This window comes from Paenibacillus terrae (genome assembly GCF_000943545.1).
GTDB lineage: Bacteria > Bacillota > Bacilli > Paenibacillales > Paenibacillaceae > Paenibacillus > Paenibacillus terrae_A.
The window spans coordinates 1-103,565 of sequence record NZ_JTHP01000012.1; the positions used below are offsets into that span (position 1 = coordinate 1).

At 47.6% G+C, this 103,565-nt stretch carries 100 protein-coding genes, 1 tRNA gene and 3 pseudogenes; 25 read left to right on the top strand and 79 right to left on the bottom strand.

The window, feature by feature from the left end; genetic code table 11:
* The 22 genes and pseudogenes from QD47_RS08305 to QD47_RS08410 all read right to left on the bottom strand — a co-directional run.
* Window positions 1-358, bottom strand: a pseudogene (locus QD47_RS08305) (phage late control D family protein); the annotation flags it as partial.
* Window positions 359-360: 2 nt separating this feature from the next.
* Window positions 361-567, bottom strand: coding sequence for a tail protein X (locus tag QD47_RS08310; protein ID WP_044645691.1), 207 nt, complete (start codon window positions 565-567; stop codon window positions 361-363).
* Window positions 564-2,507 carry a phage tail protein gene (locus QD47_RS08315; RefSeq protein ID WP_044645692.1) on the bottom strand — a complete coding sequence of 648 codons (1,944 nt, stop codon included), beginning with the start codon at window positions 2,505-2,507 and terminating at the stop codon, window positions 564-566. Before QD47_RS08315 ends, QD47_RS08310 begins: the two co-directional genes overlap by 4 nt.
* 23 nt (window positions 2,508-2,530) lie before the next feature.
* Window positions 2,531-4,078, bottom strand: coding sequence for a phage tail tape measure protein (locus tag QD47_RS30000; RefSeq protein ID WP_052646730.1), 1,548 nt, complete (start codon window positions 4,076-4,078; stop codon window positions 2,531-2,533).
* A gap of 180 nt (window positions 4,079-4,258) precedes the next feature.
* Complete coding sequence (locus QD47_RS08330; protein ID WP_052646731.1) at window positions 4,259-4,612, bottom strand: hypothetical protein; 354 nt, start codon at window positions 4,610-4,612, stop codon at window positions 4,259-4,261.
* A 45-nt stretch (window positions 4,613-4,657) separates the two neighbouring features.
* Window positions 4,658-5,182, bottom strand: coding sequence for a phage major tail tube protein (locus QD47_RS08335; RefSeq protein ID WP_044645695.1), 525 nt, complete (start codon window positions 5,180-5,182; stop codon window positions 4,658-4,660).
* Window positions 5,183-5,196: 14 nt separating this feature from the next.
* Window positions 5,197-6,645, bottom strand: a complete 1,449-nt coding sequence (locus tag QD47_RS08340; protein WP_044645696.1) for a phage tail sheath family protein — start codon at window positions 6,643-6,645, stop codon at window positions 5,197-5,199.
* Window positions 6,646-7,008, bottom strand: coding sequence for a hypothetical protein (locus QD47_RS08345; protein ID WP_044645697.1), 363 nt, complete (start codon window positions 7,006-7,008; stop codon window positions 6,646-6,648).
* A complete protein-coding gene (locus tag QD47_RS08350; protein WP_044645698.1) occupies window positions 6,998-7,468 on the bottom strand; it encodes a hypothetical protein in 471 nt (156 codons plus the stop codon). The genes QD47_RS08345 and QD47_RS08350 overlap by 11 nt, the downstream gene beginning before the upstream one ends.
* On the bottom strand, window positions 7,465-8,019 hold the full coding sequence (locus QD47_RS08355; protein WP_044645699.1) for a phage tail protein: 555 nt from the start codon (window positions 8,017-8,019) through the stop codon (window positions 7,465-7,467). Before QD47_RS08355 ends, QD47_RS08350 begins: the two co-directional genes overlap by 4 nt.
* Complete coding sequence (locus tag QD47_RS08360; protein WP_044645700.1) at window positions 8,016-8,429, bottom strand: hypothetical protein; 414 nt, start codon at window positions 8,427-8,429, stop codon at window positions 8,016-8,018. Before QD47_RS08360 ends, QD47_RS08355 begins: the two co-directional genes overlap by 4 nt.
* Window positions 8,430-8,447: 18 nt before the next feature.
* Complete coding sequence (locus QD47_RS32095) at window positions 8,448-8,621, bottom strand: hypothetical protein (protein ID WP_161797158.1); 174 nt, start codon at window positions 8,619-8,621, stop codon at window positions 8,448-8,450.
* A 17-nt stretch (window positions 8,622-8,638) separates the two neighbouring features.
* Entirely contained in the window at window positions 8,639-9,673 is a 1,035-nt protein-coding gene (locus QD47_RS08365; RefSeq protein ID WP_044645701.1) for a major capsid protein, read from the bottom strand.
* A gap of 16 nt (window positions 9,674-9,689) precedes the next feature.
* On the bottom strand, window positions 9,690-10,082 hold the full coding sequence (locus tag QD47_RS08370) for a head decoration protein (protein ID WP_044645702.1): 393 nt from the start codon (window positions 10,080-10,082) through the stop codon (window positions 9,690-9,692).
* Window positions 10,082-11,311 carry a head maturation protease, ClpP-related gene (locus tag QD47_RS30005; protein ID WP_052646732.1) on the bottom strand — a complete coding sequence of 410 codons (1,230 nt, stop codon included), beginning with the start codon at window positions 11,309-11,311 and terminating at the stop codon, window positions 10,082-10,084. Before QD47_RS30005 ends, QD47_RS08370 begins: the two co-directional genes overlap by 1 nt.
* A complete protein-coding gene (locus QD47_RS08380; RefSeq protein WP_044645703.1) occupies window positions 11,289-12,986 on the bottom strand; it encodes a phage portal protein in 1,698 nt (565 codons plus the stop codon). The genes QD47_RS30005 and QD47_RS08380 overlap by 23 nt, the downstream gene beginning before the upstream one ends.
* Window positions 12,983-13,216, bottom strand: coding sequence for a DUF6148 family protein (locus tag QD47_RS08385; RefSeq protein WP_044645704.1), 234 nt, complete (start codon window positions 13,214-13,216; stop codon window positions 12,983-12,985). Before QD47_RS08385 ends, QD47_RS08380 begins: the two co-directional genes overlap by 4 nt.
* Before the next feature lie 27 nt (window positions 13,217-13,243).
* Window positions 13,244-15,106, bottom strand: a complete 1,863-nt coding sequence (locus QD47_RS08390; RefSeq protein WP_044645705.1) for a phage terminase large subunit family protein — start codon at window positions 15,104-15,106, stop codon at window positions 13,244-13,246.
* The gene (locus QD47_RS30010; protein ID WP_052646733.1) at window positions 15,103-15,591 is read right to left on the bottom strand and encodes a hypothetical protein; all 489 of its coding nucleotides are present in this window, start codon (window positions 15,589-15,591) and stop codon (window positions 15,103-15,105) included. Before QD47_RS30010 ends, QD47_RS08390 begins: the two co-directional genes overlap by 4 nt.
* Window positions 15,592-15,857: 266 nt before the next feature.
* Window positions 15,858-16,007, bottom strand: coding sequence for a hypothetical protein (locus QD47_RS32100; protein WP_161797159.1), 150 nt, complete (start codon window positions 16,005-16,007; stop codon window positions 15,858-15,860).
* Window positions 16,008-17,155: 1,148 nt separating this feature from the next.
* Window positions 17,156-17,437, bottom strand: a complete 282-nt coding sequence (locus QD47_RS08405) for a YjcQ family protein (protein WP_044645707.1) — start codon at window positions 17,435-17,437, stop codon at window positions 17,156-17,158.
* A gap of 51 nt (window positions 17,438-17,488) precedes the next feature.
* Window positions 17,489-17,992, bottom strand: a complete 504-nt coding sequence (locus tag QD47_RS08410) for a hypothetical protein (protein WP_044645708.1) — start codon at window positions 17,990-17,992, stop codon at window positions 17,489-17,491.
* Between the two features lie 92 nt (window positions 17,993-18,084).
* Here QD47_RS08410 and QD47_RS32105 point away from each other — a divergent pair, with 92 nt between their 5' ends.
* The gene (locus tag QD47_RS32105; protein ID WP_161797160.1) at window positions 18,085-18,237 is read left to right on the top strand and encodes a hypothetical protein; all 153 of its coding nucleotides are present in this window, start codon (window positions 18,085-18,087) and stop codon (window positions 18,235-18,237) included.
* 93 nt (window positions 18,238-18,330) lie between these two features.
* Here QD47_RS32105 and QD47_RS08415 read toward each other — a convergent pair whose 3' ends face one another.
* The 4 genes from QD47_RS08415 to QD47_RS08430 form a co-directional block, all read right to left on the bottom strand.
* On the bottom strand, window positions 18,331-18,555 hold the full coding sequence (locus tag QD47_RS08415; RefSeq protein WP_044645709.1) for a hypothetical protein: 225 nt from the start codon (window positions 18,553-18,555) through the stop codon (window positions 18,331-18,333).
* Between the two features lie 142 nt (window positions 18,556-18,697).
* Window positions 18,698-18,778: transfer RNA gene (locus tag QD47_RS08420), tRNA-OTHER, on the bottom strand.
* Between the two features lie 582 nt (window positions 18,779-19,360).
* Window positions 19,361-19,915, bottom strand: a complete 555-nt coding sequence (locus tag QD47_RS08425; protein WP_044645710.1) for a hypothetical protein — start codon at window positions 19,913-19,915, stop codon at window positions 19,361-19,363.
* A gap of 35 nt (window positions 19,916-19,950) precedes the next feature.
* Window positions 19,951-20,160, bottom strand: a complete 210-nt coding sequence (locus QD47_RS08430; protein ID WP_044645711.1) for a LuxR C-terminal-related transcriptional regulator — start codon at window positions 20,158-20,160, stop codon at window positions 19,951-19,953.
* Window positions 20,161-20,464: 304 nt separating this feature from the next.
* Here QD47_RS08430 and efeO point away from each other — a divergent pair, with 304 nt between their 5' ends.
* The 3 genes from efeO to QD47_RS08445 are packed head-to-tail and all read left to right on the top strand — an operon-like array spanning window position 20,465 to window position 24,551.
* Window positions 20,465-21,343, top strand: coding sequence for an iron uptake system protein EfeO (gene efeO, locus QD47_RS08435; protein ID WP_044645712.1), 879 nt, complete (start codon window positions 20,465-20,467; stop codon window positions 21,341-21,343).
* A 4-nt stretch (window positions 21,344-21,347) separates the two neighbouring features.
* Entirely contained in the window at window positions 21,348-22,712 is a 1,365-nt protein-coding gene (gene efeB / locus QD47_RS08440; protein WP_044645713.1) for an iron uptake transporter deferrochelatase/peroxidase subunit, read from the top strand.
* Window positions 22,713-22,736: 24 nt separating this feature from the next.
* Window positions 22,737-24,551 (top strand): FTR1 family iron permease, encoded by a 1,815-nt coding sequence (locus tag QD47_RS08445; protein ID WP_044645714.1) that lies wholly within the window; start codon window positions 22,737-22,739, stop codon window positions 24,549-24,551.
* A 247-nt stretch (window positions 24,552-24,798) separates the two neighbouring features.
* Here the strand turns inward: QD47_RS08445 and QD47_RS08450 are convergent, their stop codons facing one another.
* The 12 genes from QD47_RS08450 to QD47_RS08505 form a co-directional block, all read right to left on the bottom strand.
* Entirely contained in the window at window positions 24,799-26,190 is a 1,392-nt protein-coding gene (locus QD47_RS08450; RefSeq protein WP_044645715.1) for a type III PLP-dependent enzyme domain-containing protein, read from the bottom strand.
* Between the two features lie 29 nt (window positions 26,191-26,219).
* The gene (locus QD47_RS08455; RefSeq protein WP_044645716.1) at window positions 26,220-27,266 is read right to left on the bottom strand and encodes a Gfo/Idh/MocA family protein; all 1,047 of its coding nucleotides are present in this window, start codon (window positions 27,264-27,266) and stop codon (window positions 26,220-26,222) included.
* Entirely contained in the window at window positions 27,263-28,417 is a 1,155-nt protein-coding gene (locus QD47_RS08460) for a hypothetical protein (protein WP_044645717.1), read from the bottom strand. The genes QD47_RS08455 and QD47_RS08460 overlap by 4 nt, the downstream gene beginning before the upstream one ends.
* A gap of 11 nt (window positions 28,418-28,428) precedes the next feature.
* Window positions 28,429-29,964 carry a hypothetical protein gene (locus QD47_RS08465; protein WP_044645718.1) on the bottom strand — a complete coding sequence of 512 codons (1,536 nt, stop codon included), beginning with the start codon at window positions 29,962-29,964 and terminating at the stop codon, window positions 28,429-28,431.
* A gap of 50 nt (window positions 29,965-30,014) precedes the next feature.
* Window positions 30,015-30,827 (bottom strand): ABC transporter permease, encoded by an 813-nt coding sequence (locus QD47_RS08470; protein ID WP_044645719.1) that lies wholly within the window; start codon window positions 30,825-30,827, stop codon window positions 30,015-30,017.
* Between the two features lies 1 nt (window position 30,828).
* A complete protein-coding gene (locus tag QD47_RS08475; RefSeq protein ID WP_044645720.1) occupies window positions 30,829-31,635 on the bottom strand; it encodes an ABC transporter permease in 807 nt (268 codons plus the stop codon).
* Complete coding sequence (locus QD47_RS08480) at window positions 31,625-32,617, bottom strand: ABC transporter ATP-binding protein (RefSeq protein ID WP_044645721.1); 993 nt, start codon at window positions 32,615-32,617, stop codon at window positions 31,625-31,627. The genes QD47_RS08475 and QD47_RS08480 overlap by 11 nt, the downstream gene beginning before the upstream one ends.
* Before the next feature lie 108 nt (window positions 32,618-32,725).
* Window positions 32,726-33,856, bottom strand: coding sequence for a hypothetical protein (locus tag QD47_RS08485; protein ID WP_044645722.1), 1,131 nt, complete (start codon window positions 33,854-33,856; stop codon window positions 32,726-32,728).
* Window positions 33,849-34,094 (bottom strand): acyl carrier protein, encoded by a 246-nt coding sequence (locus QD47_RS08490; protein WP_025682535.1) that lies wholly within the window; start codon window positions 34,092-34,094, stop codon window positions 33,849-33,851. The genes QD47_RS08485 and QD47_RS08490 overlap by 8 nt, the downstream gene beginning before the upstream one ends.
* A 17-nt stretch (window positions 34,095-34,111) precedes the next feature.
* Window positions 34,112-35,488, bottom strand: coding sequence for a peptide ligase PGM1-related protein (locus QD47_RS08495; RefSeq protein ID WP_044645723.1), 1,377 nt, complete (start codon window positions 35,486-35,488; stop codon window positions 34,112-34,114).
* Between the two features lie 49 nt (window positions 35,489-35,537).
* Window positions 35,538-36,731, bottom strand: coding sequence for a radical SAM/SPASM domain-containing protein (locus tag QD47_RS08500; protein ID WP_044645724.1), 1,194 nt, complete (start codon window positions 36,729-36,731; stop codon window positions 35,538-35,540).
* 49 nt (window positions 36,732-36,780) lie between these two features.
* Window positions 36,781-37,059, bottom strand: coding sequence for a phosphopantetheine-binding protein (locus QD47_RS08505; protein ID WP_014277736.1), 279 nt, complete (start codon window positions 37,057-37,059; stop codon window positions 36,781-36,783).
* A gap of 351 nt (window positions 37,060-37,410) precedes the next feature.
* Between QD47_RS08505 and QD47_RS08510 the strand changes: the two genes are divergently transcribed.
* From QD47_RS08510 to nagA, 3 genes are read left to right on the top strand one after another with little or no spacing between them, the layout of a single operon-like run.
* Complete coding sequence (locus tag QD47_RS08510; protein ID WP_044645725.1) at window positions 37,411-38,277, top strand: MurR/RpiR family transcriptional regulator; 867 nt, start codon at window positions 37,411-37,413, stop codon at window positions 38,275-38,277.
* A 2-nt stretch (window positions 38,278-38,279) separates the two neighbouring features.
* Window positions 38,280-39,008 (top strand): glucosamine-6-phosphate deaminase, encoded by a 729-nt coding sequence (gene nagB / locus QD47_RS08515; protein ID WP_044645726.1) that lies wholly within the window; start codon window positions 38,280-38,282, stop codon window positions 39,006-39,008.
* Window positions 39,005-40,225 (top strand): N-acetylglucosamine-6-phosphate deacetylase, encoded by a 1,221-nt coding sequence (nagA, locus tag QD47_RS08520; protein WP_044645727.1) that lies wholly within the window; start codon window positions 39,005-39,007, stop codon window positions 40,223-40,225. The genes nagB and nagA overlap by 4 nt, the downstream gene beginning before the upstream one ends.
* Window positions 40,226-40,323: 98 nt before the next feature.
* Here the strand turns inward: nagA and QD47_RS08525 are convergent, their stop codons facing one another.
* A complete protein-coding gene (locus QD47_RS08525; protein WP_044645728.1) occupies window positions 40,324-41,334 on the bottom strand; it encodes a YhcN/YlaJ family sporulation lipoprotein in 1,011 nt (336 codons plus the stop codon).
* A gap of 194 nt (window positions 41,335-41,528) precedes the next feature.
* Between QD47_RS08525 and QD47_RS08530 the strand changes: the two genes are divergently transcribed.
* Window positions 41,529-43,106, top strand: a complete 1,578-nt coding sequence (locus tag QD47_RS08530; protein WP_044645729.1) for an esterase/lipase family protein — start codon at window positions 41,529-41,531, stop codon at window positions 43,104-43,106.
* A 137-nt stretch (window positions 43,107-43,243) separates the two neighbouring features.
* On the opposite strand, the gene QD47_RS08535 is transcribed toward QD47_RS08530, so the two are convergent.
* From QD47_RS08535 to QD47_RS08545, 3 genes are read right to left on the bottom strand one after another with little or no spacing between them, the layout of a single operon-like run.
* Window positions 43,244-44,713 carry a glycoside hydrolase family 32 protein gene (locus QD47_RS08535; protein WP_044645730.1) on the bottom strand — a complete coding sequence of 490 codons (1,470 nt, stop codon included), beginning with the start codon at window positions 44,711-44,713 and terminating at the stop codon, window positions 43,244-43,246.
* Between the two features lie 53 nt (window positions 44,714-44,766).
* The gene (locus tag QD47_RS08540; protein WP_044645731.1) at window positions 44,767-46,191 is read right to left on the bottom strand and encodes a sucrose-specific PTS transporter subunit IIBC; all 1,425 of its coding nucleotides are present in this window, start codon (window positions 46,189-46,191) and stop codon (window positions 44,767-44,769) included.
* 1 nt (window position 46,192) lies between these two features.
* Window positions 46,193-47,848: a glycoside hydrolase family 13 protein gene (locus tag QD47_RS08545; RefSeq protein ID WP_044645732.1), complete on the bottom strand. Its 1,656-nt coding sequence runs from the start codon at window positions 47,846-47,848 to the stop codon at window positions 46,193-46,195.
* 114 nt (window positions 47,849-47,962) lie between these two features.
* On the opposite strand from QD47_RS08545, the gene QD47_RS08550 reads away from it, so the two are divergent.
* On the top strand, window positions 47,963-48,832 hold the full coding sequence (locus tag QD47_RS08550; protein WP_044645733.1) for a helix-turn-helix domain-containing protein: 870 nt from the start codon (window positions 47,963-47,965) through the stop codon (window positions 48,830-48,832).
* Between the two features lie 102 nt (window positions 48,833-48,934).
* On the opposite strand, the gene QD47_RS33000 is transcribed toward QD47_RS08550, so the two are convergent.
* On the bottom strand, window positions 48,935-49,057 hold the full coding sequence (locus QD47_RS33000; protein WP_235332213.1) for a hypothetical protein: 123 nt from the start codon (window positions 49,055-49,057) through the stop codon (window positions 48,935-48,937).
* Window positions 49,058-49,080: 23 nt separating this feature from the next.
* Entirely contained in the window at window positions 49,081-49,443 is a 363-nt protein-coding gene (locus QD47_RS08555) for a sigma-70 family RNA polymerase sigma factor (protein WP_044645779.1), read from the bottom strand.
* Window positions 49,444-49,634: 191 nt separating this feature from the next.
* On the opposite strand from QD47_RS08555, the gene QD47_RS08560 reads away from it, so the two are divergent.
* Entirely contained in the window at window positions 49,635-49,832 is a 198-nt protein-coding gene (locus tag QD47_RS08560; RefSeq protein WP_044645780.1) for a hypothetical protein, read from the top strand.
* 116 nt (window positions 49,833-49,948) lie between these two features.
* Here QD47_RS08560 and QD47_RS08565 read toward each other — a convergent pair whose 3' ends face one another.
* Genes QD47_RS08565 through QD47_RS08580 form a run of 4 tightly spaced genes read right to left on the bottom strand, consistent with a single transcriptional unit; the run spans window position 49,949 to window position 54,148 of the window.
* Window positions 49,949-50,890, bottom strand: a complete 942-nt coding sequence (locus tag QD47_RS08565) for a DUF4340 domain-containing protein (protein WP_044645734.1) — start codon at window positions 50,888-50,890, stop codon at window positions 49,949-49,951.
* Window positions 50,887-52,278 (bottom strand): GldG family protein, encoded by a 1,392-nt coding sequence (locus QD47_RS08570; RefSeq protein ID WP_044645735.1) that lies wholly within the window; start codon window positions 52,276-52,278, stop codon window positions 50,887-50,889. Before QD47_RS08570 ends, QD47_RS08565 begins: the two co-directional genes overlap by 4 nt.
* A gap of 5 nt (window positions 52,279-52,283) precedes the next feature.
* Complete coding sequence (locus QD47_RS08575; RefSeq protein WP_044645736.1) at window positions 52,284-53,006, bottom strand: ABC transporter permease; 723 nt, start codon at window positions 53,004-53,006, stop codon at window positions 52,284-52,286.
* Window positions 53,003-54,148: an ABC transporter ATP-binding protein gene (locus tag QD47_RS08580; protein ID WP_044645737.1), complete on the bottom strand. Its 1,146-nt coding sequence runs from the start codon at window positions 54,146-54,148 to the stop codon at window positions 53,003-53,005. Before QD47_RS08580 ends, QD47_RS08575 begins: the two co-directional genes overlap by 4 nt.
* A 498-nt stretch (window positions 54,149-54,646) precedes the next feature.
* Between QD47_RS08580 and QD47_RS08585 the strand changes: the two genes are divergently transcribed.
* Window positions 54,647-55,672 (top strand): glycosyltransferase family 4 protein, encoded by a 1,026-nt coding sequence (locus QD47_RS08585; RefSeq protein ID WP_235332214.1) that lies wholly within the window; start codon window positions 54,647-54,649, stop codon window positions 55,670-55,672.
* A gap of 168 nt (window positions 55,673-55,840) precedes the next feature.
* Here QD47_RS08585 and QD47_RS08590 read toward each other — a convergent pair whose 3' ends face one another.
* Both QD47_RS08590 and QD47_RS08595 read right to left on the bottom strand, forming a co-directional pair.
* On the bottom strand, window positions 55,841-57,691 hold the full coding sequence (locus QD47_RS08590) for a beta-glucoside-specific PTS transporter subunit IIABC (protein ID WP_044645781.1): 1,851 nt from the start codon (window positions 57,689-57,691) through the stop codon (window positions 55,841-55,843).
* A gap of 124 nt (window positions 57,692-57,815) precedes the next feature.
* On the bottom strand, window positions 57,816-59,096 hold the full coding sequence (locus tag QD47_RS08595; RefSeq protein WP_044645739.1) for an apiosidase-like domain-containing protein: 1,281 nt from the start codon (window positions 59,094-59,096) through the stop codon (window positions 57,816-57,818).
* A 243-nt stretch (window positions 59,097-59,339) separates the two neighbouring features.
* Between QD47_RS08595 and QD47_RS08600 the strand changes: the two genes are divergently transcribed.
* Entirely contained in the window at window positions 59,340-60,368 is a 1,029-nt protein-coding gene (locus QD47_RS08600; RefSeq protein ID WP_044645740.1) for a LacI family DNA-binding transcriptional regulator, read from the top strand.
* Between the two features lie 171 nt (window positions 60,369-60,539).
* Here QD47_RS08600 and arsC read toward each other — a convergent pair whose 3' ends face one another.
* The 3 genes from arsC to QD47_RS08615 form a co-directional block, all read right to left on the bottom strand.
* On the bottom strand, window positions 60,540-60,959 hold the full coding sequence (gene arsC / locus QD47_RS08605; RefSeq protein WP_044645741.1) for an arsenate reductase (thioredoxin): 420 nt from the start codon (window positions 60,957-60,959) through the stop codon (window positions 60,540-60,542).
* Between the two features lie 26 nt (window positions 60,960-60,985).
* Complete coding sequence (locus QD47_RS08610) at window positions 60,986-62,281, bottom strand: arsenic transporter (RefSeq protein WP_044645742.1); 1,296 nt, start codon at window positions 62,279-62,281, stop codon at window positions 60,986-60,988.
* A gap of 112 nt (window positions 62,282-62,393) precedes the next feature.
* Window positions 62,394-62,744 (bottom strand): ArsR/SmtB family transcription factor, encoded by a 351-nt coding sequence (locus QD47_RS08615; RefSeq protein ID WP_044645743.1) that lies wholly within the window; start codon window positions 62,742-62,744, stop codon window positions 62,394-62,396.
* Between the two features lie 164 nt (window positions 62,745-62,908).
* Here QD47_RS08615 and QD47_RS08620 point away from each other — a divergent pair, with 164 nt between their 5' ends.
* From QD47_RS08620 to QD47_RS08645, 6 genes are all read left to right on the top strand, one after another.
* On the top strand, window positions 62,909-64,834 hold the full coding sequence (locus QD47_RS08620; RefSeq protein WP_044645744.1) for a BglG family transcription antiterminator: 1,926 nt from the start codon (window positions 62,909-62,911) through the stop codon (window positions 64,832-64,834).
* Between the two features lie 197 nt (window positions 64,835-65,031).
* Complete coding sequence (locus tag QD47_RS08625; RefSeq protein ID WP_082067130.1) at window positions 65,032-65,400, top strand: PTS lactose/cellobiose transporter subunit IIA; 369 nt, start codon at window positions 65,032-65,034, stop codon at window positions 65,398-65,400.
* An 18-nt stretch (window positions 65,401-65,418) separates the two neighbouring features.
* The gene (locus QD47_RS08630; RefSeq protein ID WP_044645745.1) at window positions 65,419-66,714 is read left to right on the top strand and encodes a PTS sugar transporter subunit IIC; all 1,296 of its coding nucleotides are present in this window, start codon (window positions 65,419-65,421) and stop codon (window positions 66,712-66,714) included.
* Window positions 66,715-66,804: 90 nt separating this feature from the next.
* Entirely contained in the window at window positions 66,805-67,863 is a 1,059-nt protein-coding gene (gene uxuA, locus QD47_RS08635) for a mannonate dehydratase (protein ID WP_044645783.1), read from the top strand.
* Window positions 67,856-69,292 carry a glycoside hydrolase family 1 protein gene (locus QD47_RS08640; RefSeq protein WP_044645746.1) on the top strand — a complete coding sequence of 479 codons (1,437 nt, stop codon included), beginning with the start codon at window positions 67,856-67,858 and terminating at the stop codon, window positions 69,290-69,292. The genes uxuA and QD47_RS08640 overlap by 8 nt, the downstream gene beginning before the upstream one ends.
* 30 nt (window positions 69,293-69,322) lie before the next feature.
* A complete protein-coding gene (locus QD47_RS08645) occupies window positions 69,323-69,646 on the top strand; it encodes a PTS sugar transporter subunit IIB (RefSeq protein ID WP_044645747.1) in 324 nt (107 codons plus the stop codon).
* A gap of 97 nt (window positions 69,647-69,743) precedes the next feature.
* Here QD47_RS08645 and QD47_RS08650 read toward each other — a convergent pair whose 3' ends face one another.
* From QD47_RS08650 to QD47_RS08670, 5 genes are all read right to left on the bottom strand, one after another.
* Window positions 69,744-71,471, bottom strand: coding sequence for a methyl-accepting chemotaxis protein (locus QD47_RS08650; RefSeq protein WP_044645748.1), 1,728 nt, complete (start codon window positions 71,469-71,471; stop codon window positions 69,744-69,746).
* 100 nt (window positions 71,472-71,571) lie between these two features.
* Complete coding sequence (locus QD47_RS08655; protein WP_082067131.1) at window positions 71,572-72,351, bottom strand: M15 family metallopeptidase; 780 nt, start codon at window positions 72,349-72,351, stop codon at window positions 71,572-71,574.
* 148 nt (window positions 72,352-72,499) lie between these two features.
* Window positions 72,500-73,429 carry an NAD-dependent epimerase/dehydratase family protein gene (locus QD47_RS08660; RefSeq protein ID WP_044645749.1) on the bottom strand — a complete coding sequence of 310 codons (930 nt, stop codon included), beginning with the start codon at window positions 73,427-73,429 and terminating at the stop codon, window positions 72,500-72,502.
* Window positions 73,430-73,555: 126 nt separating this feature from the next.
* Entirely contained in the window at window positions 73,556-74,182 is a 627-nt protein-coding gene (locus tag QD47_RS08665; protein WP_044645750.1) for a DUF1796 family putative cysteine peptidase, read from the bottom strand.
* Window positions 74,175-74,822: a DUF1796 family putative cysteine peptidase gene (locus tag QD47_RS08670; protein WP_044645751.1), complete on the bottom strand. Its 648-nt coding sequence runs from the start codon at window positions 74,820-74,822 to the stop codon at window positions 74,175-74,177. The genes QD47_RS08665 and QD47_RS08670 overlap by 8 nt, the downstream gene beginning before the upstream one ends.
* A 242-nt stretch (window positions 74,823-75,064) precedes the next feature.
* Here QD47_RS08670 and QD47_RS08675 point away from each other — a divergent pair, with 242 nt between their 5' ends.
* Window positions 75,065-75,412, top strand: a complete 348-nt coding sequence (locus tag QD47_RS08675) for a hypothetical protein (protein WP_044645752.1) — start codon at window positions 75,065-75,067, stop codon at window positions 75,410-75,412.
* A gap of 30 nt (window positions 75,413-75,442) precedes the next feature.
* A complete protein-coding gene (locus QD47_RS08680; protein WP_044645753.1) occupies window positions 75,443-75,865 on the top strand; it encodes a hypothetical protein in 423 nt (140 codons plus the stop codon).
* A gap of 66 nt (window positions 75,866-75,931) precedes the next feature.
* Here the strand turns inward: QD47_RS08680 and QD47_RS08685 are convergent.
* Window positions 75,932-76,150, bottom strand: a pseudogene (locus tag QD47_RS08685) (IS3 family transposase); the annotation flags it as partial.
* Window positions 76,151-76,373: 223 nt separating this feature from the next.
* Between QD47_RS08685 and QD47_RS08690 the strand changes: the two are divergent.
* Window positions 76,374-77,567 (top strand): macrolide family glycosyltransferase, encoded by a 1,194-nt coding sequence (locus QD47_RS08690; protein WP_044645755.1) that lies wholly within the window; start codon window positions 76,374-76,376, stop codon window positions 77,565-77,567.
* A 365-nt stretch (window positions 77,568-77,932) separates the two neighbouring features.
* Here QD47_RS08690 and QD47_RS32455 read toward each other — a convergent pair whose 3' ends face one another.
* Together QD47_RS32455 and QD47_RS08695 are read right to left on the bottom strand one after the other, a co-directional pair.
* Complete coding sequence (locus QD47_RS32455) at window positions 77,933-78,106, bottom strand: hypothetical protein (protein ID WP_200893401.1); 174 nt, start codon at window positions 78,104-78,106, stop codon at window positions 77,933-77,935.
* Window positions 78,107-78,128: 22 nt separating this feature from the next.
* Window positions 78,129-79,349: a glycosyltransferase family 4 protein gene (locus tag QD47_RS08695; protein ID WP_044645756.1), complete on the bottom strand. Its 1,221-nt coding sequence runs from the start codon at window positions 79,347-79,349 to the stop codon at window positions 78,129-78,131.
* A gap of 311 nt (window positions 79,350-79,660) precedes the next feature.
* Here QD47_RS08695 and QD47_RS08700 point away from each other — a divergent pair, with 311 nt between their 5' ends.
* Window positions 79,661-80,047 (top strand): hypothetical protein, encoded by a 387-nt coding sequence (locus QD47_RS08700; RefSeq protein ID WP_235332215.1) that lies wholly within the window; start codon window positions 79,661-79,663, stop codon window positions 80,045-80,047.
* On the opposite strand, the gene QD47_RS08705 is transcribed toward QD47_RS08700, so the two are convergent.
* The 18 genes and pseudogenes from QD47_RS08705 to QD47_RS08790 form a co-directional block, all read right to left on the bottom strand.
* Window positions 80,044-81,243, bottom strand: coding sequence for a glycosyltransferase (locus tag QD47_RS08705; protein ID WP_044645758.1), 1,200 nt, complete (start codon window positions 81,241-81,243; stop codon window positions 80,044-80,046). The genes QD47_RS08700 and QD47_RS08705 overlap by 4 nt on opposite strands.
* Before the next feature lie 28 nt (window positions 81,244-81,271).
* Window positions 81,272-81,988, bottom strand: coding sequence for a glycosyltransferase (locus QD47_RS08710; RefSeq protein ID WP_044645759.1), 717 nt, complete (start codon window positions 81,986-81,988; stop codon window positions 81,272-81,274).
* Window positions 81,985-83,001, bottom strand: coding sequence for an NAD-dependent epimerase/dehydratase family protein (locus QD47_RS08715; RefSeq protein ID WP_044645760.1), 1,017 nt, complete (start codon window positions 82,999-83,001; stop codon window positions 81,985-81,987). The genes QD47_RS08710 and QD47_RS08715 overlap by 4 nt, the downstream gene beginning before the upstream one ends.
* Window positions 82,959-83,816, bottom strand: a complete 858-nt coding sequence (locus QD47_RS08720; protein WP_044645761.1) for a dTDP-4-dehydrorhamnose reductase family protein — start codon at window positions 83,814-83,816, stop codon at window positions 82,959-82,961. The genes QD47_RS08715 and QD47_RS08720 overlap by 43 nt, the downstream gene beginning before the upstream one ends.
* Window positions 83,813-84,799 (bottom strand): polysaccharide biosynthesis protein, encoded by a 987-nt coding sequence (locus QD47_RS08725; RefSeq protein WP_044645762.1) that lies wholly within the window; start codon window positions 84,797-84,799, stop codon window positions 83,813-83,815. The genes QD47_RS08720 and QD47_RS08725 overlap by 4 nt, the downstream gene beginning before the upstream one ends.
* Window positions 84,792-85,794, bottom strand: a pseudogene (wecB, locus tag QD47_RS08730) (non-hydrolyzing UDP-N-acetylglucosamine 2-epimerase). Before wecB ends, QD47_RS08725 begins: the two are co-directional and overlap by 8 nt.
* Before the next feature lie 213 nt (window positions 85,795-86,007).
* A complete protein-coding gene (locus QD47_RS08735) occupies window positions 86,008-87,705 on the bottom strand; it encodes a glycosyltransferase family 4 protein (RefSeq protein WP_044645763.1) in 1,698 nt (565 codons plus the stop codon).
* A gap of 60 nt (window positions 87,706-87,765) precedes the next feature.
* Window positions 87,766-88,884 carry a CgeB family protein gene (locus QD47_RS08740; RefSeq protein WP_044645764.1) on the bottom strand — a complete coding sequence of 373 codons (1,119 nt, stop codon included), beginning with the start codon at window positions 88,882-88,884 and terminating at the stop codon, window positions 87,766-87,768.
* Between the two features lie 33 nt (window positions 88,885-88,917).
* Complete coding sequence (locus tag QD47_RS08745; protein ID WP_044645765.1) at window positions 88,918-90,009, bottom strand: CgeB family protein; 1,092 nt, start codon at window positions 90,007-90,009, stop codon at window positions 88,918-88,920.
* Between the two features lie 181 nt (window positions 90,010-90,190).
* Window positions 90,191-90,550: a FliH/SctL family protein gene (locus QD47_RS08750; RefSeq protein WP_044645766.1), complete on the bottom strand. Its 360-nt coding sequence runs from the start codon at window positions 90,548-90,550 to the stop codon at window positions 90,191-90,193.
* A 12-nt stretch (window positions 90,551-90,562) separates the two neighbouring features.
* On the bottom strand, window positions 90,563-90,847 hold the full coding sequence (locus tag QD47_RS08755; RefSeq protein WP_044645767.1) for a hypothetical protein: 285 nt from the start codon (window positions 90,845-90,847) through the stop codon (window positions 90,563-90,565).
* Complete coding sequence (locus QD47_RS08760; RefSeq protein WP_025684989.1) at window positions 90,847-91,179, bottom strand: hypothetical protein; 333 nt, start codon at window positions 91,177-91,179, stop codon at window positions 90,847-90,849. Before QD47_RS08760 ends, QD47_RS08755 begins: the two co-directional genes overlap by 1 nt.
* 29 nt (window positions 91,180-91,208) lie before the next feature.
* On the bottom strand, window positions 91,209-91,496 hold the full coding sequence (locus QD47_RS08765) for a hypothetical protein (RefSeq protein ID WP_025684990.1): 288 nt from the start codon (window positions 91,494-91,496) through the stop codon (window positions 91,209-91,211).
* Between the two features lie 119 nt (window positions 91,497-91,615).
* Entirely contained in the window at window positions 91,616-93,112 is a 1,497-nt protein-coding gene (locus tag QD47_RS08770; RefSeq protein WP_044645768.1) for a glycosyltransferase family 2 protein, read from the bottom strand.
* A 72-nt stretch (window positions 93,113-93,184) separates the two neighbouring features.
* Window positions 93,185-93,916, bottom strand: a complete 732-nt coding sequence (locus QD47_RS08775; RefSeq protein ID WP_044645769.1) for a sugar phosphate nucleotidyltransferase — start codon at window positions 93,914-93,916, stop codon at window positions 93,185-93,187.
* A complete protein-coding gene (locus QD47_RS08780) occupies window positions 93,913-94,713 on the bottom strand; it encodes a glycosyltransferase family 2 protein (protein ID WP_044645770.1) in 801 nt (266 codons plus the stop codon). The genes QD47_RS08775 and QD47_RS08780 overlap by 4 nt, the downstream gene beginning before the upstream one ends.
* On the bottom strand, window positions 94,710-95,645 hold the full coding sequence (locus QD47_RS08785) for a glycosyltransferase family 2 protein (protein ID WP_044645771.1): 936 nt from the start codon (window positions 95,643-95,645) through the stop codon (window positions 94,710-94,712). Before QD47_RS08785 ends, QD47_RS08780 begins: the two co-directional genes overlap by 4 nt.
* Window positions 95,642-96,580, bottom strand: a complete 939-nt coding sequence (locus QD47_RS08790) for a glycosyltransferase family 2 protein (protein WP_044645772.1) — start codon at window positions 96,578-96,580, stop codon at window positions 95,642-95,644. The genes QD47_RS08785 and QD47_RS08790 overlap by 4 nt, the downstream gene beginning before the upstream one ends.
* A 562-nt stretch (window positions 96,581-97,142) precedes the next feature.
* Between QD47_RS08790 and QD47_RS08795 the strand changes: the two genes are divergently transcribed.
* From QD47_RS08795 to QD47_RS08805, 3 genes are all read left to right on the top strand, one after another.
* Window positions 97,143-98,918 carry a M4 family metallopeptidase gene (locus QD47_RS08795; protein ID WP_044645773.1) on the top strand — a complete coding sequence of 592 codons (1,776 nt, stop codon included), beginning with the start codon at window positions 97,143-97,145 and terminating at the stop codon, window positions 98,916-98,918.
* A gap of 526 nt (window positions 98,919-99,444) precedes the next feature.
* Entirely contained in the window at window positions 99,445-101,160 is a 1,716-nt protein-coding gene (locus QD47_RS08800; RefSeq protein ID WP_044645774.1) for a M4 family metallopeptidase, read from the top strand.
* Window positions 101,161-101,664: 504 nt separating this feature from the next.
* Window positions 101,665-103,467: a M4 family metallopeptidase gene (locus QD47_RS08805; protein WP_044645775.1), complete on the top strand. Its 1,803-nt coding sequence runs from the start codon at window positions 101,665-101,667 to the stop codon at window positions 103,465-103,467.
* Window positions 103,468-103,565 lie beyond the last annotated feature (98 nt).

The following is a 103,565-nucleotide window of genomic DNA, read 5'->3' on the forward strand; positions in this document are numbered from 1 at the left end:
GCCGTACATTTGTTGAAACTGGCAAGGACACCGCTTTGATGCTGACCGTATCAGGCGGCCCGGCAAAATCAATCGAATCCACCTCGAAGCTTCCACAATTTAGCCGCTTAATCTCTCCGGGCTTATCCCAGCCGATTGTCTTTATATACGCGATTATCCTATCACCCTCGCTGGGTGACCAAGGGCCGGACCATTTACGAGCCTTATCTTCCAAATTAATTTGCAGGTCATCCAAGGTGCCCGGCTCTGCATCGGTATAAGTAAAATCCAGCAGATAGCCAGACAACTCTTTTGTTATGTCCTTGCCGTTGTAGTTAATAACAACCTGGGCACGTCTTGCGTTAATGATATCGTTCATCGTCACACCTTCCACGGCGGTAGGTCGGACGCAGTTTCTTCCACTTCGGAAACCTCCGGCAGTTGCAGAACTGTCCCAGCAGAAAAAATAGAAACGTCGATGTAGTCCAAATTAAGGTTCATAATCTGGATCATCAACGTTTCGTCGGAAAATACTTTATAGGCAATCATGTCCCAGGTATCGCCCTGGATTGTTGTGTATGTCGTCATAGGCTCGTCCTCGCATTCTGACGCTTCATGGCCTGATACTGCTGCCGGAAAGAAGGTTCAGCGGCTTTAACTGCCTGCGTCATTACTTCTTTGTCCGCATTTCCTTGAATTACAATATTAAAATTAAGGCTCAAGTTATCACCGCCACCGCTTGGATTATAGCCCATAAGTCTATTGGTTTTTTCCAAGAGGTTCATAGAACGCGGCTTGTTGTTAATAGGAATCGCGGCTTCCCAGCCTGCCTCACCCATGATCGACGGACGGTTGGTAATGTCTCCATCTGCGAGCATTGGAATTTCGGGGATTCCTAAATTGCCTACACTACCGCCACCTGCCCATTCCGGCAATTCAAAGCTAAATCCGTTAATTTTTTGGATTGCTGAATTGATGATCCCAATGACTGCGTTAAACGCTTCTTTAACGGCACCTGTTATGCCATCCCATATACCGACGGCAACCTCTTTTATACCTTTCCATGCTAAATCCCAATCCCCCGTAAAAACTCCTGTCAAGAAGTCTATAACGCCACCCAATACATCAATAATCCCTCCGATAATCGGCTTGAGAATATTTATAGCACTTGTCACAACCGTAGTGATAACGGGCCACGCCCACTTGAATATACCGACCAAACTATCAATCACAGGCGCAATACCTGTGTTGTATATTGCCATAATCAGCCCGCCGACCTTGCTAAACAGCGCTCCGATTTTAGGCAGCCATGCAGCCAACACCGAACTGACTTGCGGCAACAAGGTCTTTGTCAAATATCCAAAGACTGACGTAAATACGGGGCCTAGTTTTGAAGATATGGAGGATGCTAATTTAGCGACCAAAGGAATTATGGCATTGAAGGCTTGCTTACCGACTTTCATAAGTGGAGCGAGCAAGGATGTGACGGAATGCAATGCAGGACCGATCCCTGTAGCAATAGACTCAATGACAGGTGTTATGGAATCGCGAAGGCTGCTCACACTGTCTACAATTCCACCAAGATCCAAACCGCCACCAAACGTAAAAGCATCTTTGAAATATGATGATATATCGTCCATGACTGGCTTGAGACTTGTAACAAAGTCCTCCGCCTTGCCTCGTATATTATCGAATATTTCAACAGCGCTATTAGACATCTGGATAGCCTGATCCGGGCCGAATCCAATGGACTGCAAACCTTTATTGATTTGCTGGACACCCGATATATCGCCCGAGCCGATTGTGACGTTGTAAGCTACATCGCCCAATCCTTTTAGGATATCAACGTAGGGCTTCACTTCGGAGAGTCGATCAGCGATATCGGTAATGGCACCGGATAGCTTGTAAGCATTGTCCTCACTCAGCCCCAGTTCTTTTCCGATTTCGGTTATTCCGACCGAAGCGGTGTAATACCCGGTATTATTCCAAGTGTTTTCAAGTAGCTGACCGCTTTTTTTGATAATTTTACCGACACGGCTTAAATCTTCTCCCACACCAGAAAAGAATTTACTTATCATCGGTCCCGTTTGATTAAACCAGTTACTAAATTTATTAAAGGCTGGCAGCAGCAGATTAGAGACAGGAATAATTATGCTTGTAAGCAACTGCCGACCGATCCCCTTAAACGCATCCCCCATGCTGCTGTATTTTATTTTCGCCATCTCGTCAATGCTGTTCTTGGTCTTATCGAACTGCTTTTTGACGTTCCCGTAGGACTTGATTACGCGAGCTTCCAAATCTTCGGCTTGTGTACCGAATAACTGCACAGAAACAGCATTCTTCAAAACCGGGTCCTTCACAGCTTCGATAGCTTTCACAGTTTTCAGGAATGCTTCCTGTGCGGTCTTACCGCCTTTGGCGAATGCTGCCGTCATCGTTTTGCCGCCTAGACCGATGGATTTATAGGCTTCCAGTGAGCTTTTGGAACCGTCTTTTGTACGGATACCAAATTCCTTAATACCGTCCATTAAGGTGTTATCCTGTTGGCTTTTTATCCAACAGTTCTACCAGTTTCCTTTCCTAGTAGATCAGCATATCTTTTCACTCTCCCATAAGAGTGTCGCGGCCTCTTGGGTCTATTATTCCAAGACCTATGCGTTGCCCCTGACTGCCCTTTGAACAGCCTTCGGTTCGGATTAGCATTGCAGCCTCCCCGCTTAATTCCGCGATTTATAGTCGGCAACGGTTTTATACCGACTTTATCAAGGTTGAACGCCCCAGCATCCAGACCTGCAGCAAAGATGTCGAACATACCCTCTGCGCTGAATCCCAATTTTGCAAAGTAGGCCGAATATTCATTGGCGCTGTCCAATAATTCGCCGCTCTTGTCCAGGCCCTTTTGCGCACCCTGGGCAAGCAGGTTGTAAGCCTGTTCCGAAGTGACACCAAAGTTTTTCATCATAGTGTCCACTGTTTTGATAGATTCATCAACGTCCAAATTCTCGAATGTATCCCGCAGCACGATAGCCCCACGAGCTGATTTTTCAAGCTCTGGCCCGGTCTGCTTTAAGACGTTTTTCGCTTTACCAACAACAAGCGCCAGATCGTTCCAGTCCTCGCCCAATTTAGCATTATAGAGATTCTTGGCAATGTCTTTCATGCCCTTCATCTGCGCCTCTGTTTGCCCTGTACTGGCCTGAATTTGAAGCATGGCCTTCTGGTATTCGTCCGCATATTTAAACGCAAAAAAGCCGCCCGCAGCCACGGCAGCTCCCGCCATCATTCCAGCTCCACCAGCGGCAAATAACGCTCCGCCGCCTCCTGAATCCTCTCCGCCAGATCCACCGCCACCACCGCCCGAAGGACCGTTAATGCGCTGGATATCTCGCATTCGTTTCTCTAATTCTTTAATCTGCCGGACATAGGCTTCTATATCATTACCGAACTGATTTGATGGCATGCGGATACGAGTTATGTCTGTGAGAAGTCGTTTCATTTCCCTCAGATCCGGAATGACAATTTTCAATTCGCTAATCATATTCTGGAAAACGTCTTTCGGGCCGTTTATTCGCTTGATATCTTTAAATTCATTCTCCAGCTTCTTCAAATCTTCTCGGATATCTTTGACGATATCTCCGGTAATCCGCATGGACTGAATGACACGTATTTGAGCCTCAACCGCTTTAGCAGCCGCCATCATAGGTTCGAATACTTTCGCCCCAATCCTCAAATGACCAAGGGCTTTGAGTTTGTGTTCAAGCCCCTGCACATTGACCTCTAGAGCACGGGTTATGTCTCCCGACAAACGCATGGACTGGAGCCGTGTAAGCTCCGTCTTCACGTCCCTGATATCATCTTTGAGGGGCTTAAAAACGTTTTCCCCGACCCGGTTGGCATTTACGCTTTGCAGCTTAGTATTTAACTGCCCAACTTCTTGTTGCAAATTGGTGATCGCTCCGGTCGGCATTTGGAGGTTTTTCAGTTCTTTAAAGCTGTTCTCAAGACCATTAACTTTTTGAATCGCCTTATCAAACGCGCCAAAAAAGCTTTGGTCAAGGTTCGCCGCAAGCTTCATCGCTACATCATATTCGCGCCCCACTATATCACTGCCCTTTCTTCCGGGCTTCTTCTATCGCCTTTTCTTTTTTTATAGAATACGAAGCAAGAGCGTCTTGCCATTTGGGTATATCATTTATAGGCTGATCCAGCCAAAAATCTATACTGTTACGCGTCTCAATCGAAAGCGACAGTGCCATTTCCCTAATATAAGATGCGACGTCTAGGCTTGAAGCGATTGAAGCAAAAAACCTTGTGCCATAACAGCCGCTTTAGAAAAATAGTTCCCAGGTAGTTCAAGTATTAAGTCCATAGGGACACTTGCAGCTTCGGCGCAAACAGCAGCTTGATATTCCATCGACATCGCTTTAACTGGAGTCTTCATGTCCTCAAGATCCAATCTTTTAGTAAGTGCAATCAACTTGCGCCCATTGATTTTATTAAAGTCGAATTTCAATTCCGTGTATTTTTCACCTTCAAAATCCCAAGGTTCGGAGAATTTAAGTGTATATTGTGATGGGCCCTCTACCGTTGCTTCCGCTGCTGATTTTGTCTCTTTTGTTGTATCTACTGTCATGTTATATACCTCCATAGTTTAATCCGGGCAAACGCCCGGAAATGATTAATTTCCAAGCGCCTGACGGATCTTTGCATAGTAGTCAACACCGTTGATAACACAGACAGAGTTGTATTTATCAAGCTCCATCTTGACCACGCCGTTCAATGTGATTTTGATATAGGTAACTTCAAATTCCACGGAATTGTCCGATGTAGCCCCGGGCTCCAAACTTCCCAATCCCATATTTTTTGGAACGCCACGAAATGAGAATTTATATGGAACTACATCCAATTGCCCTGTCAAACGGTTCTGGATTTGGATAGCCGCCCGTAAATCAATGGCGTGTATTTCTTGAGCAAAAAGGTCATAGTAACTTTCTTCGTGTGTCCGAAAATTAAGCGTGGTGGATAAGGCATCAAACTGCGCCATAGTTGGCGTATTGACCGTACCATTAATACCGCCACCCGTTACGTCTTCTGCCAATAATGCAATTTCAGGCATGTCCACAGTTGTAGTACCCAAATACTGCGAACCGTTGCGGTAAGCCTCATACTGTATCGTCCGTTGACTGATTTGATCTTTACTCAATGTTCAAACCCCCTTTAAGCTGCGAACAACGATGCGAAATAAGAAGCATCGTATTCCAGTACAAAATCAATATCCTGACCCGGAGACGGCGGCGCGATGTACACATGAAATTTCAATTTGCCGTCAATCAGATTCTCTATCGGATTTTCGGAAGCGTTAAATTCAACACGCCCACCCAATAAATAACCAGCAGCTACCAGACCATTTATCCATACATTGACCGAATCCGTTATAGCCTCAATCATTTTTTTATTGGTTGGATCATCGAGGTACTTCCAATAGGTGAGCGTAAGAGTGTTACCGATCCAATTGAACATCCGTCGCACCGGAATAAAGCTGCTTTGCGGGTCTTTAGCATCCGGGTAAACTCCTGTCCGGTTACCCCATACCACAAACCCTTCAACAAAATTGAGTGCTGTTACGATCCCTTGCGCATTAAGATACTGCGCCTGTTGTGGACCCAGCAAAAAGTCACGATCTGTCATAGCAGTGCCATCAATATTCGCGGTTGTATTCGACGGAGAAGTCGAAGGAATGCCGCCATTATCAACGTCTGATTTGACCGTCGCCGCTGCCACAACCGTAGACATGTGATATTCCAAACCGTCCTTGGTAGCCAGCGGATAGGTGTTAATCTGCTGCGGGTCCGTATAAGCATTGTCCTTCTTCCACTTCGCTATCTCGGTATATACAACGTTGGCTGGCAGGTCTGTAAGCGCCGTTGCTTTAAAATGCCCACCGTTAAGCGAATTAGCTTTCGCAACCATAATCGCGCCGACCACAGGATTTTCCGAAAAGCCTGGCGCAGCAATTAGACCGGGCACAATACGGAACAGTGGGAAAATTTGATCCAGCAATTCCAGCCCTGTAGCAACGCCAGTGTCTACATCCACACCGCCGATAATGTCCGCAGGCGTGATTTTGCTTTGGTCCAGCTTGCTGTAGCCAATTTTGACCGTTTCACCAGATGCCAACGCGCCGGAAGCGATACGGGATACCACCAGATTTCCAGCAACGTTAAAGGATAGCGCGTAATCAGTATCTGGTGTATATGTGGTCGTTCCATCCGACGATGTGACCTGCACAGACGTTTTAATGATCCCTTGCGCGGCAACCGTCAGCGTGCCGTTTACCAATGTATAAGGTGCGGCTGAGACTGTGGTCGCGTGCTTCGCGGGGTCCAGCACATTAATGAAGACTACGGGAGACTGCTTGGCGATCTTGAAATGGAAATGTATGAACTCGGAAAGGGTAAAGCTCTCCCAATCTTCCGAATATCCGAACGCGGCAACCGCGTCAGCCCACGATTCGCACAGAATCGGTTTATTAACTGGAGCTGTCTCCAACGTACTAAGATTGACTGGAGCCGTACCGAATACAACAGGTAAGGTGACGTTGAGCCGCACAGGGGTAATGACAGATGCGGGCTGTTCAGTGATAAAAACGCCATGACGTTCAGCCACTTAAATCACTCCTTTTTGAATCGCCGCCACCACAGCGGCATAAGCGATGTTTTGAGTAGTTCCCGGCTGGTCCATCGCCACTCTAGCGGCTGACAGATCAGCAACCGGGACAAACAGTTCAGTGATTGCAGGAACTTTATCTGAAATATCGCTCAGATATGCCGGGAACCCGCCCAGTGAAATAAAATACTTCGCCAGTCTTCCGCCCGGTAAATTAGGACCAATGTAAATCAGTTGTTCCCGTTCGGCTGCGGCTGCTCGGGCAGGCTGGACGGGAACTGTAGGTGAAACGTCTTTCTTATCTTTAGCAGGGGGCTTTCCGACCTGTTTATCCTCTTGATTTTCTGTTTTTTCAGTAGTCAAACTGAACACCCTCTCTTATAGCAGGAATAATCCAACTCATGTCCACGTAGCCGAAGAAATAAGGCCATAAATTTTCCTCGTCAAACAGAGAACACGTCAGTTGGGGTTCCAAAATGAATTGCTTGTCCAACGTTCGGTTGGTAAGAAAGTGCTGTCTGATGCGCTGTGTGATATTAAGGACAGTATCTTCACCGCGCATGTCCAGCCCTTCATCAATGATTCCAACGCTCAACATAATGGCGCACGTTGAATTCTCAGTATCCGAAACATCGACAGTATCGCCAACGCGAACAAGGATGAACGGGTAATGATTGTCATCATCCTCGCTACTTTTTGCTGGCAGATTCTGCGCATAAATGTTTAGTTTGGACAACTCAGCGCGTGCATTGAGGTATGTGGAGTCAGCAAAAAGACGCTCCAGTTCTTTGACTAAAGCGTCTCTAAGCATAAACGGGGTCATTTTTTCAACTCCCTATCCAGTTCGTGCATAATACGTTCTTCAAAGGCTTCTCGGGCCTTCTGTTCAACAGGAGTTCGCACCCTTGGCTGATTGAACATTTCTGGAGCCGGAGGACCGTACAGACGGCGAATAGGCAGCCTCTTTTTCCCCTCACGAACAAATATCTTTGCTCCGTGTATATCAGCTACAAAGGCATTTTTAATTGGCTTAACTGCCCCACCCTTCTTGACAGCAGCTTTTATAACCTTTGGACGTTTGCCTTTTTCCCTAGCCTTTTTCGGGGTGAACTTGTATTTATCCAGTCCAGTTCCCCGGCTGGTTGACCGCACCACGCTTGTAGTAGATGAAGCGCTGGCCTTGGTGGTTGACAATGTTTTATTTACATCGCCTGATTTGATAATATATTCTTTAGCGATTTCTTTTTTTACATTGGTCCGTGCATTAGATGCAACACGGTTCATCGCTCGGGACACAACCACTTTAGCCTGAGATTTGACCTTCTCATAGCGCTTCTTCATGACTGCAAGCTCTTTGGTATCGACGCGAATCATGATCCTTTACGCCCCAACGTGACGGTAACCATATTCTCGTCATCTTGGATATCTGTCACCGTATAGGTGCGTTCGTCGAACCTGATTTTGCTCTGTAGTGCCGGAAGCCTGCCAAAGTGTAGGAAGAAGTCAGCCCGCTGGGCATAAAACAAAAGATCGGCATCGTATACGCCATCTGTAGGGTTAGCGGCGCTACTTTTCCGATCTCTCAATTCATCATCATCAACAATAACCAACATTTTGACAGGCGGTTCAGGTGTGGCAGGCAGTCCATTTTTCGGCGGACTCATAAAAGCAATTTCATGCCAGTCCGCAAACTCACGTTCATTCAAGAAAACGAACTTCACATCCCGCTCGATCTGATCCTTAAAATTGAACGGTTTTATCAATTCAGTTTGAATATCGCTCATGACGCGCCTCCTAACCCCTTATTCTGTAGCTTTGTCGTCCCTAGGTTTGGCAGCATTCTTTTTGTCATCCTCTACCATTCCAAGATCAATCAGTCGTTGAATTGCCTCTTTGCCAATACTAGCAGGGACCTCTTCACCAATTTTGTAATTCTTATCGTTGTGACGAATATTCCACGTTGCAATATATGCCATCTCTGTTTTCCTCCTCTTTAGTTAAGAACCTTAGCTACATACCATCCGTCCACATTTTGCGGAACGACGATAGGACGGGCCAACATTTGCAAGTAACGAGCTGCAGGTTCTCTAGTTGTCCATGATTGCGGTGTTACCTTGGCACGAACAAATTGGAATTGTCCATTTTCGCCCATGATCAAGATTGCACCATAATTGAATTCAAATGGTTTTCCGTCTGGCAGTAACGCAAGTGTTCCAGCAGGAATGTAATCCTGTTCTTTACCTTCTTCGTCGGTGTATGAATTCGTGTATGACCAGATATGAATAGCAGCCTGACGCAAATAACCGTGATAGACAACCCCCTCTGGTAAGAGTTCTGTATTCAAATTCCCAACATCCAGAGTCTCTTTTTCAGCCTTGATTAGTGCGAGCAAAGTAGGATGACGAACTATTGCAGAACCAACCTCAAAAGTAGTCAACACCTTTCTCATGGTCAGACCACTTTTACTCATAACGGTCATTTTCTTTTCAGTGAGATACTCAACAACATCAAAAGTTGGGTCCGAGAAGTCTTTACCAGAAAGAACTTCCTTGTTGGTAAAATCCCAGTCCAATTCCTGATTCACGCCTTCGCCAATTTGCGTTGTCTTGCCTGTGAACATGGTTTCGGACAACTGTTGAACCTTCCGGCGGTCGATTGTACTCAACAATTCAGCCGTGTCTTCGATCAAGAGTTTCTGTGCCCGAACATCCGGGGAATCAGGGTTGTACAAAGTCTCTCCAGCACGTCGTACCTTTAGATCGTTCCGAGTGATGACACGCATAGGCTTAACTAACGCTGGCTTGTACTGCTTGGCAGTAAATCCAGTGCGAAGCACGACCTTACCCGGCATCAATTCATTGACATAAGGCGCCAGAGGACGGCGACCTTTCTTGGTCTGGATTTCAATTTCATCGGAGTCGAAGGTTTCTCCTTCGGATGCATATGTGTCCAGTAGGTAATAAGAATCCTGTGGAAATGCTTCAACTACACGGAATAACTGCGGAAATGCGTAAATATCTTTTGTCATAATCTATTAATCCTCCCTATTTAACTACTCGTTTTGTGATAAGACCGATATTGCGCATGGCGACCTCGTGTTTTGCAACTGTATCAGTGCCGCCAAACTTGAGAGCATCACGATTAAACTCACCGGATGTGTACGCCACAGCCCGTGCGTCCTTAGTCGTAGCGTCAACCTCTTCGTCTGCCAAGATGCAGTATGGATTCTCAATACCGCCCGTCTTACTCGAATCTACTGTCACAGTGATGGGTGTTCCTGCGTACGGATCTGTTTCAGCGAGCTGACTTTGTCTGCCCAAGACAGTACCGCGTGTAACCACTCCAGACCCCGCCTTGACAATAATTGCAATGACCGTTTTCGGTTCGACTCCACCTGCGTACAGATTGTCATACGGCTGGCTTTCGTAAGCTGGCATTATTTACGACCTCCCTTTTTGTTTTGAAGCTGTTTTGCATACTCAATCATGTTGTTTACGGCTTTTTCGTTTTCAGCCTCATCATTTGATGCACCACCAGCGATTACAGGCGCTTCCGGGGATACATTTTTCACACCGCTGTCGTCCGAATCTTGCTGACGTTGTGTTCCTTCTTGGCTTACACGCGTAATTGATGCCTGAACGATTTTCATAGCCACATCACCAGCGGTCTCGCCATTTGCGATGGCATCTTTAATAAATGGCTTTGCACCTGGGGCGCCCTCCATATTCGTCAGCTCGTTGATGCGGCTACGTTCAGCTGCAGTAGCTAGATTTACCACCTCGTTGTACAAGTCTAGGTGTTCGTTTTTCAGTTGGTTTAAATCCATTGGTTTGTTTTCTCCCTTCATTTCGATGATCTGATTTTTTAACTCCTCCGCTGTGACTCCAGCCTGCGGAGTGAGGCCTTTATTTTTGTTAACAGCAGTTATTGGTTGTTTGCCACCAGAAAAAAATGATGCATTAGGGCTGCCTTGCAAGGGAATTATCCTTTCCGGCCCGCCATCACCAAGCGTTGGAGGCTGATTTGTGAATCCGCCGCTTTTAAGAAGCTCGTTGCGAACCTTGTTTATGACCGCCTCTGGCAAAACTCCGTCACTGCCGAGCATATCAAAAGCGCTGTTGGTAACTTCTGCGGCGCCTTCACTGAACATTATTTCGTCCGCAAATCCAAGTTCGACAGCCTTCTGAGCATTCATCCAAGTTGTATTATTCATGAGAGTAAGAAGCTCGTCTCTTGTCTTACCCGTTCGGAGTGAATAAGCATTGGTTATCGCCTCATCTGTGCTTCTAAGCAAGGCGGAAGAGCGGTCGTGGTCGTTCTTGTCACCATCAGTCCCCGTTGCCGCGTTGTGAATCATGATCTGTCCTGGCGGTGATATCTTGATAACGTCAGCACCCGAAATCATGACCGAAGCAGCAGAAGCCGCTACACCCGTTACTTTCGCCGTGATCTTCCCGGGGTAATCTTTGAGTAAAGTGTAAATCTCAGCACCATCAAAGGCGGAACCGCCAAGAGAATTTACGTACAATTCGATCTCGTCGCCATTTGCTGCGTCAAGCTCCCTAGAGATCATCCCCGGGCTCACAGCCGGAATACCAAACCATTGATAAATCCATGCGTTTGCATCCCCGATTATCGGCCCGTTAGCCTTGATCTTCTTTGGCATTTGTGTTTTCACTCCCTTCCTCATTGTCGTTGTCTTTGTCGCCCTCATCAGACGGTTCAGATGGCGTAACCGGAGCTGGTGCAGTTCCTTCGGTCAGTCCCAGTTCCTTGAGTCGTGCTTTCTCATACGCACGCTGTTGAATGTTTTGTTCCCATGATCCGCCGTTCAGCTCGACCGTTTCCTTTGTGGCTGTACTTAAATTGTTCTCAATCCGGGTAACAGCAGCGCCTACTTCCTTGGTTGGATCAAGTAAACCTTGACTTGGACCGTGCCATTCAGCTCGTGTATAGGCAGCAAAAATAGCCGGGTCATCAAAGATGCCAGGCGCGTTTATTCTACCTTTGGTTACAGCCTCAACAAACCATTCTTCATAGATAGGCTGGCAAAACGTTTTAGCCAACCATGATCGGCGCATGCGGTACATTTTCCAAGCCTCCAGCAATGCTCCACGAGAAGCCGAGTACGAGCTGGTGAACTGCTTGGTCAGTATTTCATATGGCAGTTCAAGAGCTGCTGCAATCTGTTTCAACAGCGCCCTAACAAAAGCCTCGTAGTTCGGATTCGGCCTTAATGGATTGGCGAACTGAACGTCCTCCCCGGGGTCCAGATAAACAATAGCGCCTCGGCCCATCTTTATGTTGTCGCCGCCTGTCCCGGGTATAGGTTCTTGATACTGGTTGTGAGTTTCCGGTTCATCCATGCCATAGGGGTCTTGTCCATCATCCCCTGGAGTTTTTACAAACACGGTGTACATTGAAGTGATGACAGCAGCCATCAATTCCGCTTCTGTATACTGGTTGAGCAGCTTTAAAGATTCGATAATAGGCGCAATAATCGGTATGCCCCGGCGTTGTCCCGGTCGTTCTGCCTCAAAAAGATGGATGACATTAATTCTGCCTGTCTGCCCGCCGTATTTCTCGACCCGAACCCACTCCCTTTCGTTGGTCAGATCAAACCTGCTACTGCCCGGATGTCGGTTGCTGAAATGGTAGGCAACTACCATACCGTCTGCGTCAACCTCAACGCCAGATTGGACCCGATCCACATTGTCCAACTGCACATTAAAGGGCGTATCACAGCGGTCAGCTTCTACAAGATTGATACGCAAGTCATAAACCGCATGATCTCGCGGAAGCATCGGCAACAAACTGAATACATCCCCACTCATTAAGGTTGACAAGAAAGCCAAGGCTTGCAACTCATAAAAATCATTGAGCCCTGCCGCATCGCATTTGCTTGTTTCAGCCCACAGCGCCCATTCACGGTGTATGTTCGCCCTCAGATCCTCGCTTTCTTGATCGCTGAGGTTCAGGAACTTGGAATCAAAGGCTGGGTTGAGGCGTAAGCCGGTACCGACTATGTTCGTTCGCAAACCCTTGTGAGCTGCTGCAACAACGTCAGATCCCATGTGTAAGTCTCTGGCTCGGGCTCTCAGCTCGTTAATATTCTCATGAATATCTGCATCAGCGTCACCAACTGGCGTTTGCCACATGACCATAGACGATTTTGTACGGCTGGCTCCATGCCTGCCATATCCTTTACCAACAAATGACTCTTTGTAGCTATTAATAACTGCCTGGGCTGCTTCATGCCTTGCAACATCCAGACGGGACGCCTCTCTTTTAGCCGCAATTCCTGGGGCGACAAAGTTTAAAGTCTTGTCCAGCCAGTTCATCGGTCAAACGGGGTGATTCCTCTCACCTTGCTTCTCCGTTTCACTCCCGGATTTTCCAAATCGTCAACGATGCGACCATAATATCTCTTGCGCTCCAGTACCACGTTCATGTCTGTCCGTGTCATCGACCGACCGGCGATGGTATATGATTTTCCTGTAGCGAGTGCCGTCTCAGCGTCGCACCAGAGCTTGTACATCATTTGAGCCTCAGCTAAAGTCATTTTTGGCATATCCCCTGTTCACCTCCTTCACATAATTTACAAGCTGCTAGAAACATTCCTTTTCTTTTTCCGCTGCTGCGGCCGTACCGGACCCGTAACCACGTTTCCCGGCTCGGGTAGTGGCAGGTCAAAATTCGGATTCATCATTTCGATTGCGGCACGGTTATAAACCGCAAGGTCAAGGGCTTCATTCCGCGCCCTGGTCTGCACCCAAACGGTATAAGGAATCCCGTTTTTGTAGCGGGTGACAAGCTGTTCCGCCGTCAATTGCTTAAAATATTCCTCGTCGTATACGAACGGATCAGGGTTATCCGGGTTCGGTAGCGGAAAACGACATGACCCGGGCTTTCCAGGTTCGATTGTAAGCGACGAAAACACCTTGGCCTTACCTTCGGCTACCCCGAGCCGAATAACCGTAGCACGGTGGACATTGTTGTCTGTGGTGCCGTTTAAAAGAGGTGTGTGTGTACCGTCACCGCTGTCCTCACCTTTAATTGCATATATCCCGCGTGAGGCACGAGGTTTGCACCACTTGTAAACCTCGCGAGTGAAGTGTCCGCCTGAGTCCATCAATGTTCGGCGTATGCGAAACTTCCTGCCCGCTGCGTCCTGCCATGTCCGGGACAAAAATTCGTCCAGATCATCCCAAACATCCTGCAATTTCAGGTCACCATATACCCGGTGATACTGTATTCTCCAGCTAGAATAATCTTTTCCCCAGCCATTGACGTCAATCTCGAACCGATTGTCCTGGGTGTCGACCGCAGCCGTAAGGAATTTCACGCCTTCCGGCACCCTCGCCATGTACATTTCACGGCGATGCATCAGCATTTCATGTTCTACCTTCTGGCCTTCTTCCTCCCAGGACTCTGCCATAACGGTATTGAAGAAAGATTTAAGCAGTTGCGGGCCGCCTCTTTTAGCCTTTTTGAAGTCCTCAACGACCATTTTCCAAGTGTAATTTATGGTCGCAGCAAGGGAATTCAGTTGGAATCCACGGGTTTTTGAGTGTTCTTTGCCCGCAATCCACACCGCCCGGTTAGCGTAATCCCGTTTCCATTCATGTTCTGAGTGCAGCGCCCCGCATTCTTTACAGAACATATTCACTTCCGTACAAGTGCGAGTTTCTTCGTCATACTGGAATTTGATTTGTTGCCATTCCAGCGTTTGCAAATGGTCGCATGACGGACAAGGGAAGTGAAGCTTTTCCTGCGTGCTGTCCTCGTACAAGGCTTCGATCCTGGACTTACCCTTAACGGTCGGCGTGGATACGAAAACCATCTTGCGGTTGTAAAACGTCTTGGTACGGGCCACAACCAAGGAAACCGGGTCACCCTCTTTACCAGCGGATACCGGAAAGCGGTCGATCTCGTCCGCAATGACTACCCGGATTGGCTTGGAAGCCAATGAAGCGGGTGAATTTGCCCCGGCAATGTTGATTCGGCCTCCTGGGAACGTCTTGTACAGGATCGTATTTCGACTGTCACGGCTCTTATCCTTGACCACCAATGGAGATAATTGCGGTGAATCCCGGTACATCGGGGTCAAACGGTCATTAGAAAAATCCCGTGCAACCATCAAATCCGGCTGTATAACCATGATTGGAGCCGGGTCATGCCCCGTAAAATACCCGATGGCATTCAGTTGCATTGCCGTTTTACCCAGTTGAGCGCCGAACATCATGACAACCGATTCAACATTCTTGTCCGATATGGCTTCCATCGGTACCTTCTGGTATGGCGAGCGACTTGTTTTCCACGGCCCTGGTTCTGCTGAGTCTTCCGGCGACAAAACCCGGTGTTGATCAGCCCACTCTGCTATGCTGATCGGATCGGGAGGTTTGACAAGACCAATTGTGTCAACAAGAAGTTTGAACGTCCGTTTACGCTGCGCGTTCATTGGTCATCTCCTGCCAAGGGATCATACTTTGCAAGAATGAACAGCGCTTCTTCTATCCGGTCTTCCAATAAGCGTCTGATCTCTGGCTCATCATTCATATAGGACAGCTCTCCAGCGAGTTTCGGAGGAAGTCCGGTCAGCCTCTCCCGGAAGTTAACCAACAGCACACCCCAAGCGTGCTGAACGTCTGCTGTCGTATGCAGGTTGTTCCGCTTTTCCTCCAGTTCCAACATGGCAATTTGCTTTTTAATTTGCTCATGCTGTGCCTTTTCGTCTGCGAAACTAATCTTGCCCTCCTCAGTTGCCCCAGTCACATGTCGGATATATGCCTGTATGGAAGCAGCAAGGTCGTATTTCCCCCGACTTACCTGTGTAAGCACGCCGTCACGAGTTAATTGCCCGATCCATTGCTTGGTTTTGCCCACAACTGCTGCAAATTCACTGGTTCCGACGATGCCCTCCGGTCTGTTCTCTCCTTTCCCCATATCTGACCACCTACTTTCCATTTATTCATCAAATTCAGGACGCGCTATCAGACGTATTTTAAGCCCCTTTTTAGCGACGCATTAATAGAAGGGATAAATGTATACGCACAACACAAAAAGCCCTCAACAGGGACTGCACGAAGCCTGTGGGGCTAAAAAAGGAAAGTGTTTTTCGAATTCAAAATCTACGCGTTTTTCGGGCTCATGCGCACCCGTACCCATTTTCAAGCTCCAGAAGGACCCATTTTCCTCTCAGCCAGCCAAATTCATTCGATATTTTTAATCACTTCGGGTGCAGTAGCTTTCATCAATTCAGTTGCCTGCTCATGAGTAAAGCCTCGATCAAGCAGACAGGTACGCATCTCTTTCATTGCATCAGCAAACTTAGACGGCAGGAACTCAACTGTTTGACACACGCGCGCGCCTCCTTCTTTTATTTTTTAATCTTTAAATCATTTGGTATAAAGGGTCAGGCAAAACTTATGTCTATGTGTATGATAGACGGTGGTTGATGCACGAGTATTTTGATTGACTGTACATCCACCTTGTTGTCTTTGGCATACAGTACAACCTTACCAGCTATCTCTCGTTTTAGTTGATCATGGGGTATGTCATTCTTTAAATTAACAACGACTCTCATTTCTCTGTTCTCCAATAGATTCATCTGACAGTAGTAATTCTCTTCATGTTCCACAATCATCGTTATCATCCTCTCTGTTTTATGTATGAACACAAAAAAGCCACTCTTTTATAGGAGTGACTTCACCAATCGTATTATGTTTTCTGTATATAGATAACCCTTTTATACCAAGGTTTTTAGCGTCATATATACTTTATAGCACTAAAGTTACTTTATACGTTTATTAAAAGATTTAAAGAAAAGACCGTCCTCATAGCCGGACTGGCCTAGTTCACGTCTGAAAAAATGACGTGAACCCATGTTTTTTTAATTATCTTTTTAGATCGTTTAAACAGATGAAGGGCATATGAACGCTACGCTCCATATTAAGATCGTTGTACTTAGTTACTAAATACGAAGGAATAAGAGCATTATACTGAGAACCCTATTTAGCTGTCAAGCGGCCTGTTTTAGCCTAAATTCGGCCTTATACACCATTTATACATCGGTTCAGTTGGTACATTTTGCACACCATCATGAGAGTGTAATCCACTAAAACCCTTGATACATAAGGGATTACAGCATTCATACACTCTCCTAGTGGGGGACAATCATCCACCAGTAGAATCATGTTAGAGGGGTACAATCGTCCACCGAAAATATTCATTATTCATGTATATAGTGTATAAAAATTCGCTGTAAAATCTTCGACTTGCATGCAGTGCCGTTCACACCCTAAAAGCCGAGGTATCAGATTTGAGCCCCCAAGATTCAGAGGATGGAGGTATCAGATTTGGTACCCCCAGCTAGACACGTGTTCCCTGACGACGCTCTGTCCTGTTTCTTGGTACCTCAGAATGGGCTGCTGTCAATCGTACAAGCCACTGTAATAGTCTCATCACCATACCTCCTTTGGGCAAAGAAAAAAGCCGCTCGAATGAGCGACTATAATTTCAACCAGTCCCGTACTTCCTTGAGACCTCTATATGTCTTTGATAAAGGACTGTTTTGTTCTAGGTATTCAATGCCCTTCAAGGTGATTTTAGATGCATTAAGCCAAACAATACGGCCTCCTGCTATTGCAACGTTACTCAATAACCCTTCATCTTTGATAATTTGAGCAATGTCGGCAAATTCACCTTGGGATAATTCGTAATCAACTGCTTTTGGTTCATTGCCTTCCTGCACTTCTTTTAGAATACTGTAGATAATTTTTTTTCTATTCATAACCATCCTCCTGAGTTACCGTATATAGGGATAAGCAAATCGGAATTAATATTATGGTGCGATCCAACCTTTTATATATGCACCTATAAAACCACCGATAACAGCAGTAACGACAATTCGCGCAATTTCCCAAATCGCTTTGTACATTCTGTTTTTAGCAGCTTGGTCAATAATACGAAGTTTGATTTCAATCGCTGAAAGTGCATCATTCATTTGGACTTGTATATAGTCACCGAGTTTATACTCTTCACGATATATCCGCATTTTAATAAGATGCTGTTCATGATTTTGGTATTCTCTTAATATGAAGTCTTCAATCTTGGACCGAAGTATCTTTATCTGTTGGAAACTCAGATTGGTTTTCGCCAAGTTATCTAGCAGATCCAGCAATACATTCTTTATCTCTTCAGTAAGAATACTGAATGTTTCAGTTACAGCAGAGCTTGAATGCAGCACACCTCTTGTGTTTAATTCAGCCAGTTTATTTCGTGGTTTTCGGTTTATATGAGCAGAAGCTACAGTAAGAGCATTATCTATAAGGGTGTTGAAGTCCAATAGACCACCTCCTTCGACACAACAATTCGACACATAGGAAGGATATTCCTTTTCGTGCGCCGAAAGTATTAGTTCAAAAGGAGGTGCATTTGATGACTGAAAAAATAGAACATATGGCTCTCATTGTGTTTTTAGCAATAATGGTAGTTGGTTCAATTAGTACTGCAGCTATTAAAGCTTATAAAGAAACACCAGTGAAGATGGATCATTTGGCACAGTGGTATGACCAAAAATACGGACACTAATTAATAGCACCCTGCGGACTCGAACCGCACGCTTTCCTTTTGGCGCTGTAAATCCCCGGATCAGCTCCGGGGAAAAACACATCATATCAGAGACTATTTAAGTTTATCCTCTAATTCAGTCCACGCCTCCAAGATTCCGGCGATTGCATCTAGTTCATTGTCAAATGTTCTACTCACACGACCGTAACCGCCTCTCGGCCCCGGATCTTCGGACACGATTAATGCGATGTACACGTCGTTTCCCATATGAGCAATACTTGCGGTGTGTCTCTTACCGTTTATAATACCAGTCTTGATAAGGTTAGTTTCTGGTGCCAAGTCATGCCCTCCTTGTCGAAATTTTAATTACTAATTCGACACAGAAGAGGCGTTTCCTTTTCGAACTACATGAGCAGAAGCCCGGATTTGAACCGGGGCCAGCCAGAAGATAATCCAGCAGCACACCATGTATTCTGCATGTTGCACGGTGTGGGAATTGAACCCACGCGCTTAGGTCTGTTTTCTCGGGCCCGCCTGTGCTCTGCCACTGAGCTAACCGTGCATGAAAACCTCGCCAGACCGCACGAAGGCCTTTCGTACAGCCTGGGCTTACAGGTAGTTGATATAGGCTTTGTTTCGGAATCCGGTCTTACTGACGCGTCCGGCTACGCTCCCGATCCACTCTTTAACGGCTAGGATCACCGCATACAGATTCCACACGCCCGATATAAGCGCATAGACAGGCAAGAGTGGAGTAATTGCCCATCACGTACCTAAGACGCGTGGAACGCGCCCTCAAGCGGTCGTGAGAAGCCAAGGAAATAGGAAGAGAACAGCATGCCCGCTTGTCCTACCCTTGCAGCTCTCCGTAGGTCTTATAGCAAGGGGCCAACTGGTGCCGCTCGTCTTACGCCTATCACCGTCAAACAGGTATGTTGTCGTGTCGGGTGCTGCTCTCTTCTTGATTTCCTATGTTACTAATTTACCATGTGCAAAACCTAATGATTTATAGACATTTTAAATTTTTGTCTATATTTTTTCTATTTATTTTTAAAGTCCGAATTAAATTTTGTACCACCTTATGTAGTGCCTTATTATAGAAACAAAAAAAGACCGGAATTTCTCCGGTCCAATCATAGAGTGGTTAGTCGTACGTATACAGCCCAGGTAGCTCAGGCTTTTCGCCTTTCGCGATTGCAAGGTATCTGTTCACGACATCTTCACCTAGAATACTATAATTATATTTACCCTCATCTGTATCAAACCAAAATGTCCAGAGCATGCCCGTGACCTTTACATCAATAACAATTACAGGAGGGTCTGGGTCTTCGTTCGGATCACATCCAAAATCCTCAATAGATATCAAGAACCGTTCTAATAGTTTCCATTCTAGCGACTTCTCCACCTTGTCTTTAACAAAATGCGTAAATTCAGCATTTGTTAATTGGTGTATCCTGCCATAATCAATCCCGTTCACCTCTTCAAACACATCATTAAAGTACACACTGTTGAACCCACGACCTGGTACCTCGTCTAAATAGACGGTTGTGGAAGACTGGTATATTTCAACCCGATCAATCGTATAGACTTGTCCTTTAACTAAATGCTTGTTGTCCCATTCACGTGCCTTCTCGTAACCCCCACGATCCATATAACGAACCTTATTACCTTTTGCAGCTTTAAAAATGTTCATCGACATTACCAACCATCCTCTCTGATACCTCATACGTTTATTTATGCAATAATTAACAAAAAAGAAGTACACGTTGTTTTACGTGCTTCAAAACATATCATATTGGAAATATGGTTACGCACCGTCTTCTCACTAATAAATAGTTGTCCGGCGATGTCACGTGTTGTTTTGTCCTGCACAAGCAGTTCAAATACTTCACGTTCACGGTGAGTTAACAAAAACTTGTTTTTGTGGTCGTTACCCTTCGTCAATTTCACCCCTCCTTGCTCGGGTTTTGTGTGGTGTAACAAGGTTAAGGGATACAGTCAACACATTTTATGTCATGTACTCAGGTATGGTTCAATATGCGTATAAAAATGGGCCTAGGCACTTATTTTCCGCCTTTGCTGAATCGTTAGACTCTGCGTCTAATTTTATGTATTGACAGGCATATGGGGCAGCCTTATGATAAGGAAAACCGCGACTGATAATCATTATCAAAATAATGATACATATAGATATCGCGCAACAGACTATTGTTCATGGCCGCTTGGCCAGAAAGGGTGTTCATTAATTATGAAATTACGTTACGCTGTACCGGCCGGAGTGCTGGTTTCTTCTATTCTGTTCGCTGGTTGCGGACAAACCGGAACTGCTACTCAGCAGCCCGCTGCAACGACCAAAGATGCAGGAGCAACTACACAGTCAACGACTCCTGCGGCCTCTGCCCCCAATTTTGATCAAGCGGTAGCAGCTTACCGTGCCTATGCTATTGAGCAATGCGATACGTTTGTGAAAAAGACAGAAGAATTCACGAATGCGGTCAAAGCTGGCGAGCTGGACAAAGCCAAGGCGCTGTATGCTCCTGCACGTATGTACTATGAACGGATTGAACCGATTGCGGAAGCGCTGGGCGATCTTGACCCGAATATTGATGCGCGTGACGGTGATGTGGATGCAGCGGATTGGCGCGGCTTTCATCGGCTTGAAAAGACATTATGGGAAGAAAACACCACCAAAGGATTGGACGAGTTTTCCGACCGCCTGTTGAGTGATGCAAAGCTGCTGCGTGCCAAGGTGGAGACAGTCAACATTGACGCCAGCCTGATGGTAACGGGCGCAGTCGAGCTGCTGAACGAAGTGTCCACCTCCAAGGTGACGGGTGAAGAAGAACGTTATTCCCACACGGATTTGTACGACTTTGCAGCTAATGTAGAGGGCGCACAAAAAATATATGAGATTTTGAAAACAGATCTGAACCAAAAAGATGCAGCGTTGGAAACGCAAATTGGCGAGCGCTTTGAGGCATTGCAGAAAGAATTGGCTCCTTTCAAGAAAGGCGAAGGCTATGTATCTTATACGAAGCTTAAACCAGAAGAAATTAAAAAGCTGAGCCAAAACCTTGATGCTCTGGCAGAGCCGTTGTCCCAAATGGGAAAATTGTTAGGAGTGTAACGATATGAAAGGCTTTAAGCGGCAAAAGGGACAACCATCGCAGCAGCATGCGGAATCCCATGAAGAACAGGCTGATCTGGTCAAAAAGGATGTTCAGCCAGAGGTTGGTGAGCTGTCGGGAAAGAGTAAATCTGTATCACGCCGGGATCTATTGAAGCTGGCAGGGGTCGGGGGACTGGGTCTCCTGCTCGGCGGCGGTGGCGTGGGGGCTGTGCTGACAGCCAGCCAACGGCTCGAAAGCATGATGACGGATGCGGATACCAAGGATGTGGTTCCTTTTTACGGGAAGCATCAGGCTGGAATTGTGACTCCGGCACAGGATTTCATCTGCTTCGCCGCCTTTGATCTAACGACGAGTGACAAGGAACGGGTGCGCAGCCTGTTTAAAGCCTGGACAGAAGCCACCGCTACGATGACTTCCGGCGCGCTGATCGGTAACGATAACGAAAACCTCAACCTGCCTCCGTCCGATACGGGCGAAGCGGCGGGGTTATCGCCGTCACGGACGACGATTACCTTTGGTGTGGGTCCGTCCTTTTTTGATGGGCGCTACGGTCTGGCAGGGCTTAAACCTGCCGGACTTCGTGAGCTGCCTCGCTTTCAAGGGGATGCGCTGGACGATCAATGGTGCGGCGGCGATATCGGGGTACAGGTATGCGCCAATGATTTGCAGGTAGCTTTCCATGCCCTGCGTAATTTGGCGCGTATCGCCAGAGGAACGGCGGTGCTTCGCTGGACACAGGAAGGCTTCCAGCGGACAGCACAGGCCGATCCGGCGGGAAGCACGCCGCGGAATTTGCTCGGCTTCAAGGACGGTACGGGGAACCCGGATACCTCCAAGGCTGATGAGATGAACCGACTGGTATGGACACAGGCGAGTGACGGTCCTGCGTGGATGGGCGGCGGCAGCTATATGGCTGTGCGGCGTGTACGCATGCGGGTAGAGGTATGGGATCGCTCGACACTGGGCGACCAGGAGGATACCTTCGGACGCCATCGCAGCAGCGGGGCCCCACTGGGCAAGGCCAAGGAGTTCGACAAGCTTGATCTGGCGGCCACAAGTCCGGAAGGCAAGCCGATCACGCCCCCCACCTCTCATGTGGCATTGGCTCATGGGGACGGGAGCATTAATATTTTGCGGCGGTCTTATTCTTATTCGAGCGGATTGGACAAGCAAACAGGACAGCTCGATGCCGGGTTGCTGTTCATCAGCTACCAACGTGATCTATTCAAGCAGTTCGTCCACATTCAGGAGAAGCTTGCGCGCAATGACAAGCTGAACGAATACATTGTACACAAAGGCAGTGCGGTGTTCGCCTGCTTCCCGGGTGTATCGCAAGGCGGCTACATCGGGGATACGTTATTTTAGCAGCAGGCCAGGAAGGGGATTTATATGAATCGGCGTAATAAAAGCTTGGGATGGGTGTTTCTGCTGGCGGCTCTGCTGCTGACAGTAACTCCGTTCATATCCGGCTCCGGGTTGGTCGCTTTCGCACAAACAGATGCCAAAGCTGTTTCCAATGATCAGCTCATGCCTGTGGTGGGTGGCGCACTGGTGGAGGCGGGACAATCCCAATGGACGGAAGCCTCCAGGGACGTCAAAGAATTCCGCACGCTGTGGGAAGCTGCCAAAACAAACGGCGGTGATGCAGCCCATATCGCAGCGGTGGACAAGGCTCTCGCGGATGCAGAGCAGGCGCTTGCCAGCGGCGGCGGAGAACCAGCGAAAGCTGCACTGTCCGTGCTAGCTCGTTCGGTCAACGAATTTGTGACTGCTGCGGAAGGCGACAAACCCGCCCCGGCTGGAGCCAAAGCAGCGGAAAAGCTGCTCCCCATGGCGAAGGGCAGTCTGGCTGCCATGCAAAAAGGCGACTGGACTGCGGCCCGCGCTGATTACAACCGGATCGTAAAAGCATGGTATCAGGTGGAGACACCGATTCGTTCGGACAATTTTCCAGTATACAGTGCGCTGGAAACTAAAATCAGCCTGATTCGCATCTCCATGCAAGCCGAGCCAATACGACAAGAGCAGGCTCTCAAGGAAATGCAGGAGCTAACGGCTTTGTTGTCGGATTACAGTCAAGGCAAGTTGGTGAATACGGGTCAAGAAGCTGGTGCAAACAACGCGGCTAATGGCTCAGTAGCCTCGCTAAGTGATGCGGTCAAGCTCCTCGAATCCGCACGGCAGGATGCGACAGCCAATCAGCCTGAGCAAGCGGCTGACAAGGTAGGGCGGTTCATCGCCCTGTGGCCTTCGGTCGAAGGACATGTGCAAATTTCCGATCCGGCGTCCTATACCGCGATTGAAAATGAAATGACCGAGACTTCCGGTTATCTGCTGTCTTCTCCACCGAACACAGTCAAAGCCATCCAAACCCTTGATCAGATGCTGGAAAGGCTCCGTCCGTTGACGGAAGAACGTTCCTACACCGCTTGGGATGCGGCACTGATTTTGCTGCGTGAGGGGCTGGAAGCCATTCTCGTGCTCGCGGCTCTGCTGGCGTATGCCAAAAAAAGCGGCGAAGCTGTGGCTGGTCGCTGGATATGGGCCGGTGCCGGAACAGGGCTGGTGCTGAGCGGAATCCTGGCAGTGCTGTTCACCACACTGGTCGCGGCCGCCGCATCGGGAAGCATGCGTGAGCTGCTGGAGGGTGTGACTGGACTGGTCGCGGTCGTGCTTATGCTGACTGTCGGTAGCTGGCTACATTCCAAATCCAATGCTGCCGCATGGAACCGCTTTGTCGAGAACAGCGTAGACAGCGCACTGGCGCGTGGTAGCCTGTGGTCGCTGTTCGCAGTTTCTGCACTTGCGATTTTGCGTGAAGGCGCCGAGACGGCTATCTTTTATATCGGTATGGCCCCTGCCATCGAAACCTCTCAATTGCTGATTGGTATTGGCTCGGCAACTGTCATACTGGTTGTGCTGGCATTGGCGATTATCAAGTTTAGCGTACGGTTGCCGATTCGCGCCTTTTTCCTGACGGCCACTGTACTGATTTACTATCTCGTATTCCGGTTTCTGGGCGAAAGCATTCATTCGCTTCAGGTGGCTGGCAAGCTTCCGGCGCACACAGCCTCCTCGCTGCCATCCATTAGCTGGCTGGGCATGTATCCTACTTGGGAAACGTTTATCCCACAGGTCGCTGTGCTGATCTTCATGGTGTGGCAGCTTGTGCGTCAGGAAATGCGCAGCTCCAAGCAACGTTAAAGTCCAAGCACACGCATATAATTGAGGATTTTGCAAAAATCCAGCACGTGACTTCCAATGAACAATATATAGATCGAAGGGTCTAGTTCGTATATATATTGCACTTTCGAGCGACTGGAATCGAATTTTGCAAAATCCTGAATACAAAAAAAACGAAAAAAAACGTCAAAACGCAGGTCCGATCTCTATCGGCTCCGACGGTTTTGGCGTTTTTTTAGTCACGACAAGAGAGTGCTGACTTTTATGATCAGAAAATATCCTCCAGCAAAGGGATCATACGCTGGTGATGGAGCAAGTCTGTACGGTCACCGTGCTCACGAATCACATGTACCTCACCGCGAAAATCCAGCAGCTCCGCCGGCGTAGCATGTCCCAGAAAATGCACCGGACTATAGCTTAGTCCATAAGCTCCTGCATTCGGAATGACAATATAATCACCCTCCTGAATCGGAGGAAGCTGTGCTTTTTTCACAAGACAATCCTCGGGTGTACAAAGCGGTCCGACAATGCTCACGGTCTCCAGATCCACGGTTGCTTTTGGCTGAAGCTCTCCTATCCGGTCTGCGGCCTTCCCTAATCTTAGCTCGACAGCAGCAGCCTCTTGAACAGGCATGTCCTTCCCCTGTCCCATCTGAATCGCCACTTCCTGTCCCTCACCTTGCCCGCGCATAATTCGCACCGGATAGTTGTCCCTAATCCGACGTCCTCGAAAAGCAGCCGAGGCATAATGGTTCATACCGCCATCAGCTACAACGAACTTTTCTCCCTTGGATTCCTTCGTATACAACGCCCGACAGACATACATTCCTGCCTGAGCAACCAGATATCTGCCGCTTTCAATAATCAGCGTAACACCTGGCAGACGGGATCGAGTCTGCTCTGCCATCGCGTTCAGTCCGTCGATCACTTGTCCCATATCCAACGGCTGCTCATGAGTAAAATAAGGAACACCAAACCCGCCGCCCAAATTTACCGTATGCATCGCCACACCATACTGATCCTGTATGCGTTCTGCCAATTGAAGGGTATTCGCAAATGAAGCTAAAATCTGATCCGCTTTCAGCATTTGCGTGCCTGTATACACCTGAATGCCCTGGAAATATACATGTGGACAATCTTCCAGCACCGTAAAAAAGTGATCCAACTGCCCCTCGTCCACACCAAAGGGACGAGGAACGCCGCCCATTTTGATCGTCGATCCCGACAAATCGTTATCGGGATTCACACGAACCGCAGCGCGAACAAACAAGCCTGCTCGGGCAGCAATATCCTCCAGCAAGCGCAGCTCCCGCACCGACTCGACATGAATGCAGCCGATTCCACTGGCTACAGCCTCGCTCAGTTCGGCTACCGTTTTTCCCGGCCCGGCGTACAGCACGTCTTCCGGGGTATAGCCAGCCTCCATCGCGACGAACATTTCTCCGGCCGAAGCGATTTCGACGCCACAGCCTAACGAGCGAAGCAATCCCGCCAAGGCTACGTTGCCATTGGCCTTGAGTGCGTAATGCACACGCACAGACGGGTGCAGCCGGGATAGCAGCGAGCTGACATGAGCATGCAGCGCATCGCCATCGTAGTAGTAAAATGGCGTCGGATGTTCGCCGAAGCGTTCCAGCAAGGCTTCGTCCTTTTTATCCATCTGCTGAATCTCCCCCCTTCTTCTTTTTCCTATTCCGCATAGATCGTCTGGCCTGAACGGGCGGCCTCATGAATAGCTGCCAGCAATCTGACGCGCTCGGCGGCCTCGTGGAACGGAATCGGCTCCGCGACTCCCCGGATGATGTTGCAGAACGTGTCCAACTGATTGACGTAATAGTTCATCGGCTCGAAAACGGTTTTAATTTTGGAGCCTGTCATTGTATCCTTCGTTATTTCCGTCTTGAGTGTTATTTTATAAAAGCCCAGATTCGCCCGAAAGCAGTCCTGCAAAGTAACTACCGCCGAATCAAAGGTTAATACATGAGCGCAGCGGTATGGCCGCTCGAATGAAAAGAGGGCGGATGCCTCCAATCCCCCCGGATAGCAGGCCTGTGCACGAAATGTCCAGTCACAGCCGTTAGGTCCGTCGAAATCCGATTGACTGCGGAACTCCGCCTGCTCCAATCCAACGACTGCCTGAAGAAACTGGAGCCAATACACGCCCAAATCCCAAAAGCATCCCCCGCCCTGCTCCGGTCGGGATCTATAATTCTCCGCATGCCCATCCTTTGCGGGAATGCACAGGCTGGTCGCTATGGAGCGCAAACAACCATAGCGACCGGAATTCACGATATTGCGCAGCTCGCGCTGCCAAGGATGATGCTGCACCATGACTCCTTCCAGCAGGTGAGCGCTGCTCTGCCCGACTGCCTCTTTCAGGGGAGCCAGCTCCGCCGTATTCAGACATAACGGCTTCTCCACAAGCACATGCTTGTGAGCCTGTAATGCTTTACCAATCCACTCCGCATGCAGATCGTTACTCAGCGCAATATACACGGCGTCAATCTCCGGGTCGCTCAGCATATCCTCGGCATGCCGATAAACGACACTAACGCCAAAACGGTCCGCCAAATCTCCTGCCTTGGCAACGGTTCGGTTCGCAAGCGCGGTTACACGGGCTCCCGCAACGTAACGGATCGGCTCTAGCAGCGCACGAGGGGCAATGGCTGAACAGCCAATGAGGCCAAAGCGGATATCACGTACCGCAGGCTCTTGTGCGGCTGCGGCGGTGTTCATGACCCCTTCTCCAATCCCGCTGAGTTTACTTGCACCTGGACGTTCCTCACATATGACTCCACATAGCGTGGTGTCTGACTACGTAGCTCCACGATCCTCCGGTGCATGTCCTCCAAAATCTCAGCGCTGCCACCATAGATTTGCATCCACGTATCGTACCGTATCCCCAGTCCCAGCCGTTCCCACAGATCCGCATTATGCATTTCATGCACACCGAACGGCTCCAGCATAATGAGTGGAGTGGCTGTGGCGAACGAATCTGTCAGACTACCCCCGCCGGGCTTGCTGACAATGGCCTGGACATGACATGCCTGGTCCAGCATGCTATGGTAATCTGGCCCGGCCTCATACAACGTCTCCTCGCCAGCCTTCACCTCACCGAAAGGCGGAAAGGTATGCTCCCCGGCTTCATTCCGCTTCCATGTTCTCCACTGCGGGTCCATCCGGAAATAACGTATACCGTCCCGCTGCTCATCCGGCTGGTCCTGATCATACAGCAGCAAATCCAGCTCCCAACCCGCCTCTTCCAGCCGTCCGACCTTTTCTCGGTACGTGCCCATACCCCAACCGCCGCCATGCACAAATAAGCGGGATTTCCGGGCCTCAAAGGGAACATGCTCTACAGCCGGGACATCAATATAGTGGCTGACTCTATTTTGGTCATTTTCAAAAAATGTCATTTCTCCACACCCATCGGCAAAGTGCGGGTTATGCTTGGCCAGATTTTTCCATGAAGGAGAAGGCGTCGAGTCCATATATACAATGTCCACATGTACCGATCCCGGCTCCCTGCGCTTGCGATACTCCTCCAGCACATACATCCAATGGCCGGACAAGCATATAAAATGCCGTCGATCTTCCTCCATCCATCGGGTCAGCAGCACTTCCATGGCAGCGAGATCAAGCGAATTGCGCATATCCTGCGGAACCTTCTGTGACATTAAGGCTACAGCGAAATTATCATGGTAAGCTTTGCGGCTTTTGTCCACCTTGAGACGGGCCGACTCAGGCAGCACATTTTCAAATACATGAATCGCCATCTCCACACCCATCCTGCGAAGACCCGCTTGCATCAGCAAGCCGGGAGTATAAAAGCCCAATCCGAAACCGGAACACAAAATCGTTACCTTCATACTCTTGCTCATGCTCATACGCCTCCCGTTTAATTCAGCACTGTAAAATGATGCTCCGCCAAAAAATGCTCCAGCTTCGTAGTCAGACGCATTTTTTCCTTATCACCCGCGGCAACCAGTTCCAAATAAAGGCGACCTTTTCCACGTGCCCGCTCACTTCCAGTCGCCTCCTCTTTACCTTGAAAATCAGCTAGGCCCTCCGACCCGCCAGACACAGTCAGGCTGTCACCACTGCCAATGCCGCTAACGCGAACCTGCTTGGCAGACGATCTGCCCCCGCGCTCTGTTGTAATTCTGCTTGGCGTGCTTTTATGGCCTGCATTCCTGTTTTCGCCATCTCGTCCGCCCGTGTTCACATACAGCGTATTGGCGCCCAGCGGCATGACGCCTTCTTCACTTTCGCCTGTGAACAGCAGTCCTTCACATTCCAGCCCTTCCAGCAATTCTTCATAGGACAAACTGCCGTCATGGGACAACGAATAATTCGTCAACGTGCCACGCATATTTTTTCCAGCCAAAAAGGTGTCCAATTGGTGCTTGATCAGACTCATGGATTTACGGGCGTTAATTTCGATAATAGGCTCCAGCTTCCCGCCGCGAAGTGTCATCGAGTCAATGCAGACGTCGCCGTAATAACCGTCCTGATACAGTTGCTTCCCTACATCCTGCATTAAGCGAAAATAGCCCTCACGCTCCAGCCGCTCCATAAAAGCCTTATCCGGCGACAACGATTCCCGGTAGGCGAATTGGGTGTTTGCCAGCCACTGCACAGACAGGATATCGACACTTCCGTTATCACCAATCATAAATTGGCATGAAAAATCCTGCTCCTTCTCCAAGAAAGGCTCCAGGAGGAACAGTACCCGTTTGCCTTTTCGTTCCTGCCCACGTAAATACGATACAATTCGGTCCAGCATCTGTGTTGAGGTAATGTGCAGGTTTCCTTTGCCCGATACCCCAAAATCATCCTTGATTAAAAAGCTTCCATCCCGCAGCAGCTTGCGTCCCGCCTCGGCTACATCCGCAAACGAAGTCACAATATAACCGGGATAACGCAGACCGAGACTGCGTTTTAAATCGGAAGAATAGGTTTTGGCATTCACCTTGCGGATCGTTTCCAGCGGCGGCTGATGCAGCGTAATACCCCAAGCGCGTGCGGCCTCCTCCACATGAGGTAAACCCGCAAACGGGCTAAGCACACATCCCTCCAGTTGTGGAAAACCCGTACTTGTATCGGCCTTGCGACTGCCCAGCAGTTCAAAAACGGAAGCCGCCGACACATTCCCCGCCTGCTCCGTTCCGTCAGTTAAATCCCGTTCATTTACAGCCGGGCGAAAGCCCAACTGCGCGATATACTGACGATGCACTGGCGAAATCGCATAGCGGGTCAACAACGCGTCTCCCGGCTGACAAAAGCTGAACAGCAGCTCATCCATTGCCGCCACAATCGCAGAAGAAGCCCGGTCAGGAATGGCGGGCAAGGAAGCTAACTGGGCATCCCGCCAGTAAACCTCCGCTTCGAACGTTCCCATATACAAATGACGCTGGTTCGGTATCGCATTCATATGATTCGCTTCCTTTCCTGCTTCGTTATTAGCCTGCTATTACAGTAACGCTACTGGCTTGCACTTGTATAATCACGCAAGGCAAACTGCCATATAAAGCGGATCACCGCCAGTAGCCAGATCGGAGCGAGGAATGCCCATATGATCAAGCCGGGTTCCATTTTGCCCAGAATAAACATCGGTGGAAAATTACAAATCACAAACACCGGAAGCACAAACAGGCCGATACGCTGAATCAGGTTACTATACACCGCCATCGGCACATAGTTTGTCTCGAAAATGCTGTTGGACAGCTCCGTCACCCCGTTCGTGCGGATGATCCAGAAGGCCAGCAGCTGGGGCAGCAAAAACACGGAATAGGCCGTTAACACTCCGCAACCGAGCAGCACAGAAAAGCCCCCGACCGTCTCAAAGTTGAACGGCAGACCGAGCCGAACCCAGCCAATGCCCGTCATGATTCCGCCGCCGACTACGTTCGGGACGGTGTAGCCCAGCTCAAATTGCCGCAGCGTCACCATAAATTGCAGGGACACCGGCTTGGTCATAAGCACGTCCAGTGAACCGGTACGGATTTTATCGGGCAGACTTGTAAAATTGCTGTAAAACAAGCCGCTGTAAAAGCCGCTCATCATCGTAAATACGCCGATATATAACAGCACCGCGTCAGGAGACCAGCCGTTAATATCCGTCCCGGCCCGGTATGGAACCGAGGCGTACAGCAGCTTGATGAGCAAATAAGCGGTTTCGACCAGAAAAGCAGTAATGAAATTAATGCGGTATTCCATCTGCGACATAACGGAAAACTGGATGAACTTCCAGTACAGCCGAATGTAACGTCCAACGTTTCGGTAAACATTTTTCATGTTAACCTCCTACCGAGACAAAGCGTTTGACCCCGGCTTGCCACACCCGGCGCGATACGGCCGCCAGCACTACAATCCAGAGCCATTGCACGCCAATGCCTTCAGCGGCTTCCAGCATGGTCAGCTTGCCCGTTAATGCATTCACCGGAAAAAATACGGTGTAGCTGAACGGTAGCAAACTGAACATGCGGGCCAAAACGTCTCCAAAAATCGTCAACGGAAACACCGTGCCACTAGCTACATAAATGACGAGCGACAGCGTATAAAACAGTCCCGCCGATTCCGTCACCCAAAAGGCTATGCCGCTCAGCGCGTAATAGACCACAAAATTGAGCACCAGCGCCCCCGGCAACGCCAATATGTAAAGCAGGATATACGACAGCCCGAAGCTGATTTGTCCTTCCAGGCTAAGGCACAGCAGTAGAATCGCAGCCGCCAGCAGCACCACTGCGGACTGTACCGCCTTGCCTCCAATAAACCGACAAAAACGGTAAGCAAAATAATGTACAGGCTGCACCATGAATTTGGCCAGTCCGCCTTCCTTGATGTCTGTAGCAATTTCGTATTCAAAACCCGTAGCGATCAGCTTCCCGGTTACCCCTGCCATGACTACATACACCAGCATTTCTGACAAAGAGTACCCTAGCACCCTTGCTTGTCCCGAAGAACCGAATACCGCAAGCCAGAGAAAAATTTGTGTCATGATCGGTAACATAAATCCCGCCATCTGGAGCCAGTAATTGGCCCGGTATTCCATTTCATTTTGCATGCCAAGCTGGAGCACCTTCATATATTTGTTATTTCGCATCGGCTAGCCTGCCTCCATCGTACAAATTGGCTATCCCCTCTTCCAACGGGACGTCCTCAATCGTAAAATCAACGACAGGCAGAGCATCCAAAATCTTTTTGGACCAGGTTAGAGTATCTTCTGCATCCAGCTCAAATACCGCCTCCAGCTCCGAGTTGGAGCGCAGCTTGCCAAGTCCCGCCAACGTCAGGTTAGGCACGGGGGTCTCCAGTCGAACCTTGAGCAGCTTGCGGGCGCCGATCACCTCATTCACCTTGTTCAAATCCCCGTCATACACCAGTCTTCCCCCGCTGATAATGATGGATCTGCTGCACAAGTCCTCAATATCCTTCATGTAATGGCTTGTCAGCAGGATGGTCGTCCGGTGTGTGCGGTTATAGGCTTTGAAAAACTCGCGAATCCGCCTTTGGGAAACCAGATCCAGTCCAATGGTCGGCTCGTCCAGCAAAATGACCCGTGGACGATGCAGGAGCGCGGCAATTAGCTCCATTTTCATACGCTCGCCGAGAGATAAGCGCCGAACCTGAACATGAAGCTGTTCCTCCACCCCAAGCAAGGTAACCAGCTCGTCCAGCGTCTCCTTGTAACGACTTTCATCTATTTCGTAAATAAGCTTGTTCAGCTCGAACGACTCGCTTGCGGGTAAATCCCACCAGAGCTGGTTTTTCTGTCCCATCACGATGGAAAACTGCCGTTTAAACTCCTTTTGCCGCTTCCACGGGGTAAAGCCAAGTACAGATGCCTCCCCCTCACTGGGATGAAGAATGCCGGACAGCATTTTGAGCGTCGTTGTTTTGCCCGCCCCGTTCGGGCCGAGAAATCCGACGATTTCCCCTTCCTCAATGGTGAAGCTGACATCCCGTACGGCCTCCTTGGTCAGCTTTTCCCGCCTGAACAGGTTTTGTAATGATTTGCGCACGCCCGGCTCCTTTTTATAGTACGTAAACGTTTTCGACAATTGATTTAATGTAATGGACGGCATTCAATTCTCCTCCTTTTTCATCTGTCCGTGACACCTTGTTGAGTATTCGTGATACAACTGGCCTGAGCGGTTTACCTGATACGATTTACATAATCTGGCTTGCTTGAACTACTCAGCTGCTTGCTCGGCTAAAATCATCAATTCCTCCAGCATATGCCGCTGTCTGTCAATCAGGCCGAGGGCGCGTTCGCTAATGTCAGGCATCCGATGCTTGCGCAGTTGAAGACCTGTTTTGTAAATATGCAGGTTGAGCTTATGCCACTCCGCATGCAATGACTGCGCCAATTCCATTACATGCTGCGCCCGCGGTCCCAATGTGGCTTCATGCAGCATGCAATAATCCGCTGTGTAATCGGTCAGATGAAGGGCGCTGCCCAAACGCAGATTGTAATAGATTTCATGGCAGTACGTACGGAAGTCCGCATCCTCCATGTCTGTCAGCAGGCGGAAGTCCTCGACAAAGGCGCGGTAGCCCTCATCTCCCCGCTTGACCTGTTTGCCAACTGCGACATTTCCAGGGTTATTTCCCAGGTCATTGGACGAAGGTACACCTCTCCAGACCGCTTCATGTCCAGTCACATATTGACGAATATGGTATGCACACGCTGCATGCAATTCGCCTGGCGAAAGCGGCGCGGGCTGTTCCACCACCCAGGCATATTCAATAATGCCCTGCATCAGGTCGTCGAGCCGGGCCGAACCGACGTAAGTCATGGCATGGCCCGAAGAATCCAGCAGGAAGCTGTCATTTACCTGTGCTGTTCGCTCCTGCAAGTCCAGTCCAGACAGCTCAATGACATGGCCCCTTGGGTAATTTTTCACATACACGTCGTGGTAGGTTAAAGCGGTACTCGATGTGTGCAGCATCGTACCGTAGCCTGATGTCAGCGCCCGCAGCAGGTCGGTTTCATCGCTTACACCAACAATCCACGGCTCCACCCGAATCACCGGACCGCCGCTGGCTGCCATTTCCTGAAGCTGCTCCGGATATTTCTCGGGACCGAAGCGCTTCAAATCTCCGCTATATTCCGCGCACATACTGCCGCACAGCATGAACAGCTCGGATTCCGCCATGTTCACGCCATACCGCCGCAGCGAGGTGCGCAGGGATGAATATACACAGTGCTTCCCTGGAGGAGCATCTATAATTTCTTCAGCAGCGTAATCGACAACGGAGTCATGAACGTTCTTCATGCCCGATGCCTGCACAGGTCTGATCTCTGCCGCCCCCTTATGCATATTTGCCCAGCAGACGTTCAATGCCTTGAAGTGTAGAAAGATGCTCCAGCACCAGATCGTCGTCCTCCATCGTAATATCCAGCTCATTTTCCAGCTCTACAATCAATTCAACAGCGGATAGGGAATTCAGCCCCAAGGTTCGCAAATCCTGCTCCGGAGTCAACTGTTCCAGCTCTCCCGGAGCCAGCTTCAATACCTTTTCCAGCAAGGGTACTACATGGTACACATCTGTTTTCATCCTAAATTCCTCCCGATTTATGAGCTTGCCAATCCTGCAATGACATCTTCCAGCCTGTGCGCATAGGCTTCGGCTTCCTGCCAGCTATCTGCCATAATAAGCGTGAAAATCCGATTCACATACCCCCGCTTCACCGGAGTACCGGACAACGTACCTGCCGTATAAACAAACACCCCTTCGGGGCGTTCGGGCGTGTAGAGCAAGCCTTCCTCTGCCAGCAAGCCGCATAAGCGACTGTAGGTCAGCGGTGTGGTGGTAATGTTGCGGTAATAGCGGGACAGCGTTTTATGCTGCTCTCCCAAGACCGACGACAGGAACGAAATATAGGTAGACAGGGTAAACCTGCCGTTAATCTCGATCACCGGAACCAGCAATCCTCCTTCATCGACAAAACCGTCAATGGAAGCCATGCCTGTATAACCGATGGAATACAGATACGTTCCCAACTGGTAAGCGCAGCGTCTCACTTCTTCTTCCAGCGCATCGCCAAGCTCAGCCGGAACGCGGGACCCGGTGTACACCGTGCCGTCCACATTTTGCCTTTTCAGTGAAAACATCGTCACCCCACCGCCCTCGTCAATACAGAGCTGGTAGTTCAGATCCATCTGCTTGTTATGCCAGCGCTCCACCAGCCAGCCTCCCGAAGAAGGCGACGAACCGCCAAAGCGTTTCATCACACTCAGCAGCGTATCCAGCTTGGACAGCTCGTCCAGCATATACATACCTTGTCCCGATGCGCCATGCGGCTGCTTGATGATCAGCTTCACAGGCCCGTCTGACAAGTCGGCCAGTCTGCCGCACTCCCTGCGGATCGCCGCTTCGTCCGCGCATATGGCTCCCTCACTGACGGCAAAACCGAGCTTTTGCGCAGTCAGGCGGCTGAATATTTTATCATTCACCCGAGCGCTGACGGAGGACGGAGCGCCGATCAGCTCCAGTCCACAGCGCTCCGCAATCGCTTCCTCCTGCGGGGTAACCGCATACGGAACGAGCCACGCTTTGGCACGGCTACTACTGTGGCCTGCTTCCGCAACCACTCGCAGCCGTGCCAAAAGTGCCTCGTCCGCCAACACAAGCTCCGAAATCGGCGTTAACGGATCAGAAGGCTCCGGCACCTCAATACGCGGCAGGTTAAAGCCCAACCGCTGAAGCATGCCCAGAAAAGCCTGATCCGGCTGTTCTCGCAGCACGATCACATCCTGACTTCGGCACAACAGAAGATTCATTTCCTCCATCCGATTTACCACCTGCTGTTCATCACGATCTACCATCCCCCCCTTACGGGGGGACGGATGCCATACCTGCTCTGCACCAATATTAAACAGCCAAATCAGGACTCCATGATCGCGTTCATGGGCAAGCGCTTCCACAAGGTTAATGGTTTTAGTCGTCACGTCCTGTCATCCCTCTCTTCCATCCAGTAAGAAACAACTGCGATCGAAACTAAATATATTTCAGGGAGCCAGCTCCATGCAGATACAATACGCTGCATTTGGAGCACACCGGCGTTAATCCTTCGTGATTAATCGTTTGGCGTGTTTTCTCATACGCATCCGAATTCCAGATTTCCTTCAGACTGTGCTCTCGCAAGCTTCCAATCGTGAATTCGCTAAAAAATTTGCAAGGCATCACCTTTCCGTCCGGTAAAATATCCGTTCTGGAGGTGAGCGCCAGGCAATGATTGGAGCAGCGACTGACCATTTCCTCGCCATGTATAAATTTGTCGATTTCCTCATAGTCCAGACCGGGCTGATAGCGCACACGAATGTTCCACATCCGCTCATTAATCCGCTGTAGCTCCTGCATCAAAGGATCGATGTTATCCGGGTTGATTTTATATTTGAAAGCATGCCAGCTACTAATATTTTTTTCCTCCAGTTGTCGGAGCCAAGAAAAGTTTTGTGTAAAATAGTCATCCATTTTGAGGGAAGTTTCTTTGGAAATGTACCAGGGGAACGTCAGCAGCACCAGATCCAGCCTCTTGTCCTCCAGCATTTGCAGAAACTCGTACATCCGTCCGATCATGTTATCGTTAATGACGGCATGGACGGTCACCCGTCCCTTGTACAATCCCTGGTCACGCAGTTCAATCAGCTTATCCATCTGCCGCATCGTTTTTTGAAAGGTGCCTTTACCGCGAATCAGATCATGTTCTCTTTCAAAGCCTTCAATCGCTATTAACAGCTCCAGATTTTCAGATAAATCCAAAATCCGGTCCAAATATTTATCAATGAGCAGTCCATTGGTACAAAAGGTCATTTCGCGCCGATCTTCGGCCAGCACGTCCAAAATTTCGTCAAAACGCCGATGAAACATCGGCTCTCCGCCCCACATATACAGCCGGGACTTGGCCTCCTTCGTCTCGCTCAAAATTTGCCGAAGCATATCCGGGGCAAGATCCATGTTTTGCTCTTCTTTGTCCATTTGATGATGATAGCCTTCCTCGTTCCATTCAAAGCAGTGCGTACATCTCAGGTTGCAGCGGTTGGTCAGCTTAATGCCGATCGTCTGGGGCATGTCCGTTTTGAAGGTAGGGTCCTGTGTTGCGTTACGGTAAGATACAGAAGCGTTTTTCAGGTTGCGCTTAATGAGCTTGAACGCTTTCTCATCAATCAGCACATTGCTTTTGGGCTGCATGCTAACACCTCGTTTAATGGATTTTCAGGCACATGTACCAAGCTGTACGTCAGACTGTCTCCATTCCCTCCGGGTGCGGCGCTTTTTCCGCATCGCTGATCCCCTGAATGTAGCTGCAAAACGCATCTACCGAGCTCAAATGCTCTAGCTCAAAGGAATCAAAATCAATTTCCACGTCAAACGCATCCTCCACTTGCAGCATGAAATGAACCAACTGCAACGAATCCAGTCCTGCATCATGAATGATGTCCGAATGTCCATCCAGCTTACCGACCAGCTCAGGATCTTCCTTGACCGCGCTGATCATTTCAATCACTTGGCTTTGCATAGCAAACTCCTCCTTGTGAATGATCCTATTCGTTCCGCCCGACAATGCCATCTGCAAAGCTCCTCGAAAAATTCCTACACTGGAACTTTATTCAATTATACTCCTCCATTGAAGAGACAAGTCAATAGGTGATTTTGTAAATATATCGCACAATATGTAAATTAATGTGTGTTTTTTTCTACAATTTTCGCTATCTTTTTTCGTAAAATCTAGCTCACATCTTGCCTCCAACTGCTTGCAAGTGCGACAGGATTATTTTACAATAGATATGAAAATAATTTTCTTTTTAATGTTCATTTTTACGATATTTATTTTCATGTAAAATACTCTACAGCCAAAGGAGCGCAGCTCATGTCCCCTATTCTTCATACATTAACCCACAGATTGGAGCAGCTTCCCGTCCAAGAGCGCAAGCTGGCGGAATCCATTCTGCAAGCTCCGGGAGATGTGCTGCATCTGGGCATTCGGGAGCTGTCGGAGCGCTGTGGTGTGAGTCCGGCGACCGTTACGCGGTTTTGCAAATCACTTCATTTTAAAGGCTATCCCGATTTCAAAATGAAGCTGGCCGCCGAGCTGCCCCGTTCTAATAGTGACGGTGAAACCTCTTATCAGGACATCGTCGCCGGAAATTCGCTCTCTCGTATCGTGGAAGCTATAGAGGCGAATCATACCGCATCCATTGCCGATACGACCCGACTGCTGGATTTCAGCAAGCTGGAGCAGGCGATTGCATGGCTGTCCGCCACAAGCCGCATTGATCTGTACGGCATGGCGACCTCCTCGATTGTGGCGCAGGATTTTTATCAAAAGCTCATTCGAATTGGCAAAAATAGTACCGCCTTCGCGGACTCGCACATGCAGATTACCTCTGCCTCCTCACTTGGGCCGGGAGATGTCGCCTTTGCCGTCTCCTATTCGGGGGAAACACAGGAAACCATCGCGGCTCTGCGCTGTGCACAGGAACAGGGGGCCAGAACATTATCCCTGACCTCCTTCGGAAATAACACGCTGGCAGGTATTGCGGATATTGCGCTATTTTCCTCCTCGCTGGAAGAAGGGATGCGGCGTGGAGATATGGCGTCACGCATTGCCCAGCTTCATATCATAGATATCCTGTTTACAGGTATGGTCAGCGCGAATTTTGACAAATATATTCCGAGATTGGAAGGTTCGTATCAACAAGTAAGCAAGCTCAAAAAACAACCAGGGGGCCACTAAAGATGAACATACGTATTTTGAACAGCCGTGAAGACCTGAATGCTACCGCTGCCGCTGTGATCGCCAGTTTACTGCTGAACAAGCCTCAGGCCATGCTTGGGCTCGCTACCGGAAGTACACCTATCGGCATTTACCGTCATCTTGTAGAAATGTACCGTAAGGGACAGGTGAGCTTTGCACGAGCCTACTCCGTGAATCTCGATGAATACGTTGGACTTCCCCCGGAACATCCGCAGAGCTACCGCAGCTTTATGAATGAGCACTTGTTTCAGCATATCGACATTCCTCTTGCCCATACACGCGTACCTGACGGTAACGCGGCTGATCTGCCAGCAGAATGTGCGGCCCACGAGCAGGCAATGCTAGATCACGGACCCGTGGATCTCCAATTGCTCGGCATTGGTCACAACGGTCATATCGGTTTTAATGAACCCGGGCACGGCCTGACCGGAGCCACACATGTGGTAGATTTGGAAGAGAGGACGCGTACAGCGAATGCCCGATTTTTTGGCAATATAGATGATGTACCCAAGCAGGCAGTCACAATGGGGGTAGGCACGATTCTGAAGGCGAAGCAAATTATACTGGTAGCTTTTGGCGCGGATAAGGAAGACATTGTAAAGCAGGCTTTCACCGGACCTGTAACCACAAAATGCCCGGCTTCCCTGCTGCAATGTCATCCCAACGTGCTGATTTTACTGGATCAGGAAGCGGGAGGCTGGTTGAATTGAACTCGGATGAAATGAATGGTGATTTAACCCAACTACTGTATGGACAAGTCGTTATTGGGGATCACATGATTGAAAAAGGGGTTGTCGCAATTGAGGGGCAATCCATCGTATATGCTGGTGCAGAGGATGATTTGCCTGCTGATCTAATTGCAGCAGTAGTGGAAAATCAGGGTGATAGGGCAGCGGTGGGGGCAAACATCGTGCGATTGGAGGGCGGCTACCTGCTGCCGGGCTTTATTGATATTCATGTTCACGGCGGTAACGGAGAGGACTTTATGGACACCGATCCGCAGGTACTGGACACGATTACCTCTTTTCATGGCTCACAAGGAACGACCGCCATGCTGGCTACTACGATGACCGCACCCAAGGATCGAATCGACCGGGTGCTAAGTGAGGTTCACGCCTACATGGCGCAGCCTATGCCCTATGCACAACTGGAAGGCGTACATCTGGAAGGCCCGTTCATTAGCCCGAACTGGCCGGGAGCGCAAAACCCGGAGCACATTCAACCGCCGAATCTGGCCTGGGCGCAGGAATGGGAGCAGCGCTATCCGGGCCTTGTCCGCCAGTTGACGCTTGCGCCGGAGCGGGAAGGCGCGCTAGAGCTGATTGCCTGGCTGCGCAGCCATAACATTACTGCGGCTCTCGGTCATACGGATGCCACGTATGAAGAGGTGGAACGCGCAGCGGCGGCGGGCCTGAACCATGCGGTGCATACGTTTAATGCCATGACTCCGCTGCATCACCGCAAGCCGGGAGCCGCCGGAGCCGTGCTTGCCGATCCGCGCATTGAAGCGGAAGTTATTGCGGACGGTATACACGTGCATCCCGCTGCTGTCTCCCTGCTCGCCAATCTAAAACGTGAGCACAATCTCATTCTGATCACCGATGCCATGTCTGCCACCGGGCTGGAGGACGGACATTACACACTCGGCGATTTACCAGTAATCGTGCAAGGCGGCGTGGCACGACTGGAAGATGGCGTCACTCTGGCAGGAAGCACACTGACGATGATTGAAGGCTTCCGATATCTGGTTCGTCATGTGGGTCTGACCATTCCCCAGGCATCACAAGCCGCCAGCCTGAATCCGGCCAAATCCCTGAACATTGCGCATCGAACAGGTTCGCTTGCAGCAGGCAAACAAGCAGACGTTCTGTTACTGGATGCGGACTTAATGCTGCAAAGCGTATGGATTAAAGGAAAACGAAGATAATTTCTTCTTATGATTCCCCCTAAACCAAAGAGCTATCCCTCAGCGATTTCGCCGAGATGGATAGCTCTTTCTTTGGCATTACACATATATGTGGTGAATTAGCGATGATTCATAGGTGCAGGGGTATAATTTTGTGGACGAGTTGGTGCGGTTGTTGATCCATCTGTTGGATGAGTTGCACCAGCAACAGGAGTCGGGAATACCCGTTGGATGATATCTGCCAATTGGGCACTCATTCCTTTGATCGGATGACCGTTTTGCACACTGCGTGTAAAGTCAGTGGTATGCTTTACAAAATCGGGGTTAGCCGATACATATACCTGTTCAATCGAAGGTGCGAATTGCTTCACCTTGTTGGAGATACGACTTTTGACAGCTTCGGTCAACGTGTTAGGCTCATATGCAGTTCTTGCGCCTTCCACTGTGGTGCCATCCGTGCGTCCGATATCCGTGCGGGTACCGTCCGTCAAGCCACGAATCATACCATAAGAACCCGTACCCATCGTGCCGTACAATCCATCGCCACGACGCGCAGGGGTTCCGGGACCGTTAACTCCATTGTCTGTAATTCCCGGCGCTGTACCATCGGTGGTATAGTTACCTCTTGTACCATCAATCCCATGTGTAGTCATGCCATGTGTAGTCATGCCATGTGTAGTCGTGCCATGTGTAGTCGTGCCATGTGTAGTGGTACCATGTGTATTCATGGAATGCCCCGTACCTTTAACGCCTGAAGTGCCAGTGCCTGTTCCATTGGCTTGGTCCTTCAAGGAAACCGCTACATAAGCATTACGATTACCGACCAGCACTGTCGCAGATTTTACATCCGGCAACTCGGATATACGTTTGGACAAATTGCGATCGACTTGCAGATTACCAATTTGGTGTCCGGTTCCATTGGCGTTTTGGTTTAAACGCATCCCGTCCATACCGTTGGACTTAGCTCCGAAACGGTTCACACCATCCATATGATGTGTACTTTGCGCGTTATAGCGGGTAGTGTTCGTGCGGACGTTATGATTCGCAGTCCCACACCCTGTCAAAGCAGCCATACTGGCGAGCAAAGCAGCAGAAATCGTTAAACTGATTACCTTCTTAGTACCTGGCATGAACTCATCCTCCATACATATAAAATGTGTGACGAGAATAGGATGCGCTATGATTCTCAGGGCTATCCTGACTAAAAAATGACTAAAAAAATAAAATTTTAATGTAAATATGAAATACAATTGATGATTTACCACAAGATGGCATGTATAATAAGATTGAAAAATACTTTATTTTACAAAGGAGGATTTTCAGTTTGAAAAAGATCACCGTTTTGATGCTCATTTTTTTGTTATCCGTCACTCTTGTCCCCGTCGGCGCTTTTGCAGGCTCCACTACACCCCAACCCCCGAAAGATCCTGGAGGAAGCTGGGCAGAAGGCCCACCACCTAATCGCGTGGATCCTGCCAAGCCCGCACTATTATTTGTACATGGTTTGAACAGCAGCGCGGAAGTCTGGAAGAATAATAACGACATGCTTCAGCGCGCACGTGACGCCGGATACCAGACGGCCACCGTTAATCTGTACGATGCAAATGGCACATCACAGGATATGTGGGACAATGGTAAGCTTTTAGCCGACAAAATCAAGGTCATTAGTAATCACTTTGGAAAAAAACTCATCATCATTGCCCACAGCAAAGGTGGAGTGGATACTCAAACCGCTCTTGCATATAACGGAGCCGCTCCCTATGTACAACGTGTGATCACCCTCAGCAGTCCCCATCATGGCTCACAACTTGCAGATCTCGCATACAGTAGCTGGGCCGGGTGGCTGGCAGATATTGTCGGATCACAAAATCCAGGTACCTCCACTTTACAGACATCTTATATGAAGTATTTCCGATCCAAGACCGATGCACTCAGCAACGCAACTACAATCCCATTCTTCACGTTTGCTGGTGATAACTGGTCCGACGGCAGCGCTTCCTACATACTGGGCGGACTTTACCTCTCATCCTTTGGCAAGAATGATGGAGTCGTCACAGTCGACAATGCCAAGCTTCCCGGTGGACGTGTAGTTAAAGTCGGACCCTGGGATCATGCCAAAGTTCGTACCGGATCTTACGTCTTCTCCCTGATCCAACCTTACCTCCAAGCGAATACTCCAGCATTGAATCAGGAAACTGAAGCACTTTCAGCAGCATCTTCCTTGCCTGCTTCCGCTTTAACATCCACCTATAGCGAGATCGACAATTCATACTTTATCCGCGGCGGAGACTATAACGGAAAAGCCTCCGAAATCCTCACCGTTGAAAATGGCGTCAAATCCATTGATTTGGACTGGATCAGCGATAAACGTGTAAGTAAACTTGAGCTGACCAAGCCTGACGGTACCAGCGAGATCGTTAATCTGAAAGCAGGTTATGATGACGAAATTTTTGCTGGTGCCTGGCATCATAACGCAGTCATCAAAAATCCAAAACCGGGTACCTATAAACTGAACGTCACGATTCCTGATAAAGGAGCGTATCTCCTGATCGCCCGTTATCAGGCCGCTCAGGTTCCTGAGCTGAAATATAATCTGAATGCCGTAGGTCCGAAGCTGAATCTGCAACCACAGGATTCCCCTAAAAGCGTTACACAAGTCACGTATCAGGTTCAATATTACGGTAATCCACAGCAAGGAATTACTCCTGCGTCCAAAGGTCTGACGGTACAACAAAAAACAGTTAACCCCACCGGACAAATCGAGCTGTCCAAAGCGGACAAGCCCGGCATTTATTCCGTAACCTATGAAATCGAGGGAACTACTGAGGCAGGCTATCCATACCGCCGTACAGCTGTTCAGTCCATTTATATTGACGCTGACGGGAATAAGTATGTTGATTAATTAGTTTTTCCCTTTGTGGATGGATGTATAAGCACGAGCTCCATTTTATCTTGAATTTGGTTGCAAATAAGGACCTCATCTCCCACTTGACTGTGGAATTTGAGGTCCTTTTGGTCCCTTTTCCGATCAAATTTCTATTAATAATCCCACTTCATAGTCTTGAAAAAAGTTTTTCCTCCTAGTGCAAAAAATCGGATACCTATACTGTCTTCGCCAGGAAAAATTCGCGAGGTAAATATTTCTTCCCCATCATTAATAAAAATCTCTACAGAGGAAACATCCACAAACATTTGAAACTTCACATTTTTATTATTAAAACTACATTCTCTAATCGTCCCATATGAAACCCCAACCGGGCTTCCAGAATTAGTACGATCGAGTATTAACTTTCCTTTTCTATCATTGTATTTAATTGTAGTCTTCTCTTGATCACCTTTTCTGAATTCTATCCCAAGCTCATCTGCATCCACATTATTAAACTCGCAAATTAATTCATAAGTGATCCCTGTAAATCCTTGAAACATTTTAAATTCATTATAGATTTCTCCTTTCGCCTCTGTTAAATTCCTGCGTAATAATTCGAGTTCCTTAATTGGTTTTTGAACTAACTTTTCATTGGAAAGTGAAAGCTCTCTAGGAAGAGTTAGACAGTGCGCCCACCCATAGGGGTCTGTTGGATACTCTATGTCAGGTAAGCCCATCCATCCAACCATTATTCTTCTTCCATGAGTATCTTTCATCGTTTGAGGAGCATAAAAATCAAATCCCCGATCAAGCTCCGAGAACTCACCATGGTTTAATTTCTTCTCTTGTACATTCAACTTGTCCCCTATAACATAGCCAGTTTGAAATATGTTACGGTATTTGTAACCTTCAGGTTCTATTCCTTGAGGAGAGAACATGAGAATCCCCCTATCATGAAGTACAAAGTAATCTGGGCATTCCCACATATATCCAAATGAGTCCAAATCAGTCTGAATTTCCCCTTCAAATTCCCATGCCAATAAATCCTGTGAACTGTATAAAACGGCACAGCCTTCCTGGTTTACTTTCTGTGCACCGATAACAGCATAAAATTTATTATCTTGTTTCCATAATTTTGGATCACGAAAATGTTCTGTGAACCCATCGGGAATTTGATTGATAACAGGATGGTCCAACTTAGAAAAAAATTTTTTTTCATCCATTATAACCATACATTGAGTAGAATTCCTCATCCAATTTTCATCCCTCCTATTCCCCGTATATAATAAATACAATTTCCCCTTATGCTCCAGGGCACTTCCAGAATATGCTCCATGACTGTCAAAATAATGAGAAGGCTTTATAGCAATCCCGTGATCTTCCCAATGCACCAGATTTTTGGAGCTCATATGATACCAGTATTTTAAACCGTGTACGGGTCCAAGAGGAAACCACTGATAAAACATATGATATTCTCCATTGTAATAAGAAAAGCCATTCGGATCGTTTAATAAACCCGTAGTTGGCTGTATATGAAATTTTTGTCTCCAAGGCGAATTTTTCACCTTTTCATTTAATTCTTGTATTTCTTGCTCACTCGCCTCTTCCAAGTTGCGGTACCTCTGCTCCGATGTCCACTTCATTTTAGTTCTCCTTTAACCATGCTGCACAAAATCATGCGCTGTAACTGTTAAAATTAGAAGCTCTTATTTAATTTTTTTGATTTTGACATCACCAAAGTCATTAAAAAACCTGCAACAAATGAAATCGTTACAGCAATCAAAAAGTTAATAACATTACCAGCTTCAATACTTACAAATCCAATAATTCCTGCAGGTCCAGGGGCCACATTTAATATATGTTTAAATGCCGCATAAGTACATCCACATGCCGAACCTACCATTGCAGCATAAAACGGAAATTTCATTTTCAAGTTCACACCAAACATTGCAGGCTCTGTAATTCCTAACAGTGCAGATATTCCCGAAGACACCGCCACGCTTTTCATTTTCTTATCTTTGGTAAGAAGCATAGCAGCAAAAGTTGCTCCGCTTTGTGCGACATTGTTGCAGGATACGAGTGCAAGTAAGAAAGACCCTCCTCCAGCAATGAGTTGAATATCAATAGGAAGAAGGCTGTGATGCATTCCTGTCAATGTCAAAGGAGCTATAATAAATCCAAAAATACCACCACCAAAGAATCCGAGTACATCATATAGCCAGACCATGCCGTCTGCTAAAAGATTCCCTGCTGCTCTCATCATTCCACCGACAATTGTAAATGTAAGAAAACTTGTGAGGAAAACAGTTAGTAATGGTGTTAGTAAATTATCAAGTACAGATGGAATAATTTTCCTTAAATTCTTCTCAATCCACGACAGAATAAATGATGCCGCTAATACAGGAAAAACAGTGCCTTGATATCCGACTTTTTCAATAGTCAATCCAAAAATATGCCACACAGGGACTTTGTTATTGAGAATTGCATCCCCATAGCCATATGCGTTGAGGAGATCAGGATGCACCATGATCATTCCCATTACGGCCCCTAGATAAGGATTCCCACCAAATTTTTTGGTCGCTGAAAACCCTATTAAAATGGGTAAAAATACAAATGCAGCGTTAGCAAATATATTAATCATGTTGGCAAGATCAGTGATGTTCGGGTATACATCCATCAAAGACTTGCCTGTAAAAAACAGTCCTTTAGAGGTCAATACATTATTGATCCCCATGAGCAAGCCAGCCGCTACAAGCGCAGGAATAATTGGAACAAAAATATCAGACAATAGCTTCACAAGTTTTTGAAGCGGATTCATTTTATGATCTGCTTCTTTTTTAAGTTCTTCTTTGGTAGACTCCTTAATATCTGCATATTTAATAAATGAGTTATAAACTTCGTTTACTGTACCTGCACCTAAAATAATCTGATACTGACCTGAATTGCTAAATTGTCCTTTCACAAGTTCAATTTCTGAAAGTTCTTCCGTTTTCGCAATAGACTCATCCTTTAGCACTAAACGGAGACGAGTTGCACAGTGAGCCGCGCTTATGATGTTATCCGGTCCTCCAATAACATCTAAAACCTGTTTAGCTGTCTTATCTATTTTATTATTGCTCATTTCATTTAGCCTCTCTTTCGATGATCTCGTATATGATTGCTTCATAAGGTCGTAGTTGAAGGTTTTGTACATTTAAGCTGGAATCATCATAATTACTAATTAAAATTTGCACTTTGTCTTTGCTGCTTACTGGAAATTTGAAACTTCTTTCCTGATCGTAAAAATTACATACAATTAAAAGCTTTTTATTCTCAAAATTTCGTTCATACGCATAAATGCTTTCATCTTCCGGATCAAGGAGACAATACGTACCATATATCAGGTTTTCATTGTTTTTTCTGATATGAATCAGCTTCTGATAGTAATAAAAAACCGAATCCGAATCTTTGATAGCGCTTTCCACATTAATCTGAGTATAATTTGAATTCAATTTCATCCAAGGAGACCCGGTAGTAAATCCTGCATTTTTATCCGCAGACCATTGCATTGGGGTTCTTGCATTATCTCTTGCTTTCATATAAAAAGCCTTCATAATTTCCTCTTTTTTAAATCCAGCTTCTATTCTCTCCCTATAAATATTTTGTGTTTCAATATCTAAATAATCTTCAACAGAATCGAATGTAGCATTTGTCATACCGATTTCTTCCCCTTGGTAAATATAGGGGGTTCCTTTCATACCATGTAATAATGTGGCTAACATTTTTGCAGATTGGACTCTGTACTCACGGTCATTTCCCCATCTTGATACAATTCGAGGCAAATCGTGATTATTCCAAAACAAGCTGTTCCAGCCTTCCTTATCAAGCGCATACTGCCATTTACTCAAAACCTGCTTTAATTCTCTTAAATCGAGCTTTTTCAAGTCCCATCGTTGTTTACCTTTCATTTTGTCCAATTGCATATGTTCGAATTGAAATATCATACTTAATTCATTACGTTTGGGATCAGAGTATAGTTTGCCGTTTGCCGTTGTAGCCCCCCATGTCTCTCCAACCGTTAGCAAATCTTTACCTCCGAAAGTATGTTTGTTCATTTCCTGCAAATACTCATGTAATTTTGGGCCATTTTCCTTTATAAGTTTGTCAGGTTCCTTGCCGATCAAGTCAATAACATCCATCCTAAACCCACCGATACCTTTATTTATCCAAAAATTCATCATGTTCCATATACTTTGTCGCATCTGTTTATTTCCCCAATTTAAATCTGGCTGTTCTTTGCTATAAAAGTGTAAATAATATTGGTTAGTATGTTCATCAAATTCCCATGCCGAGCCGCCAAAATTAGATTTAAGTTCATTTGGCTCACGGCCATCAACCGGATCGCGCCAAATATAATAATCCCGATACGGATTATTTTTGGATTTTTTAGCCTCCAGAAACCATTTATGCTGATCTGAAGTATGATTTACAACTAAATCTATAATAATTCTCATTTCTCGTTTCTGGCTTTCAAGTAACAATTTATCCATATCTTCCATGGTTCCAAATTCAGGTAAAATGGAGTAATAATCACTAATATCATAGCCATTATCCACATTAGGAGATTGATAGACAGGGCTTAACCAGATTACATCAGCACCTAAATCCTTTATATAATCTATTTTTTGAATAATCCCTTTGATATCACCAATCCCATCACCATTAGTATCATAAAAACTGCGCGGATAAACCTGATAAATCACACTTTTATGCCACCATTTTCTTTGTTTATCTAACATCTATTGCTCCCCTTTTGTATTTTGAAATCGTATTCAGTATAATCAAATCAATAGCTTACTTCTTGCACATTTCCGAATTTTCATAACACTATTCTCATTTTGAGGGGATTTATTATGGTAAAATTATCGTTAAAAGAAAACTCTATTCATGGTACACCGCTTTTTCCGTTACATGTGTATAGTAAATTTAGAAGAACCGAATATTATGTAGGATTTCATTGGCATGAAGAATTGGAATTTATTTATGTTGAGGATGGAGTCATGGAAGTCACCGTTAACTCAGAGACTGTAAAGATAACTAAAGGAAATTTTATTTTTATTAACTCCGGGGATCTGCATCAAGTGACTGGAACAGGGTCTTCTATTCATCACGCTATTGTATTTCTACCGCAATTGTTAAACTTTGAGTATCCTGATACATGTCAAAATACCATATTAAAACCTTTAATAAGCGGTCAGTTACAATTTCCTTCCATCACAGATTTGGACAATGAGGTGAAAGAATATATAACGGATCGTTTAATGCATATTATCTCTTTAAAAAACATGGAAGATGCCCTCTCATCGTTAAGCATTAAAATTAACCTTTTTCAAATTATTGAAGTTCTACTGAGACAGCAGCTCTTTTTAAGAAAACAAGCCGACATCAACGGGAAACAAGAAAAAATTAAAAAAGTCATTACCTATATTGAAAACAATTATGATCGCAAAATATCACTTGAAGAATTAGCCTCCATTTTAAACATGAATAAAAATTACTTTTCTAAATATTTCCAAAACGCAATCGGCAAAACACCCGTTACCTATATTAATGTATTCCGATGCGAAAAAGCTGCCGCACTGCTAAAAAACAAAGATTTAAAAATATTAGATATTGCCTTAATGGTTGGATTCGAAAACTTCAGTTATTTTATACGAAAATTTAAGGAGTACAAACGCCATTCACCCGCAATCTATAGGAAATTGTTTTATCATTCTGAATAATATTCTCCAAAACAATCATCCTTGTTGATGATTGTTTTTATTATAGAAATATTTAACATTAATTTCGTTAAATAGAACAACCCTCGTGTAAAATAATGATTTTTATTGCCGTAATTCTTCTATAAAATCAGTCACAATACTTTGGACGGCATCTTCCCGGGACATTCGGATATACCGACTGGTTTTCTGAATATCTTCCTCGAACAGATGAAGTATACTGCTCATAGCTTCCTGATCTCCGCCTCGTGCTAATTTGAGCAGTTTGATGAACTCAGCATCTGAGATAATTGACGCAGCATTTTCTTTTTCCATTTATTCACCGCCTGTTGTGATAGCTTCAGCTCTCTTGCAATCTGTGCTTCGGTTTTGTCTAGTATGTAAAGGTCAAAGATGATGGCTTTTCCGATCTCAGATGATAGAGAGTTAATGAGCTGTAGAATGTACATTTTAGAGTTTGCAGAGTCTGTAAAAGATGGAGTAGCGACGGCTTCGTTCTTTTCCATGACAAATTCATGATTGGTTTGTACCCGGGCACGATACTGGATTCTCCATGCAATGCGATACAGCTTCTTACGATATTGTTCAACCAATGTTAGCTGAGATTGATTCATCATAAACCACCCTTTCTCTTTGGATTTGGCTTTTCGAAATCCTCATATTATAGGGTAATTTGAGAACACATTTTACAACCAAAACAGAACATTTGTTCTTATTTATTATACTATTATTTGGGTCGGTTGTATACGGTTCTTTTGATTTACCTTCCTTTATATAAGGCTAAAAAGGAGGGAAACCATTGCAGATGGATGATGCTCTTTCTATCATAACCAACGTAGGCTTTCCGGCAGGTCTTTGCTTTATTTTGTTGCGGCACATCCTGCACACCATGGAAGAAAAACTGGATAAGCTGGATCTCTCGCTCCATGAGCTGATTGAGGTCATTAAGGAATTAAATGATGGAAACCGTCATTCTTCCAAAAGCAGAAAGCCTGACGAATAACGAACACAAAGAAGCTCCAACCGACGATCCTCGCCGATGGAGCCTCTTTGTTCGTTTCATACCTAAAATTCGTTTGATTGCGGATCTGATCATGCTCCAAGCTCGTGTTCAGATGATTATTTTCCAGTTTGAGCCTGGTCATGTCCAGCCTGTTCAATACGCTTCACGTCAGATGCCGACAGACCATACGCCCAATTGCTTTGCGGAGGCACGACCCATACGATATCCGGTTCACCGTTCACCGTCCAGCCCTGATACACCTGCTGCGACTCATCCTGCTTGCCCAGCGATACGCTCAGCGTAAAGCGGTGAACAGGTTGGTTCAGCTCGGAGGCTTTACGCAAGGACTGGCTGCTGGCCAGATTTTTGATTTGCTGCGATAAGGAGGTCGCCATATCACTGGTTACCGACTTTCCATTCAGCGTCCAAGCTGTGGAAGAGCTTTCCCCCGTTCCTCCGTCACCAGAAGACTTGAGCATCCAGGAGGCTGACTGACCTTCCCACTCCAGTCCGCTCAGCTTGTCATCATCCCAGTCGAACGGCGTCGTATCCGTAAAATCGGCTGCACCCAGTAATAACCCGGAAAGGGTATCCACAGGTACGGAAGCTACCTCTTTTTTATCTGACAGCACATAAACAGCATCACCGGAAGGCAACGTTTCGCCAAAAGCAAAGGTATGCTCGCTTCCATCCTTGGTCTTGATCTGAATTTGGTTGTTGGTGGCGCTGATTCCGTATTTGGCTACGTCTTTTGGAGAAGATTCCACCACCTCACCGAGCTTCACGTTTTGAATAGCGGCTAACCAATTATCAATCGTATAGCCGTTTAACGGATAAGACCGAGGCTTGCTCATGCTCCATTTGCCATCATGTTGTGTAAGTTCGACCGACTTGCCTTCCTTCCCCATTATAGCGAAAGACGTAATATCCCCCTGCGTAAGCTGAACCAGTTGGCGAGCAGCAGGAGCTTGTTCACGAAAAAAGTTTTGGCTCTTGGCATAGACTATACCCGCTCCCAATACAACTAACAGCAGCACTGTGGGTATCCATTTTCTCATGCTCTTCTTCGCCTCCACCATAATAAGATTCCGGCTGCCGCAAACAACAACGGCAATCCGATCACGGATAGGGTCAATATCGTCTTCGCTTGCGCAGGAGTCAAATAAACCACCTTATAATCCTGCTCCTGACGAGGACGAATGGTAAGCCCGTCAGATTGTTCCTGTACATAACTCAGACTGTTCAGCACAAAATCCCGATTGCCTCCCGTGCTGATCTCGGTGTCGCTCAGAAGGGCCGACGTTCCGAGAATAATTGCTTTAGGCTTGCCATCCTTGCCATCTACCGCGTAACCCAGATCAAGTGGCCCCTGCGGGTCCTTGTCATCCTTCTGTGTTTCGTTGTTCAGCAGCCCCTGAATATTCGTTTCCCCATAGCTTGCGGCAGAAGATTTGAGCAAGGCCGTAGTCTTCCAATTCTTCTGCTCCCCTGCTTGCAAAGCAATAGACAGCGAAAGCACCGGGTACAGATTGGACGCAGCCAGCTTATCGGTAATCGCATGACTGCCAAAGGTAGGCACTGTAAACAGAGGTCCAAGCGTATTCGTCTGCTCCTGATCCACCACGATCGCATGTGTATCCTTCACACCGTAATCAGCCGCCAGTGCGTCAAGATTTTTCCAGTCCGATTGCATGTTCGGATGAAAGCCCAACGCCAGAAACAGCTTTCCACCACCCTCCAAATAGGTGCGAATGCTTTTCAGCTCCGTCGCGCTGATATCTCGTTGTGGCCCCACAATAGCCAGCACCGATGCATCTTTAGGCACGCTACCCGCCTGATTGAGCTGCACTTCTTCTGTTTTTACATTATCCTGTGCCAGTGAGCTGCTCAATCCGGTCATTTGGGACAAAGGGATTTCCTCATGTCCGGTCAGGAAAACGACTTTTCCCTGATGGGTAGATGATAGCCCCAGCAGTCCGCTGGTCAGCTTTTCTTCCCCGGTAAACTGGTACGCTCCCTCGCTACTTCCCTGTGCCTGCGTAAACAGACTACCTATATCAATAACACGTTTCTTCTCACCCTGAACCAGCACGATGGATGCTTCGGTGACACCGTATTCCTTGGCCAACAGCGGCTCCTGATTCAGATCATATTGCTCGACCTTGAGCTTGCTGTTACGCTTGGCGTATTCACTCAGCATATCCGTAACGTCCCGGTTCAGCTTTTGATTTTGCGAAGTCGATACGGTAAAAGCAATCAGCCGTACGTCTTCCTTCACTCCCTGAATAGCTGTCAATGTCTGATCAGACAACGTATACTGTTTGCCTGCCGTCAAGTCCACCTGAAAGCCTCCCAGCGAACGCAGAAACAGCGTCAGCAAAATAAAAATACCTACAGCAGCAACCGACAATACCACACTGTTGGTATGACCCAGCCATTTTTTCATGTTCATCACCTCCACCGTTTCCGTTCGACCACCTGAATGCTGAATAACAAAAAGAGCCCCGCCACCGTCACGTAATACAGCACATCGGCTCCGTTCAGCAATCCTTTGGTGAAGCTGTCAAACCGTGCGGTTAGTGAAAAAGGCTCCAGCCATTGCTGCAATGCCGCAGACGCGCCTGTTTGTCCACCAAACGAATCCAGCATCCAAAATACAAGCAAAATAATAAAGCTGACGACCGCCGACATCATCTGATGCTGCGAAAGCGTCGAAGCGAACAGACCAATGGCCATCATGGCTGCACCCAGCATAAACAGACCGATCACAGACGTAAATACCAGTGTCCAGTCCAGCGATCCATAAAAGGACATCACGACCGGATACGCCAGGCTGCACAGCACCAAAATCAGCAGCATGCCCAGGGAAGCCAAAAATTTACCCACAATCATTTCCGTCACACTCACAGGCGAGGTAAGTAACAGCTCATCCGTACCCTGCCTGAATTCCTCCGCAACCAGCCTCATCGTGAGCAGTGGGACGACAAACACCAGCATGGACAGCGTATCACCGAGTACCAGCCGATAATCCAAGATGCTAGGCTGATACATGACAAAATTCGTGTAAAAGAGCAACCCCGTCAGCAGCATGTACACCGCAAGCGCAAAATACGTTGTCGGCGTCCATAAATAGGCTTGCAGCTCCTTTTGACAGACCGCGAACAAGCGCCTCATGGCCGTTCACCTCCTGTACTCTTGTCTTGCCCGGCTTTGTTGTTGCTAGACGCAGCCTCCTCGCTGTCCTCCGTAAAATCTGCGGAAATTTCATTTTCCGTCGAATGCTCGACTTGTTCCACTACATTCACTTGATCGGCCTGACCCGTTTTCGACTCGCGAGTCGTTAACTGCTGGAATATATTTTCCAAGCTGAGGCTTTCTTTTTTCAACTCCAAAATCGGAAGCTTCGCACCAGACAGCACATAAAAAAGCTCCTCGCGGAAATCCTCACTGGAAGCGCCTGTCAGTAAGCATCCGGTCAAATCTTCCTCCGTTGCAGTCTGCTTCGTGTCAGCTTGAGACAGGCCAGATGTTAATAGCTCCACCTCTACTTTCCCCCAACCGCGAAGAACGTTCAGCACCTGCTCACGGCTGCCTTTGACCTCTACTTTTACCTTAAATCCGTCTTCCATCGAACCGCCGAGCGCCTCAGGCCGTCCATCCAGCACCAACTCACCCTCATGGATGATAAGAACCCGATTACACAAGGCGTCCACCTCGGGCAAAATATGTGTGCTGAGCAGCACCGTATGATTTTCTCCAATCTCCTGAATGAGCTGGCGAATTTCGAGAATCTGATTCGGGTCCAAACCTGAGGTCGGCTCATCCAGCACCAGCAAATCCGGGTTATGAATAATCGCCCCCGCCAGCCCCAAACGCTGCTTATACCCTTTGGACAAACTGCGTACCAGTTGCTTTTCACGCCCGTTCAGCCCAAGCCGGGAAATCATCTCGGAAATGCGCAGCTTTTGTTCTCTCGCAGGTACATCTCGAATGCTTGCCACAAACTTTAAATAGGATCGAACGGACATATCTCCATACAGAGGGGGCGTTTCCGGCAAATAGCCGATTTTGGAACGAGCCTGTCTGCCCTGATCCTGAATCGGGATGCCATCAATCGTAATCACTCCCTCATTCGGCTGGAGATACCCTGTAATCATGCGCATCGTCGTCGTTTTGCCTGCACCATTAGGCCCCAGAAACCCGACAATCTCGCCACGCTGCATTTCAAAATCCAGCTTATGTACGCCCCGGTTGCCCTCGTACCACTTGCTCACCTGCTGCACCTTGAGCACACGCTTCACCCTTTCTTTTATCATATTGCAAAGTCATAGTCTTTCACTGTAAACTACCCATTCGTCCAAACGGCTCTATTCCCTTTTCACACATCCAAAATGTTGCGTAGCGGAGGTTTTGAAGCTGGAGAAGCGCTAGCGCTAGCCTGATCGAAAGCTCAAATCCTTCGCGGAGCGGCCTCATCTGCACCTCATGCAACACTTTTAAACTCTAATGTTAATCCCACACATATAACTCCAGCTTAAAGTCACTTAAATATAAGCTTAAAATAATATGTCCAAAATGTGAACGAATGAATGTGCTTTTACACTCGTTAACTTGTACGGTTCGCCCTAACATTCATTTGCATCCCCGCATCAGCCACAATTTTATGCTGATTCCATCTAGACTTCCATAGATACCCACACCCTGTCCTTTTGCTGGAATACCTTGGTATATAAGAAGCTTTCGATTGGCTGAAGGGGGTTATTGAGATCAAAGTTCTATTTACCTTTTATATACCCAGCGGCGGCGTGGAAACCTTGAACCGCCAACGCTGCAAGGTGCTTAGCCAGGATGGGATTGAATGCCATCTTCTCTACTATCAGCAGGGTACGGGGATGCAAAACTTGCATGGAGATATTCCCGTGTTTACGACTTCTTCCGAGGGAGATATTTCTAGTCTGATACACACTCACCGTTACGATGCCATCGTCGTCTCGTCGGATTACCAGATGCTCGCAAAACTGCGCATTTTGGGCTATCAGGGTGTGCTAATCTATGAATCACAGGGCTTCGGTCCGCATGTGGAGGCTGCATTGGTAGTAGGCGAAGCCACACCGTTTCTTCAAAGATACGCCAATGCAGTACTGCTACCCACCACTACGCATCTGGTCGAACTATTTTCCAGCATGTGTCCGTGGCTTAAGCGTTACGTGTTTCCAAACGTACTGGATACCAGCGTATTTAATTATGTACCTAACACTCCTCCGATCAATCCGGTCATTGCATGGGTTGGGCGACTGGAGCCGAACAAAAACTGGAGGCATTTTATTGATATCTCTTACTGGATGCTGCAAAACCGCCCGGATCTTCGCATCTGGATGTTCTATGATAATACCCTTTCGCAGCCAGAGGATAAGGTACAATTCGAGAGCATGGTTACACAGCTTGGCTTGTCCTCCATTGTAGAACGTTTCAACAACGTGCCCCATGCTAAAATGCCTCTGTATTACTCCATGATTGGCGATTCGGGAGGGTATCTGTTGTCCACTTCACTGGTAGAGGGATTTGGATACGCCGTAGCTGAAGCCATGGCTTGCCGCTGTCCCGTGCTCAGCTCTGATTCTGACGGGGTGCGAGCCTTCATCGATCACAACGTAACGGGTAAATTTTATGCTCAAGGAGATATCTTGCAGGCGGTATTGGAGGGACTGGATCTGATAAACAACGCGCCCCACCGCGAATCCATTCGCCAGAAGGGGCTGACAAGGATCGTCGACCTGTTAGCACCGGATAAATATGTGCAATCCTTCCGGCAAATGATGGATGCGCTGGGCGTGGGGTAAGCTATTATTTTAATGAAGAATTACTCCAGCAGCTTAAAGCAGGGCAGGTCTCCAAGACGATACAGAAACCATTATCCCCAAAAAATAATAGCTGACGACATCCCTTTTTTACACACGGGCCATCGTCAGCATTATGACTTTCCTTTTTTATCACTGAATATTTGGAATCTATCTAATCTTTAATAAGCAGTCTCCTGCATGAATATCCTTCAAGTCTTCAACTAAAATATCCGTGTACACGGCTGCATTGGTTACAATGACGGATGTGGTGATATCATATCCTTCATCTGCTATAGCCTCGGGATCAAATTCAACCAGCTTGTCTCCTTTTTGAATGGTATCCCCTTCAGAGACAAAAGAAGTGAAATGTTTTCCCTTCAGGCTGACCGTATTAATTCCAATGTGAATGAGCAGTTCAACACCATCCTCAGAAATAAGGCCGATTGCATGTTTTGTTTTGAAAACGGTAACAACAGTTCCGTTAAAAGGTGCGTAGGCTACCCCATCTTTCGGAATAATAGCAGCCCCCTGACCCATCGCACCACTTGAGAAAGCTTCATCATTTACAGCGGTTAAAGGAATCAATTCACCGTTTAGAGGACTGAATACCACTTTGTCCTCCTCTTTGCTTTCATCTGCAACCTTAATCTCAGGCGCAGGTTTAGCATTTTTATAGCCGAAAAGATAGGTCAGGATAAATGCGAGTACAAAAGCCACAACCAAAGATATGATAAAGCCGATGAAACCTGCATCTATGCCTTTTGGATTAATGAACAGAGGAATACCAAAAATGCCGCCGGAGGCAAAACCATATGCCGTTGATCCCAGTAAACCTGCCGTGGCTCCCCCTATACCTGCGGCAATGGAAGCTAAAATAAACGGCTTTTTGGCAGGTAGCGTAACCCCGTAAATAGCTGGTTCCGTAACTCCCATCACCCCTGCAATTGTAGCAGAAGTGGCAATAGGTTTTAATTTAGGGTCACGTGATTTCAAAGCAATGGCAAAGGCCGCACCGGTTTGAGCAAAAGTAGTACAGAACAGCATCCCGTTAATCGGATCAAACCCGTTCGTAACTACATTATTCAGGAGAATTGGAATAAATGCCCAATGCAGACCGAAGATAATAATGGCTTGCCAGAACCCGGCCAGAACGAGACCAGCTACAGCCGGACTTAACTGGTAAATCCACATGGAGCCATTAGCCAACCCATCGCTGACTATAGTTGATATCGGCCCGACAACCAGAAAAACAATCGGTGATATGATGACCAAGGTCAGAAAAGGCACAATGAACATTTTAATGGAGGCAGGTGCATACTTGCTTATCATTTTTTCGACCTTAGCTGCCAAAAATGCTCCAATAATGATAGGTATAACAGAAGAAGTATAATTAATCAGAACAACAGGTATGGTCAAAAAGGACAGCGCCGTTTTATCCGTAAAGGCGGAAGTAATGGTCGGATACACCAAGGCGGCCCCCAAAACAGCAGACAGGTACGGGTTTCCTCCAAATTTTTTACCTGCTGAAAACCCTAGAATAATCGGAAAGAAATAAAACATAGCGTCTGCTGTCGCATATAAAATTTTATATGTGCCCATCTGATCCGTCATCCAGCCCAGGGATGTGCATAAGGCCAGCAGTCCTTTTAGAATCCCTACAGCGGCGAGCACACCAACAACGGGCATGAACACGCCTGAGATCACATCGACAAATCGGCTGAATAAACTGGATTTCTCATTGGTTTGCTCTTCTTGACTCGCTTGATCCGGCTTTACTCCCATCGTATCCAAAAGAGCTTCGTATACTTTGGGAACCTCATTACCAATGACCACCTGAAATTGGCCACCACTTTCCACGACTGTAATGACACCGTCAATCTGTTTGATTTTTTCTTTATCTGGTAATTGATTATCCTTTAATTTGAATCTCAATCGAGTGACACAGTGAATTACACTGTTCACATTTTCGCTTCCTCCCACTGAACTTAATACTTCTTCGGCTGTTTTTTTATGATCCATCATGTTCACTCCTTCTTGGATGCGCTTTCTATTTTCTTTTTTGCAATAGCAGTGACAATTATGACGCTTATACCGCCTGCAAGCTTACCCTCGATCATAGCTGCCATCATGTTCGTCTTTTGTTTTATTTTGTCCCGATGATCACAACATCACTTTCAAAACTATGCATGTCTATAATGGATTGACCATCCTGGATGTACACCTCTGTTTGGGCAAAACGTTTTCCCGCTAAATCAATCGTTGTAAACTTGTAATCCTGCACATTGATGCTTAACCGCACCTTTGTGTTAACCGGAATATACAAAACTACGGTATTCTCGTTTCCGGCGGCTCTAATCTCTTCTGTCTTATTTAGAACAATATCCAGCGGCCTAATGCCAACAAGCTTATACATTTCAAACAGATATTTAATAAATGAATAATCCCATGCACCTTCAAAACGCAATGCCGTTCTCCAATCATAGGGACTATCAAAGCCTTCCCCTTCTACGATGCCGAATTTCTTCCCTTTTTTATGCCAGCTCCAAATTCCGTGCGCTCCGTATGTTACTCCTGCTCCCCCACCTGCAAGGAGACTCTGCCATGCTGCTTTTCTGGCATCCAATGCAGTATATCTGCCATACACATTACGGCTATAACTGATCTGTTCATAGCATGGTTCCCCATTAATGACTGGCCGTATTTCCGACTTATGATAAAAATGCTGGGCAATCTCGTGGGCTACATGTTGAAACTGGGAGTTGTGTCCTGATTGATACATATAGAATCCAAGACCCTTGTGTTTCTCAAAGGCTTGAGGAATTTCCCTCAATCTTCCTTGAATATGCAGCGTAGTTAAGCTTGCCGGGCTTAATGTTTGTACAATATCCAATGCTTTTAAATAATAGGAATTGGCACGTTCAGTTGGAAAATTACTATCCCCGCTGATCAGAAAAATAGGATTAAATGGAGAAAAACGGTTTACGACGTACGTTACGTAGTGTTCAATGCATTCAAACGGCATTTTATTGCCCTTTTGGAACATTTCAGCCCATGTATCTGGTACGTAGTTACACCATAACAGAACAAGTGCCGGAACAAATCCACGCTCTACAGCCATCTTAATCATGACTTCTGCCCGATCAAAATAAGCTTCGTTTAATGTATGGTAGTCGAAATCTCCATTTTCCAGTAAAGCAAACGGCTGAAGGTTCAAGTCCGATTCACTAGCATCCCATTGTCGGAGCATGTTGATTTGCAACACATTGAACCCCTGCATCTTCCTATAATCAAGGTAATCACTCCACTCCTCCAACGTCGCGTTGGTAAATACGCTCCAAACCGTATCTGCCAAATAAAAAAAGGGGTTTCCCTCTCTTGTAAAACTTCTCTGATTTTCAGCAATGTTTAAACTCAAATGAATCACCTTTCCTTTCTTGCTGCATTCATAATATATTCTAAATATAACTAAACTAAAAAACTAATTTTATATTTTTTTCGTAAAATAAACTAAATTAAAGCGCTTTACATCTGAATATTAACATCAAAAATCATAATCGGTCAACATATTTTTAATTATCACATTTTAGTTTAGTTTAGTTTATAAACTAAACTTTCTCGTATAATAATGTTATAATTTATGTAGTTTAGTCCAATAGGGGGTTCCACATTGAAAATTGATGATATTGCAAGGCTTGCCGGTGTTTCGAAATCTGCCGTCTCTCTTGCTTTTAATAATAAGCCCGGAGTTAGCGAAGAAACGAAGCAGCATATTTTAAAAATCGCTGAAGAACATGAATATAAACCACGAACCATGAAGACAAACAAGGAATTCTCTAAAAATTACAATGTGATTCGTTTTGTTGCGTGCAAAAATACAGACATCGTAACAGAGCATTATGACTCGCTTCCATTTTTTAATGAATTAATTCATCATATTACCAATCAGGTGAGAGAACATGGAAACACCCTTATTTTTTCGTCTTTTGATAGCCATAGCCTTGAAGAAGAATTATCTGCTCTGGAAAAAGACCACCCCTCCTCTGGGGTGCTTCTGCTTGGCACCAATTTAACTTCCGAGGATATTTATTCTATACAATCCATTCATTCCAATATCGTTATTTTGGATACCTGCTTTGAACATATTGATGCCAGTTTTGTATCCATTAATAACTACCTTGGCGGCTATCAGGCAGGTCAATATTTAATTCAGTTAGGACACAAGAAAATAGGATACGTACAATCCAGTACCAGAATTCTTAACTTTAAAAAACGAAAGGAAGGGTTTATGGCAGCTTTGGAGGAACACAATCTTTCCATAGAAAATGGGCTTACATTTGATTTGAATCCCCTGCTTGTAATGTCACAGGATTCATTTAAAGCAGCTATTCATGAATTGGGTGAGCTGCCTTCGGCATTATTTTGCGAAAATGATTACATGGCGATCAGCGTCATTAAAACGTTTCAAGACATGAACATTCGAGTGCCTGAACAAATTTCCGTTATGGGATTTGATAATATTCATGAGGCCAAGGTCATTAGCCCGGAACTCACAACCATTCATGTGAAAAAGGATATTTTGGCCCAAACTGCTGTAAAGTTGCTTATGGAGAGGCTTAACAACAATCAGGAGCATCATACTCAGGTTCTGGTGAATACAGAGGTTATTGAAAGAAAATCTTGTTTAGCCTCAGAATGACCTAGGATAAGGTAAACTAAATGGGGTGATAGAGAAGATAACAAGAGGGAGGGTTCAGCATGATATATATGTGAGCTGGACGAGCGGTCTTCATCATACTCGCCATTATTTTAAGTGGAACAGGAGTTATATGATTCTAGAAAAAGGCCGCCGGGTAGGCGGCCTGCCTATTTACTCGCCTGTTTCAGCAAACTTATGAATGCGTACCCCAATTTCATCACGCACACGCTGGAAGACGGCCCATTTTTCTTCTTCGGTACCCTGCGCTTTCGCTGGATCATCAAAACCCCAGTGCTCACGGCGCACATGAGGAGGCGTAACAGGACATTTATCCGCTGCATCCCCGCACAAGGTCACAACCAAGTCGGCGGAGTTTAGCCGTTCAGAGCTGATGATATCTGATGTTTGCCCTGAAATATCAATCTCTACTTCCTGCATCGCCTGTACAGCTTTCGGGTTCAGTCCATGCGCTTCAATGCCTGCGCTGTATACATTCCAGTGATCGCCCAGAACCTTTTTGGCCCAGCCTTCTGCTATCTGACTACGGCAAGAGTTACCAGTACACAAGAAGTAAATTGTCTTTTTATCCATGATGATCGTCTCCTTTAGTGTTTAAATCATAATATTGTCAACCACAAATACAAACCCAAAAGCGTGAAAAAAAGCGTAGGCAAGGTCAGAATTACACCTGTTTTGAAGTAGGTTCCCCAACGAATCTTTATGCCTTTAGAAGTAAGCACATGCAGCCAGAGCAGCGTAGCCAAGGAGCCAATGGGTGTCATCTTGGGCCCTAAATCCGACCCGATTACATTGGCGTAAACAAGTGCCTCCCGGATCATTCCCGTTGCGTTCGTAGCATGGATCGCCAACGCATTAATCATGACCGTAGGCATGTTGTTCATCACCGACGAAATGACGGCAGCCATAAAACCCATAGCCATCGTAGCCACAAACATCCCCTCGTCTGCTGCCGCTTGAATAAGATGAGCTAGCAAATCTGTCAAACCCACATTACGCAACCCGTATACTACGACGTACATCCCGATGGAGAAAAATACGATGGACCATGGCGCGCTTATCATGACTTCTTTTACAGGTACCACAGGACTTTTACGAGCAATAAATAAGAGAATAACAGCAATGATTGTCACAATTACCGAAACTGGAATGTTGAAAAATTCGCTGATCAGATAACCTGCAAGCAGAAGGGTCAGGAAGATCCAGGAAAGCCGGAACATTTTCGCATCCTTAATCGCTTTAGCAGGAGCCGTTACATGAGCAACATCAAACTTCCCTGGAATGCTTTTACGGAAAAAGAGATACAGCACTAACATGCTCGCAGCTATAGAAAAAAAATTTGGAATAATCATACGGCCTGCATACTCCATAAATGTGATGTTGAAGAAATTGGCGGTCACGATGTTAACCAAATTGCTGACGACGAGCGGAAGCGAAGCCGTATCTGCAATAAAGCCACTGGCTATGATAAAAGGGAATACCCTTGTTTCTTCAAACTTGAGCGCCCGTACCATCGCCAGCACAATGGGAGTCAGGATCAAAGCGGCACCATCATTTGCAAAAAAAGCAGCTACCACCGCTCCCAGCAAAGTCACATACATAAACAGCCGGACACCGCTTCCCTGCGCAGCCCTCGCCATATGTAAAGCGGCCCATTCAAATAGTCCGATCTTATCCAGCACCAATGAAATGAGAATAATAGCTACAAAAGCCAGCGTGGCATTCCACACGATTCGGGTTACTTCCCACACATCTTGAATATGAACCACGCCAACAAGCAGAGCCAAAATTGCTCCTGCGGAGGCTGACCATCCAATAGACAGGTTCTTGGGCTGCCAGATCACCAGCGTCAAAGTTAACAGGAAAATAGCGCATGACAAGAAAACCGATAACACGTTCAAACCTCCGATCCAAGATGTATCATTACATCAAATCATTTTATAAGCATATGCTTATATATTGGGCATCATTTTCCATGCTCACAGAGGCAACTTTTCCATCGAATCTTTAGCAGGAGCAGGAATTCGAATCAGGTCCGCAAGCAGCGGTTGGTTCTTCTTTATTTAAAAGCTTCAAAATTTGCTTCTCATCTGGCATACATTGAAGGACCGCTTGAATATGAGGCTTGTCCTCCACATTGAGAGAATAGTACACCCACTGTCCGCGTCGAGCTTCTTTTACAATCCCTTGAGACTTTAGCTTTCTTAGATGCTGGCTGATACCCGGTTGCGAAATATCAAAAATCTCGACAAATTCGCACACACACCATTCCCTCTCTTGGAGCAAAGAGAGCATCGTCAGCCGTGTTCTATCACCCAATAGCTTTAATTGATCCGCTACATAAGCCAGTTGGTCCAATATGACCACCTCTTCTCTCTATATATAATCATTTGCTTATATCTTAATTGTATACTCAACACCACTCTTTTTCAATACAATCGTATAATCGAATTTTTCACTTTTTCATAACCAATCTACCGTTGTATACTGTTCATCAGAACAGCTATGGAAGGAGGCTCATTTTGCGTATTTTTGATATTCTTCGTATATTGGTTGCAGAACAGTTGGTCAACGGAGAACACTTGGCAAATGTATTGAAGGTATCCTCTCGAACCATACGAACGGATTTAAAGGAATTGGGTGCGCTGTTGTCGAAGCATGGAGCAGCAGTCAAACCTCTCAAAGGATCGGGCTACAAGTTAGAGATTCGGGACGAACAAGAATTTCATCATCTGCTGAAGCAGTTAAAGGATTATGAAAATAATGTGCCCTATCCATTAGCGAATTCTTCTGAAGCGAGAAATCGTTTTTTAATGAAAAAGCTGCTGCTCACCAATGCATATATCAAACTTGATGATTTAGCTGAGATCCTGTATGTTAGTAGATCTACTTTACAGAATGACCTCAAAGAACTGCGCAAGTTACTGGCAACCTACGGACTATCCCTGGAGAACAGACCGTATCATGGTATTCGAGTCAAAGGTAACGAGGCCAAGCTGCGTTATTGCATTTCCGACTATATATTCAGTAGAACAGATGAAATAGGCGAGCAGCAGATGTCCCACCCTCCTCTGATTTCTAACGAAGAGATGGAATGCATAAGAGAGGTGATTCTGGATCGCATTGAGTTCAATGATATTCAGTTGTCGGACATTGCTTTGAACAATCTGGTCATTCATATTGCTATAGCATGTAAGCGTATTCGTGAAGAAAGGTATGTTTCGTATTATCCTCAAGAAATGAAAAAAATTGAAGCGCAGAAAGAGTTTATGGTGGCGACTGAGATCGTATCCGCTTTAGAACAAAAAATGAAGCACTCCTTTCCACTTGTTGAAGTTGCGTACATTGCTGTGCACCTGCTGGGTGTAAGGACAGTCGTTAGTGCCCATTTGGATGAAGTAGAGATTAAAAAGATCATTGATAAAGATATCTACGAGCTAACTATTGAAATACTAAACCAAATTGATCAACAGTTGAAAATGAACATTCACAACGACAAGGAATTGCTGATTGCTTTTTGTCTTCACCTCAAACCGGTCATTAACCGCTATCAATACGGAATGAATTTGCGTAATCCTATGCTGGATGAAATCAAAGCCAATTACCCGCTTGCCTTTGAAGCAGGTATCATTGCTGCGGAAGTCATCAAGCAACGGCTTCATATACACATCGAGGAAAATGAAATTGGGTATTTAGCTATTCATATCGGAGTCGCGATGGAAAGAAAGAAAATGGAGGGCGCACCCAAAAGGTGCATGATCGTATGTGCTTCTGGACTCGGCAGTGCAAAGCTGCTGTATTATAAGCTTCAATCGGTCTTCGGTTCCAGGTTGGATATCGTGGGAACCACTGAATTTTATAAGCTTAAACAAATGCCGTTGGATACACTGGACTTTGTCATTAGCACGATCCCCATTTCAGAACCGCTTTCTGTACCCATGATACATGTGAATACATTTTTGGGCGGTTCCGATATCACTAAAATTGAACAAGCAATCTCAGAGGCAAGACTTCCTGCTGTGCAGTATGTACGGAAAAAATTGGTTTTTCTTCAGCAGAAGTTTGATAACAAACTCCAAGTGCTTGAATTTATAGCCGCAAAAATACACGAAGCCGATCTTGTGAAAGGCCCGCTGCTGGAATCTGTGATAGAGCGTGAAGCCGTTTCCCCCACTTCATTTGGCAACTTTGTCGCGATCCCGCATCCGATGGAACCTTTCGCTGATTCCACGTTTTGGGCCATCTGTACATTACAAAAAGCCATCGATTGGGATGGCAAACCGGTACAGTTTATTTGTATGCTCTGCATACAGCGCACCAAATCAGAAGATTTACAGAGTATGTATCATATTTTGCTTGAAATTTTAAATAATGAAAAGCTCGTCCAGCAGCTTATCCGCTGCAAAACGTACACGGAATTCGTAGAAGTGCTGCATAAAAATAGTTGAACATAGAAGTATGTAAAGACAGGAGAAATCTGAAGCCTACATGGCCAGGGTCTCTCCCTTTTTATCTTTAGTGATGGAGATATCATGTAAAAAGAACGATTTATTTCCGTTAAGAAGAGGAAATAATGTGCGTTATGTTGAAAGCGATTCCAAATTATAATGCTAAAGAAGGCAGCTTTTGAAGGGAGATAAAAAACATGAATAATGATGAAACTACAGAGCACGACGTGAGTATGGAGGGCATGGATGATACAGAAATTGTATTCCAAATTATATTATACGCTGGGAATGCACGCAGCTCGGCCATGGAGGCGATTGAGCTTGCAAAGGCGGGAAAGTTTCAGGAAGCCAAAGAAGAATTAGCCTCAGCTAAAAAAGAACTGGTGTCCTCCCACAAAATTCAAACCAGAATCATTAATAAGGAAGCAGCGGGTGAAAAAACAGAGATGTCGGTCATGATGGTACATGCTCAAGATCATTTGATGAATGCCATCACCATTCGAGATATGGCCTCAGAGTTTGTAGACCTGTATGAACGTATTGATCAATTCGTACCAAAATCGTAGAGGGAGGGGCGCTATCCCATGGCTTTTAAAAACAAGCTAGTCGACGGCCTCACATCAGTGGCAAATGCAATCAACAATTTTAAATATATTATAGCGATCAAATCAGCCTTTATCACATTAATGCCTGTCATCATTGTCGGTGCCTTTGCTGTACTGATTTCCAATATGGTGATGGACCCAGTAAATGGTCTGGCCCATTTTAAACCTTTCTCCTTCCTGGCAGAGTACAAACCGATTTTCTCAGGCATTAACTATGCCAGCTTGAATATCCTTACCATCCTGGCTATTTTCATGATTGGTCTGGAGCTAGGAAAAATTAACGGGGAGAAAAATCTCTTTCCAGGACTACTCGCTGTGATCTGCTTTATATCTGTAACGCCAACCACGATAGAGTTGATGGTTAACGGAGAAATGCAAAAAGTAACGGATGTCATAGCCCGCCAGTTTACGGATACCAAAAGCTTGTTTTTAGGTATTTTCATAAGCATTCTATCCGTTGAGCTGTACAGCAAGCTGGGCAAGTCCGATAAGCTAAAAATTAAAATGCCTGAAAGTGTTCCCAGCAATGTGGCTGTTTCTTTCTCGGCACTCATTCCAACCATCATTACGGTGACTGTCTTCTCGATGCTTGGATTCTTCTTTCATAAGTTTACAGGTCTCTACCTGTATGATGCCGTCTATAATGTGGTGCAAAAACCTCTGGAGACCGTGGTGCAAGGACTGCCGGGTATACTGGTACTGATGCTGGTTGCGCAAATCTTCTGGGTGATCGGCATTCACGGGAACCAAATGGTAAAGCCGATTCGTGAACCTCTGCTGCTTGGAGCGATTACCGTCAACATGACTGCTTATGAGCAAGGACTGCCGATTCCGAACATTATTACGATGCCTTTCTGGGACGTATACATGAGTATCGGTGGTTCAGGAATTACGCTGGCCCTTTTGATTTGTATTATGATCGCCTCCAAGCGCGAGGATATGAAGGAAATTACCAAGCTTTCGTTTGGACCGGGCCTGTTTAATATTAACGAGCCTGTCATTTTCGGACTTCCGATTATGTTGAATCCATTGATGGCTATCCCTTTCATTATTACTCCGCTTATCACAGGAACGATTGGATACTTTTCGACGTTGCTTGGATTTGCAGGTAAGGCCGTCGTCATGGTTCCATGGACTACTCCGCCTATTATTAATGCCTACCTGTCTACTGGTGGAAGCATTGGCGCCGTCGTAACTCAGATCATTTGTATTGTGGTAGCGATTATCATCTATTTTCCGTTCGTCAAAATTGCCAACAAGCGAACGGCTGAATAATGCGCTACTATAGAAATATATCATTCAATTGAAAGCGTATTCTTAATGGATTCAGGTTAACGCCAACTTTAAAGGAAGAAGCTGATCATGGTGAAAATGACTTTTCGGTGGTATGGCGAGCAGGATTCCATTCCACTCTCTTACATCCGGCATGTCCCCTATATCAAAGGAATTGTAAGCGCGGTTTATACCGTTCCGCCTGGAGAGGTATGGCCTTTGGACCGTATCACTGCTCTCAAGCAGCAAATCGAGGAAGCGCGACTTACATTTGAAGTCGTGGAAAGCGTTCCTGTACATGAAGCGATCAAGCTGGGCCTCCCCACCAGGGACAACTATATTGCCAACTATAAAGAAACGCTGAGAAGGCTGGGTAATGCCGGGGTAAAAGTAGTCTGCTACAATTTCATGCCTGCCTTTGACTGGTTTCGTACCGTCATTGACAAGCCCCTTCCCGACGGATCGTTGACATTGGCTTTCTCGGGGGAAGAACTGAAAAAGATTGAGCCGATCATTGCTGATTTTACACTCCCAGGTTGGGATTTATCATATCCAAAGAAAGAGCTTCCTGCTTTAATGAAGCAGTATAAAGAACTGGGAGCCGAAGGAATCTGGGAGAATCTAGCTTATTTTCTGGCAGAAGTGATTCCCGTAGCGGAAGAGGTCGGCGTGAAAATGGCGATCCATCCAGATGATCCGCCATGGCCTGTTCTGGGTCTGCCGCGTATTCTTAGCAAGGAAGCAGATTTTGACCGTCTGCTGGAGCTTCAGCCCAGCGTGCATAACGGTATTACCTTTTGCAGTGGCTCGCTAGGCAGCTCACCAGACAATGATTTACCCGGAATGCTAGACAAATACGCCGCGCAGAAAAGGATTCATTTTGTTCATCTACGTAATGTCAAACGTTATCCTAACGGTGATTTTGAAGAGTCAGCGCATCTGTCCGAATCGGGTAGCATAGATATGGCGGAGCTGATTCATATCCTGCATCGTCATCAGTTTGAAGGGTATGTAAGACCTGACCACGGGAGAATGATCTGGGGAGAGCAAGGAAAGCCCGGCTATGGACTGTATGACCGTGCACTGGGAGCGGCCTACTTAACGGGCCTTTGGGAATCTATAGAACGAAAAGGAGAAGCATGTAATGGCTAAACATACGATACAAATTCCGTCGAATTTCATCATGGGTGCTGCGGCTTCCGCCTGGCAGACAGAGGGCTGGAGTGGTAAAAAGGAAGGTCAGGACTCATTTCTCGACCAATGGTACAAAAATGACCGCTATGTCTGGCACAATGGATATGGACCTGCGGGTGCAACCGACTTCTATAATCGTTACGCCGAGGATATTGCGCTGATGAAGCAGATTGGCCTGACCCATTATCGTACTTCTATTAATTGGTCCCGCTTCTTAACGGATTATGAGAATGTTGTCGTGGATGAAACGTATGCGGATTATATGAGCCGGGTCATTGACGAGTTGATTGCCAGCGGGGTCGAGCCCATGATTTGTCTGGAGCACTACGAGGTGCCCGCTTACTTGCTGGACAAATATGAGGGCTGGTCTTCCAAGCATGTGGTGGAACTGTTTGTGAAATATGCAGAAAAGGTTTTTGAACGCTACGGGGATCGGGTAAAACACTGGTTTACATTTAATGAGCCCATTGTTGTACAGACTCGTGTCTATCTGGATGCCCTTCGCTATCCCTATGAACAAAATACGCCGAAGTGGATGCAATGGAATTATAATAAAACGCTGGCAACCGCGAAATGCGTACAGCTTTTCAAAGCCAAAAACTATAATCAGAACGGGGCGAAAATAGGCGTTATTTTGAATCCTGAAGTAACCTATGCCCGATCCAGCGCCCCTCATGACCAGTATGCTGCACATGTGTATGATTTATTTTACAATCGAGTATTTTTGGACCCTCTCATTAAAGGCGAATACCCGCAAGAACTATTCGACTTAATGAGCAAGCATGATATTACATTTGAATCAACCACAGAAGAACTAACAGTGATTAAGGAACATACCGTTGACTACGTCGGGATCAATCTCTATTATCCGCACCGGGTCAAAGCGCAGAGTAAGGCGTGGAATGAAAACATTCCCTTCCACCCCTCTTACTACTATGAGCATTTTGATCTTCCGGGTAAAAGAATGAACAAGTCACGGGGCTGGGAGATTTATCCCAAGATCATTTACGATATGGGAATGCGTATCAAGAATGAATATAACAATATCGAGTGGTTTGTCGCGGAAAATGGTATGGGCATCGAGAATGAAGTTGTCTTCAAAAATGAGGAGCACATCATTCAGGACGACTATCGCATTGACTTTATAACTGAGCATTTATACTACACGTTACAAGCTGTAGAGGATGGTTCGAACTGTACAGGTTATATGCTGTGGGCCTTTACAGACAACGTTTCTCCCATGAATGCTTTTAAAAATCGCTATGGACTGGTGGAAATTAACCTGGAGAATGATCGAAGTCGGCATTTGAAGAAATCCGGCTACTGGTATCAAGCTGCCATCAAAGAACGCTCGTTTGTTGCTGATCTGGATGAAGAGTACAAGTAATTAAAAATTTATTTCTGGAGGCGCTCAAATATGAAAAAAATTATTCTGGCCTGCTCTGCGGGTATGTCCACATCCATTCTGGTCTCCAAGATGAAAAAAGAAGCAGCAGCCAGATCCATAGAGCTGAACATCGAAGCCATCCCCGAAAGTACCATTAAAGAAGAGTTGGAAGGCATTAAAGATTCTGTAATTGCTATTTTGCTTGGTCCTCAAGTACGGATGCGTAAAAAGCCGGTTGCCGAAATTGCAGCTCCCTATGGCATCCCGGTGGATGTCATTGATACGATCGCTTATGGTAGAGGAAACGGTGCAGCCGTGCTGGATCAAGCCTTGAAGCTGGCTGGCGAATCATAATGAACATGTAGACATTTTTCGATGAATAGCAAAAGGCGGCAGTCTCCTATCAGGAAGCTGCCGCCTTTCCGTATATTGGTATACATATTGATAATGATTATCCCGTCACCTTGAACCGTCCAATCAACTGGCGTAGCTCGGCGGACATCTCTTTCAGACTCTCCGCCGATTGGCTGACGCCTTCCATGGAGGTTAGCTGCCCATCCGAGGCTTCTGCAATCAGGTGGAAGTGTTCGGCTGCATGCCGTGAAATTCCCTCCATCTGGTCCACGGAAGCTGCGACTTCCTCCGAAACAGAAGTGATCTCCTCCGAGGCAGCCGATACCTCCTGCAATTGTGTCGTGATCCGCTCCAGACCGGAATGAATATGGCCAAAGGATTGTCCAGCCACATTTACAATGTCCATTCCCACCCTGGCTTCAAGGGCGCTTCCCTCCATCCGCTTGGACAGCTCGGAAGTCTGTTGCTGAACCGAGGTGATGATGCCTGCGATAACCGCCGAGGACGACTGGGATTGAGTCGCCAGCTTCCTTACCTGCTCGGCTACCACGGCAAAACCACGCCCATGCTCTCCGGCCCGAGCCGCTTCTATCGCTGCATTCAGCGCGAGCAGATTGGTTTGTCCGGCAATATCCGTCATCAGGGAAAGTACCTCTCCGATTTCCACGGAATGCTCCTCTAATTGTTTGGTGGCGGCAGCCATCGCCGCTGTAGAGTCTACAATGGATTTCATTTGATCCACAGCCCTGACAATGGCTTCATTACCCTGATGCGCATTCTCGGTAGTTTCCTGCGATAAGTCCGCTACAATCGCAGCAGATTGCGCAATTCGATGCATGCTGGAAGTCATGTCCTCCATGCCTTTATTCATCTCCATGGCCTGGAGTACCTGGGTTTCTGCCCCCACCGCAGCTTCTTTAATATGTATGGAAATATCCCGACTGGCTTCTGCTGTAACGTGGGCATGATTGTACACATCCCCGGATGAAGACAAAATCTGATCCGAGCCTTTGCCAATGCCCTCAATTACCGTTCTTGTATCCGTTACGAGGACCCCAAAAGCCGAAGCCAGATGGCCAATTTCATCCTTACGATTCGTATCAATAACGACCGTCAGATCGCCTTCACCAACCTTGGCAACATCTTTGGTCAACCTTAATAACGGACGAGTCAAATATTTGGCAAGTGCAAAGACCAACAGAATACATACCACCAGCACAATCGCAGCTACGATCAGCATCGTTCTTCTGGATGTTTCCATTAATTTGTATACCTCTGTAGCATCCAGATCTGCCCCGACAACTCCTGTAATGCTGCCATCCTTGCCTTTAATCGGAACATAAGCCGAGACGGTCGCTCCGTATTCATCCTTTGTCAGATCGCCTATGGAAGCCTCGCCAGTTTCAAAAGTATGCAGCATCCCCGGGTACGCATTGTTTTCGGGAGTACCCAGCGGCGAATAGTCCTCTTTGGCGGTGGAAGCAGCCACGCCATCAACGATGTACACATAGCTCGCTTGGCCTCCGTCTTCCACTTTCCCCAGCGTGTATAAATACTTGAAGCCGTTAGCTTCCTTCAGCTCGTTAAGCTGATCGCGCAGCTCATTAAAATAAGCATTCTCTCCCCCGGCAACGGGTTTAATGTCTGTATATTTGTCCACATTAATCATGGCTGCGGCCCTTTCGGCCACCGCTTTGGCCTGCTGGCCCATGGAGTTTTCCACCAGTTCGCTCGAAGATTGATACAAGGTAAAACCCAGAATGGCTCCACCGATTACAATAAGGCCCGAAAAAAACAACACCATACGTGACAACAGACTGTTCAACCCGCCAACGCTCCTTTGGATAATCCAACTTGTATTTACATCATTTTATATTATACATGTCTTTCTGCCTATCCTTTTTAGTTAAAACGTCCCATATTTCCTATTCCACATCAAAATTGAAGTATGTTTTAGCATAAGGTTCCTTCATCAGCGTAAAGTGCCACCATTCCTTGCTGTAAGGTTTGAAGCCACGCTTCACCATAGCATCCCTAAGGATTTTTCGGTTCGCCTGCTGTGTCTTGCTGATCAGCTTCGTGTTGTAATAGGAAATATCACCGAAAAAATCAAACGGACTCCCCATATCGACAGTCTTCCCCGTTTTGATATCCACCAGCGTCAAATCCACAGTGCTCCCCCGCGAATGGCCGGATTTCCTGGCGATGAAGCCCAGCTTGAACAGATTCCGCTTATCCAGCTTCGGGTAATATTGCTGCTTCATTTTCAGATCACCGCTATCCTGCGACCATCTGACAAAATGATTCACGGCTTTTTGCGGGCGATAGGCATCGTATACTTTCAACAGATACCCTTTGGCTGCCAGATCGTCGCTAACCCCTTTTAAAGCCGCTGCACCTGTATGGGTCATGATCGCAAAAGGCTCCTTATATCCATCAATCCGTCTGCCAACAAAGTTATTTTCACTATAATAGCGGATTTCATATTGCGCCGCAGGAATCAGTTCATCCAGATACACGAATCCCTTGGGCAATTTATTTTTCTTCTCAATGGTCAAATTCTGCGTTGTACTGCTATCCGCAGTTACGTCCGAGGCTCCGGCAGCAACAGTTGTACCGGCTGCTAAAGAAAAAGAACCTGCATCCAGCAATAACGTACATGTGACCAGGATGATACCTATTGTTCTTAAAGCCTGCTTCAACATGGGTTCAGACTCCTCCTTTGTGAAACCTGTGATCTATACTGCTGACCATTGTATCAGGTGAGGACATATTTTCCTATAAGTAGCTGCCAGGCTATCCATAAAAAAGAGGCTGATCCCCCAGCCCCTTCCTGAATCACACGCTTTCCCGCTACATGCCTTCTTTGCCTGAACCAATAATGCTCACATACGTTTCCTTCAATCCGGCAGAGATGCCATATAGCGGCTCCCATTGAAGCCAATGTCTCGCGACTGCGTTGCTAAGACAGCTATGGTGAATGTCTCCCGCCCGCGCAGCTGAATACACAGGCCGAACGGACGAGCCGTGCAGCTTCAGCAAATCGTAGGCCAGCCGATTGATGGACGTGGTTCGTCCCGTACTCACATGCACTGTACGTTGATCCGCTGCACGTATAGCCGCCATATTCGCTCTGACTACATCCTTGACGTACACGAAATCGCGGGTTTGCGTTCCGTCGCCGTGAATGAGCAAGGGGCTCCCTTTTTTCAGCCGATCCATAAAAAGAGCGACTACACCGCCCTCTCCCTTCGCCGCCTGACCGGGACCATACACATTCCCGTAACGCAAAATCGTGTAATTCATGCCATATAACCGATGAAAAAGACGGATATACGATTCTGCGGTCAGCTTGGAAAGCCCGTAGCCCGAAATCGGCTCCACAGGATCGTCTTCCTGAATACATTGCTTTTGCAGTTCACCGTATACGCCGGATGTGGACGCAAATATCAGCTTGGATACACCGGCTTCATGACAAGCCTGCATCAGATGAATCGTCCCCATCACATTCACATCTGCGTCCTCATCCGGTCGATGGATGGATTGCTGGACATCGGCCTGTGCCGCCAAGTGAAACACAATATCCGGGCTTTCCCGAATGAGCAGCGTCCGGGTCTCGGAGCTGCGGATATCCGCCATATGCATGACCGCGCGCGGGTCCACATTTGCGACATTCCCGGTCGTCAGATTATCCAGCACATGCACCCTGATGCCCGAATCAGCAAGCGCACGCACCAGATGGGAACCAATAAATCCGGCTCCCCCGGTGACCAAAGCCTTCACTAGCGCACCCTCCTTTTGAACCGAAGCAAGTTTCTTCCTTTCCCATCATGTTATGCGGCGCTCTACAGCTTGGCGCAGGCACAAGCACAGGCACCAAAGACAATCTAAGACGTACCTTCCCGTTGTTCAGACGTGTAGCCTGACGTTTGCCAGCATAAAGCGCCACATCTCATCCTGCCCGCTCCAAATATCCTCAGGCGGCAGCGACACTGAAACCAGCCGCTCCAGTCCCCAATCCAGCTCAGTCACATCGGCAGCCCCTGTATAATCCACGAATAACAAGCGAAAATCGTGGGTAATCATCTGTGACAATACGGTGTGCAGTTCTACCGCCTGATCCCGACTGCCCCCCAGACGAACCAGCAGCAAACGGGACGCAAGCGCAGATTTCTCCAATAGACGTGCGATTCGGCGATCAAGCGTCGTTTTGAATGCAGGATAGGAAGTCAGCTGCTCCGATGTATTCAGGGTAACAGGAAAATGGTGTGCCGCTGTAATTTCATACGACGCGTCCTCGACCATGAAGTTATACTCGCCGTAATCATGCCCCGTAACACGCAGGCTGGCAAGGTCCATAAATCCGGCGAAACGGGCATCCAGCAAGCGACTGATCTGCGACAAGTTGCCGGAAATCATCCAGTCCAGCGGTCCCGCGTATGGACGCAGTCCGTTTTTATCCAGTTGAATGGAAGGCAGGCAATGTCCTCCCAGGCTGAATACAGCGTCATAATCCCCCTGCAATCGCTCAAGCACGCCGTCCTCCCCTTTCCGATGACAAGGACATTCCCCCAAAAAGCGTACGCCAGTGCGGATCACTTTGGTAATTCCATACATCGGCAAAAGGCATTTCCACCGCGCATACATTCGCAAGCTGCCAGTCCAACTCGGTCAACTCTGTTACACCGGAACAATTAACGATGAGCAGACGAAATTCATGCGCCACCATGCCGGACAAGATGCGCTCCAGTTCCTCTACCTCTGCATAGGTTCCCAGCATACGGACGAACAAGCTGCGCTGCGCCTTCTGCGTTTTTGCAAAAAAACGTTCGATACGGCGGTCTATCTTCTCCCTGAACTCTGGATAAGTCGCCAGATCTGCGGACGTATTGCGTTCCTGCGGGAAATCATGTACCGAGATCACGTTATAATCGATATCCCTGACCATATAGTTCAGTTGGCTCGTACCAACGACACTTAAATTGGGAAAATCCATAAACCCGGCAAACCGGTTTTCCAGCAAGCGATTCACATCGGACAGCGTGTCAGACATCATCCAGTCCAGCACCCCGGCAAACGGCCGCAGGCGGTTTTTTTCCAATTGAATGGCAGGCGTGCAGTTTTGCCCCAAACTGAAGACCGCATCATATTCCCCTGCCAGCTGTGCAAGTCTCATAGCCGTGCCTCCTTTTTAAAGCGACCCTTTCCTCAGCTTGCTCATTCCATCCTCTGTTGTAGAAAAAGATGCCGTCAGGCCGCAGTATGTTCCACTCTACATTACATGCACAGCTCGGCTAAAAGGGTTGGACCTCGGCGCGTATTCTGTCAAAAAAGGCGTACAACTATCCAGTCCAGGCATGACAAATTCCCATATGATATAGGGCTGGTATACAACAGAATTCAAGGAGGCTACATGATATGTCCGTGTTTCTTTTATCTGCTGATCATCACCTCGCTTATCACAGCGCCAGTATACAGAGCTGCCATGTGACCCTGTTCAATCGTGAAAAGAGACCTGTCGATGTACTGTTGGAAATAGGGAATGATAGCGGCGTTTTCCGACGGCAGCTACTTAGCCTGAGCACTTCTCCCGAAGCTGGCTCCGTAGTACAGTTCAAGGATATGGAGACAGCCCAAAATCCTTTTTACCTGCGGGTGGTCACAAGTATATGCAATCCGGAAACGCTATTTATTTTGGCTGAATTTGTAGAGGATGGGAACGTGGTCGCTATGCGTACAGCCAGTCATTTTACCGTGACGCCCTAATACACGGACAGGACAGGAGAGGAAGAAAGTATGTTAAAATATTCGGTACAAAACAAAGCCGATGCAGGCACACATGCGCTACCTTTTCAGGTCACCGGACAGGAGAACGTGCTATCTACGTTGATCATTCCTGCGAGTGAGTCTGAAGGACGTATTGTCATTGAAGCCTCCTTGGCATGGGAAAATCCGCTGCTCAACTGGGATATCGGAGAGCTGGTTATCCGGCTGCGTCGCAACGATGGGCAGGGTCCCGTGCTGGACTGGTTGCAGGATTCCTGCTATCAGGAGGGCTTTGCCGAGCTAAGGTATGAGGAAACTGTGGGACAGACAGCGCCATATGTATATTGCCTGACCGTGCAATCGGCTGACCGCAGGGCCGTTGTCACGGGTCCACTCGTGATCCAAGGCTCGGTCTACGAAGATTCGGTTGATGAAAACCCGGACGGAACATGATCCGAAATCATCCAAAAGGCAGGCCGGGATGTGATGAAGTGCCCCCTTAAAGTTAGACAATTTATTTCAGACAACTTGTTGGGTATGGGCTCGGTATTGTACGGGGCTCATACCCTTTAATTTGGCCTTGATACGTTTGTGATTATAGTAATCCATATAGTTTTCCAGTTCTTGCTTGAAGTGCTCCATGTTGTCAAATTCTTTTAGATATAGAAGTTCGGATTTGATGATACCAAAGAAGTTTTCAATCATCGCATTATCGTAACAGTTCCCTTTACTATTTAAATAAAATAAAGTATTAGACCGTTGAAATTAAGTTGTAGACTGACAATACGTCATTAAGCTAACGGGTAGAATATTGGTAAAATATGGTTATTTAAAGTTTTGAGATTTTCCAGAATTGTACTATGATAAACTTGATTCCATTAATTGATTCGAGCAATCGTAGGGGACAGTGCCCCTTACTCTTACACAATTTAGAGAACAGTATACCTAAGGAGTGGTAGAAATGGCGCGTGTTTTATTTATTAATGGTGGATCAGAGGGACATATCAATCCGACTATTGGAGTTGTGCAAGAGCTTATTTCGCGTGGAGAAGAGGTAGTGTACTTTTCTATAGAAGCTTTTCGGAAGCGTATTGAGAAGACGGGAGCTTCAGTACGAACATTTGACGATCAAAAATTTATAAAAGCCTTTATCTCAGGTGGAAGAGATTATTTACTCGAAAGAATCAACGGTCTTTTACTTACGGCAGATATAGTCATACCAAGCGTTCTTGAACAGATCAAAGGAGAGCATTTTGATTACATCATCCATGATTCCATGTTTGGTTGTGGACGTTTACTCGCTCAAATACTTAAGCTTCCTGCAATCAACTCTTGTACTTCTTTTGCGCAGACAAAAGTATCATTCGATAAAACGTTGGAACAATTTTCTATAAAAGTCCCTACAGAAATAGTTAAACCTATAATCGATAAATTTCAAAGCCTGACGGAAATGGTGAAAGAAAAATATGATGTGGAGATCCATTCTCCTTACGAAGTATTTTGTAATCCTGCACCACTTACAATCGTTTATACAACAAGGGAGTTTCAACCTTATGGAGAAGCATTCGACCAAACTTATAAATTTGTAGGTCCATCCATCTCTTCACGATTAATTCAAGAAAACTTCGACTTTACTGCAATCAAGGGGAAAAACCCAATTTACATTTCACTGGGTACAGTCTTTAACCAAGCAATTGATTTCTATAAACTTTGTTTTGAGGCATTTGGGAACACTGATCATACTATTGTCATGTCTATTGGTAATAAAACCCAAATTTCTGATTTAGGGGAAATTCCTAAAAACTTCTTCGTAAAAAATTATGTTCCACAAACTGATGTACTGCAATACACTAAATTATTTATTACACATGGTGGAATGAACAGTACCAATGAAGGTCTCTATTACGGGGTTCCGCTAATTGTAATCCCACAAAGCGCGGATCAGCCGATCATTGCGGGGCAAGTCGCCAATATCGGAGCAGGCATTAAATTACAAATGCAAAGCTTGACTGCAAATCAACTACGTGAAGCTGTAGATCATGTGTTAAGCCTCTCATCTTTCAAGAAAGCTGTTGCAAATATTAGGGAATCCTTTCGAAAATCAGGTGGATATCATCAAGCTGTTAATGAGATTTTCGAATTTAAAAGTCAATAGATAGTCGAATGAGAATGAGGGCTTTATTGTGTCAGGACGGATTATACCTAAATACGAGAACGACAATTGGACATATATAGAAGAAAATTCCAGTAATACATCCTCTTCAGCTAACCTTACGAATGCCTTGTCCAGCATCTCTGATACAAGTCGTACCCTGCTTGATATCTCAGAACGGCATCCTTTTTCTGTTCTAAATTAAATTTAATCATGAAAAAACTGCACCTCCAAATGTTATTCGTGTCTAACAATTGGGGGGCAGTTCAGTGATTCCCGGCCTGCCTTTTACACTTGCTCCAAATGTAATGAAACAGTCGAATATTCATATGCATTACGGACGTCCCAATTCAGAATGACTGTCGTTCTCATGGCACAGTTTGTTTGAGACGTCCCAGAATTTCAGTGTCCGGTAGCTTATAATGTTCCGGTAACGAGGTGTTAATCCGGTTCCATATTTCATAATCCACCTCAAAATCCGGGTGCGATTGCTCGATTTCAAAAATACGGTTGTACAAGTCTCCAACAACAGGAAAAGTCATGTTCCCCCTCCTCACTATCGAATCAACGTACTTGATTGAGCGCTTGCCCGTAAATATTGATGAGCCGTGCAATCATGACATCCAGAGACCAATGCGCAGTTCCCCATGTCTTGGCACGGTTCCCCATAGCTATACGCACGTCATCCTGAGCCAGCAAATGCTGCAAATGAGCTGCCAACGCCTCCACATCCCCAACCGGGGAAACCAGTCCAGTATGTTCATGCTCCACCATTTCCGGGAGTCCACCCGCATCCGATACCACTGCCGGAAGCCCCGAAACCTGCGCCTCCATAACCGAAAACGGCTGATTATCCTGTATGCTCGGATGAACAAAAATATCTGCCAGTTGCAAAAGGGCAGGCACATCTTCTCGATGCCCGAGAAAAATCACCTCTTCCCTCAGCCCCAGCTCATCAGCCTGTGTTTGAAGCTCTTCCCTTTTGTCTCCCTCTCCGACAATCCAGCAAACCCAGTCTGTACGCCGATCTTTTAGCAAACCAAGAGCACTCATTAAGTAATGCAACCCTTTAATATATACCAGCCGTGAAGGACAAATAATGACCTTTTTTCCTGCGGGTCGTGTCATGTCCGTTCCCTTTGCCTGGACTTCCCAGAAGTGTTCAGTATCCAGGCCATATTGGAAAGTAGCAATCTGTTGCTCAGGCACTTCGAACTCACGAACAAGCGTCTGTTTCATCCATTCTGTAGACGTTATTGTAATATCAGCAGATAGCGCCCCATAGTGCTCCAGCGCCCAATAATATTTCCACATCAACGATTCCCGATATCCCGGCTCCTGATCTCGTTCAAGTGCCATCATGACTTCGCGGGCCAACGAGCCGTGAATATTGGCCACGAGTGCGCTATCCTTACGTTTGACTCGGCTTAGGGCACGTGTCGCAATGACATCCTGTGTATGAATGACATCATACTGTTCAACTCCAAAATACGCCGCCGCCAGTTCCATGCAATATCGGTCTTTTTCCACCGTCTGCACCCAGGAGTCCTGATGTAATACAGGTACAGCCGCCTCATTCAGCTTCGTGTTCAGCATGGGCAACAACTGATCCTTCAGCAGTTCCCTATTTTCAAAAACAATATGGTATTTGGGTATATCCGGCCCGTTGCCCATCAAGTCCACGGTGTGACCCTGCAGCTCCAGCCGTCGTTTAATTTGCAGCATAAACGGCCACACGCCTCCCAAATGAGGGATCGGCCAGTAGGTAGCCAACAAAATTTTCACAACAGCCTCACCTCCCCCGTCTAGTACATTTACGTTCCGTCGCTTCCGTAAATTTGCTGAAAGCCCGACAACGCATCTGTCCATACCGCAAAAAAACCGCTATTTGGCACGATGGTCACATCAATAAAATTACCGATCGTGAGGACTGGAACCGGGCTGTTCCCGTAGGATTAAAGGAACTATTGGTTACCAGAAGCACTCTGTTAAATTTTAAGCGCAGACTCCTGACAAGCATACAAGCTTTCCATTCAGTAGATTCATAGTATAAGAGCATCCCAACAGGGACGATCCAATATTCTGTATTCGAGAGGATGATTGTTTTGGCTTTTACAACCGGCTATATGACAAATACCAGAGATTTTGGTACGGCCTGCTCCAATGTCGTTGTGAATCTGGTGAATGAGGATACGGTAAACGCAGCAACCGTGACCATACAAATTTTTTTCTCGCTCGTACCGGATACCAAGATCCCCTTGTACGTGACATCGGTTAACGTACCTGCAAACTCCATTGCCCGGCGCACCTTCTTTATACAAGGTGTGCTTGCCTATGAAGTGCAATACAACGTGGTCGCCGCTGTTCCATCCAATGTGGTTCTTTCCAACTTCGGTCTGGACCAGTTTGGCAATGTTGTGCAGGAGCATCGTGTCCTTCAATCGGAGCTGACCACGATTGCGGTCCTGTCTCCAGTTAGCTAAAAGCGACCCTGTTCCAGCGCCTGATGCAATCGATGAGTGTAATACACGTAATTCCATTCCGGCGGTACAGCGGTGACTTCCCGCCCGCTGCCTATGGTAGAGTGATCATCTGTATAGTAGGAAAAAACGTGGGTATTCGGCAGTGGGCGGAGTAAATCCGTCAGATACAGCAAATCCGTCACGGCGATATAAGGTTTAACCCCGTAGCATACTACAAAGCGGGTCACCGTTTCCCCAATCGCCTGAACCAATGCTTCCTCGACGGAATAATGTGGTCTCGGCGTTATGATTAGCCGAGGATCGAGCATCATCGGCAGGAAGGAAGAGGCGCCCTGTTCCGGCGTAAGATCCAGCAACCGCACCAAGCAATTGCTGTAATGCTGCTCCAGCAGCTGATCCAGCAACGGCTCAGCCTGAGCCATATCCGTGACAGGCATTAAAATGGTCATTTCAAGCGGAATACCCCGGCGCGCTCTCGCCTCATGCTTGGCGACTTGAAATGCGTGCCGCCAACGTCGATGCTCCTTCTGGCTGTGCAAGCTGGCCGATACACTAAAAGCGGAATCCACCCGGTAATCCATAAGGATCTCCGGGATGAATTTCATGCTGCACGTCTCGGTCAGCCGCAGCCAGTAATCATAATCCTCCACGGGTTGCAACCGATAGCCGCCGATCCGGCGGGCATATTTGCTTTTGTACATAAATGAAACCCCAACAATGCTGGCGTTCAGCAGTTCCTCATGCGACTGACTCTGATACCAGATCAGCGCTTGTTGATGCTGCTCATCATACAACGGGCTTCCTGAAGCATCAATCTGACGGAAGGTGGAGAATACAAGGCCGAGCGAGTCCGGCCCGTGGTTCAGCTCACGTCGCAGTCGTTCTATAAAGCCGGGATAATATACATTGTCACTGGATACCCAGGTCACATATGTGATCGCAGGATCTTCGAACAACTCGTCGAACCCCCGGTTGAGGGCATGTGATACTCCTTTGTTTTCAGGAAGTATAATCAACTGAACACGCGGGTCCCCCCCTGCTGCATGGAGCGCCGGTCCTACCATTTCCGGCGCTCCGTCAATAACGATGATGAAACGAAAAGCTCCGTAGCTCTGGGCCAGTACGGACGAAATCGCCGCTTGTAGATAACCGATATCCTGTTTGTAGAGCGGCATTACAATCCCCGTATCTACCATATCAATCCCCCCTGACAGACTTCCGGATTCATGAGGATAAACCGTTCAACAGCTGGCTGAAGCGATCTCGATACCGCGCTTGAGTTATGTTGTATTCCCGTTCAACGGCAGGCCAGTGCTTTTGGGTTCCCATTTCATCATGCCAACGGTAGTTGACCAGCGGTTCGTTCAGAAAAGGAAATGGGTATCCCGCCAGCATCACTCGGTACCACATATCCAGATCATGGGTGTACGGCAGCAATTCATCGAACAGACCGATATGCGTAAACAGTTCCTTTTTGAACATGACGGTGCATCCATTGACCGGATTTCCTTGCTGGAAAAAACGGTAAAACTCTGGCATGGACGGAAATACAGCTGCCGCCTGCGGGTTCGTGATTTGGCTGTATTGATTGATAAGATTAAAATTGGTGTGAGAGATATATGTCCCCTGTTCCACCATAAAGGATACCTGGTTGTTAATTTTGTCCTTGTGATAGGTGTCATCTGAGCTGAGCCACGCAATGTATTCGCCGCTGGCATGCCGGATGCCATGATTCAGTGCGCTGGCCGTTCCTCCATTGGCTTTACCTAAATAATGTATATACGGAAGATAAGGCTGAAGCATTTCGGTATGTGTCGTGGACCCGTCATCGACGACAATAATTTCAAGCGGACCGTAGGTTTGCTCCAATGCGCTTTGCAGAGCCTGATTCACGTATCCACAGTTATAAAATGGAATGACGATCGTTACACTCGGTCTCATATCGTTCCTTCCTTTCCGACTCGGCGGTATCGAATCATATCCTCCAGCGATTGCCCCAGCGGTATGATCGGCCTCCATCCCATGTCCTCCAGCTCCTTTGCCTGGTATGCATCCGTAGACGCTAACTCTGCCGCATCCCCCCATTCGATGGCGACAGGTGTATCTGCCAGTGCAACCATACGTTCCACAATATCTCCCAGCTCCACGATGCGGCCTGTGCAAACCGGGTAAACCTGCCCCGACACCCCTTGCTCCAGCAGCACACCATATGCCCGAACGGCATCGCGCACGTCGAGAAAATCGCGCTTCGCATGCCGGGACGTTACCCGGAACGGCTCGGGTCTAGGCTCACATGCTAATTCGGTTGCTGGCTCCGTGTACGTGCGCTCCGTACGGATAATATGACCCGCCAGCAATGCGCAAAAGCCGGTGGATGGACCCGGCCCAATCAGATTACAAGGCTCTGCCAGCATGACGGATTGGTCAAACAACGTGCTCCAGGAGAGGGCGACTGCTTCTTGAAGGCTTTTACTGAGACTATATGGATGCGATGGATGATACGGAGCCTGCAAAATTGCCTTTAGCCGGGAACCCGCCACGACAATCCGGGCCTTTGGAAAAGGACGCAGCGCATCCAGCAGATACAGCGTGGACAGCACATTGGATTCCATGTAGAGCAGCGGGCTTCGCCATGATTCGGGTACCGAATTTTTTCCACCCAGATGAAGCACATAATCCGGCGCAATCTGGCCAATCACTTCGCGAAGACGCTCCTTGTCGAGCAAATCACATACATAAGACGTGATGTAAAAGCTGGTGCCGGAATCTACGCCGACGTTCTCATCATCGTTAAACTGCAAGATCAGCTCCCGGGCGGAAGGAGCCGTGCGAGTCAGAGCCGCTACCTTCCAGCCGAGCTTTGCAAAATGGCGGCAGGCGTGTATCCCGGTATAGCCTGCCGCTCCGGTAATTACAATGACGGGCCGACGTTGTTCCGCTGTGCTTCTGTCCATTCCAGCAGCTCCTTCAGCATAATGCTGTAGTGAGGAACATCGTAGAGCAGATCAGCCCGGGTAGAACGAAGTGTCCGGTCTTGAACCGGCTCATCCTTCGGCACGATCCGAATATCCTCCCTCTTCCAGATGTCCTTGAACAACAGCAACAGATCATACTTGCTGATCGGTTCAGGATGAACCAGATGAATGAGTCCATCCAGCGGCTCATTCATCAACACCTGTATAGCCTTAGCCAGCTCCAGTGTTGTAACCCCGTTCCAAAAGACGCGGCGATACCCGTCAACGTCCCCACTCTGCTGCAAGAACCAGTTCAGCAGACCAATGCCCCCCGGCCGGATTTCCGGGCCGATAATGGAGGTGCGGATCGTCAGATGGCCCGGCGCCTTTACTTCCCCGAGTATTTTCGTCAATGCATAGGCGCTTGTCCCGTCAGGTTGATCCGTTTCTGCATATAAACCGGGTACCCGCGTCCCCTCGAATACACAGTCCGTACTGATATGAATGAACCGAGCACCTATTCTGTCCGCCGTCCGCTGGAGAAGGTGCGGCAGCAGGCCGTTAATTTGATATGCTGTAATCTGATCCGCTCCGGCATACTGGTTTAGCACACCCACCGCGTTAATAATGACGTTAGGTCGCACACTCCGCACCAGCTGCTCCACCATAAAGCTGTCATTCACATCCAGCAGCAGACCCCCTTTATTCTTGGGATCACGCGTGGTGTAGAACACATGATATCCGCCCTGCTTTTGAAAGTAATCGACCAGCACATGGCCTGCCATGCCGTTACCGCCCAAAATAAGCAGCTTCATTTAATGAACCCCCCGCTCTGGAGAATGCTTCGAATCTCCGCTTTAGACATCAGATTGAACTCTGAGCTAAAGCTGCTGAACGACACTGGAGGGCATTGCTTATATCGATCCTTTAGTTGAGGGATATTCAGCGTTGGCAGAATGATTAAATATTGCTCGTCGTATACGACCGTCGTCAGACTTTCAAAGTCGCTCATTAAAATCTCATGAATTTTCTCGCCAGGACGGACACCTTTTTCTACAATTTCTACATTCTCCACGCCTGAATCCTCGATGAGCACCTCTGCCAAATCCACAATGCGGCAGGTTGGCATGGTCATGATGAAAATTTCCCCGCCGATACTTTCCACCGACGCCTTGAACAGTAGACTGATCGCATCCCGCAAAGTCAGGAAAAAGCGCGTCATGTTCATATCCGTGATCGAAACGGTACCCTTTTGGCGAATCTGGCTTTGAAACAGATGCACCACGCTTCCGTTCGTGCCCAATACGTTACCGCCACGCACCGTCACAAATCGTGTATCGCTATTCAGCAGATTGGCGTAGACGATCAGTTTTTCACCAATCGCCTTGGTCATCCCGTAAAAATTGGATGGATTCGCAGCCTTGTCAGTGGAGATATAAATGACTTTCTTGACCTGATTGATGACAGCGGCTTCGATCACGTTTTGGGTGCCTACCACGTTCGTTTTTAGTGCTTCATAGGGCTGGTCTTCACATACAGGCACGTGCTTGAGAGCCGCCAAATGAAATACATAGTCCACACCCTGACAGGCGGTAACCAGTGCATCCTTATCCCGAATATCCCCGATGCAGAAGCTAAGTCGTTCATCCTCAAACTGCCTGTTCATCGCAACCTGACTCGATTCTCCGCGCGAAAAGATAATGACCTCTTTGGGGTTACGCGGCAGTAACTGGGTAACCAGCTCATGCCCCCAGGAGCCGGTACCGCCGGTAACCAAGATACGTTGGTTTTCAAACATGCCGTTTCCCTCCAAGCAAAAATTTGACTACCTTATCTGACACATCCTCCGCCAGATATCCTGCGGGACACTGCCACTTATGCTTCATCCCGATCATTAAGGCTACCGCGTTCGCTATAACCTCTCCATCCAGCCCGGACACGATATTGCTGCCGCAATCCACGGTTTCCGGTCGTTCCGTCGTCCGGCGCATCGTGACCGTCGGCACACCCATGATGCAGCATTCCTCCTGTACGGTGCCGCTGTCCGTCAAAGCGCAGCGGGCATGCCGCTCCAGCAGTACGAAGTCAAAAAAACCGAACGGTTCGTGGAGCTCCACCAGCGGATCAAGCTGGATCGGCGGATGGCTCGCAATACGAGCGGCAGTGCGGGGATGAATACTGCAAATGACCCGCTGTCCGGACTGCTGCGCTACCCGATTCAAGCCATCCAGTATAGCCAGCAAATACGGCGGATGGTCGACATTTTCGGCTCTGTGGGCGGTCACCAGGAAATATTCCCCTGGCGACAGTCCCAGCTTCTTCAAAATGTCGCTGCCGGACACCTCTTTCTCGTAATGCTGCATCACTTCGTAAATCGGGTTTCCGGTCAATATAATTCGTTGGCTCGGAAAGCCTTCCCGTATTAGATGCTGCTTGCTTTGCTCCGTATACGGCATATTAATCGTAGAAATCGCATCAATGACGCGGCGATTCTTCTCTTCCGGCACATCCAGATCGTAGCAGCGGTTACCCGCCTCCATATGCACGACCGGGTAGCCCATACGTTCCGCAAGCAAGGCACACAGGGGCGCTGTTCGTATCACCGAGCAGCAGCACATGATCCGGGCGCTCCTTGTTTAAAATATCCTCCATCTGCGAGTACATGGCAGACAGTTGTTTACCCAGTGTCCCCGCCTTCTCCTGAAGCACATAATCTGGGGCACGAAGCCCCAGTTCGCGGAAGAATTGCCCGCTCAGGCTTTCCGTGTAATTTTGGCCCGTATGCACAAGCACATGCTGGTCTGCATAGCGATCCAGCTTCGGAATGATCAGGCTGAGCCGTATAATTTCCGGTCTTGTGCCGAGCACGGTCAATATTTTCATTGTGTTGGAACCCACCTTTGCTGTCGTTGTTTCATTAAACTGTGGAGTTTAATGAGTGAGATAGCCATCCAGCAAACTGTCTGTGCTCCAGCTAAACGTTCACCTCAACGGTCCGGCATGCTTTCACCCGGACCGTTGTTTTTTGTGGCGTCCAGCCTTGAGCGTTAGCCGCTTCCGCTTGTGCGGATGCGAACGACTCGACACAGGCTTGAGCTTGAGTTTTCGTTTGAGCTTCCGCTTCAACCTGGGTTTCTGTCTGGACTTGGATTTCGGCAGAAGCCCTGACAGCGGAAACCAGTGAATGCGATAGCCCCTGCTGCTGGTGTTGGTGTTGCTCTTACCCTTGCGCTTGCGATTGCGATTGCGCGGTCTGATATGCTTGCGTCTCGCCCGAATGCCACGCTTGCCGTGATGCAGGTCTGGCTGTGGGTCTGGCTGTGGCTCCGGTACAGGAGCGGATGGCTGTGGCAAGCCCGGAATGGCCGCATACTCGATAGGTGGCAGACCAAGCACAGGCAGTTGGCCAACCAGCGATTCGGGAAATTCTCGAATAGTGCTGGTACATGCCTCCGGTATAGCGATGACCTGACGTAGCCCTTCTCCCTCCCGAGTCCATACCGGACCACCCGGCTGCTGAATCAGCGGGAACCACTGCGGATCATGACACACCCATTGGCTGGCCATGACGTGCAGGTTGTTTTGGTAGGAATCAGACCCGTATACACGTGTAGCCGCGCTGTGGTTCCGTACACCAATCCGTTCCACTTCCTCGGGATGTTTGAGCAGATAGCCCACTTTTTCCGCCAGCATATCGCTGTTTCCCGGCTCTACCAAAAACTCAGTATTTCCGGTTGCCTCCATCAGCTCCACCAGTCCGCCCTGCGCAAAGGCCACAACCGGCTTTCCGTAAACCAGCCCCTCCAGTGCCGTCAGACCAAAGCCTTCCTCCACCATGCTCGGGATGACAACCATATCCATCGCGCTATATGCGGTGGATACAGATTCCTCAAATGAGCTGAACTGGAATCGGCGGCTGTAACGGGATTTGCGGATTAAAGAAACGCATTTCACATAATATTCCGAGTCCACCGAGCTGCCGATGATCCAGAAGCGGCAGCTCGAATTCGTTTCACACAGCTTCAGAGCCATTTGAACAAAAGGCAACAGTCCTTTGGCTTCATAGATAAAGGAAGAAATATAACCAATACAGATATGTGATTCCTTCAATCCCAGCTTTTCACGTTTGCGTTTCCGTTGCAGTACATGCTCTTTGTGCGGCGGCATATCCATATCCCGACAAGGAGACAACACCGTATGCGGACGTGTCAGCCCCGCCCCGTGCAAAGGTCGCAAGACGGCTTGCGAAATACCGATGACCCATCGGCTGTAACGCTCGATGATGGAGACCGAGACAGGTGTATGCTCATTCTGGTTAATGACTTCGGTTATTTTCCAGACCACTGGAATATTCAACTCATGGGAAGCCATCGCGGGCATGACGTTCACACAGGTATTGACCAGCACCACATCTGGACGCGCTTGCTGTAGCAACTGAAGCAACGGTGCGTACGAAGCATGGTTTCGCAAATTCTCCGCATCTTGCGCCAATCCCTCATACGGGTTATACATGCCGTGCAGCATGGGCAGGTTCTGAATTTGGACGGTAATCCCGCGCTTGCGGGCAATCGTGGTCAGCCGCCCTTCACCGGGCGTAACCAGAATGCAGTCGAAGTACGTACGAATGTCTACACAAAATTGCAATAACAGCTTCTCCGCTCCCGTAATGCTGCGGACATTGCTGACATGGCTGAATAGCATCATTTTCGGTTTGATCGGAGTTCACCTCCTTTAAAATAGCAATCATCGGGCGTATGAACCGAATTATGGAAATACGATCGACAGCAGCTGGTCAATCCGGTGACCATACGTGTGCTCACGCAGTGTCCGTTCCAGAGCACGCAAGGCAATCTCACGGCGTTCCTTTTCGTGCGTCAAATAAAACTCAATCTTCTCCAGCAGCTCCTGTTGGGAACTATACGTCTCGATCTCTTCTCCCGGCTTGTAAAAACGAGCCAGATCATCCCGTGTGTCGGTCAGTTGCAAGGTGCCGCAGGCAGAAATTTCGAACGTGCGCGGATTCGGCGACGCCCCCGGAATTTTCAGCGCATTGTTATTCACCGAATCATCCTGATGCGAACGATGAAGATTAATGACAATTTTGCTGCCATTATACGTATCATTCGTCTCGACCGGAGACATCCAGCGGCCTATCTCGATTTTGTCTCCGTACGATTGATAATCAGGGAGACGATCCCACCAGATTCCGTTGATTTTAATATTACGAGCCATGAGCTGCGGCATAATTGGATTAAAGAAATAGATGCGATTCCAGTAGGCCGAGCCGGTAAACCCGATTTCACGCCGTACAGAAGCGGGAGAGCTAAGTGGGAAATATTGAGTCAGAAATGCCGCAAAGGGCAAGTAATGTACAGATGAGCAGCCAAGCTGACGGTACATTTCAATGCAATTCAGCTCTAGCGTGAACACATGGTCATAATGCGGGACAATTTGGGTCGTCGTGTCCGTGTAATAGGGATCATCCGTCAGCCAGATGGCGGTCGGAATGCCCAACTGACGTACCGCTTTCACCTGCTCCAGCGGAAGATCCATCCCATCCAGCGCCAGCATCAGATTCGGACGGAGCTGGGTAGCAATATCACCTACGGGCTGACGCGGGTCGGTTACGGTAACCTGAGCCGTCATACTTTGCAACGTGGTGATCACCGCTTCATCCAGTGGAGAATAGGGAAGACCCTTACCGGAGACTACATACAGCACATGGATTTGCCGAAAAGGGAAGACCGCCTTCGTCCGGGCAAGAATCGCATTGGCGCGTCCGCGCAAATAGCCTTCGTCGTATCCGTCACCGAGTCCCGCAGCTCTCCCCTTTTCCCAGGAGGTTGTGGCCGGGTCAAACGGTCCTGTCGTAGATATCGTCATCACTTTCACTCCTCACTGTTTTTGGTGTTTACTTTAGGCCATCGCCTGGTCAAGCAATTCTTCCATACGATTCGTGTACAGATGCTTTTGCATGGTGGTGTGCAGCCCGCGCCAGGCCATGCGTTCACGTTCCCAGTCATGCTTGAGATAGTAGTCCAGCTTGACCTTCAACTCCTCTACTCCACCAAAGGTTTCAATGTCATAGCCTGGTCGGTAATAGCGGTCCAAATCTTTCCGAATGTCCGTCATCTGGAGCGTGCCGCAGGCAGAAATTTCGTAGGTCCGGGGATTAATGGACTCCGCGGATAGCTGATGCGTATTCCGGTTATCCAGTCCGGGGTCCGTTGGACGGTGCAGATTGATAACAATTTTGGAGCCGTTATAATATTTGGCTGTTTCCTCCGGCTCCATGAAGATTGGACGGATAAATCGTTCCAGCACATCCCGTCGGGTCAGCCGATCCCAGTGCCCACCTACGATCAGCACTCTTTTGTCCGCCAAAAAAGGAGCGAGGTGGTCAAACAGCTTCACTCGGTTCCAGAAGGCATTCCCGATGAAGCAAATGTCATGCTGGTGCTCCCGCTCCACCCGCCGGGGATAAAAGATCCGGGCTGACGCAGCAAGCGGCAAATAGTGTACCTGTGCCACTCCCTGATCTCGATAAAACGGCAGGCATGACATCTCGTGCGTAAATACAACATCGTAGGATTGGCAGATCAACGCCGTATCCTCCGTAAAATAGGGATCATCTACAAACCATATGGCTGTCCGAATGCCCAGGCCCCGTATTTGCTGCACCTGCTCCAGATGATCCAGTGGAAAAACATGCAGCCCGTTCATGACCAGCACGAGGTCGGGTCGATGGGCCTCGGCGTCAGCCAGCATCGTGGCAGGAGTACCGATGACCAATTCGCTGCATACTTGGCTTAATGCCTCTTGTACCCCGGTGTCTATAGCGGCGAAGCCTTGTGGAATATACAGCACTTTCAACTGGCGAACCGCAGGCTTCGTAGCCACGACCTGTGACAGAGCAGCCGTGCAACCGCCCATTCTGCGTCCTTCCCGGTAGCCACATCGATAGGCTTCGCGTTCATTTCCGCTTCGTTGATCGTTCACATCCTTCACCCTGTCCTGTTGTAGGATAAACTTCTGTCACTCCTAAACTATATGCGGAGGGGCCAAACGCATCATGGACGACTGCCACTGCCCGGACAAAATTGGCGTTTGCCCGTCCATCTGCCAAACCACAAATAACCCCGAAGCTGTTAGCTTCGGGGGATCAGCGGCAATAGATGATGTTCACAGTTTACTGGGCCTTGTAAGCGACCTGGTGCCCGTCTTCGTAGCCTTTGGCAAAGCCTGAATTGAAGCCCTCGTTATAGGCCGCATCATATCCCTGCTGAAATGCCTGCGGATCATGCTCCAGCACAACAGGCTCGGGCTGTGGATTTTCCGCAGCAGGGGCTGTCGCCGGGTTGGGCTGAGGCTTTTTCTGCCTACGCCGAAGAGAACGACTTCTACGGGCGGAATGAAGCCCTCTTTTACGCCGTCTTAAAGCGAGCAGACGTTTTCTTCTCAGCTTTAATCTTCGGATGCTCGAACGCCGGGTGCTTTTGCGTCTTTTACGGGCTTTTCCCCGCGTGACGCGTTCCCACCTTATTCTCATTTTCATTCCTCCTTAGTTTCCTCGTCGTTGTTTCGTTTTTGGAACAGGTAGCTGGAGCCACGGCTGAGTCGGTTTACCATACACCTGCCGTCTTAATGGTATGCCCGCCAACATCTGCGTGATTTTCCCCTGGTAGTTGCTGAGCACACGAATGGTTTCTTCCAGACGGGTAGCGGACATATCCGCATGGGGCGTCAAGTCCGCAAGACTGCTCAGCATCCGAGCAACGGCGTGCTGGCTGGTAGCAATGGACTCCATCATATCCAGCTTGATCTCACGTTCGCGCCTCATGCTCATTAGCTCATATCCCCCGGTCCCATTCCTCCCATCATCCCTTCCATTCCGCCACCTTGCTGCTCATCCTGATCCAGTAATGCCTTGAGATTACTGCACAGTCCGGTTTGAAGCCGGGTTAAACCCTCCAGCATTTCCACCATCTGCTCATGAATTTCCAAAGGCCGTCCCAATTGTTCTTCATCCGTGTCAAATGCGCGAGGCTCCAGATGATTCAGCGTCCAATTACGCATTTTTTCGGCTTCTACCGCCTTGGCCTCCAGGATCATGGACACATTCCATTGCATTTTGGAGGCTGCGTCCAGCATATGAATCATTGCTTTTTCCCTACTCATGTGTTCACTCCCTGCCCTCGGTTGGTACGTTACTCCTCGTCCGGGTATGCCGTCTCTTTCACGACACGAACGAGCATTTCAGCCATTGCTTCCTGAAGATCGGCAATACCGTTCAAGTAGGCAACAATGCTTTTGTTTACTTGTCCCGAGCTGTCGAGAATGCCCGGAATTCCATCAAAACGCGGCTCTTCGTCCGGCAGTTCATGTATGATCTGCGACATGCGCACGACCACCTGCCGTTCCGCATCCAACAGCCTTGACATCTGCTGCTGCGAGTGCGAAATATGGATCAGCAAATCATCTACCTGGTTATGCATAAGCCCCTCCTTTATGTGCTCCGCCGTGCGGAACGCACGAATTGCCTACGGGCTTTCCGCTACTACAGCGTATGCCGCAACGAGTAGTCGGTTCCGCCTAAAAGCGCCTATTCCGATCATTACAAATGCCCGTGCAGCACTGGCGGAGCAATAATGGGCTGCTCCTCCGTCAAAGCCGATAAATCTCCGGGGGCCAACAGCCGAATCCGGTAGTCAGCCGCCAGCCAGCTCATGGCGGCATAGGGGGTAAGGAACGGCCTTTTCCAGCCGTTCCCGATTTGATACAGTTGCCCGCCTTCGACATAAAGGACCTCAATCCATCGCATGCGTTGAGCCGGAATATGAAGTGTAGGCAGTGCGGGCATGTTCTCCAGTTCCGGGGCTGCCAGCACAGGTGCATACTCGCCGGGAATATGCACAGTTTCCACATTTTGCAGAACACCTGGCTGTGCAGTTACGGGTGCATCCGCGACATCGGAAATCATCACCTCCGGCTTCGGCACCAACGGAAGTGCCATTAGATCAAGCTGTGACACCCTGACCGGGGCAACGTCTTCGACTCCTGCACCCCTGACTCCATGCAGAAGCCGCCTTCTCCCCGGCTCCAGCCGATATATTGCACCAGATGGTCCCTTAACGAGCGCTCCAATGGGATAAAAGGTTGCCGCCGACACGTGTCTGGCCTTGGTTGGCGATATCTGGCTGTCCAGCTCTGCTGTGCCGAATTTCAGGCTGTGGAGCAGCTTATCCGCATCCCCCCATTTTCGTACAAAAAAGGATCGGTTCCGGCTGCTTTCCTCCGTCAAACCGCCTTCTCCGGTCGTCTGGGGAGAGGCATAAGCCGTATCCCGATCACTTTCCGTGCAATGGATAAAAGCATCTCCCGCAATGGCCAGACGTGTCCCCAACAAGCGTACACGCAGCAGCCAATCTGCATCTGCTTCCTGACCGCTGTGACAGCCTTCGTCCCAGTACCCCGTCTTTTCCAGCGTCTCTCTGCTCAGCAGTAAACAAAATCCGGCCAGGCTTTCGGTTTCCCGCCATGCAGCCGGATTGGAAACATTATGAGAAATGGCGAAAAGACGTGCTTCATTTTCGTTCGTATAAGGTGCCTCAATCTGTTGCTCTCCGAACGGACCGTTCGTTACAGGTCCGACGACACCAATACGTGGATCACTGTGCAAGCACTCTAGCAGTCGATCCAGCCAGTCTGGCGTTACCAGCGCATTGGGGTCCAGCACCACAATGGTCGTGCCTTTCGCCATCATCAGTCCCTGATTCAAGCTGCCTGTCAAATGAGTATCCCTTTTTAACAGTGCATAACGCACAGCGATGCTTTTACGCAGCAGATAGGTGCGTGTCCCGTCCGTTGAGCCGCAATCCACCACGATGATTTCATGCGGACAGCTTGTATTTTCCTCAATACGATCAATACAGGTGCGAAGCCGATGAAGCTGATTATAGGACGGAATGATAATACTGACGCCTTCAAAGACTTTGCCGAACGAAGCCTGGCCCAATCTGCTGCCCTGCTCCCGACCCCTTTTATATCCCGCCCAATAGCCTTTCTTACTGAGCCGCTTGCTGTGTTTCCTTTTTATACTCAGGCGTTTCATGCCGTTCACTCCTCCGGGTGGCATTATGTCCATACTATATGCCTAGCCCGGCTGGATGGTGTATCGCTGAGATCAGGGCAGAAGCCCTTTCATTTTTACCCCGGCTTCCTGAAGGGAATCGAAGGTCCCCGCATCGCTCCAATACCGCCGCAAAATATCGTATTCAAGCTTGCCCTCAGCCGCATAACAGTTGTTAACATCCGTGATTTCAAGCTCACCACGCGCCGAAGGCGTAATTTGCCGGATCTTATCGAACACGGTGGTATCATACATGTAGATGCCAGTTACACAATATCTGGACTGGGGATGCTGCGGCTTTTCTTCAATCCGCGCAATGCTCTCCGGCCGCTCGAGATCAAACACGGGTACTCCGTAGCGATGGGCATCTGCCACCTTTTTTAACAATACTCTGGCGCTCCCCGGAGGCTGCTGCCCGAACCGTTCAATAACAGGTCCCAGATCTTCCTTGAACAAATTATCACCCAGCAAAACAGTGAATTTTTCTCCTGGCTCCATGTAGCTTTTCGCCAGTTCCAGTGCTTCCGCAATGCCGCCCGCCTTTTCCTGAATCCGGTACGTCAGTTGGACACCATAATTGCTGCCACTACCCAGAAAATCGGTGTACAGCCCGGCCGATTGTTTGCCAATAATAAGAAGCATATCGGTAATTCCCGCCTGTCGCAGTCTTTCGATACCATACACGATCATGGGATACTTGCCGACCGGAAGCAGATGCTTGTTGAGTAATGAAGTCAACGGATGAAGGCGCGATCCGGTTCCTCCTGCGAGAATAACCCCTTTCATATCTTCCTTCCTCCTTCGACAGCATGTTCGGTGCCTAAAGCTCCGCTATTTCCAGTCTCAATAAACGCCCTGGGGTCTATGTTCCATTTGTCCATAAACAAACGATGATTCCGCTCAATCAGCCCTTCAACCCAGGCAGATTCCGAGCGTGAAAAGCTCGCACTCCCCTGGTGATAGACAAAACAGTCACTGCACATCAATAGCTTGTAGCCATGTACACGTGCGCGCAGACAATAATCGTCATCCTCATAATGCCCGGGGTTAAACCGTTCATCCAGTAATCCGATCCGTTCCATCAGCTCACGCCGGAACATCAGACAAAACCCGACCAGACGCTTGACCTCCTGCCATCTGGACGGATTACTTGCATTATTCTGCTCTGCAAACTGGAGACAGCTATCCAAATCCCCTGCTAATCCGTCAATCTGCTGAGTACCGCTAGCATAATTCGTCACTGGTCCCACCAGTCCCACTGTGCTTTGGCTCCGCAATGCAACCAGCATATTGGATAACCATCCCCGTGTAACCGTCACATCATTATTCAAAATGACGAGCTGATCACCCGAAGCCAGCCGAAACCCTTGATTACAAGCTGCCGGAAAACCCCGGTTTTCGGGGAGACGGATGCTGATCAGCCGCTCGGCTTCACAAAAATCATCCGTTCCGTCATTTGAAGCGTTGTCCGCAACAATAATTTCATAAGGCACATCTGTCGTATGTGTCCGAATCGCCTCAATACACGGCTTGAGCAGGTGCAAACCGTTATAGGTCGGAATAATAATGCTCGTCAGACTCATCGTGCATTCCTCCCTTTAGCGACGTCGGCCCGTGTTGGAACAGGTCCCAACGGGAAAGCTCCGGCTACCTGAAACACCGCAGCCAGTGCCTCCGCATGATCGCCGACGATCAATTGCTCCATGGCATTCCCTTTGCCGATATTGATAGTCCGTTTGCGGTTTGTTCCAATGACGTCTACGGCATGTACTGCCGTCACCTTCATACCGTGCAGTATCGCCATAGCGTGGGCTTTCGGCGGAACAGCGAGCATAGCCGGACCGAGCAGCTCCAGCGAACGTCGTGATAACGCGTGCGGCACAGCGGTCAAGGAGCTTGCTCCCAGATCCGGCCTGCGCAGCACGCGGTTCAGGAACCCTTTGCACCGGGTCACGCTGTCCTGCCGGAAGTAAGGTGGCAAATGTCTGCTCAGATCATTAAGTGCCACGTCCGTTCCTTGATCCACTGCATAGAGGAACGGCAGCAAGTCAAACGCAGGAATCGGCAGATCCCCGTCTACGAACAATACGATTTCAGCCTGCGTCATACGTGCGCCTACCGCCCGTCCGACATCATGCCCGAGCCGAGTCGGCACGCTGACGAGAGTCACACCCGGATGATGCTTCGCTACTATAGAACGTGTGCCATCCGTGCAACCGTTCAATACGACGATGATGTCCGTAAGAGGCAGCTTTTCCAGCTCGCTCAGCACCCCGCCAATCGTAGATTCCTCGTTGCAGGCGCTGACCACTGCGGCGGCTGTCCCTCGCAGCAGCATATCCCCGGGCAATGCCCGTACCTCCAGCGGATTTGCTTCGGTCATTTTCCCCCGCCGGGGCGCGGGTTTCCTCACCCTGCGGCTATCCATCATAGTCGTCGTTCCATGTCTTCGCTGTACACGTCGTATGCCCCGGCTTCGGTCATCACGCCTCCCTTTTCGATACGTTCTGCTCACGGCCTCACCTCGTTTCTGATCCGTTTGCGCTTCAAATCCGTATATCCTGCACGCGTTCCCAAATGTGATGTAAGCCAGGCAATCGCGTCAAGATGATCCTGTACGACCACATCCACAAGCGGATCCCTGCCGTTCATTTTTTTGCGGGTCGCATTCACTTTACCCACGGCTATTCCACGAACAGTCACCACCCGCAAGCCGGAGGTAATCGTCATGGCCTGAAATAACGGAGGTTTCTCTAAGGGCTTTAGACCTATTTTATTTAAGGCCTTTCGACTTATGGCATGCGGAATTCCAGTCATGGATGCCCCTCCTAAATCAGCACGGTTCGACAAAATATTCAATACATGCTTTGCTTCAACCACAGGATGCACCGACGTACGGTCTACTGGCCCATGATAATCATTCAGTGCAACATCCGCTCCCGCACATACGGCTTGTATGAATGGCTTGAGTCTGACGCAGGGAATAACGATATCACCATCCAGAAAAAGCAGTACCTGCCCGGAAGCCGCTTCCGCTCCAATACGGCGACCAATATCATGCCCCAAGGGTTGCGGAAAGGAAAGCACTCGCGCGCCCGCCGCTTTTGCCGCCTTGGCCGTCCTGTCGCTTGATCCGTTCTCGACGACGATGACCTCGGTATGTGGATGAACATGGCGTGCCTCACGGACTACAGCCCCGATCGTTTTTTGCTCATTCATAGCCGGAATGATGACGGATACGAGCAATTTTCCCGCCGAAGACGAACCGGGTGGCCGTTCTTCACCTGTCTGTACTTCTGCTTCTGTGCCTGGTCCCCTCCTTGTTACAGGGGTTGGGGTGATATGCACGGATGGCGTTCGTACAGGCAGCCACACCTTCGGGTAGGGGTCATGCGCATTGGAATGCCGCCTGCGATTGGCCTTGAATCCAAATCTTGCCTGCTTCCTCATGCTCCCACCTCACCTCCCTTGCTGCTGTATGGATAGACAGCATAATTAGGACAGTTCAACATAACCTATGCGCTCTAAAACCCGTGTGTAACGGCAAGCGTGGAGTCTTTTCGACAAAGCAATTTTCGACTTTATTTTACATTTCTTATTAATCCTATTAAATAAATGAGTTATTAGGGTCTAAAGAATCATTTTGGATAAATTTGTGACATACATCTTCTCGTCCGTCATTCTCTGTGCTAATATCAGAGCCAGATGATGGGAGTTCAAAAAGTCAACATTTGTTTTTTTTGCATAAGACAACTTTTTTCCATTATCCGCCTTTATTCCACTTTTACTTATACGACAGGAAAGGAGGAGTTTGTCACCTTTTCAGACTGTAAGCTTCACATGCAGTACCCTCTTTTCACGCACGCTTCATGAAAGACACTTCGGTTTTTCTTCTTCACGTTCCATTTTCTTCATGTTCCAGACGACAACACGACCAACATAAACGGCGCAATGCCTATTTCTTAACAGGATGGTCTTCATCCTGACATTAACCGGGGAGAGTGAATTTTAAATGAAAAAAGTATGGGTTTCGCTTCTTGGAGGAGCTATGTTATTAGGGTCGGTAGCGTCTGGTGCATCTGCGGAAAGTTCCGTTTCAGAGCCAAGTCAGCTTACGCCAACCTTCCACACCGAGCAATGGAAGGCCCCTTCATCGGTGTCGGGTGACGACATTGTATGGAGTTATTTGAATCGACAAAAGAAAACGTTGCTAGGTGCGGACAGCACCAGTGTCCGTGAGCAATTTCGCATTATTGATCGCACGAGCGACAAATCCGGTGTAAGTCATTATCGGCTGAAACAGTATGTGAACGGGATTCCCGTATATGGAGCTGAACAGACAATTCATGTGGCCAAGTCTGGTGAAGTCACCTCTTATCTGGGCGCCGTGATTACTGAGGATCAGCAGCAAGAAGCTACGGAAGGTACAACTCCGAAAATCAGCGCTACCAAGGCCGTATATACCGCTTATGAAGAAGCCGCTACACGGATTCAAGCCCTCCCTTCCTTCGATGATACGATCTCTAAAGATGCTAAGGAGCAAAGCAGTGTAAGTAAAGACACTTACGCGGAAGCTGCTAACAACGAACAAACTACCTCTATTGATAAGGACAAGCTGAGTCTTGAAAAAGCTGCTGATTTGAAGGACAGCAAAATTGAAGCTGTAGAAGCACAAAGTTCCATCGCTAAAATCGCCAATTTACAGCCTGAAGTAGATCCTAAAGCTGAGCTGTACTTCTATCCTACTGGCGATACAACGCGTCTGGTTTATGTAACAGAAGTTAATATTTTGGAGCCTGCGCCGCTGCGTACACGCTACATCATTGATGCCAATGATGGCAAGATCGTATTCCAGTATGACATCATTAATGAAGCGACGGGCACAGGTAAAGGTGTGCTTGGTGATACCAAGTCGTTCAACACTACGCAGTCCGGAAGCAGCTATCAGTTAAAAGACACAACACGCGGTAACGGAATCGTGACCTACACGGCCTCCAATCGTCAGTCCATTCCAGGTACACTCCTGACGGATGCCGATAACGTATGGAATGATCCAGCCGGCGTAGATGCTCATGCTTATGCGGCCAAAACATACGATTACTATAAGGACAAATTCGGACGCAACAGTATTGACGGGCGTGGCCTGCAACTCCGTTCGACAGTCCATTACGGCAGCCGCTACAACAACGCCTTCTGGAACGGCTCCCAAATGACTTATGGAGACGGGGACGGTACCACATTTATCGCTTTCAGTGGTGATCCCGATGTAGTTGGTCATGAACTCACGCACGGTGTTACAGAGTATACTTCGAATTTGGATTATTACGGGGAATCCGGTGCGTTGAACGAGTCCTTCTCGGACATCATCGGCAATGACATCCAGCGCAAAAACTGGCTTGTAGGCGATGATATTTATACGCCAAGCATTGCGGGTGATGCTCTGCGCTCTATGTCTAACCCTACCCTGTACGATCAACCAGACCACTATTCCAACTTGTATAAAGGCAGCTCGGATAACGGTGGCGTTCATACCAACAGCGGCATTATTAATAAAGCATATTATCTGTTGGCACAAGGTGGTACCTTCCATAACGTAACTGTAAGTGGAATTGGTCGCGACGCAGCTGTCCAAATTTACTATAGTGCCTTTACGAACTACCTGACTTCTACTTCCAACTTCTCCAATACACGCGCCGCTGTGGTGCAAGCAGCAAAAGACCTTTACGGTGCGAATTCAGCGCAAGCAACCGCAGCCGCCAAATCTTTTGACGCTGTAGGAGTTAACTAAATCATAATTGCAATCCCTCTTATTCATCCTCGTCCATAGACCATTGTCGTTGTGCAGCTGTCATCCAACCCAGCTCATAAAATGGACGAAAAAATAGGGGTGCAGTGTACAAGTCTGCGCCCCTTCCCCCTTATGTATGGCGTCCTCCAGCGGGACGCTCTTTTTTTGTCTACATAGCGGATGCTCTAAAACCAGTGTGCTATGGCCATTGCGGAATCATTAACACTTCAACAAGACTATTTTCGATCAATTTCGACTAAATAAGACAAACACAATCTAAATAAGGGTCTTTAGTCTCATTTTGGAGTAATTTGTAATATACATCTTCTCGTCTTACATTCTCTGTGCTAATATCAGAGCCAAGACGATGTAATCACAAAAAAATAAAACTTGTTTTTTTGCATAAGTTTATTTTTTCATGATCTTCACGTTTTAAAAAGCAGCAAGACCTACATACATGGCGCCATGCCTAAAAAACAAAACAGGATGCACATCATCCTGACCTAAATTTGGGGAGAGTGGTTTAATGAAAAAAGTATGGGTTTCACTTCTTGGAGGAGCTATGTTATTAGGGGCTGTAGCACCTGGTGCCTCAGCAGCGGAGAATTCTGTTCCCGATCCTACTCAGCTTACACCTACCTTTCACGCAGAACAATGGAAGGCTCCTTCATCCGTATCGGGTGACAATATTGTATGGAGTTATTTGAATCGACAAAAGAAAACGCTGCTAGGTGCAGACAGCACCAGTGTCCGTGAGCAATTTCGCATTATTGATCGCACGAGCGACAAATCCGGTGTAAACCATTATCGATTGAAGCAGTATGTAAACGGGGTTCCCGTATATGGAGCTGAGCAGACCATCCATGTGAATAAGTCCGGTAAAGTCACCTCTTATCTGGGCGCCGTCATTTCGGAGGATCAACAACAAGATGCCACTGAAGACACCACTCCAAAAATTAGCGCTACCCAGGCCGTCTATACCGCGTATGAAGAAGCCGCTATACGGATTCAATCCTACCCTTCCGTCACCGATAACGTTACTGAGGGTAGTCAGGGTCAAGGCAGTGTAAGTAAAGACACTTACGGAGAAGCATCTAACAACGAAACATCCATCTCGGAACAAATTTCTATTGCCAAAATCGCCAATCTGGAGCCAAGTGTAGAACCTAATGCAGAACTGTACATCTATCCTGACGGTGAGACTACACGGCTGGTTTATGTGACAGAGGTTAATATTCTGGAGCCTGCACCTTTGCGTACACGCTACTTTATTGATGCCAAAGACGGAAAAATCGTATTCCAGTATGACATCCTCAACTACGCAACGGGCAACGGCCGCGGCGTGGATGGTGTAATGAAATCGTTCACGACTACAGCTTCCGGCAACGGATATCAGTTGAAAGACTCAACACGCAGTAACGGAATCCTAACCTACACCGCTGCCAACCGTCAGACGACGCCGGGTACTATTTTGACGGATGCGGATAATGTATGGGATGATCCGGCGGCTGTTGATGCCCATGCCTACGCTATTAGAACCTACGATTATTATAAAAATAAATTTGGTCGCGACAGCATTGATGGACGTGGCATGCAAATCCGTTCGACCGTCCATTACGGCAAAAAATATAACAACGCCTTCTGGAACGGCTCTCAAATGACATACGGCGACGGCGACGGTAAATTATTTACCTTTTTCAGCGGTGATCCCGATGTCGTGGGGCATGAACTCACCCACGGTGTCACAGAATTCACCTCCAATCTGGAGTATTACGGTGAATCTGGTGCGCTGAATGAAGCCTTCTCAGATATTATTGGTAATGATATGGATGGAAGCAACTGGCTCCTTGGCGATGGCATTTATACGCCTAACATTCCGGGCGACGCTCTGCGCTCTCTATCCGACCCTACAAAATATGGCCAGCCGGATCACTATTCCAATTTTTACCCGGACCCTAACAATGATGATGAAGGCGGAGTCCATACGAATAGCGGTATTATCAACAAAGCCTATTATTTGCTGGCACAAGGCGGTACGTCCCATGGTGTAACGGTAACCGGTATCGGACGCGAAGCAGCTGTATACATCTACTATAATGCCTTTACGAACTATTTGACCTCTACCTCCAACTTCTCTAACGCGCGGGCTGCTGTTATACAGGCGGCCAAGGATTTCTATGGTGCTGATTCGCTAGCAGTAACTAGCGCTATTCAATCCTTTGATGCTGTAGGAATCAAGTAAATCATATTCCGTATTCCTCGCAATTGTTCCTCATTCAGTAGACAGAAGCCTGTTGTGTGGCTATCATCTGATCCTACTCATAAGCGAACCAAAAATAGGGGTGCAGTGTAAGTCTGTACCCCTTCCTCCTTGAGTCTATGGCGTCCCGTTCAACGGGATGCCCTTTTTTTCATCGTGATGCCTGTTCGACTATATGATTTTCGATTAATTCGACGAAATATGACAAAAAAATTAATATTTTGGGACTATCGAATCATTTTGGAGTTATTTGTAAGATAAATCTTCTCGTTCGACAATCTCTGTGCTAATATCAAAGCTTAGAAGATAGAATGGAAAAAAAATAATCCCCATTTTTTTGCATAAGGTAATTTCTTTCCATACTCTTCGCATTCCTATCCATAATCTTTACGTTTCAAAGGAGCAACAAGACCTACATACATGGCAAAATGCCTATTCAACAGGATGATTTTCATCCTCACATTAACTTGGGAGAGTGAGTATTTAATGAAAAAAGTATGGGTTTCACTTCTTGGAGGAGCTATGCTATTAGGAGCAGTAGCACCCGGAGCATCCGCAGCGGAGAATTCTGTTGCCGAGCCCACTCAGTTTACGCCAACATTTCAAACGGTAGACTGGAAATCTCCTTCATCGCTATCAGGTGACAATCTGGTCTGGAGCTTTTTAAATCGACAACAGAAAAAATTAATGAGTATGGACAACACCAACAGCCGCACCAGTGCCCGTGAGCAATTTCGGATCGTGGATCGAACCAGTGATAAATTCGGTACGCAACATTATCGCCTAAAACAGTATGTGGATGGCATCCCCGTATTTGGTGCTGAACAGACGATCCATGTGAATAAGGCTGGTAAAATTACTTCTTATCTGGGAGCTGTCATTTCAGAAGATCAGCAAGCGGACGCTAAAGAAAATACAACTCCAAAAATCAGCGCTACTGAGGCCGTATATACTGCGTATGAAGATGCAGCTACACGCGTTCACTCTCTCTCTTCCTCTGCTAATACCGTTGCTGAACCTTCCGAGGACGTTAGCAGTGTAAGTAAAGACACCTACGCAGAAGCATCTAACAACGAAGGATATCCCTCTATTGACAAGGATAAGCTGGATCTGGAAAAAGAAGCTGAACTGAAAAATAGTAAATTGGAAGCCGTAGAGCCTGCATCTGCACCTACCGCCAAAATCGCCAATCTGGAACCAAACGTGGATCCTAAGGCAGAGCTGTACATCTATCCTGATGGAGACACAACACGTCTGGTTTATGTAACGGAAGTTAATATTTTGCAGCCTACTTTACTGCGCACACGTTACTTTATTGATGCTAATGACGGCAAAATCGTGTTCAAGTATGACATCCTCAATGAAGTAATCGGCACAGGTCGTGGTGTACTCGGGGATACCAAAACGTTCGAAACAACGGCTTCCGGTAAAAAGTACCAATTGAAGGATGCGACTCGTGGTAAAGGCATCTTAACTTACAATGTTCACAATACCGAGACGCTTCCAGGCACCCTTTATACAAGTACAGATAACATATGGAAAGATCCGGCTGCGGTGGATGCCCATGCTTATGCCATTCGCACCTATGATTATTATAAAGAAAAATTTGGTCGCGACAGCATCGACGGACGTGGCATGGCTATTGCCTCGGCAGTCCATTATGGGGATAAGAACTACAATAATGCCCACTGGGGCGGCACCCATATGCTATACGGAGACGGTGACGGCACGTTATTTGCCCCTTTCAGCAGCGACCTTGAAATTGTTGCTCACGAGTTGACTCACGGCGTGACCGAGCATTCATCCGGGCTGGTGTATTTCGCTGAATCTGGCGCACTGAGTGAAAGCATTTCGGATATTATCGGTAACGACATTGAGCGTACCAACTGGGATTTTGGCAAAGTCGCTTATACACCAAAAATTAAGGGTGACGCAATCCGCTCCCTTTCCGATCCTGTCAAATACGGTCAGGTAGATCACTACAGCAATTTTGATACCGACCCTAATAACGAGGATTATGGTGGTACCCACACTAATAGCGGCATTATTAACAAAGCCTACTATCTGCTGGCACAAGGCGGCACCTTCCATGGTGTCAAGGTAGATGGAATCGGACGTGATGCAGCCGTATATATTTACTATAATGCCTTTACAAATTACCTGACCTCCACCTCTAACTTCTCCACCGCACGCGCCGCCGTTATTCAGGCAGCCAAGGACAGCTATGGTGAAAATTCAATAGCAGTCATTTCTGCCATTAAGTCCTTTGACGCTGTAGGTGTGAAATAAGTTGAGCTTAAACAAGCAATCTTCTGGCTCTACTTAAGATGTACAAAAAGAGGGCGATATTACCATTACAAGTGTGCCCTCTTTCCCCTCATGTATAC

Coding starts and splice junctions, on each gene's coding strand:
- QD47_RS08310 (WP_044645691.1), bottom strand. CDS start 567: ATGACGACATACACAACAATCCAGGGCGATACCTGGGACATGATTGCC.
- QD47_RS08315 (WP_044645692.1), bottom strand. CDS start 2,507: ATGGACGGTATTAAGGAATTTGGTATCCGTACAAAAGACGGTTCCAAA.
- QD47_RS08330 (WP_052646731.1), bottom strand. CDS start 4,612: ATGACAGTAGATACAACAAAAGAGACAAAATCAGCAGCGGAAGCAACG.
- QD47_RS08350 (WP_044645698.1), bottom strand. CDS start 7,468: ATGACCCCGTTTATGCTTAGAGACGCTTTAGTCAAAGAACTGGAGCGT.
- QD47_RS08355 (WP_044645699.1), bottom strand. CDS start 8,019: ATGATTCGCGTCGATACCAAAGAGCTTGCAGTCATGAAGAAGCGCTAT.
- QD47_RS08360 (WP_044645700.1), bottom strand. CDS start 8,429: ATGAGCGATATTCAAACTGAATTGATAAAACCGTTCAATTTTAAGGAT.
- QD47_RS32095 (WP_161797158.1), bottom strand. CDS start 8,621: ATGGCATATATTGCAACGTGGAATATTCGTCACAACGATAAGAATTAC.
- QD47_RS08365 (WP_044645701.1), bottom strand. CDS start 9,673: ATGACAAAAGATATTTACGCATTTCCGCAGTTATTCCGTGTAGTTGAA.
- QD47_RS08370 (WP_044645702.1), bottom strand. CDS start 10,082: ATGCCAGCTTACGAAAGCCAGCCGTATGACAATCTGTACGCAGGTGGA.
- QD47_RS30005 (WP_052646732.1), bottom strand. CDS start 11,311: ATGCCAAAGAAGATCAAGGCTAACGGGCCGATAATCGGGGATGCAAAC.
- QD47_RS08380 (WP_044645703.1), bottom strand. CDS start 12,986: ATGAACTGGCTGGACAAGACTTTAAACTTTGTCGCCCCAGGAATTGCG.
- QD47_RS08385 (WP_044645704.1), bottom strand. CDS start 13,216: ATGCCAAAAATGACTTTAGCTGAGGCTCAAATGATGTACAAGCTCTGG.
- QD47_RS08390 (WP_044645705.1), bottom strand. CDS start 15,106: ATGAACGCGCAGCGTAAACGGACGTTCAAACTTCTTGTTGACACAATT.
- QD47_RS30010 (WP_052646733.1), bottom strand. CDS start 15,591: ATGGGGAAAGGAGAGAACAGACCGGAGGGCATCGTCGGAACCAGTGAA.
- QD47_RS08405 (WP_044645707.1), bottom strand. CDS start 17,437: ATGAATAGAAAAAAAATTATCTACAGTATTCTAAAAGAAGTGCAGGAA.
- QD47_RS32105 (WP_161797160.1), top strand. CDS start 18,085: ATGACTGAAAAAATAGAACATATGGCTCTCATTGTGTTTTTAGCAATA.
- QD47_RS08425 (WP_044645710.1), bottom strand. CDS start 19,915: ATGTCGATGAACATTTTTAAAGCTGCAAAAGGTAATAAGGTTCGTTAT.
- efeO (WP_044645712.1), top strand. CDS start 20,465: ATGAAATTACGTTACGCTGTACCGGCCGGAGTGCTGGTTTCTTCTATT.
- efeB (WP_044645713.1), top strand. CDS start 21,348: ATGAAAGGCTTTAAGCGGCAAAAGGGACAACCATCGCAGCAGCATGCG.
- QD47_RS08445 (WP_044645714.1), top strand. CDS start 22,737: ATGAATCGGCGTAATAAAAGCTTGGGATGGGTGTTTCTGCTGGCGGCT.
- QD47_RS08450 (WP_044645715.1), bottom strand. CDS start 26,190: ATGGATAAAAAGGACGAAGCCTTGCTGGAACGCTTCGGCGAACATCCG.
- QD47_RS08455 (WP_044645716.1), bottom strand. CDS start 27,266: ATGAACACCGCCGCAGCCGCACAAGAGCCTGCGGTACGTGATATCCGC.
- QD47_RS08460 (WP_044645717.1), bottom strand. CDS start 28,417: ATGAGCATGAGCAAGAGTATGAAGGTAACGATTTTGTGTTCCGGTTTC.
- QD47_RS08465 (WP_044645718.1), bottom strand. CDS start 29,964: ATGAATGCGATACCGAACCAGCGTCATTTGTATATGGGAACGTTCGAA.
- QD47_RS08470 (WP_044645719.1), bottom strand. CDS start 30,827: ATGAAAAATGTTTACCGAAACGTTGGACGTTACATTCGGCTGTACTGG.
- QD47_RS08475 (WP_044645720.1), bottom strand. CDS start 31,635: ATGCGAAATAACAAATATATGAAGGTGCTCCAGCTTGGCATGCAAAAT.
- QD47_RS08480 (WP_044645721.1), bottom strand. CDS start 32,617: ATGCCGTCCATTACATTAAATCAATTGTCGAAAACGTTTACGTACTAT.
- QD47_RS08485 (WP_044645722.1), bottom strand. CDS start 33,856: ATGCATAAGGGGGCGGCAGAGATCAGACCTGTGCAGGCATCGGGCATG.
- QD47_RS08490 (WP_025682535.1), bottom strand. CDS start 34,094: ATGAAAACAGATGTGTACCATGTAGTACCCTTGCTGGAAAAGGTATTG.
- QD47_RS08500 (WP_044645724.1), bottom strand. CDS start 36,731: ATGCAGCCCAAAAGCAATGTGCTGATTGATGAGAAAGCGTTCAAGCTC.
- QD47_RS08505 (WP_014277736.1), bottom strand. CDS start 37,059: ATGCAAAGCCAAGTGATTGAAATGATCAGCGCGGTCAAGGAAGATCCT.
- QD47_RS08510 (WP_044645725.1), top strand. CDS start 37,411: ATGTCCCCTATTCTTCATACATTAACCCACAGATTGGAGCAGCTTCCC.
- nagB (WP_044645726.1), top strand. CDS start 38,280: ATGAACATACGTATTTTGAACAGCCGTGAAGACCTGAATGCTACCGCT.
- QD47_RS08525 (WP_044645728.1), bottom strand. CDS start 41,334: ATGCCAGGTACTAAGAAGGTAATCAGTTTAACGATTTCTGCTGCTTTG.
- QD47_RS08535 (WP_044645730.1), bottom strand. CDS start 44,713: ATGAAGTGGACATCGGAGCAGAGGTACCGCAACTTGGAAGAGGCGAGT.
- QD47_RS08540 (WP_044645731.1), bottom strand. CDS start 46,191: ATGAGCAATAATAAAATAGATAAGACAGCTAAACAGGTTTTAGATGTT.
- QD47_RS08545 (WP_044645732.1), bottom strand. CDS start 47,848: ATGTTAGATAAACAAAGAAAATGGTGGCATAAAAGTGTGATTTATCAG.
- QD47_RS08550 (WP_044645733.1), top strand. CDS start 47,963: ATGGTAAAATTATCGTTAAAAGAAAACTCTATTCATGGTACACCGCTT.
- QD47_RS33000 (WP_235332213.1), bottom strand. CDS start 49,057: ATGAGCAGTATACTTCATCTGTTCGAGGAAGATATTCAGAAAACCAGT.
- QD47_RS08555 (WP_044645779.1), bottom strand. CDS start 49,443: ATGAATCAATCTCAGCTAACATTGGTTGAACAATATCGTAAGAAGCTG.
- QD47_RS08560 (WP_044645780.1), top strand. CDS start 49,635: ATGGATGATGCTCTTTCTATCATAACCAACGTAGGCTTTCCGGCAGGT.
- QD47_RS08565 (WP_044645734.1), bottom strand. CDS start 50,890: ATGAGAAAATGGATACCCACAGTGCTGCTGTTAGTTGTATTGGGAGCG.
- QD47_RS08570 (WP_044645735.1), bottom strand. CDS start 52,278: ATGAAAAAATGGCTGGGTCATACCAACAGTGTGGTATTGTCGGTTGCT.
- QD47_RS08575 (WP_044645736.1), bottom strand. CDS start 53,006: ATGAGGCGCTTGTTCGCGGTCTGTCAAAAGGAGCTGCAAGCCTATTTA.
- QD47_RS08580 (WP_044645737.1), bottom strand. CDS start 54,148: ATGATAAAAGAAAGGGTGAAGCGTGTGCTCAAGGTGCAGCAGGTGAGC.
- QD47_RS08590 (WP_044645781.1), bottom strand. CDS start 57,691: ATGGATCATAAAAAAACAGCCGAAGAAGTATTAAGTTCAGTGGGAGGA.
- arsC (WP_044645741.1), bottom strand. CDS start 60,959: ATGGATAAAAAGACAATTTACTTCTTGTGTACTGGTAACTCTTGCCGT.
- QD47_RS08625 (WP_082067130.1), top strand. CDS start 65,032: ATGAATAATGATGAAACTACAGAGCACGACGTGAGTATGGAGGGCATG.
- QD47_RS08630 (WP_044645745.1), top strand. CDS start 65,419: ATGGCTTTTAAAAACAAGCTAGTCGACGGCCTCACATCAGTGGCAAAT.
- QD47_RS08640 (WP_044645746.1), top strand. CDS start 67,856: ATGGCTAAACATACGATACAAATTCCGTCGAATTTCATCATGGGTGCT.
- QD47_RS08645 (WP_044645747.1), top strand. CDS start 69,323: ATGAAAAAAATTATTCTGGCCTGCTCTGCGGGTATGTCCACATCCATT.
- QD47_RS08655 (WP_082067131.1), bottom strand. CDS start 72,351: ATGTTGAAGCAGGCTTTAAGAACAATAGGTATCATCCTGGTCACATGT.
- QD47_RS08670 (WP_044645751.1), bottom strand. CDS start 74,822: ATGAGACTTGCACAGCTGGCAGGGGAATATGATGCGGTCTTCAGTTTG.
- QD47_RS08675 (WP_044645752.1), top strand. CDS start 75,065: ATGTCCGTGTTTCTTTTATCTGCTGATCATCACCTCGCTTATCACAGC.
- QD47_RS08680 (WP_044645753.1), top strand. CDS start 75,443: ATGTTAAAATATTCGGTACAAAACAAAGCCGATGCAGGCACACATGCG.
- QD47_RS08690 (WP_044645755.1), top strand. CDS start 76,374: ATGGCGCGTGTTTTATTTATTAATGGTGGATCAGAGGGACATATCAAT.
- QD47_RS32455 (WP_200893401.1), bottom strand. CDS start 78,106: ATGACTTTTCCTGTTGTTGGAGACTTGTACAACCGTATTTTTGAAATC.
- QD47_RS08700 (WP_235332215.1), top strand. CDS start 79,661: ATGATTGTTTTGGCTTTTACAACCGGCTATATGACAAATACCAGAGAT.
- QD47_RS08705 (WP_044645758.1), bottom strand. CDS start 81,243: ATGGTAGATACGGGGATTGTAATGCCGCTCTACAAACAGGATATCGGT.
- QD47_RS08710 (WP_044645759.1), bottom strand. CDS start 81,988: ATGAGACCGAGTGTAACGATCGTCATTCCATTTTATAACTGTGGATAC.
- QD47_RS08715 (WP_044645760.1), bottom strand. CDS start 83,001: ATGGACAGAAGCACAGCGGAACAACGTCGGCCCGTCATTGTAATTACC.
- QD47_RS08720 (WP_044645761.1), bottom strand. CDS start 83,816: ATGAAGCTGCTTATTTTGGGCGGTAACGGCATGGCAGGCCATGTGCTG.
- QD47_RS08725 (WP_044645762.1), bottom strand. CDS start 84,799: ATGTTTGAAAACCAACGTATCTTGGTTACCGGCGGTACCGGCTCCTGG.
- QD47_RS08735 (WP_044645763.1), bottom strand. CDS start 87,705: ATGATGCTATTCAGCCATGTCAGCAATGTCCGCAGCATTACGGGAGCG.
- QD47_RS08740 (WP_044645764.1), bottom strand. CDS start 88,884: ATGACGATATCTACGACAGGACCGTTTGACCCGGCCACAACCTCCTGG.
- QD47_RS08750 (WP_044645766.1), bottom strand. CDS start 90,550: ATGAGAATAAGGTGGGAACGCGTCACGCGGGGAAAAGCCCGTAAAAGA.
- QD47_RS08755 (WP_044645767.1), bottom strand. CDS start 90,847: ATGAGCATGAGGCGCGAACGTGAGATCAAGCTGGATATGATGGAGTCC.
- QD47_RS08760 (WP_025684989.1), bottom strand. CDS start 91,179: ATGAGTAGGGAAAAAGCAATGATTCATATGCTGGACGCAGCCTCCAAA.
- QD47_RS08765 (WP_025684990.1), bottom strand. CDS start 91,496: ATGCATAACCAGGTAGATGATTTGCTGATCCATATTTCGCACTCGCAG.
- QD47_RS08770 (WP_044645768.1), bottom strand. CDS start 93,112: ATGAAACGCCTGAGTATAAAAAGGAAACACAGCAAGCGGCTCAGTAAG.
- QD47_RS08775 (WP_044645769.1), bottom strand. CDS start 93,916: ATGAAAGGGGTTATTCTCGCAGGAGGAACCGGATCGCGCCTTCATCCG.
- QD47_RS08780 (WP_044645770.1), bottom strand. CDS start 94,713: ATGAGTCTGACGAGCATTATTATTCCGACCTATAACGGTTTGCACCTG.
- QD47_RS08790 (WP_044645772.1), bottom strand. CDS start 96,580: ATGAGGAAGCAGGCAAGATTTGGATTCAAGGCCAATCGCAGGCGGCAT.
- QD47_RS08795 (WP_044645773.1), top strand. CDS start 97,143: ATGAAAAAAGTATGGGTTTCGCTTCTTGGAGGAGCTATGTTATTAGGG.
- QD47_RS08800 (WP_044645774.1), top strand. CDS start 99,445: ATGAAAAAAGTATGGGTTTCACTTCTTGGAGGAGCTATGTTATTAGGG.
- QD47_RS08805 (WP_044645775.1), top strand. CDS start 101,665: ATGAAAAAAGTATGGGTTTCACTTCTTGGAGGAGCTATGCTATTAGGA.